The 115,343-nt window shown below is 44.5% G+C and carries 113 protein-coding genes, 1 tRNA gene, 1 riboswitch and 1 other annotated feature (2 of these 116 running past the window's edge); of the genes, 80 read left to right on the forward strand and 34 right to left on the reverse strand.

Annotation, left to right across the window (positions count from 1 at the left end; genetic code table 11):
• From aspS to R7044_RS04065, 21 genes are all read left to right on the forward strand, one after another.
• Positions 1-966, forward strand: partial view of an aspartate--tRNA ligase gene (gene aspS / locus R7044_RS03965; RefSeq protein WP_064353747.1) — the 3' portion only. It extends 813 nt beyond the left edge of the window; 966 of the gene's 1,779 nt are visible here — the last part of the coding sequence; its start codon lies beyond the left edge, outside the window; the stop codon is at positions 964-966.
• A 142-nt stretch (positions 967-1,108) separates the two neighbouring features.
• Positions 1,109-1,855: a YebC/PmpR family DNA-binding transcriptional regulator gene (locus R7044_RS03970; protein WP_005378402.1), complete on the forward strand. Its 747-nt coding sequence runs from the start codon at positions 1,109-1,111 to the stop codon at positions 1,853-1,855.
• Positions 1,856-1,947: 92 nt separating this feature from the next.
• Positions 1,948-2,469 (forward strand): crossover junction endodeoxyribonuclease RuvC, encoded by a 522-nt coding sequence (gene ruvC, locus R7044_RS03975; RefSeq protein WP_005387909.1) that lies wholly within the window; start codon positions 1,948-1,950, stop codon positions 2,467-2,469.
• A gap of 67 nt (positions 2,470-2,536) precedes the next feature.
• A complete protein-coding gene (gene ruvA, locus R7044_RS03980; protein WP_005378313.1) occupies positions 2,537-3,148 on the forward strand; it encodes a Holliday junction branch migration protein RuvA in 612 nt (203 codons plus the stop codon).
• A 286-nt stretch (positions 3,149-3,434) separates the two neighbouring features.
• On the forward strand, positions 3,435-4,439 hold the full coding sequence (gene ruvB / locus R7044_RS03985) for a Holliday junction branch migration DNA helicase RuvB (RefSeq protein ID WP_005378312.1): 1,005 nt from the start codon (positions 3,435-3,437) through the stop codon (positions 4,437-4,439).
• Between the two features lie 461 nt (positions 4,440-4,900).
• Complete coding sequence (gene cydA / locus R7044_RS03990) at positions 4,901-6,487, forward strand: cytochrome ubiquinol oxidase subunit I (protein ID WP_005378311.1); 1,587 nt, start codon at positions 4,901-4,903, stop codon at positions 6,485-6,487.
• Between the two features lie 17 nt (positions 6,488-6,504).
• Positions 6,505-7,641 carry a cytochrome d ubiquinol oxidase subunit II gene (gene cydB, locus R7044_RS03995; protein WP_006742909.1) on the forward strand — a complete coding sequence of 379 codons (1,137 nt, stop codon included), beginning with the start codon at positions 6,505-6,507 and terminating at the stop codon, positions 7,639-7,641.
• A gap of 12 nt (positions 7,642-7,653) precedes the next feature.
• A complete protein-coding gene (gene cydX / locus R7044_RS04000) occupies positions 7,654-7,761 on the forward strand; it encodes a cytochrome bd-I oxidase subunit CydX (RefSeq protein ID WP_000270284.1) in 108 nt (35 codons plus the stop codon).
• Positions 7,754-8,056: a cyd operon protein YbgE gene (gene ybgE / locus R7044_RS04005; protein ID WP_005378304.1), complete on the forward strand. Its 303-nt coding sequence runs from the start codon at positions 7,754-7,756 to the stop codon at positions 8,054-8,056. The genes cydX and ybgE overlap by 8 nt, the downstream gene beginning before the upstream one ends.
• A gap of 172 nt (positions 8,057-8,228) precedes the next feature.
• The gene (gene ybgC, locus R7044_RS04010; RefSeq protein ID WP_017820044.1) at positions 8,229-8,648 is read left to right on the forward strand and encodes a tol-pal system-associated acyl-CoA thioesterase; all 420 of its coding nucleotides are present in this window, start codon (positions 8,229-8,231) and stop codon (positions 8,646-8,648) included.
• Positions 8,638-9,336, forward strand: a complete 699-nt coding sequence (gene tolQ, locus R7044_RS04015; RefSeq protein ID WP_005378301.1) for a protein TolQ — start codon at positions 8,638-8,640, stop codon at positions 9,334-9,336. The genes ybgC and tolQ overlap by 11 nt, the downstream gene beginning before the upstream one ends.
• A gap of 3 nt (positions 9,337-9,339) precedes the next feature.
• On the forward strand, positions 9,340-9,783 hold the full coding sequence (locus tag R7044_RS04020) for an ExbD/TolR family protein (protein WP_005378298.1): 444 nt from the start codon (positions 9,340-9,342) through the stop codon (positions 9,781-9,783).
• Between the two features lie 13 nt (positions 9,784-9,796).
• Positions 9,797-10,864 carry a cell envelope integrity protein TolA gene (gene tolA, locus R7044_RS04025; protein WP_213872593.1) on the forward strand — a complete coding sequence of 356 codons (1,068 nt, stop codon included), beginning with the start codon at positions 9,797-9,799 and terminating at the stop codon, positions 10,862-10,864.
• A gap of 12 nt (positions 10,865-10,876) precedes the next feature.
• Positions 10,877-12,229: a Tol-Pal system beta propeller repeat protein TolB gene (gene tolB / locus R7044_RS04030; RefSeq protein WP_225455364.1), complete on the forward strand. Its 1,353-nt coding sequence runs from the start codon at positions 10,877-10,879 to the stop codon at positions 12,227-12,229.
• A gap of 30 nt (positions 12,230-12,259) precedes the next feature.
• The gene (pal, locus tag R7044_RS04035; protein WP_005378293.1) at positions 12,260-12,784 is read left to right on the forward strand and encodes a peptidoglycan-associated lipoprotein Pal; all 525 of its coding nucleotides are present in this window, start codon (positions 12,260-12,262) and stop codon (positions 12,782-12,784) included.
• A 15-nt stretch (positions 12,785-12,799) separates the two neighbouring features.
• Positions 12,800-13,552, forward strand: a complete 753-nt coding sequence (gene ybgF, locus R7044_RS04040; RefSeq protein ID WP_005378285.1) for a tol-pal system protein YbgF — start codon at positions 12,800-12,802, stop codon at positions 13,550-13,552.
• Positions 13,553-13,803: 251 nt separating this feature from the next.
• Positions 13,804-14,865, forward strand: coding sequence for a quinolinate synthase NadA (gene nadA, locus R7044_RS04045; protein ID WP_047100825.1), 1,062 nt, complete (start codon positions 13,804-13,806; stop codon positions 14,863-14,865).
• A gap of 118 nt (positions 14,866-14,983) precedes the next feature.
• Entirely contained in the window at positions 14,984-16,027 is a 1,044-nt protein-coding gene (locus tag R7044_RS04050; protein WP_017635053.1) for a potassium channel protein, read from the forward strand.
• Entirely contained in the window at positions 16,027-16,443 is a 417-nt protein-coding gene (locus R7044_RS04055) for a DUF350 domain-containing protein (protein ID WP_005378281.1), read from the forward strand. The genes R7044_RS04050 and R7044_RS04055 overlap by 1 nt, the downstream gene beginning before the upstream one ends.
• Before the next feature lie 8 nt (positions 16,444-16,451).
• On the forward strand, positions 16,452-17,021 hold the full coding sequence (locus R7044_RS04060) for a DUF1190 domain-containing protein (protein ID WP_025766906.1): 570 nt from the start codon (positions 16,452-16,454) through the stop codon (positions 17,019-17,021).
• Positions 17,022-17,029: 8 nt separating this feature from the next.
• The gene (locus R7044_RS04065; RefSeq protein WP_225455365.1) at positions 17,030-18,196 is read left to right on the forward strand and encodes a glutathionylspermidine synthase family protein; all 1,167 of its coding nucleotides are present in this window, start codon (positions 17,030-17,032) and stop codon (positions 18,194-18,196) included.
• A 73-nt stretch (positions 18,197-18,269) separates the two neighbouring features.
• Here R7044_RS04065 and R7044_RS04070 read toward each other — a convergent pair whose 3' ends face one another.
• Positions 18,270-18,839, reverse strand: a complete 570-nt coding sequence (locus R7044_RS04070) for a YecA family protein (RefSeq protein WP_031777200.1) — start codon at positions 18,837-18,839, stop codon at positions 18,270-18,272.
• A 93-nt stretch (positions 18,840-18,932) separates the two neighbouring features.
• Here R7044_RS04070 and R7044_RS04075 point away from each other — a divergent pair, with 93 nt between their 5' ends.
• The 3 genes from R7044_RS04075 to R7044_RS04085 all read left to right on the forward strand — a co-directional run bounded on the left by R7044_RS04075 (position 18,933) and on the right by R7044_RS04085 (position 22,537).
• Positions 18,933-21,353, forward strand: a complete 2,421-nt coding sequence (locus tag R7044_RS04075) for a hybrid sensor histidine kinase/response regulator (protein ID WP_047100819.1) — start codon at positions 18,933-18,935, stop codon at positions 21,351-21,353.
• Between the two features lie 502 nt (positions 21,354-21,855).
• Entirely contained in the window at positions 21,856-22,305 is a 450-nt protein-coding gene (locus R7044_RS04080; RefSeq protein ID WP_025766903.1) for an L-alanine exporter AlaE, read from the forward strand.
• Between the two features lie 144 nt (positions 22,306-22,449).
• Positions 22,450-22,537 (forward strand) — tRNA-Ser (locus tag R7044_RS04085).
• Between the two features lie 273 nt (positions 22,538-22,810).
• Here R7044_RS04085 and R7044_RS04090 read toward each other — a convergent pair.
• The 3 genes from R7044_RS04090 to R7044_RS04100 all read right to left on the reverse strand — a co-directional run bounded on the left by R7044_RS04090 (position 22,811) and on the right by R7044_RS04100 (position 25,615).
• A complete protein-coding gene (locus R7044_RS04090) occupies positions 22,811-22,939 on the reverse strand; it encodes a hypothetical protein (protein ID WP_005378275.1) in 129 nt (42 codons plus the stop codon).
• A 349-nt stretch (positions 22,940-23,288) separates the two neighbouring features.
• A complete protein-coding gene (locus R7044_RS04095; RefSeq protein ID WP_017820054.1) occupies positions 23,289-24,281 on the reverse strand; it encodes a cytochrome d ubiquinol oxidase subunit II in 993 nt (330 codons plus the stop codon).
• A gap of 2 nt (positions 24,282-24,283) precedes the next feature.
• Positions 24,284-25,615: a cytochrome ubiquinol oxidase subunit I gene (locus R7044_RS04100; RefSeq protein WP_005388402.1), complete on the reverse strand. Its 1,332-nt coding sequence runs from the start codon at positions 25,613-25,615 to the stop codon at positions 24,284-24,286.
• An 816-nt stretch (positions 25,616-26,431) separates the two neighbouring features.
• Here R7044_RS04100 and R7044_RS04105 point away from each other — a divergent pair.
• Positions 26,432-26,680, forward strand: coding sequence for a hypothetical protein (locus tag R7044_RS04105; protein ID WP_005378271.1), 249 nt, complete (start codon positions 26,432-26,434; stop codon positions 26,678-26,680).
• Between the two features lie 5 nt (positions 26,681-26,685).
• Here R7044_RS04105 and R7044_RS04110 read toward each other — a convergent pair whose 3' ends face one another.
• A complete protein-coding gene (locus tag R7044_RS04110; RefSeq protein ID WP_005388404.1) occupies positions 26,686-27,675 on the reverse strand; it encodes a Solitary outer membrane autotransporter beta-barrel domain in 990 nt (329 codons plus the stop codon).
• Positions 27,676-28,449: 774 nt separating this feature from the next.
• Here R7044_RS04110 and R7044_RS04115 point away from each other — a divergent pair.
• The 4 genes from R7044_RS04115 (at position 28,450) to R7044_RS04130 (ending at position 35,500) form a co-directional block, all read left to right on the forward strand.
• Positions 28,450-30,087, forward strand: a complete 1,638-nt coding sequence (locus R7044_RS04115; protein ID WP_042522094.1) for a methyl-accepting chemotaxis protein — start codon at positions 28,450-28,452, stop codon at positions 30,085-30,087.
• Positions 30,088-30,553: 466 nt separating this feature from the next.
• Positions 30,554-31,693 carry an efflux RND transporter periplasmic adaptor subunit gene (locus R7044_RS04120; RefSeq protein ID WP_064368016.1) on the forward strand — a complete coding sequence of 380 codons (1,140 nt, stop codon included), beginning with the start codon at positions 30,554-30,556 and terminating at the stop codon, positions 31,691-31,693.
• Positions 31,694-31,695: 2 nt separating this feature from the next.
• Positions 31,696-34,857, forward strand: coding sequence for an efflux RND transporter permease subunit (locus tag R7044_RS04125; protein ID WP_225455366.1), 3,162 nt, complete (start codon positions 31,696-31,698; stop codon positions 34,855-34,857).
• Positions 34,858-35,044: 187 nt separating this feature from the next.
• Positions 35,045-35,500 (forward strand): MarR family winged helix-turn-helix transcriptional regulator, encoded by a 456-nt coding sequence (locus tag R7044_RS04130; protein ID WP_017635039.1) that lies wholly within the window; start codon positions 35,045-35,047, stop codon positions 35,498-35,500.
• Positions 35,501-35,544: 44 nt separating this feature from the next.
• On the opposite strand, the gene R7044_RS04135 is transcribed toward R7044_RS04130, so the two are convergent.
• Positions 35,545-36,501 carry an AEC family transporter gene (locus R7044_RS04135; RefSeq protein WP_025766898.1) on the reverse strand — a complete coding sequence of 319 codons (957 nt, stop codon included), beginning with the start codon at positions 36,499-36,501 and terminating at the stop codon, positions 35,545-35,547.
• A 601-nt stretch (positions 36,502-37,102) separates the two neighbouring features.
• On the opposite strand from R7044_RS04135, the gene trpS reads away from it, so the two are divergent.
• Positions 37,103-38,125, forward strand: coding sequence for a tryptophan--tRNA ligase (gene trpS / locus R7044_RS04140; RefSeq protein WP_005378260.1), 1,023 nt, complete (start codon positions 37,103-37,105; stop codon positions 38,123-38,125).
• A gap of 84 nt (positions 38,126-38,209) precedes the next feature.
• Here the strand turns inward: trpS and R7044_RS04145 are convergent, their stop codons facing one another.
• On the reverse strand, positions 38,210-39,166 hold the full coding sequence (locus R7044_RS04145; protein WP_064368018.1) for a hypothetical protein: 957 nt from the start codon (positions 39,164-39,166) through the stop codon (positions 38,210-38,212).
• Positions 39,163-40,491 carry a sphingomyelin phosphodiesterase gene (locus R7044_RS04150; RefSeq protein WP_033905069.1) on the reverse strand — a complete coding sequence of 443 codons (1,329 nt, stop codon included), beginning with the start codon at positions 40,489-40,491 and terminating at the stop codon, positions 39,163-39,165. The genes R7044_RS04145 and R7044_RS04150 overlap by 4 nt, the downstream gene beginning before the upstream one ends.
• 291 nt (positions 40,492-40,782) lie before the next feature.
• On the opposite strand from R7044_RS04150, the gene R7044_RS04155 reads away from it, so the two are divergent.
• Together R7044_RS04155 and R7044_RS04160 are read left to right on the forward strand one after the other, a co-directional pair.
• Positions 40,783-41,049 carry a hypothetical protein gene (locus R7044_RS04155; protein WP_033905070.1) on the forward strand — a complete coding sequence of 89 codons (267 nt, stop codon included), beginning with the start codon at positions 40,783-40,785 and terminating at the stop codon, positions 41,047-41,049.
• A 155-nt stretch (positions 41,050-41,204) separates the two neighbouring features.
• The gene (locus R7044_RS04160) at positions 41,205-42,833 is read left to right on the forward strand and encodes a methyl-accepting chemotaxis protein (RefSeq protein ID WP_033905071.1); all 1,629 of its coding nucleotides are present in this window, start codon (positions 41,205-41,207) and stop codon (positions 42,831-42,833) included.
• A gap of 125 nt (positions 42,834-42,958) precedes the next feature.
• Here R7044_RS04160 and miaE read toward each other — a convergent pair whose 3' ends face one another.
• Both miaE and R7044_RS04170 read right to left on the reverse strand, forming a co-directional pair.
• Entirely contained in the window at positions 42,959-43,729 is a 771-nt protein-coding gene (miaE, locus tag R7044_RS04165) for a tRNA isopentenyl-2-thiomethyl-A-37 hydroxylase MiaE (RefSeq protein ID WP_033905072.1), read from the reverse strand.
• Between the two features lie 97 nt (positions 43,730-43,826).
• Positions 43,827-44,591: a hypothetical protein gene (locus tag R7044_RS04170; RefSeq protein WP_033905073.1), complete on the reverse strand. Its 765-nt coding sequence runs from the start codon at positions 44,589-44,591 to the stop codon at positions 43,827-43,829.
• Between the two features lie 313 nt (positions 44,592-44,904).
• On the opposite strand from R7044_RS04170, the gene cysB reads away from it, so the two are divergent.
• A complete protein-coding gene (cysB, locus tag R7044_RS04175; RefSeq protein WP_005388967.1) occupies positions 44,905-45,879 on the forward strand; it encodes an HTH-type transcriptional regulator CysB in 975 nt (324 codons plus the stop codon).
• 53 nt (positions 45,880-45,932) lie between these two features.
• Positions 45,933-47,129: a methyltransferase gene (locus tag R7044_RS04180; RefSeq protein ID WP_025766893.1), complete on the forward strand. Its 1,197-nt coding sequence runs from the start codon at positions 45,933-45,935 to the stop codon at positions 47,127-47,129.
• A 93-nt stretch (positions 47,130-47,222) separates the two neighbouring features.
• Here the strand turns inward: R7044_RS04180 and ald are convergent, their stop codons facing one another.
• Positions 47,223-48,347: an alanine dehydrogenase gene (gene ald / locus R7044_RS04185; protein WP_005378241.1), complete on the reverse strand. Its 1,125-nt coding sequence runs from the start codon at positions 48,345-48,347 to the stop codon at positions 47,223-47,225.
• Between the two features lie 156 nt (positions 48,348-48,503).
• On the opposite strand from ald, the gene lrp reads away from it, so the two are divergent.
• The 8 genes from lrp (at position 48,504) to R7044_RS04225 (ending at position 57,417) form a co-directional block, all read left to right on the forward strand.
• Entirely contained in the window at positions 48,504-48,998 is a 495-nt protein-coding gene (gene lrp / locus R7044_RS04190) for a leucine-responsive transcriptional regulator Lrp (RefSeq protein ID WP_005378234.1), read from the forward strand.
• Between the two features lie 152 nt (positions 48,999-49,150).
• On the forward strand, positions 49,151-52,198 hold the full coding sequence (locus tag R7044_RS04195; RefSeq protein ID WP_033905074.1) for a DNA translocase FtsK 4TM domain-containing protein: 3,048 nt from the start codon (positions 49,151-49,153) through the stop codon (positions 52,196-52,198).
• Between the two features lie 61 nt (positions 52,199-52,259).
• A complete protein-coding gene (gene lolA, locus R7044_RS04200; RefSeq protein WP_033905075.1) occupies positions 52,260-52,886 on the forward strand; it encodes an outer membrane lipoprotein chaperone LolA in 627 nt (208 codons plus the stop codon).
• Entirely contained in the window at positions 52,887-54,242 is a 1,356-nt protein-coding gene (locus R7044_RS04205; RefSeq protein WP_020196990.1) for a replication-associated recombination protein A, read from the forward strand.
• A 91-nt stretch (positions 54,243-54,333) separates the two neighbouring features.
• A complete protein-coding gene (gene serS, locus R7044_RS04210; protein WP_005378225.1) occupies positions 54,334-55,641 on the forward strand; it encodes a serine--tRNA ligase in 1,308 nt (435 codons plus the stop codon).
• Positions 55,642-56,006: 365 nt separating this feature from the next.
• Positions 56,007-56,579: an ATPase gene (locus tag R7044_RS04215; protein ID WP_225455367.1), complete on the forward strand. Its 573-nt coding sequence runs from the start codon at positions 56,007-56,009 to the stop codon at positions 56,577-56,579.
• On the forward strand, positions 56,573-57,013 hold the full coding sequence (locus R7044_RS04220; protein WP_033905077.1) for a hypothetical protein: 441 nt from the start codon (positions 56,573-56,575) through the stop codon (positions 57,011-57,013). The genes R7044_RS04215 and R7044_RS04220 overlap by 7 nt, the downstream gene beginning before the upstream one ends.
• 137 nt (positions 57,014-57,150) lie before the next feature.
• On the forward strand, positions 57,151-57,417 hold the full coding sequence (locus tag R7044_RS04225) for a DksA/TraR family C4-type zinc finger protein (RefSeq protein ID WP_033905078.1): 267 nt from the start codon (positions 57,151-57,153) through the stop codon (positions 57,415-57,417).
• Positions 57,418-57,486: 69 nt separating this feature from the next.
• Here R7044_RS04225 and bioA read toward each other — a convergent pair whose 3' ends face one another.
• Positions 57,487-58,767 carry an adenosylmethionine--8-amino-7-oxononanoate transaminase gene (gene bioA / locus R7044_RS04230; RefSeq protein ID WP_033905079.1) on the reverse strand — a complete coding sequence of 427 codons (1,281 nt, stop codon included), beginning with the start codon at positions 58,765-58,767 and terminating at the stop codon, positions 57,487-57,489.
• Between the two features lie 130 nt (positions 58,768-58,897).
• Here bioA and bioB point away from each other — a divergent pair, with 130 nt between their 5' ends.
• From bioB to bioD, 4 genes are read left to right on the forward strand one after another with little or no spacing between them, the layout of a single operon-like run.
• On the forward strand, positions 58,898-59,950 hold the full coding sequence (gene bioB, locus R7044_RS04235; RefSeq protein ID WP_005378222.1) for a biotin synthase BioB: 1,053 nt from the start codon (positions 58,898-58,900) through the stop codon (positions 59,948-59,950).
• Positions 59,937-61,088 (forward strand): 8-amino-7-oxononanoate synthase, encoded by a 1,152-nt coding sequence (gene bioF, locus R7044_RS04240; protein WP_205390790.1) that lies wholly within the window; start codon positions 59,937-59,939, stop codon positions 61,086-61,088. Before bioB ends, bioF begins: the two co-directional genes overlap by 14 nt.
• Positions 61,088-61,909: a malonyl-ACP O-methyltransferase BioC gene (gene bioC, locus R7044_RS04245; RefSeq protein WP_005388087.1), complete on the forward strand. Its 822-nt coding sequence runs from the start codon at positions 61,088-61,090 to the stop codon at positions 61,907-61,909. The genes bioF and bioC overlap by 1 nt, the downstream gene beginning before the upstream one ends.
• Positions 61,906-62,592 (forward strand): dethiobiotin synthase, encoded by a 687-nt coding sequence (gene bioD / locus R7044_RS04250; protein ID WP_054577962.1) that lies wholly within the window; start codon positions 61,906-61,908, stop codon positions 62,590-62,592. Before bioC ends, bioD begins: the two co-directional genes overlap by 4 nt.
• Before the next feature lie 81 nt (positions 62,593-62,673).
• On the opposite strand, the gene R7044_RS04255 is transcribed toward bioD, so the two are convergent.
• On the reverse strand, positions 62,674-62,841 hold the full coding sequence (locus R7044_RS04255) for a hypothetical protein (protein ID WP_005378215.1): 168 nt from the start codon (positions 62,839-62,841) through the stop codon (positions 62,674-62,676).
• A 509-nt stretch (positions 62,842-63,350) separates the two neighbouring features.
• Here R7044_RS04255 and htpX point away from each other — a divergent pair.
• From htpX to R7044_RS04300, 9 genes are all read left to right on the forward strand, one after another.
• Positions 63,351-64,220, forward strand: a complete 870-nt coding sequence (htpX, locus tag R7044_RS04260; protein ID WP_005388085.1) for a protease HtpX — start codon at positions 63,351-63,353, stop codon at positions 64,218-64,220.
• Between the two features lie 209 nt (positions 64,221-64,429).
• Positions 64,430-64,849 carry a nuclear transport factor 2 family protein gene (locus tag R7044_RS04265; RefSeq protein WP_005378211.1) on the forward strand — a complete coding sequence of 140 codons (420 nt, stop codon included), beginning with the start codon at positions 64,430-64,432 and terminating at the stop codon, positions 64,847-64,849.
• The gene (locus R7044_RS04270; RefSeq protein ID WP_054577961.1) at positions 64,846-65,571 is read left to right on the forward strand and encodes an SDR family oxidoreductase; all 726 of its coding nucleotides are present in this window, start codon (positions 64,846-64,848) and stop codon (positions 65,569-65,571) included. The genes R7044_RS04265 and R7044_RS04270 overlap by 4 nt, the downstream gene beginning before the upstream one ends.
• Positions 65,572-65,583: 12 nt before the next feature.
• Complete coding sequence (locus tag R7044_RS04275; RefSeq protein ID WP_225455368.1) at positions 65,584-66,894, forward strand: NAD(P)/FAD-dependent oxidoreductase; 1,311 nt, start codon at positions 65,584-65,586, stop codon at positions 66,892-66,894.
• Position 66,895: 1 nt separating this feature from the next.
• Positions 66,896-67,714: a DUF1365 domain-containing protein gene (locus R7044_RS04280; RefSeq protein WP_005378205.1), complete on the forward strand. Its 819-nt coding sequence runs from the start codon at positions 66,896-66,898 to the stop codon at positions 67,712-67,714.
• A complete protein-coding gene (locus tag R7044_RS04285; protein ID WP_205390792.1) occupies positions 67,708-68,964 on the forward strand; it encodes an SAM-dependent methyltransferase in 1,257 nt (418 codons plus the stop codon). Before R7044_RS04280 ends, R7044_RS04285 begins: the two co-directional genes overlap by 7 nt.
• A 6-nt stretch (positions 68,965-68,970) precedes the next feature.
• Entirely contained in the window at positions 68,971-69,483 is a 513-nt protein-coding gene (locus R7044_RS04290) for a DUF2878 domain-containing protein (RefSeq protein ID WP_042522066.1), read from the forward strand.
• On the forward strand, positions 69,443-70,036 hold the full coding sequence (locus R7044_RS04295) for a chalcone isomerase family protein (protein ID WP_017821712.1): 594 nt from the start codon (positions 69,443-69,445) through the stop codon (positions 70,034-70,036). Before R7044_RS04290 ends, R7044_RS04295 begins: the two co-directional genes overlap by 41 nt.
• Positions 70,036-70,569, forward strand: a complete 534-nt coding sequence (locus R7044_RS04300; protein WP_205390793.1) for a DUF3833 domain-containing protein — start codon at positions 70,036-70,038, stop codon at positions 70,567-70,569. Before R7044_RS04295 ends, R7044_RS04300 begins: the two co-directional genes overlap by 1 nt.
• 133 nt (positions 70,570-70,702) lie before the next feature.
• On the opposite strand, the gene purB is transcribed toward R7044_RS04300, so the two are convergent.
• The 3 genes from purB to mnmA form a co-directional block, all read right to left on the reverse strand.
• Complete coding sequence (gene purB, locus R7044_RS04305; RefSeq protein ID WP_005378198.1) at positions 70,703-72,073, reverse strand: adenylosuccinate lyase; 1,371 nt, start codon at positions 72,071-72,073, stop codon at positions 70,703-70,705.
• A 153-nt stretch (positions 72,074-72,226) separates the two neighbouring features.
• Positions 72,227-72,844: a high frequency lysogenization protein HflD gene (hflD, locus tag R7044_RS04310; protein WP_005378194.1), complete on the reverse strand. Its 618-nt coding sequence runs from the start codon at positions 72,842-72,844 to the stop codon at positions 72,227-72,229.
• Positions 72,845-72,854: 10 nt separating this feature from the next.
• Complete coding sequence (gene mnmA, locus R7044_RS04315) at positions 72,855-73,979, reverse strand: tRNA 2-thiouridine(34) synthase MnmA (protein WP_005378192.1); 1,125 nt, start codon at positions 73,977-73,979, stop codon at positions 72,855-72,857.
• A gap of 190 nt (positions 73,980-74,169) precedes the next feature.
• Here mnmA and R7044_RS04320 point away from each other — a divergent pair, with 190 nt between their 5' ends.
• Positions 74,170-74,439 (forward strand): hypothetical protein, encoded by a 270-nt coding sequence (locus R7044_RS04320; protein ID WP_005437209.1) that lies wholly within the window; start codon positions 74,170-74,172, stop codon positions 74,437-74,439.
• A 116-nt stretch (positions 74,440-74,555) separates the two neighbouring features.
• Positions 74,556-75,860 carry an inosine/guanosine kinase gene (locus tag R7044_RS04325; RefSeq protein ID WP_205390794.1) on the forward strand — a complete coding sequence of 435 codons (1,305 nt, stop codon included), beginning with the start codon at positions 74,556-74,558 and terminating at the stop codon, positions 75,858-75,860.
• A gap of 127 nt (positions 75,861-75,987) precedes the next feature.
• Here R7044_RS04325 and R7044_RS04330 read toward each other — a convergent pair whose 3' ends face one another.
• The gene (locus R7044_RS04330; RefSeq protein ID WP_005378185.1) at positions 75,988-76,395 is read right to left on the reverse strand and encodes an H-NS family nucleoid-associated regulatory protein; all 408 of its coding nucleotides are present in this window, start codon (positions 76,393-76,395) and stop codon (positions 75,988-75,990) included.
• 582 nt (positions 76,396-76,977) lie between these two features.
• Positions 76,978-77,160: riboswitch (Lysine riboswitch) on the forward strand.
• A gap of 109 nt (positions 77,161-77,269) precedes the next feature.
• On the opposite strand from R7044_RS04330, the gene tet(35) reads away from it, so the two are divergent.
• The 9 genes from tet(35) (at position 77,270) to hisIE (ending at position 86,417) form a co-directional block, all read left to right on the forward strand.
• Complete coding sequence (gene tet(35), locus R7044_RS04335; RefSeq protein WP_205390795.1) at positions 77,270-78,871, forward strand: tetracycline efflux Na+/H+ antiporter family transporter Tet(35); 1,602 nt, start codon at positions 77,270-77,272, stop codon at positions 78,869-78,871.
• A 180-nt stretch (positions 78,872-79,051) separates the two neighbouring features.
• Positions 79,052-79,189 (forward strand) — a sequence feature (His leader region).
• A gap of 53 nt (positions 79,190-79,242) precedes the next feature.
• Positions 79,243-80,139 (forward strand): ATP phosphoribosyltransferase, encoded by an 897-nt coding sequence (gene hisG, locus R7044_RS04340; protein WP_005378180.1) that lies wholly within the window; start codon positions 79,243-79,245, stop codon positions 80,137-80,139.
• 5 nt (positions 80,140-80,144) lie between these two features.
• A complete protein-coding gene (gene hisD, locus R7044_RS04345) occupies positions 80,145-81,443 on the forward strand; it encodes a histidinol dehydrogenase (protein ID WP_171342733.1) in 1,299 nt (432 codons plus the stop codon).
• Between the two features lie 12 nt (positions 81,444-81,455).
• Entirely contained in the window at positions 81,456-82,496 is a 1,041-nt protein-coding gene (hisC, locus tag R7044_RS04350) for a histidinol-phosphate transaminase (protein WP_054575133.1), read from the forward strand.
• A 69-nt stretch (positions 82,497-82,565) separates the two neighbouring features.
• The gene (gene hisB / locus R7044_RS04355) at positions 82,566-83,639 is read left to right on the forward strand and encodes a bifunctional histidinol-phosphatase/imidazoleglycerol-phosphate dehydratase HisB (RefSeq protein ID WP_225455369.1); all 1,074 of its coding nucleotides are present in this window, start codon (positions 82,566-82,568) and stop codon (positions 83,637-83,639) included.
• 26 nt (positions 83,640-83,665) lie between these two features.
• Entirely contained in the window at positions 83,666-84,280 is a 615-nt protein-coding gene (gene hisH / locus R7044_RS04360; RefSeq protein ID WP_033905091.1) for an imidazole glycerol phosphate synthase subunit HisH, read from the forward strand.
• A 12-nt stretch (positions 84,281-84,292) separates the two neighbouring features.
• A complete protein-coding gene (gene hisA, locus R7044_RS04365; protein ID WP_033905092.1) occupies positions 84,293-85,030 on the forward strand; it encodes a 1-(5-phosphoribosyl)-5-[(5-phosphoribosylamino)methylideneamino]imidazole-4-carboxamide isomerase in 738 nt (245 codons plus the stop codon).
• Positions 85,012-85,785 (forward strand): imidazole glycerol phosphate synthase subunit HisF, encoded by a 774-nt coding sequence (hisF, locus tag R7044_RS04370; RefSeq protein ID WP_017821717.1) that lies wholly within the window; start codon positions 85,012-85,014, stop codon positions 85,783-85,785. Before hisA ends, hisF begins: the two co-directional genes overlap by 19 nt.
• Complete coding sequence (gene hisIE / locus R7044_RS04375; RefSeq protein WP_017821718.1) at positions 85,782-86,417, forward strand: bifunctional phosphoribosyl-AMP cyclohydrolase/phosphoribosyl-ATP diphosphatase HisIE; 636 nt, start codon at positions 85,782-85,784, stop codon at positions 86,415-86,417. Before hisF ends, hisIE begins: the two co-directional genes overlap by 4 nt.
• 280 nt (positions 86,418-86,697) lie before the next feature.
• Here hisIE and R7044_RS04380 read toward each other — a convergent pair whose 3' ends face one another.
• From R7044_RS04380 to R7044_RS04395, 4 genes are all read right to left on the reverse strand, one after another.
• The gene (locus R7044_RS04380; RefSeq protein WP_053303208.1) at positions 86,698-87,213 is read right to left on the reverse strand and encodes a YchJ family protein; all 516 of its coding nucleotides are present in this window, start codon (positions 87,211-87,213) and stop codon (positions 86,698-86,700) included.
• Positions 87,214-87,293: 80 nt separating this feature from the next.
• Positions 87,294-88,508, reverse strand: a complete 1,215-nt coding sequence (locus tag R7044_RS04385; protein WP_005378158.1) for an EAL and HDOD domain-containing protein — start codon at positions 88,506-88,508, stop codon at positions 87,294-87,296.
• Positions 88,509-88,606: 98 nt separating this feature from the next.
• On the reverse strand, positions 88,607-89,344 hold the full coding sequence (gene lpxH, locus R7044_RS04390; RefSeq protein ID WP_005389817.1) for a UDP-2,3-diacylglucosamine diphosphatase: 738 nt from the start codon (positions 89,342-89,344) through the stop codon (positions 88,607-88,609).
• 60 nt (positions 89,345-89,404) lie between these two features.
• Positions 89,405-89,899 (reverse strand): peptidylprolyl isomerase, encoded by a 495-nt coding sequence (locus tag R7044_RS04395; RefSeq protein ID WP_005378156.1) that lies wholly within the window; start codon positions 89,897-89,899, stop codon positions 89,405-89,407.
• A 202-nt stretch (positions 89,900-90,101) separates the two neighbouring features.
• Here R7044_RS04395 and cysS point away from each other — a divergent pair, with 202 nt between their 5' ends.
• Together cysS and R7044_RS04405 are read left to right on the forward strand one after the other, a co-directional pair.
• Positions 90,102-91,484: a cysteine--tRNA ligase gene (gene cysS / locus R7044_RS04400; RefSeq protein WP_005378155.1), complete on the forward strand. Its 1,383-nt coding sequence runs from the start codon at positions 90,102-90,104 to the stop codon at positions 91,482-91,484.
• A gap of 87 nt (positions 91,485-91,571) precedes the next feature.
• Entirely contained in the window at positions 91,572-92,150 is a 579-nt protein-coding gene (locus R7044_RS04405) for a thymidine kinase (protein ID WP_005378154.1), read from the forward strand.
• 60 nt (positions 92,151-92,210) lie between these two features.
• On the opposite strand, the gene R7044_RS04410 is transcribed toward R7044_RS04405, so the two are convergent.
• Genes R7044_RS04410 through R7044_RS04420 form a run of 3 tightly spaced genes read right to left on the reverse strand, consistent with a single transcriptional unit; the run spans position 92,211 to position 94,570 of the window.
• Positions 92,211-92,849, reverse strand: a complete 639-nt coding sequence (locus R7044_RS04410; protein WP_031778990.1) for a YdcF family protein — start codon at positions 92,847-92,849, stop codon at positions 92,211-92,213.
• Positions 92,846-93,673, reverse strand: a complete 828-nt coding sequence (locus R7044_RS04415; RefSeq protein WP_017634682.1) for an NAD-dependent epimerase/dehydratase family protein — start codon at positions 93,671-93,673, stop codon at positions 92,846-92,848. Before R7044_RS04415 ends, R7044_RS04410 begins: the two co-directional genes overlap by 4 nt.
• Before the next feature lie 18 nt (positions 93,674-93,691).
• Complete coding sequence (locus R7044_RS04420; RefSeq protein WP_005378151.1) at positions 93,692-94,570, reverse strand: LysR family transcriptional regulator; 879 nt, start codon at positions 94,568-94,570, stop codon at positions 93,692-93,694.
• 89 nt (positions 94,571-94,659) lie between these two features.
• Here R7044_RS04420 and R7044_RS04425 point away from each other — a divergent pair, with 89 nt between their 5' ends.
• Positions 94,660-95,106 (forward strand): PACE efflux transporter, encoded by a 447-nt coding sequence (locus tag R7044_RS04425; RefSeq protein WP_005378150.1) that lies wholly within the window; start codon positions 94,660-94,662, stop codon positions 95,104-95,106.
• 43 nt (positions 95,107-95,149) lie between these two features.
• Here the strand turns inward: R7044_RS04425 and R7044_RS04430 are convergent, their stop codons facing one another.
• On the reverse strand, positions 95,150-95,383 hold the full coding sequence (locus R7044_RS04430) for a TIGR02647 family protein (RefSeq protein ID WP_005387662.1): 234 nt from the start codon (positions 95,381-95,383) through the stop codon (positions 95,150-95,152).
• Positions 95,384-95,682: 299 nt separating this feature from the next.
• Here R7044_RS04430 and focA point away from each other — a divergent pair, with 299 nt between their 5' ends.
• Positions 95,683-96,543, forward strand: coding sequence for a formate transporter FocA (gene focA, locus R7044_RS04435; protein ID WP_005378146.1), 861 nt, complete (start codon positions 95,683-95,685; stop codon positions 96,541-96,543).
• Between the two features lie 85 nt (positions 96,544-96,628).
• Here the strand turns inward: focA and R7044_RS04440 are convergent, their stop codons facing one another.
• Both R7044_RS04440 and R7044_RS04445 read right to left on the reverse strand, forming a co-directional pair.
• A complete protein-coding gene (locus R7044_RS04440; protein WP_254903806.1) occupies positions 96,629-96,754 on the reverse strand; it encodes a hypothetical protein in 126 nt (41 codons plus the stop codon).
• A 366-nt stretch (positions 96,755-97,120) separates the two neighbouring features.
• Complete coding sequence (locus R7044_RS04445) at positions 97,121-97,933, reverse strand: ABC transporter permease (protein WP_033905097.1); 813 nt, start codon at positions 97,931-97,933, stop codon at positions 97,121-97,123.
• Positions 97,934-98,395: 462 nt separating this feature from the next.
• On the opposite strand from R7044_RS04445, the gene torE reads away from it, so the two are divergent.
• The 4 genes from torE to R7044_RS04465 all read left to right on the forward strand — a co-directional run bounded on the left by torE (position 98,396) and on the right by R7044_RS04465 (position 104,237).
• On the forward strand, positions 98,396-98,575 hold the full coding sequence (torE, locus tag R7044_RS04450; protein WP_005378141.1) for a trimethylamine N-oxide reductase system protein TorE: 180 nt from the start codon (positions 98,396-98,398) through the stop codon (positions 98,573-98,575).
• 50 nt (positions 98,576-98,625) lie between these two features.
• A complete protein-coding gene (gene torC / locus R7044_RS04455) occupies positions 98,626-99,810 on the forward strand; it encodes a pentaheme c-type cytochrome TorC (protein WP_005378139.1) in 1,185 nt (394 codons plus the stop codon).
• 26 nt (positions 99,811-99,836) lie between these two features.
• Positions 99,837-102,299, forward strand: a complete 2,463-nt coding sequence (gene torA, locus R7044_RS04460) for a trimethylamine-N-oxide reductase TorA (RefSeq protein WP_225455370.1) — start codon at positions 99,837-99,839, stop codon at positions 102,297-102,299.
• A gap of 198 nt (positions 102,300-102,497) precedes the next feature.
• Positions 102,498-104,237, forward strand: coding sequence for a glycoside hydrolase family 36 protein (locus R7044_RS04465; RefSeq protein ID WP_205390804.1), 1,740 nt, complete (start codon positions 102,498-102,500; stop codon positions 104,235-104,237).
• A gap of 76 nt (positions 104,238-104,313) precedes the next feature.
• Here R7044_RS04465 and R7044_RS04470 read toward each other — a convergent pair whose 3' ends face one another.
• Complete coding sequence (locus tag R7044_RS04470; protein ID WP_225455371.1) at positions 104,314-105,528, reverse strand: putative manganese transporter; 1,215 nt, start codon at positions 105,526-105,528, stop codon at positions 104,314-104,316.
• Between the two features lie 186 nt (positions 105,529-105,714).
• Here R7044_RS04470 and R7044_RS04475 point away from each other — a divergent pair, with 186 nt between their 5' ends.
• Both R7044_RS04475 and R7044_RS04480 read left to right on the forward strand, forming a co-directional pair.
• Positions 105,715-106,620, forward strand: a complete 906-nt coding sequence (locus R7044_RS04475; protein WP_017634678.1) for a manganese-dependent inorganic pyrophosphatase — start codon at positions 105,715-105,717, stop codon at positions 106,618-106,620.
• Between the two features lie 68 nt (positions 106,621-106,688).
• Positions 106,689-107,078, forward strand: coding sequence for a DUF2750 domain-containing protein (locus R7044_RS04480; protein WP_005378129.1), 390 nt, complete (start codon positions 106,689-106,691; stop codon positions 107,076-107,078).
• An 82-nt stretch (positions 107,079-107,160) separates the two neighbouring features.
• Here the strand turns inward: R7044_RS04480 and R7044_RS04485 are convergent, their stop codons facing one another.
• The 6 genes from R7044_RS04485 to pspF form a co-directional block, all read right to left on the reverse strand.
• The gene (locus R7044_RS04485; protein WP_225455372.1) at positions 107,161-107,952 is read right to left on the reverse strand and encodes an ATP-binding cassette domain-containing protein; all 792 of its coding nucleotides are present in this window, start codon (positions 107,950-107,952) and stop codon (positions 107,161-107,163) included.
• Complete coding sequence (locus R7044_RS04490) at positions 107,949-108,944, reverse strand: oligopeptide/dipeptide ABC transporter ATP-binding protein (protein ID WP_005378126.1); 996 nt, start codon at positions 108,942-108,944, stop codon at positions 107,949-107,951. Before R7044_RS04490 ends, R7044_RS04485 begins: the two co-directional genes overlap by 4 nt.
• Positions 108,944-109,831, reverse strand: coding sequence for an ABC transporter permease subunit (locus tag R7044_RS04495; protein ID WP_005378123.1), 888 nt, complete (start codon positions 109,829-109,831; stop codon positions 108,944-108,946). Before R7044_RS04495 ends, R7044_RS04490 begins: the two co-directional genes overlap by 1 nt.
• Positions 109,818-110,780: an ABC transporter permease gene (locus R7044_RS04500; RefSeq protein WP_005378122.1), complete on the reverse strand. Its 963-nt coding sequence runs from the start codon at positions 110,778-110,780 to the stop codon at positions 109,818-109,820. The genes R7044_RS04495 and R7044_RS04500 overlap by 14 nt, the downstream gene beginning before the upstream one ends.
• Positions 110,780-112,399 carry an ABC transporter substrate-binding protein SapA gene (gene sapA, locus R7044_RS04505; RefSeq protein ID WP_017820870.1) on the reverse strand — a complete coding sequence of 540 codons (1,620 nt, stop codon included), beginning with the start codon at positions 112,397-112,399 and terminating at the stop codon, positions 110,780-110,782. Before sapA ends, R7044_RS04500 begins: the two co-directional genes overlap by 1 nt.
• Positions 112,400-112,604: 205 nt before the next feature.
• Positions 112,605-113,612: a phage shock protein operon transcriptional activator gene (pspF, locus tag R7044_RS04510; RefSeq protein WP_225455373.1), complete on the reverse strand. Its 1,008-nt coding sequence runs from the start codon at positions 113,610-113,612 to the stop codon at positions 112,605-112,607.
• Between the two features lie 232 nt (positions 113,613-113,844).
• On the opposite strand from pspF, the gene pspA reads away from it, so the two are divergent.
• The 4 genes from pspA to R7044_RS04530 form a co-directional block, all read left to right on the forward strand.
• A complete protein-coding gene (gene pspA, locus R7044_RS04515) occupies positions 113,845-114,516 on the forward strand; it encodes a phage shock protein PspA (RefSeq protein ID WP_170890559.1) in 672 nt (223 codons plus the stop codon).
• 14 nt (positions 114,517-114,530) lie between these two features.
• The gene (pspB, locus tag R7044_RS04520) at positions 114,531-114,764 is read left to right on the forward strand and encodes an envelope stress response membrane protein PspB (protein ID WP_005378117.1); all 234 of its coding nucleotides are present in this window, start codon (positions 114,531-114,533) and stop codon (positions 114,762-114,764) included.
• Entirely contained in the window at positions 114,757-115,146 is a 390-nt protein-coding gene (gene pspC, locus R7044_RS04525; RefSeq protein ID WP_025766867.1) for an envelope stress response membrane protein PspC, read from the forward strand. Before pspB ends, pspC begins: the two co-directional genes overlap by 8 nt.
• A gap of 161 nt (positions 115,147-115,307) precedes the next feature.
• Positions 115,308-115,343 carry the start of an efflux RND transporter periplasmic adaptor subunit gene (locus R7044_RS04530; protein WP_005378114.1) on the forward strand. The gene runs 996 nt beyond the window's last position, so the window shows 36 of its 1,032 coding nt (coding positions 1-36); it begins with the start codon at positions 115,308-115,310; its stop codon lies off the right edge, out of view.

Consider the following 115,343-nt stretch of genomic DNA (forward strand, 5'->3'; position numbering starts at 1 on the left):
TTCAGCGAAGCGATTCGTCGTTTCGGTTCGGACAAGCCAGACCTACGTAACCCACTGGAACTAGTAGACGTTGCTGACCTAGTGAAAGATGTTGAGTTCAAAGTATTCTCAGGTCCAGCAAACGACGAAAAAGGCCGCGTTGCCGTTATTCGCGTTCCAGGTGGTGCATCTTTGACTCGTAAGCAAATTGATGGCTACGGTGAATTCGTTGGCATCTACGGTGCGAAAGGTCTAGCTTGGATGAAGGTTAACGACCGTGCAGCGGGCATGGAAGGTATCCAATCTCCAGTCGCTAAGTTCCTAAATGAAGACGTGATCAACGGCATTCTAGATCGTACTCAAGCGGAATCTGGTGACATTATCCTATTTGGCGCTGATAAAGCGGGCATCGTTGCAGAAGCAATGGGTGCGCTACGTTTGAAACTAGGTAAAGACCTAGAGCTAACGGATGAGTCTGCATGGGCTCCACTATGGGTTGTTGACTTCCCAATGTTCGAAGAAGATGACGAAGGCAACCTACACGCGATGCACCACCCATTCACATCGCCTCTAGGTGTGACTGCAGAAGAGCTAAAAGCAAACCCTGCTGCGGCAAATTCTAACGCTTACGATATGGTTCTAAATGGCTACGAAGTGGGCGGCGGCTCTGTTCGTATCCACAACGCAGATATGCAAGAAGCCGTATTTGATATTCTAGGTATCACACCTGAAGAGCAACAGCTTAAGTTCGGCTTCCTGCTTGATGCGCTGAAATTCGGTACGCCTCCACACGCTGGTCTTGCATTTGGTTTAGACCGTCTAGTAATGCTGCTATGTGGCACAGAGAACATCCGTGATGTTATTGCGTTCCCTAAAACAACAGCAGCGGCGTGTCTACTAACAGACGCACCAAGTATTGCGAACCCAGCAGCGCTAGAAGAGCTAGCAATCGCAGTAACTGCAGCGAAAGAAAAAGACGCAGAATAAGCGCACAACATTTGAAGAAAACTCCCGCAACTGCGGGAGTTTTTGTTTAAATAAACCCAAGAAACTTCCAAAGCAATTTCCCAAGCAACGCTTTTTAGAACATGTCTGCTATTAAGCGTCAAAATACATTAAAAGGTGAATTATGGCTGGTCATAGTAAATGGGCGAATATTCGTCACCGTAAAGCAGCGCAAGATGCGAAGCGCGGCAAAATCTTTACTAAATTAATCCGTGAAATCGTTGTTGCGGCAAAAGAGGGGGGCGGTGAGCCAGAAAATAACCCACGTTTGCGAGCAGCAATTGATAAAGCACTGTCTAACAACATGACACGTGACACTGTCAACCGCGCTGTCAGCCGAGGTGCTGGTGGTGAAGGCGACGACAACATGGAAACCGTGATCTATGAAGGTTATGGTCCAGGTGGTACGGCGGTCATGGTCGAATGTATGACGGATAACCGAAATCGTACGGTATCTGGCGTACGCCATGCATTCTCAAAGTCAGGCGGTAATCTGGGGACGGATGGTAGCGTCAACTATCTTTTCGACAAGAAAGGCGTGATTTCATATGGCCCAGGTTTAGATGAGGATGCGGTAATGGAAGTGGCATTAGAAAGTGGTGCTGATGACATTGAAACGGCAGAAGATGGCTCGATTGATGTCTACACGGCCCCAGGCGATTTTGGACTCGTAAAAGATGCTCTTGATGCCGCAGGGTTTGAGGCAGAGAACGCTGAGGTGTCGCTGATCCCATCTACGAAAGCAGATTTGGACGCGGATACTGCGCCAAAACTACTTCGTTTGATTGACGCTTTGGAAGATCTGGACGACGTTCAAGAGGTTTATCACAATGGTGATATCTCTGACGACGTTGCGGCTACGCTAGATTAAACTCAAGGTGTCGGGAGCGGTATTTGCTCCGAAGTTAGCAAGTAATAATAAAAAGACTGAGGCCGAATTAGGCCTCATTTTTAGGAACATTCATGTCAATTATTTTGGGCATTGACCCAGGTTCGCGCATTACCGGCTATGGGGTCATTCGTCAAAATGGACGCCACTTGCAATACCTTGGTAGTGGCTGCATTCGTACTTCAGAAAAAGAACTTCCGGGTCGGCTTAAACAGATTTATGCAGGCGTCACGGAAATCATTACCCAGTTTCAACCGGACGTTTTCGCGATCGAGCAAGTGTTTATGGCCAAAAACGCGGATTCAGCGCTAAAACTTGGCCAAGCTCGTGGCAGTGCAATTGTTGCTGCGGTAAATGCGGAGTTGCCGGTATTTGAATACGCGGCTCGTCTTATTAAGCAAGCTGTCGTCGGCACTGGTGGCGCGGACAAAGCGCAAGTTCAGCATATGGTTCAGCAGATGCTTAAATTGCCCGCCAAGCCTCAAGCGGATGCAGCCGATGCTTTAGGTGTGGCGATTTGTCATGCCAATACTAACAAGACTCTCGTTGCGTTAGCGGGCAAAGCAACCAGTGCCAGAAAAGGGCGCTACCGTTAAAATTAACTGGATGTCTATCCAGTTCTTTATTATCCTGTCGCAAATTCATTTCCAAAGAGTATTTATAGTGATTGGACGTCTTCGTGGCATACTGATTGAAAAACAACCACCTGAAGTATTAATTGAAGTTAATGGCATTGGCTATGAAGTCCAGATGCCAATGAGCTGTTTTTACGAACTGCCAAATGTTGGCGAAGAAGCCATTATTTATACTCACTTTGTTGTCCGTGAAGATGCGCAATTGCTATACGGTTTCAACACAGTAAAAGAACGAGCACTTTTCCGTGAAGTGATCAAAGCCAATGGCGTTGGTCCTAAACTCGGTCTTGGTATTCTCTCTGGTATGACAGCAACGCAATTTGTTACTTGTGTGGAACATGAAGACGTTTCTACGCTGGTTAAGCTTCCAGGCGTTGGCAAGAAAACCGCAGAGCGATTGGTTGTTGAAATGAAAGACCGCTTGAAAGGGTGGGGCGCTGGCGATCTATTTACACCATTTACGGATGCTGCTCCTGCGGATTCTGGTGCAACATCCAACAACGCAGAAGAAGAAGCAATCAGTGCGCTTCTAGCTCTAGGTTACAAGCCGACTCAAGCGTCGAAAGTGGTATCTCAGATCGCTAAACCGGACATGAGCAGTGAGCAAATGATCCGTGAAGCTCTAAAATCAATGGTGTAACGCTGGTTGCACAGTGAACATTTGTTCAAGATAACTCATTCTCTAAGGTTAATGCCAATCGCTTAACGATGTTTTTTGTGTCATTCCAGCGAGCCTGGCGAGACTGGGAATCTAATAGCAGCACGCTGAGCGGTTAATGAAACAATTTGACCATAAATCGCTCGGATAGAAGATCCTGTATCACGCTCCTTCGTCGCTGTACAGGATGACGAGATATAGAAATATGCCACTTGCTGTTAAACGAGCGGCATTATTCTCTCAGGTAACCATTTTTCAAGGTAAAAAGATGATTGAAGCCGATCGTTTAATCGCGCCAGAAAACCCTGCCTTTCGTGATGAAGATGTCATTGATCGTGCTATTCGGCCAAAAAAATTAGCGGATTACCAAGGTCAGGACCATGTCCGTGACCAAATGGAGATCTTCATTAAAGCTGCTCAGTTACGTAGCGAAGCACTTGATCACCTTTTGATTTTTGGTCCCCCAGGTTTGGGTAAAACCACACTTGCGAATATCGTTGCCAATGAAATGGAAGTGAACATTCGCACTACTTCAGGCCCTGTACTTGAGAAAGCAGGCGATTTGGCCGCGCTGTTAACCAACCTTGAAGAAAACGATGTGTTGTTCATCGATGAGATTCACCGCTTGAGTCCGATGGTTGAAGAGGTGCTATATCCGGCGATGGAAGATTATCAACTGGATATTATGATCGGTGAAGGTCCGGCCGCTCGTTCTATTAAGATCGATTTACCACCGTTTACGTTAATTGGTGCGACGACCCGAGCGGGCTCTTTGACGTCACCATTGCGCGATCGCTTTGGTATTACTCAGCGCCTTGAGTTTTATAAGATAAAAGACCTTCAAGATATTGTGCAGCGAAGCGCGGATTGTTTAGGTTTATCAATGGAACCTGAAGGTGCATTGGAAGTGGCAAGACGTGCGCGTGGCACACCACGTATTGCTAACCGTTTGCTACGCCGTGTTCGTGATTATGCGGAAGTGAAAGGCAATGGTCACATTTGTGCCGATGTTGCCGATAAGGCGTTGAATATGCTTGATGTGGACGCCGAAGGCTTCGATTACATGGACCGTAAGCTACTACTCGCGATTATGGAAAAATTTGGTGGTGGTCCGGTCGGGCTCGACAACATGGCAGCGGCGATAGGTGAAGAAAAGGACACTATTGAAGACGTTCTTGAACCTTATCTTATTCAGCAAGGTTATTTACAACGCACTCCGCGTGGAAGAATCGCGACAGATCGTGCGTATTTGCATTTCGGAATTGAAAAATAAGATTCCCTCGCTGGGCCTTTGTTGCCCAGCGCTTCATTAAAGTTGACCAAACTCACATTTTTTGAATTTTTTCTCATACTGGTTTAGTAAGTAAAAAGCATTGATTGTTAACTCGATGTTTGCTTGCAACTGGTTAATTTCTCTCCTGATTACTCTCTCTTAACATCCGTATCCAATACTGGTTGATCTAGATCAATGTGATGGATTTTTGTGCAAATTCCGCGCATAAACATTGATGTATATCAAAGCGCGTTACGGCTATAAACCTTTTGAAACAATCTGTTTTTACAAGTAATATTAGCCCCAGCTATATTAGCTGATGCTTAACAATTAACTAACCAATGAAGCACATTTTTGCAACAATGAGTTGTGATAATTCAACATTTTTCAAGTGTAAATAACACCTGAATATGGATTGCAATATGTAGAGAGTGTCATTCAGCCGACACATAGGAGTTACCATGATTGACGTAGTTGATCTATCGCGGTTGCAGTTTGCACTGACAGCGATGTATCACTTCCTATTCGTACCATTGACCCTTGGTATGGCCTTCCTTCTGGCCATTATGGAATCGATGTACGTAATGACGAACAAGCAAATCTATAAGGACATGACCAAGTTCTGGGGTAAGCTATTCGGTATTAACTTTGCACTTGGTGTGGCGACAGGCCTTACCATGGAGTTCCAGTTTGGTACGAACTGGTCTTACTACTCCCACTATGTAGGTGATATCTTCGGTGCACCGCTAGCGATCGAAGCACTTGTCGCATTCTTCCTGGAGTCAACTTTTGTTGGTCTATTCTTCTTCGGGTGGGATCGTCTATCTAAACGCCAACACTTAGCGGTTACCTGGCTTGTGGCACTAGGCTCTAACTTCTCTGCTCTTTGGATTCTTATCGCAAACGGCTGGATGCAAAACCCAGTAGGCGCAGATTTCAACTTCGAAACCATGCGAATGGAAATGGTGAGCTTCTCTGAGGTTGTACTAAACCCAGTTGCTCAGGTTAAGTTCGTGCATACGGTTGCTTCTGGTTACACTTGTGGCGCAATGTTTATTCTAGGCATCAGTTCATACTACCTATTAAAAGGTCGTGACATTGCGTTTGCTCGTCGTTCGTTTGCTATTGCTGCTTCTTTCGGTATTGCAGCTATCTTATCTACCATCGTTCTTGGTGACGAATCTGGCTATGAGCTTGGTGAAGTTCAAAAAGTGAAACTCGCTGCAATTGAAGCAGAGTGGCACACTGAACCTGCACCTGCCGCATTTACGTTATTTGGTGTTCCTAACCAGGAAACGATGCATACCGATTACGCAATTAAGATCCCTTACGTAATGGGTATTATCGCGACACGCTCTTTTGATGAGCAAGTAACAGGTCTTCGTGATTTACGTGATGAACACGTCGATCGTATTCGTGACGGCATGTACGCTTATGAACTTCTAGAGAAGCTTCGTGCGGGCGATAAGTCAGAAGAAAACATGACTGCGTTTGATGAAGTGAAAGGTGACCTAGGTTACGGTCTACTTCTAAAGCGCTACACAGACAATGTTGTTGATGCAACAGAAGAGCAAATCCAAGCTGCTGCGGACGACTCAATCCCAACAGTATGGCCGCTATTCTGGTCATTCCGTATCATGGTTGCTTGTGGCTTCATCATGTTGTTTGTCTTTGGTGCGGCGTTTATCCAAACGTGTCGTCAGAAGATTGAACAGAAACAATGGATTCTAAAAGCTGCACTATTTAGCATTCCACTACCTTGGATTGCAATTGAAGCGGGTTGGTTCGTCGCTGAGTACGGCCGTCAGCCTTGGGCTGTAGGTGAAATTCTACCAGTGCATGTTGCAGCTTCTGCGCTAACTGCAGGTGAAATCTGGACTTCACTCTTCGCAATTCTGGCGCTATACACGGTATTCCTGATTGCAGAAGTTTACCTAATGTTGAAATTCGCTCGTAAAGGCCCAAGTAGCCTGAAAACGGGTCGCTACCACTTCGAGCAAAATGCTGACTCTGTTGAAGACAAAGTTAGTCGCCAAGTAGAAGCGTAAGGTAAGGAGATAACAAGATGTTTGATTACGAAATCTTGCGACTCATCTGGTGGGTACTAATCGGTGTTCTACTAGTTGGTTTTGCAGTAACAGACGGCTTCGATATGGGTGTAGGCGCGCTTGTACCTATCATCGGTAAAAACGACACGCAACGCCGTGTCATGATTAACTCAATTGCTCCTCACTGGGATGGTAACCAAGTTTGGCTTATCACTGCTGGTGGTGCACTGTTCGCTGCTTGGCCTTTGGTTTACGCAACGTCATTTTCAGGCTTCTACTTAGCGATGATTTTGACACTAGCAGCGCTATGGCTTCGTCCTCTGGGCCTAGACTACCGCTCTAAAATCGAAGATCCAAAATGGCGCAATACCTGGGATATCTGTATCTCAATCAGTGGTTTTGTTCCGCCAATCATCTTTGGTGTAGCGTTTGGTAACCTTCTACAAGGTGTACCATTCCAATTGAGTGAGTTCTTGATGCCAACATACCATGGCTCATTCTTTGGTCTACTAAACCCATTTGCACTGTTGTGTGGTCTAGTAAGCTTGTTCATGATTTTGATGCAAGGTTCTACTTGGCTACAAATGAAAACAACAGGCGAAGTGCATGTGCGTGCGCGCAACGTTGCTCAGTTGGCTGGTTTACTGACGGTTGCTGCGTTTGTAGCGGCTGGTTTCTGGATCCAAAATATCGATGGCTACGTCATTGTTGGCGGTATCGACACTAACGCTGCTTCTAACCCTCTAAACAAAGAGGTTATCCGTGAAGCTGGTGCGTGGATGAAGAACTTTGAAAACTACCCACTACTATGGGCTGCTCCTGTATTAGGTGTTGCAATGCCGCTTCTCGCTGTATTGGCATCTCGTCTTGAAAAATGTGCGATTTCGTTCATTACTTCAAGCTTGGGTGTTGCTGGTGTTATCTTTACTGCAGGTTTTGCGATGTTCCCATTCATCATGCCTTCAGACTTAATGCCAAGCCACAGCTTAACAATGTGGGATGCAACGTCATCTGAGCTGACTCTGAACCTAATGACAGGCGTTGCGTTTGTTATGGTGCCAATCATCCTTGGTTACACATCTTGGACTTACTACAAGATGTTTGGTCGCCTTGATGACCAGTACATTGAAGACAACAAAAACTCACTTTACTAAGGAGCATTTACTATGTGGTATTTCGCATGGATTCTAGGTGTACTACTTGCTTGTGCATTCGGTATCATCAACGCTCTTTGGCTAGAGCACTCAGAAATGATGGATAAAGACAGTGAGTAACCTCGCTGATAAGGTAGCGAAACTTCACGCACCAATGGATAAGACTCTGCTACGAGTCTTATCTCTCATCCTTGGCTTTATGCACGTAGGATTGGTGATGTGGGACCCTGAAGCTTACCATCAAGCAATTGGTGGTTTTAACTCAATCATCGCACCAGCACTGATTTGGTCTGTATGTTCAAGCATGGTGTATGGGGTGGGCTTCAAGCCAAGAAACTGGTACTGGCAAGTTTTGTTTAGTCCTTATTTCTCGTTAGCTATCTTAATTTATCTAACGGCACTTTATTTCATTTAGGCTGAAATATGCTGTAATAAAGTCGGTTACTAAATTATCGAATAAAAGCTAGGTATCTCGCCTAGCTTTTATTTTTTCTACAAATTTCAAAAATATTTCCTTAGCTCGGTACCAATTGCTGTCGCTTCAGTTATAGTAATTACTTTAAAGAATTGAATATATTGGTACTCCCTTGCAAGGCACATCAAATCTCTTTCACTGGCCGATCACCGTGTACTATGAAGACACTGATGCGGGCGGTGTTGTATATCATTCTAATTATCTAAAATTCTTTGAGCGCGCACGGACAGAGATGTTACGTGCTAAAGGCATTTCTCAACATGTGTTACTGGAACAAAATATCGGCTTTGTTGTCCGACACATGGATATCGATTTCAACCAAGGGGCTAGGCTGGACGAGCATCTGACAGTCGTAACCCGAGTGTCAGAAATAAAACGTGCTTCTCTGCAATTCTGTCAAGAGTTGGTCAATGATCAAGGCAAGATATTGTGCAAGGCCTCGGTTAAGGTAGCATGTATCGATAATAAGAAAATGAAACCAATAGCTATTCCAACCTTTATAAATTCGGAGCTAACAAATAGTGACTGCTGATATTTCCATTTTAGATCTCTTTCTTCAGGCCAGTCTGTTGGTAAAGCTTGTGATGCTGACGTTGCTTGGCATGTCAATTGTGTCATGGGCAATGATCATCAAGCGCAGCAAAGTGCTTTCTCAAGCGTCAAAAAATGCAGAGCAGTTTGAAGACAAATTTTGGTCGGGTACTGATCTTTCTCAGCTTTACCAAAAAGTAAAAGCGCGTAAAGACGAAATTGAAGGCACAGAAGAAATCTTCTACGCAGGTTTTACAGAGTTTGCTCGCCTACGTAAGAGCAACGCAAATTCACCAGCTTACATCATGGAAGGCACTGGCCGCGCAATGCGCGTTGCTGTTTCTCGTGAAGTTGATGAGCTAGAAACAAGCTTACCGTTTTTGGCAACAGTCGGTTCTATAAGCCCTTATATCGGCCTATTTGGTACCGTTTGGGGCATCATGCACGCCTTTATTGCGCTGGGTGAAGTAAAGCAAGCTACGTTGTCTATGGTTGCACCGGGTATCGCCGAGGCACTTATCGCGACAGCGATGGGTCTATTTGCGGCTATTCCGGCAGTAATGGCGTACAACCGCCTAAGCAATAAAGTGAGTAAACTAGAGCACACTTACGCAACATTTTCTGAAGAATTCCACAGCATCCTTCATCGTCAAGCGATGGCTGGCCGAGACAGCGCGGATAAGGAATAAAGCATGGCGGGTTATCAACCTAAAAAGCGAAAAATGACAGCGGAGATCAACGTTGTTCCGTATATCGACGTAATGCTCGTACTGTTGATCATTTTTATGGCGACCGCTCCATTTGTGACTCAAGGCGTCGACGTTGATCTTCCGAAAACATCGACTGCAGAATCTATGCAAGACCTTGCTGGCGAGACTGACAGTAGCTTTATTATCATCGAAATTGATAGCGAGGGTAATTTAGGCCTAAGCGTCAATGATGAAGAAGTTCAGCGAGGTTTGTCGTTGCAAGATGTTATTGTGCGAGTGAAAGCGGAGCGAGAGGTTAAGCCAGATTCACCAGTTGCGGTAGGTGGCGACGCGGCAACACCATATGCCGATGTTGTTCTATTGCTGGATGAACTAAGTCGAGCTGGTATCCCTAAGGTAGGTCTAATGACCGATATCAGGGAATAGACATCAATTATCTATGAAAGATCACAAGAAGAAACCCAACCAATACACCAAACCGATAGCAATATCGGTTGGTTTGCATGCAATTCTAGTTGCAGCCCTGCTTTGGGGGACGGACTTCAATATGTCTAAACCAGAGCCTACAGGGCAAATGGTTCAAGCTGTTGTCATCGATCCAAAACTTGTGCAGCAACAAGCGAAAGAAATTCGCCAGCAACGCGAAAAGGCAGCGAAAAAAGAACAAGAGCGTCTTGATAAACTGAGACGCGAAGCAGAGCAGCTAGAAAAAAACCGCAAAGCTGAAGAAGAGCAAATTCGCAAGTTGAAAGAGCAGCAAGCGAAAGATGCTCAAGCGGCACGAGAAGCAGAAGCTGCGCGTAAGAAAAAAGAGCAAGAGCGCAAGCAGGAAGAAGAACGTGTTCGCAAAGAAAAAGAGCGAGCTGCTAAGCTAGAAAAAGAGCGCAAGGAAAAAGAAGAAGCCGTGCGTAAAGCTGAGCAGGAGCGTTTAGCAAAAGAAGCGGCTATCGCAAAAGCTGAGCAAGAACGTTTAGCTCGTGAAAAAGCAGCAAAAGAAGCGGAAGAAAAAGCACGTCGTGAGCGTGAAGCAGCTGAAAAAGCTGAACAAGAGCGCATCGCAAAAGAGAAAGCGGCAAAAGAGGCAGCGGAGCGAGAGCGTAAAGCGAGAGAAGCAGCTGAGCGTGCCGAGCGTGAGCGTAAAGCTCAAGAAGCCGCGTTAGATGATATTTTTGCGGGTCTCGAGGATGAGGTCAGTAAAAACAGTGCTGCGCGCAATCAATTTATTGACGACGAACTTTCTCGTATGTCATCCATCTATACTCAAAATATTCAGCAAAAGCTGATTAAGGATGACTACTTGCTGGGAAAGGAGTGTAGGGTAAACATCAAATTGATTCCGACAGGAACTGATATGATGGTCTCTGGTGTTACCGTTTTGAGTGGCGATACTCGAGTATGTGCTGCGGCGAAGCGAGCAATAGCTCAGGTAGGGACGTTCCCTAAATCTTCAGAATCAGCGGTCAATGAAAGACTAAAAGACATCAACATAACTGTTGCTTTGGACTAAAAGGAATAAGACGTGATTAGACGCCTTTTACTAGGAATGTTTGTACTGTTTAGCAGTATGACAAATGTGGCGAATGCCGCATTAGAGTTGGTCATTACCGATGGTATTGATTCAGCACGACCAATTGCTGTTGTTCCGTTTAAGTGGGAGGGCACACAAGCGCTTCCAACGGATGTTTCTGCTGTTATCGCCTCGGATTTACAACGTAGTGGTAAATTCAGCCCAGTTCCAACGAGCAAAATGCCACAAACACCGTTCAGTGAATCAGAAGTTAATTTTGATGCTTGGACCAATTTAGGTGTGGATGCGCTATTGACTGGTTCAATCAAGCAAAACGACCAAGGTGACTACGTTATCAACTATCAACTTGTTGATATTGTGCGTGGTCAGTTAACAGGTGGGAAGAGTAAGGCGCTTGGTAGTGACGGTGAATTGGTTCTGTCAAAAGATCATGTGCTGTTCAATAAAGTAGCCACTGTTCAAGGGCCTCGTATGCGTGAGTACGCTCACCGTATCTCTGATTTGGTGTATGAACAGTTAACTGGCGACCGTGGCGCTTTCATGACTCGTATCGCATATGTGGTAGTGAACGATAAAGACCGTTTCCCTTACCAACTTCGAGTCGCTGATTACGATGGCTACAATGAGCGTCTGGTTTTACGTTCTAAGCAACCATTAATGTCACCAGCGTGGTCACCAGATGGTAAAAAGCTTGCGTATGTTAGCTTCCAAAATGGCCAAGCAGAAATCTTCATCATGAACATCTACACCGGTGAACGTGAGAAAATTACTTCATACCCACGTCACAATGGTGCGCCAAGATTTTCGCCAGATGGCAATAAGTTAGCGATTGTTCTTTCTAAAACAGGCTCGCTTCATGTTTATACGTTTGACCTTAACACTCGTAAGCTGACGCAAATTACGCGTGGCAGATCAAATAATACGGAACCGTTCTGGTATCCGGATGGAAAATCGTTGATTTTCACATCGGATAGGGGTGGTAAACCACAGATTTATCAAGTAAATTTGGGCAGCGGTTCTATTGACCGTTTGACTTGGCAAGGCAGCCAAAATTTGGGTGGTCAGATTACTCCTGATGGGCGATTCCTAGTTATGGTGAACCGCAGCAACGCAGGATTTAATTTGGCGAAACAAGATTTGGAAACTGGTGCTCTTCAAGTCTTAACTAAGACCTTGCTTGATGAGTCTCCTAGTATTGCCCCAAACGGTGGCATGGTTGTGTATAGCTCGATTTACAACAAGAAAAACGTACTATCGATGGTGTCAATTGATGGTCGATTCAAAGCTAGATTACCGGCAACAAATGGGCGTGTTCGAGCGCCTGCATGGTCACCGTTTTTGTAGTAATAAGTTTGATTAATAAAGGAAAATAAGATGCAACTGAACAAGGTTCTAAAAGGGCTACTAATCGCGCTTCCTGTAATGGCTGTTACAGCGTGTAGTTCAAGCGACGACGCTGCTTCTAACACTGGTGCAGCAACAAACAACAATGGCGCAGTGGAAACAACAGTAGCTACGCCAATTGATCAAAGCGGTCAGTTGACAGAGCAAGAGCTAAAAGAGCAAGCGCTACGTGAAACTCAAACAATCTACTTTGCTTTTGACAACTCAACAATTGCAGCAGATTACGAAGAGATGCTAGCGGCTCACGCTTCTTACCTAAGCAAGAACCCAGCACTTAACGTAACTATCGAAGGTCACGCTGATGAGCGCGGTACACCTGAGTACAACATTGCTCTAGGTGAGCGTCGTGCACAAGCAGTAGCGAACTACCTACAAGCACTAGGTGTTCAAGCTGACCAAATCTCAATCGTTAGCTACGGTGAAGAGAAGCCACTTCTTCTAGGTCAATCAGATGAAGTTTACGCTAAGAACCGTCGCGCGGTTCTAGTATACTAATTCGAGGTAATCCTCATGTTCAGTAACACTAAGCGCGCTGTTGCGCTTACGTTACTGGCAAGTGCAGCGAACTTTGCGTTCGCTGCACCAGCTCCAGTATCCGATCTCAACAGCACATCATCCGTCTCTAAGAGCCGTTCATCTGAAACGGAAGTAGAACGTCTAGAACGTTTGCTACAAAATCGCAATCGCGTTCAGCTCCAAATGCAACAGCAAATTGACCAAATGTCACAAGAGATCAGTGAATTGCGTGGTCAATTAGAGCGAAATAGCTACGAAATGAAACAAATGTTGCAACGTCAACGTGAGTTGTTTGTCGAGCTGGATCGTGTTCGTGGAGAGATAAAATCCACACCTGCACAAGAAGCACAACCTGTGAAAACAGGTGGCCAGTACACTCCAAATGTTGATGAGCAAACGGCATATCAGAATGCAGTTGACCTCATTCTCAAAAAGCGTGATTACACTGGCGCAATTGCAGCGTTCCAGCAGTTCCAGAAAGATTATCCTGATTCTACATATTCAGCGAATTCTCACTACTGGTTAGGTCAGTTGTACTTCGCTAAAAAGCAGGATGAGGATGCAGTGAAAAGTTTTGCCGCTGTTGTGTCTTATAAAGACTCCAACAAGCGAGCCGATGCGTTGCTTAAGTTAGGCGAAATCGCTGAGCGTAATAACAATGCAGCTCAAGCGAAAAAGTACTACCAACAAGTGGTTGATGAATACCCAGGTAGTGCATCTGCAAAACTTGCCAGCTCTAAGCTGTAAGACGTTATGTTTTGAAAAGGAAGCCTCGGCTTCCTTTTTCTTTTCCATTTTCTGTTGGTGCAGAACGGCTAAGTCGATAGCAATGATGCAGAGCCTCTGACCTTGTGTTGCACCGAATTTCGCTACTCGGAAATGCTACCTGTAACAAAGATATACGGCTAGACCGCTAGAAATCCCCGCGACAAGTTGGTTTTTGAAAATTAACGAGGTTACAATACTCGGATTAAAGGAAGTTGCGTAGAGCATGAGCAATGAGCCATATATTAGATAAAATCGACACTGTTTACCCATTCCCACCGAAACCAGTTCCATTAAGCGAAGAAGAAAAAGCATCTTACATTGAGCGTATTAAAAAGTTACTCAAAGAAAAAGATGCGGTACTTATCGCGCACTATTATACCGACCCTGAGATTCAAGCCCTAGCTGAAGACACTGGCGGGTTTGTTGGTGACTCGTTGGAAATGGCGAAGTTTGGTAATCGTCACCCTGCAAGTACATTGATTATTGGTGGTGTTCGCTTTATGGGCGAGTCGGCCAAAATTCTGACACCAGAAAAGCGCATTCTAATGCCAACGTTGGAAGCGGAATGTTCGCTCGACCTTGGCTGTCCTGCGGATAAGTTCAGCGAGTTTTGTGATGCTCACCCTGATCATACGGTTGTAGTTTACGCAAACACCTCAGCAGCGGTTAAAGCCCGTGCCGACTGGGTCGTTACATCGAGTATTGCGCTTGAAATCGTGGAACACTTAGACGCTGAAGATAAGCCAATTATTTGGGGACCAGACCGTCACCTAGGATCGTACATCGCTAACAAAACTGGCGCAGATATGCTGCTTTGGCAGGGTGAGTGTGTGGTTCATGATGAGTTCTCTGCTGATGCGCTACGAAAAATGAAGAGCGTGTATCCAGATGCGGCTATTTTGGTTCACCCTGAGTCACCAGCAAGCGTCGTAGAACTTGCCGATGCCGTTGGATCAACGAGTCAGCTGATCAAAGCAGCGAAAGCGCTTCCTCACAAACAAATGATCGTTGCGACAGACAAAGGCATTTTCTTTAAAATGCAGCAACTTGTGCCAGAGAAAGAACTTATCGAAGCGCCAACCGCAGGTGCAGGCGCAACATGTCGCAGCTGTGCACACTGTCCTTGGATGGCAATGAACGGTTTGAAAGCAATTGAGAAAGCGCTTAGTGAAGGTGGTGAAGAGCACGAGATTTTTGTTAACGAAGAACTGCGTGTTAAATCCCTTATCCCGCTTAACCGCATGCTAGATTTTGCTGAGCAGCTAAATATGCAAGTGAAAGGTAATGCTTAAAAAGTAGGCGTAACTGAAAGTAAATCTCAAAAACCAGCCGAATATGGCTGGTTTTTTTGTGTCTTACTATCAATGAGTTACTATTGATGCAATCAATGAATATCGAGGTCATAAATTTATGGCGGTGTGGTTAGTAGTTAAAAAGTGGCTTAGTTCCCACCTTTTTAAATTGAGCAACCGAAGCCTTCTCATCTTTAGTGGCTTATATGTGAGCCTTTCATGGTGGCTGCTGGTTCTCGCTGGTGAAACAGCATTAACAGACAGTTTCGCTAACTTTATCTATTACCTCATGGTTACGGCGAGTACGGTGGGTTATGGCGACCATTCTCCAGTAACAGATTTGGGTAAATGGGTTGTCGTACTATTTGTAATCCCCGGCGGTTTGAGCTTATTCGCCGCATTATTGGGGCGTGTCGCTGGAGCAGCGATGGACTATTGGCGAGCGGGTATTTTAGGAAAACGGAGAGTAAGAGTGGAAAACCATATTGTATTGTTGGGCTGGAATGGATCGAGAACGATGCACCTTATTCGCATGTTACAACATGAAGAAGAGGGAAAGCGTCCGATTGTTTTATGCAGCCGTTCAGAAATAGAGAACCCGTTACCTGGCGAAATCAGTTTTATCAAAGTGACCAGTTATACCGATTCGCAAGAAATGAAAAACGCCAATATTGCCGAAGCCGCTTGCATTATTGTGGATAATCTCTCGGACGACATTACCTTGTCAGCCGCTCTATACTGCGCATCTGTAAACCCTTCCGCTCATTTGGTCGCTTACTTTAAAGATGAAGCGCTAGGCCGACTTCTAAGTCAGCATTGCCCGAAAGCGGAATGCATACCTGCTGTTGGCGCAGAAATGTTGGCAAAAGCGGCGGTTGACCCGGGCTCAAGTGCGCTTCATCAGGAGCTTTTGGCTTCAACACGAGGTATGACGCAATACTCAGTTATTTATCCTGAGGGGCAGTCTGCCACCACTATTGAGAATCTCTTCGTTTTTCTCAAAAGACGCCATCATGCCACGCTGATTGCTTTTGATATTGGCGATGGTATTCAACTCAACCCAGATTTAGATGCTGAAGTACCCGCGAGTACCAAGCTGTTTTACATTGCAGATGAACGTATTGAAGATTTTGCCTGGAAAGAAATGAACAAGGAACAATAATGCACATGATTGCTGGCCTGTTAGCAGGCTTCCCAAACTTTTTACTCTATTTCTCTGTTTCTATTATTTTTGTATTGGCGTTTAAGTTCATCTACGTCAAGTTGACGCCATACGATGAGTGGCATCTGATCAAAGAAAAACAAAATACAGCAGCAGCGATTGCGCTAAGTGGGGCCTTCCTTGGTTACTGTCTCGCGATTTCGGGGGCGGCAAAAAACTCAGTCAATATCGTCGATTTTATGGTTTGGGGCGTTGTTGCAATGCTTGCTCAAATTATTGCATTTGCAATTGTACGCTTTATTTTACTTCCGAAAGTGGCAGAGCGTATCGAAAAAGATGAACTGCCAGCCGGTATTGTATTAGCAGCAGTTTCTGTTTCGGTTGGCGTATTGAATGCCGCGTGCATGACCTACTAGGAGGAACGATGAAGCGGAGTTCTAACGTTAAACGTTCTTCCATGGACAAAAGCTTAAAGCTTGGGAAAATTCTTCCCTTTGCTGCCTTTGGTGGTATTTTCTTCTTTGCTACGTACGAGTCAAAAACAGAAGGGTACATTTTTTCTGATGCTGATGAGTGTAAATCTAACTCGCCTGAGTTTAGTGAACAGTGTGACATTGCATACCAAGAAGCTTTAGCTCGTGCCGAACAAAATGCCCCTCGCTACCGCAGCGAGTTCGAATGCGAGAATGATTTCTACGAGGATGATTGTTACTACAGTTCCAGTTCCCGAGCTTATGTACCTAACTTTGGCGGTTTTTTTTACAGTCGCTCATTAAGCGGATTGAAAGGTTATAACAAGAGCTATTACTCAGAGCCGATGTACCGTTATAAATCCAAATTCTATAATGGAGCAGGACAATTCTTTGGCTCCTACCGAAACCAGCCGACCAAAGTTGCGACTAATAGCCTTAATAAACGTGGTGGCGGCACCATTGGCAGGGCGATGTCTCGAGGCGGGTTTGGTAAAGCGGTGTCGGTCAGTCGAGGCGGTTAAAAAGCACTATGTTTCGACGAGAAATACAAGAGCGCGAAAACTGGCGCGAATTAGCACGCCAGTTTGGTTTTGGTTTCCATACCATGTATGACCAACCGTATTGGGATGAGAGTGCTTACTATCAATTCACGCTTGAGCAAATTGAGCGCGATATAGAAGCGCCCACTGAAGAGCTGCATCAGATGTGCCTGGCTATTGTGGATGAAGTCGTTCGGAGTGAGTGGTTGCTGACGCAATGTGCGATCCCTGAATCTATGTGGGAGCAGGTCGCTTCTTCATGGAGACGAAGCGAACCTTCGCTTTATTCGCGGCTGGATTTCGCGTACAACGGGACCTCGCCAGCAAAATTACTGGAAAACAATGCGGATACGCCAACCAGCTTGTTTGAAACTGGCTTTTGGCAGTGGGTGTGGCTAGAAGATGTTGTAAATAAAGATCGAGTTCACCGTAGCGCGGATCAATTCAATATTCTTCAAGATTTTTTGATCGAGCGCTTTGCCGAAATAGCAAAATACCAACCAGGACAAACACTTCACTTTAGCTGCTGCAAGTACACTGAAGAAGATAAAGGGACTGTCCAGTATTTAGAGGATTGCGCGCGAGAGGCAGGGTTAGCAACGGCATTCGTGCATGTCGAAGATATTGGAGTGACGGAAGATGGTCTGTTTGTGGATGCTGACGACAGAGCGATTCGTTGGATGTTTAAGCTTTACCCTTGGGAGTTTATGTTTGAAGAGGAATATGCGAAGTACTTAGCGACTGCGAACGTAAACTGGTTAGAACCGATGTGGAAGTCGATTCTATCCAATAAAGCACTTTTACCGTTATTGTGGGAGCGCTTTCCTAACCACCCGAACCTTTTGCCCGCTTATTTTGCTAACGATTCAAAAGCGAACACTATGAGAGATTATGTCATCAAGCCACTATTTTCTCGAGAGGGCGCGAACATCGAGATCGTCATCGATGGAAAACGTTTTGTTAAAACGTCAGGGCCTTATGAATCTCAATTCAATATCGTCCAGCAATACCATCCACTACCTAAGTTTGGGCAAAACCATACGTTAATTGGCAGTTGGTTGGTCAATGATAGAGCTGCCGGTATTTCGATTAGGGAAGACAGTAGCTTAGTGACTCAAGATATGGCGCGGTATATTCCACATGTAATTTTAACATGATCAAAAAAGCTCTCCATTTGGAGAGCTTTTTGTCTATTCAGCCGTTCAATCTTGATGGTCGACAGCGTTGCGTCTATTGTTCTTCAGCTAATGCAACACCGCGCTGGGTAAGACCACATAACATCACTGGCATTGCGTTGAAGATTTCCTCAAACTGCTCTAAGCCTTCCATACCTTGTTCGGCCAATGTTTCAATGGTTGTTTCTGGGTCGTAAAGCATAGTAAGAGAAAGTAAAACACCACCGAGTAGGGCATTATCTTCGCTATCCTCAGGCATCAACGTTTCCCAGTCATCACGCGCAAGTTGCCAGCCTTGTAATACACCTTCACAGAAATCGCGAGCCTGACTTGTTACAATGTCTTGCTCATCTAGCGCGCACCCTGCAGGCCACTGCCAAGTGCCTTCTAGGAGAGCGGGACGAGTTTGGTTCCACATTTGTACAATCTCGTCAATGTACTGCTCTAGTTGTTCACCGTCAGTAAATGGCGCTGTTTCTTCTCCACCCCATAAGAATGGCAACCACTCTTGAGGCATTAATACGTTTGGCGCTGCAGCCATCGCTGTTACAAAGCCTTGAGTTTTTGCTAGGTTTAGTAGTTTACCGTCAAGTTCTGGGAGAGAAAGGATGTCTTGTAGTTTCAAAATAGAATACCATTTGTTAATGGGCTAGTTGATTGCGCTCATCTTACCAATCAATTTGTGATAAATCGATATTAGGGAATGATTCACACATCTATGGAAATTCGCTCATCACTGAGAAAAAAAAGCATTCTCGCCCTGACACTGTACCTGTGTTTCTTTATCGCAACGATTGGTTCTGTCGCCTATTTGGTTGTTGAGCCACCGGTTAGACAAAAGCTAGAGCAAAACCTAGAGTTACGTACCCAACTCCTGGCTCTTGAGATAAAAGAGCCCCTCCTCAGTTCTACAGGTGTATTGAGCAGCTTAGTAGGGCTAGCCCAAGGGACTGAAAATATTCAATCTCTCAACACAATAATTCCACATATTCTTCAATTGAGTGACAAGATGCTTGTTAGTGGTGGCGTATGGCCTAAACCCGAACTCAAAGCAGAACAATGGAGATATAAAAGTCTATTCTTCAATAAAAACAGTGATAGTGGTATTGACCAAATTCACTCCTACAATAACCCCGAATCTGGCGGTTATGATAATGAACCCTGGTATGTCGCTGCCGCCGATGCTCCGGTAGGTTCTGTTAGTTGGTCTACGGTTTACATCGATACCTTTACTCAGGTCCAGATGATTACCGCATCTTCTCCATATTACCAAAACGGTCGATTCGCTGGAGTTGTAACGGTAGACCTATCACTTGATGCACTTTTTCAGTTTATTCGAGAGCACACGAACCAGCATTCTTTAGGGGTAGTGGTTCGCGATGCTGACTCAAACGTGATTATTGAGCACAACTTTCAACTGACGGACGAAATTTATGTCAGCGAGCTTGATTTCGGAGAGTTCGATTGGCGCATGGAAGTTGTCAACGCAAAAGCTAAAGTCGCTGATCAAGTGTTTGAACAAGTGATGAGCGTTGAGGGGAGGATCATTCCATTTTTGCTCTTGTGTGTCTTGGTCGGTTACTACTTACTGAATCGCTATATTGTTGAACCAATTGTTCGCATTGCCGCTAAGATTGATGACTCGAAAACTGGTGGGATCATAGATATTGACTACGATAGCGATGACGAAATCGGACAGCTTATCGAGAAGTTCAATGAAAAGACGATCTATTTAGAGCAGGAGAGAATAAAAGCTCAGGCTTCGACAAACGCTAAAACGGCATTCTTAGCCACATTGTCCCACGAGATTCGCACACCAATGAACGGTGTACTAGGAACTGCCCAGATACTGTTAAAAACACCACTTACCGATGAGCAGCGTAAGCACCTGAGAACACTTTATGATTCAGGTGATCACATGATGACATTACTCAATGAGATTTTAGATTACTCAAAAATTGAACAAGGGCATGTTGAGTTTGAAAATAAGCCTTTCCCAATTGAGTCGATTATCGGCAGTATCAAGAGTGTTTATCAAACGCTATGTGCAGAAAAAGGTCTTCGCTTTAGAGTAGTCTCGCATTTACCAACGGGTCGTTGGTACAACAATGACAAAGCCCGTTTGCGTCAAGTACTGTTCAATCTACTCAATAACGCTGTTAAGTTCACCGATCGTGGCATCGTAGAGGTAGAGCTAGCCGAGAAATCGAGTAAGGCTGGCACCAAGCTGATACTAAAGGTAAAAGATACAGGGATTGGTATTTCAAAAGAGGCACAAAAACGCATTTTTCGTCCTTTTGAGCAAGCAGAGTCATCAACGACTAGACGGTTTGGTGGTACAGGGCTTGGTTTAGCAATAGTCAAAGAAATCGCGGAACATATGGGTGGGCAAGTGGTTGTAGAGAGTCAGGAGGACGCTGGAACGACTTTTACTGTCGAAATTGCCCTTACACCTTGCAAGCCGGGTAAAGTAGAGTCAATCAATACACATAAATTGAACTGTAAAGGGTTGAAAGCACTCATTGTTGAAGACAACCGAACAAATGCGATCATTATGGAAACTTTCCTCCGAGCCAAGGGCTTTGAGTGCACAAGTGTCGAAAATGGTCAGCTTGCAGTCGATGAGGTTGCGATCAAACCATTTGATTTGATACTGATGGATAATCATATGCCTGTTCTAGATGGCGTTGGGGCCATATCAGCCATTCGAGCAATGAGTTCACCTGCTAAGTCGGTACTGATTTTTGGCTGTACAGCGGATGTGTTCAAAGAAACACAAGAGCGTATGATTAATGTAGGAGCAGACCACATAATAGCGAAACCAATAGTGGAGTCTGAATTAAATGATGCACTGTATCTTCATGCGACACAGTTATATCAGTACCAATCGGACTTTGATGGAAATGCAGCAGATAGCTTTAATGCTGAAAAGTGGTTACTCAACTTCTATGTCGCTCTAGATAATGGACATCTTAATGAAGCACTTGAGGCTATTTCAGCGATCATTGCGGAGGCTCCCCTTGAACTCAGTGGCGACGTTTCTTCAGTCGCCGAACGGATAAGAAGTAACTTAAAGCGTCAGCAATCCCCGGACCAAGATGATATCGATACATTAACGATTTTGCTGGCCTCACCATAACTGAATCAATATGGCGCAACTGTGAATTGTTCTTACTATTCATACGTCATCCAGCGTCGTCACAAACTCTTCTAACCTGCAATGAACAGGCTTGCAGTTTTACTTTTACGAGTAAAGCAGCAAGACCTTCTACTGTGATTATATCGGTAATACTCTGAATTTTCGCAGCTTGGTAGCATAAGCTATAGGAGTGACTGTTTACAGTCCGAGTTTTGTTCTAACTTTACGTCAAAATAATTATCGTAACCCCTTTTTATGTAAGTGAAATCCGTGTTTTTGTACCATTTTTACGTAATTTTAGGCGTTTTTACTCGTCATTGGTGAAAAAAACTACTTTTACTTTAAAAGTTGGTTATAAATTTACAACTTAATTTTAAATACAGAGCCATAAGCTAGTTTTTGTGTGTTCTAATTGTATCATTAACTGGCTTGATGTCTTTTTAGTGGTTAATAGTTTTATTATTTTTATTAATTGCAGTGTTTGATTTTAAGGGTTTTGTAAATGAAGTCTCGTGGACCATTTTGTATTCGTCACGCCGCAGCGGATACCTTTGCTATGGTTGTTTTTTGCTTTATCACAGGGATGATTGTCGAGATTTTGATTTCAGGGATGACATTTGAGCAATCTCTAGCATCGCGTACGCTATCGATTCCAGTGAATATCGCCATTGCTTGGCCGTATGGGGTTTTTCGTGATTGGATGCTGCATCAAGGTAGTAAGGTGTCACCGTCTTCCTTTATGAAGAACATCTCTGATCTGGTCGCTTATGTACTATTTCAATCTCCAGTTTATGCGGGTATTTTATTCGCAGTTGGCGCGTCTACAGATCAAATTGTGACCGCAGTGGCAAGTAACGCTGTTATTTCTTGTGGCATGGGTGTGTTGTATGGGTACTTCTTGGACATGTGCCGCCGTTGGTTCCGTGTTCCCGGTTATTCTCAAAGCATGTAAATGCCCCAGTTTTGCTCAATTTAGTTACTTAGTGAGCAATCGATTCGAAAAGGGCGCTTTTTTTTATGTTTAGCCTTGACCATCAGGCACATAATCATTAAATTAGCGCCTCGTTAGCCAATGATGCTAACCAAAATTTGATTCGGTGAGTTGTCCGAGTGGCTGAAGGAGCACGCCTGGAAAGTGTGTATACGGCAACGTATCGAGAGTTCGAATCTCTCACTCACCGCCACATTCTAAAAGGTCTGATTTATCAGGCCTTTTTTCATATCTGCACTAAAGTAATGCGTCATTGAAAGTACATAAGAGTACTCAGAGTGCAAACGCAACTCTATCTACAAGCCAACTGTTCATATCTCACCTCGATACAACGCCAAAATTGAAGAAGCTATACAGAGGCAGCCATAATCTGATTGGTGCGGGTTAGCCCATCCGCTTTAATCTAGAATTTAGCACCCATATCACATGAGGTATGAATACGGCCACAAGAATGAACGCATTGCTACTAGATGCTAAGCAAAACAGCCATGAACACGAATACAACAGCAATCATACCAAAGAGATCTGTGTTTAGATTGAGGTCATCAGGGTTAAATTTTTCAATGCTTTGCGTCGTTTTGCATCTTATCTTCATGTTCTTGTCCTTATTTCATGTACGATTTCAACAGCAACATAACATGCAATTGAGTGTTCACAAGTCATAAAAAGTATAAGTATACTTGCACCTCATTGAGCGCAAAAAATACTCAAAGCGTTTTAAAGTGGCGGTCTACCTTTTGTAACATCAAATATTCTTTCTGTTTTTGTGCCTGTATCGCTATAGTTGAGAAGCGGTTATCTCGTTCTAGTTAGGAACAAACTACTGGCTGCCGCTACATTCTCTCAGCGTTCCCACTCAGTCGCCTTGGGTAGATACTTTAGTCGTTGAGTACTGCAAAAAAACGCCGCATGAGCAGCGGCGCTTTGTTGAGGAATTCCCTTTCCTACTTGTAGCTAAGTTCTGTCGCTTTGCCTTTGAAGATCCGGTATACCACAAAGGTATAAAGCAATATCACCGGCATAACAATCATCACACCGTAGCCCACGATTATTAACGTCGCAGGCGAGGAGGCAGCTTGTTGTGCGGTCATTAATCCCGGCACAACTTCTGGGAAGAAGCTATACGCAAGCCCGAGAAAGCTCAACGCGAAAATGACAGTGACACCAAAGAAAGGCCAGCGCACACCCAGATCATTCACCATTGGAACCTGACGCAAATAGCGATCAACTAGGAAGATGGTTGCCAATACAATTAACGGAACTGGGGCAAGCAACAAGATTTCTGGGAAGCTGAACCAACGCAAGGCAACTTGTTGATTTACAATTGGGTTTACAACGCTAACCACCAAGATTCCTAAGGCTGCTAACCAACCAGCACGGCGAGACCAACGGGCCGAGCGTATTTGCAAATCACCTTCCGTTTTTAGTACTAACCATGCGCCACCGATGTAAACGTACGCCGCCGCTACACAAAGTGCGCTTAACCAAGCAAAGCCAAATGCTTCGGTTGATTGTTCAAATCCCATGATGTAACGACCCACCATGTAGCCTTGGGTTAGCGCGGTGACTAACGAGCCAATTCTGAAGCACCAATCCCAGTGAGGTTTATGATCCGAGTTCGCTTTGGCTCGGAAGTCGAACGCCACGCCACGCATGATCAGTGCGATAAGCATAATCGCGGTCGGCATATAAAGTTCCGTCAAAATCAAGCTATGAGCAGTAGGAAAGGCAATCAGCAGAATACCGACGGCTAACACCAACCACGTTTCATTCGCATCCCAGAAAGGGCCGATAGACGCTATCATTCGGTCACGTTGCGCTTCATTATCACTCGGTAAAAGGATACCGACGCCAAGATCGTAGCCGTCGAGCACGGCATACATAAAGACCGAGAAGCCAAGCAGCAGAAGATAAATTTCTGGTAGATAGTCGAGCATGATTAGGCCTCTTGTTGTGTCAGTGGGACTTCATGGGCTGCAACGTCTTTGCGCGCCAAATAGAATAGGGTATGGATGTACGCAACCAGCAATGCAGCATAAATGGCTAAGTACATAATGAGCGAAGTCATCACGCTACTGCTCGCAACCGTGGTGACGGCTTCGGATGTTCGCAATACACCGCTGACCAACCAAGGTTGTCGACCAATCTCAGTAACATACCAACCCGCCAGTGTGGCTATCCAACCAGAGAACGTCATGGCTAATACCGTGTACAGGTAAGGTTTAGGTAGCGCTTTTTTACGTGCTAGCTTCACCGCGCCATACCAGCTAACAAGCAACATAAGGACACCAACACCAACCATCACGCGGAAACCAAAGAACAAGGGCTTCACTGGCGGGTGGTCAGGTGCAAACTCGTTAAGTCCTTGGATTTCCCCATCTAAGTCATGCGTAAGAATCAAACTCGCCAGCTTTGGGATGCCCACTTCAAAATCATTGCTGCGAGTTTCTTCATTTGGCATCGCAAACAGAAGAAGAGGCGCGCCTTGCTCGGTCTCCCACACGCCTTCCATCGCTGCGATTTTTGCAGGTTGATGTTCAAGCGTGTTTAACCCGTGAAGGTCACCGACAAAGATTTGAATTGGGATGAATCCAGCCGCCGCGAACAGCGCGACTTTTAGGCCAAGTTTGGCTGAGCGGTGATCTGGCTTTTTCATTATTTGATAAGCTGAGATACCCGCAATCAAGAAGCTGGCAGTCAGCGCCGATGCTAATAGCGTGTGCAGAAGACGGTAAGGTAAAGAAGGATTGAAAATAACTTCCTTCCAACTGGTTACATGTACAATTCCGTCAATCACTTCATAGCCACTTGGTGTGTGCATCCAGCTGTTAAGCACTAGAATCCAAAACGCGGACATACTTGTCCCAACAGCAACCAGAACGGTGGCGAGAGTATGAACCCATTCCGGCACTCGTCCTCGTCCAAAAAGCATCACACCCAGGAAGGTGGCTTCCATAAAGAAGGCGGTCATCACTTCGTATCCGAGCAATGGTCCAGCTACGTTTCCAACTCGTTCCATAAAGCCTGGCCAGTTGGTACCAAACTGGAAACTCATCGTAATGCCGGATACCACACCCAAGGCGAAAGTGAGAGCGAATATCTTGACCCAGAAGTAATAAACATCGAGCCATACGGGGGCCTGTGTGCGGTTATATCGCCACTTGAAAAACACCAACATCCATGCCAACGCGATGGTGATGGTCGGGAAGAGAATGTGAAAGCTGATATTGGCCGCGAACTGGATCCGCGACAGCATGAGGGTATCTAACATCTTGGTTCCTCAAAAACGTGCCATACTAAAAATCGTGTCTATCTGTAATTTAGTTACGAAAAGTCGGGCAGTTTGGATTCATGTATCGAGAAATACAGGTGATTCTGTTTTCTTCTAACCATGATTTATATCAACTAAGGGAAAGAAAGGAGTGTAGGAAATTGTCTCAAAATGCCACTAATAGTCGCGAGAAGTGAGTAAAAGAAAGCAAATGTAACTGAAGGAGCATGGATTAAGATTAGTTCGAATTATCCTTATGATGGTTTCGATAATCCTGAAATAAAATTACAAAAACAATATTTTTAGTAAGGAAAATTGCCTTGCCTTCACTTTGAACCTCCATACTATTTATACACTAGTCATGTCGAGATCATCTCAAACACAGCAAACTTACTGGCAGTTAAGGTGGGAAACTTTAGCTAATTGATAAACTTAAAATTGCACTGCTAATGACATGTGCATCATAAGTTCGTTAGCACTCGACCAGAAGTGCGATAGGCTACATTTTTATACTAGCGAACGATTTGGCTCTAGGTAATTCGGCTTTCACTAGATCAACAAGTCGACTGCGGACCATTTTCGATTCCTGATGAGTTTCAATCCAAACTGACACTTACTTTTCAGCAAGTGTGCTAGTGTCTTTCTTGTTATTTATTAAATAATTAATAAATGCCTATATGGTAAAGAGAGTTGTGGGCAGCTATCTCGAGCAGTAGACTGGCGCTAGCCAGAGAGTCTGACTTTGAGGGGGGCATTCTACATGAACCTTGGATTCTGCCACCGCAAAGCTGATATTGAATTTGATGGAGATGGATAATGAACGACAGTTGGGCTAATTTCTTTCCTTACTTTGCTGGAGCTTTTAAGCTTATTGTATTAGGGATAGGAGCCTACTTAGCCATTAAATGGCATTTTGACGAAGAGCGAAGGGTAAGAGAAGCGGAAGGTGTGGTGTTTGATAACCCAAGTCTCATGAAAAAGTTTGCGAAGACGCTAACTCTGCCATTCCTTTTGTGTCTTCTCGTTCTTCTTGTTATATATGCTACCAACTGGTTCCTGTACTGACAGCGTTATTGTTTGTTGTAGTAAAGTTGAATGCTGCCACCTCTGAGAGTCGAGCCGTAGTTGAAGTTAACGCCTATGCCGAAATTGTCCAACCAATCAAAGGGCTTTGGTGCATAAAATAGCCATCCTATAGAAGCTTCGTAGTAATGCGGACTTCCCAGTTCATCGCTTAAATCATGCGAAAGGTCGACTCTTTTAATCCCGGTAAATAAAGCTTGCTCACCGTGATAAATATTGTAGTAACCGGTGATTTCATTAGATAGGTACCAACCTTTAGGGTTGCCTATATTGCCGTTATTTGCGCTTCCCCAGCTGTGCCCAATGAATGAATTCAATGTCGAACTGGCATGCCATTTCCCCCAACTTGTGGGAGACGTGTATTTGGCTTTAATGGATGGTTGAACTATTGCCGCCCATGCTGAAACGTTAACGGCACGGCCGTCTAGGATTCTTCCAATGATGGAGGAAAGTTTATTATCGGTAGAGAATGAGTTTTCATAACGCATAAGGTGAGTCGTCGTTCTGGTGCTAAGGGTGACGTTTTCACTTGCTTTGTATAGATACCCATAACCAATCGACGCGCCGTATGTCCTTTCCTTGAGAAGATCCTTACTTGTGCCGAATAGTTTGAGATCATTCTCTGTTTGTATCGTAAACGCCTTAAACGACAGCTCATGTAAATCCTCGCTGCCCTCAATGTCAAAGTTAGTCGTGTAAGGGAGAACATATACGGATTTGCTTCGACGTTCATTGATTGACTCGTCAGTCCCGAACTCTGGGTTGGCGGTATCAAATAATGCATTTGGATCAAAGTCGCCAATACCAAACGCAATTGCGTCAGTATCGGACAGCAACACCGCGATAGAAAAACGTTGTTGAAGAAGGTTGCTAATTTCCTTATCTAGTGGATCCGCATGAGCAGTATGAGGTAGAGAGAGTAGGAGAGCGAGCGAAACGACTCGCCACTCCACTGAGGCGAAGTTGGGTTGGAACATTTTGGCTCTTTTAAATGGTTCATGCATGGAGTTTTCGGACGTATCGGTACGCTAACATTAGTTTAATCGTTGAATGGTCGGTGTAACTTTGAGAAATCTATGTTTTCTCATATTGATATGAAAAAGTTCCTTAAACGAGTTTAGCTTCAATGTGTATGCTGCACCAGATTTGTTTAGCAACATCATTCTTTTCTGAAGATGTAGCAAGACTTTGTGGCTAGGTTGCATTATTTTTTTGAATGCGTCTCTTGAAAGCAAAATAGCAAACTTTTTTATTGCCTTGGCGCTCAAGAAAATCTGAATCGTTCACTGTGCTACTGGTTAACTTCGAAAACTTGTAAGCATCCTGTCTGCCAACATCACGACTAATATCCTCACGGAGTAACCCTAAATACGTCAGATAAACAATGGTTTTTTTGAGCTTTAGAAGAAATGTTCGGACCTTTGCATATTACGCGGTCGTGCTCAATCCAAAAACTGTATTTTGTATGTGTTCTCAGTAAATCATTGATTCGATCTATTCTTCAAAATGTGGTCCCTTTTAATTCACTTTCTGTTACATATTTTTCGTTTTGAAAGAGCATTTTAATTTGCATCTTTTGAAAAGATCTCTTTGTTAAATTTTGTATAAAATCAACTAATTGTTGAAATTAGAACCCTTGTCAAAAAGTCATTAGATTTCATGTTGAATAGCCTCTTTTACCTAATGGTATACTCTATTTGTTTGATATAATTTCCGGCAGTTTGTATACCATAAATAAAGAGAGTCTATTCATGTTCCAGAACTTAACGATCAAGCAGAAGATAGTGATCCCGCTGTCATTGATTATTGGATTGTTTATTGTGAGCTCTGTATTAAACGTTATGACAAGTTGGAAGCAATCTGAATTGAGTGAGACACTCAACGAACAGATCGTGCCGAACTTATTAACGATTGAGGATGCTTATCGCGATCTTTACCAAGCAACATCTGCAATCCAAGGTGTTGCACTTTCTGATACTCAAAACGATATTGATCATCACATCGGTGAATACAAAGACAACGCCTACAAAGCACTGCCACGTATGGAACAAATGATTGAGCTATCACAAGCCGGTGTGATGCCTTCTACACATGGTAATGAAGTTCGAACGCTTGTCTCTTTGGGTGAAAAGTGGTTAGCAAGTTATGAGGCGATGCTACGTTTACCTCAATCTCAATGGCGTGGTTACTACAATGAGCACAAACATACCTTTGAAGACCAATTTATCGAGGTTAGAGCGCAGCTTAACGTTGTAAAAGATGCAATAGAAGAAAAGCAAAGCCAGTTGAAGGGCGAAATATCAGCGGCTGCAACAAGAGCAGAACTCATTCTTGAGGCTGGCATTGTGATTGTTATTTTTGCCGCTATCGCGATGGCTTTTTTGTTGTTACAAACGGTTGTGAAGCCTATCAATGATATTAAAAATGCGATGACAGAAATTGCGTCCGGTGAAGGTGATCTAAGTCAGCGAATCGATGTAAAAACACAAGACGAAATTGGCAATTTAGCAGACGCATTTAACCAGTTTGTGTCCAAAATTCAAGTGACAGTCGCTCAGGTAATTGAAAGCTCAAATACCTTACGTAACGAAATGGCAAATCTTAGCTCGTTGACCACGACCATCGCGAACTCGACCGTTTCTCAGCAAAAAGATAGCGAGGCGGTAGCGGCGGCAGTGCATGAAATGCAAGTCACCAGCAGAAATGTAAGCGATAGCGCTAACGAAGCTGCGGTTGCGAGCCAAACAGCGAATGATGAACTTACCAATACCAATGTTATTTTGGATCAAACGGTTAGCTCAATTCGTAGCCTCGCAAGTGAAATCGAAAGCGCAAGCCACGTCATTAACACATTGGATCATGATGTGAGTAACATTGCGTCCGTACTGGATGTAATTCGTGGTATTGCCGAGCAAACAAACTTATTAGCGCTTAACGCAGCCATTGAAGCGGCTCGCGCTGGAGAGCAAGGGCGAGGCTTTGCTGTCGTAGCGGACGAGGTTCGTTCTTTAGCCAGTCGTACGCAACAGAGTACGGGAGAAATCCAAACCATGATTGAAAAGCTACAATCTGGTGCAGGACAAGCTGTAGAAGTGATGCGCGGTAGCCAAAATAGCAGTGATGAAACGATCAAGTCCGCTGGCCGAGCGAGTGAATCCCTTTCTGAAATCTTGAACGCGATTTCACGTATGAACGAGATGAATACACACATTGCAACGGCTGCGAGCCAGCAAAGTACAGTAAGTGACGAAGTAAATAGCAACGTACAAGGCATTGCAGACAGTAGCACTTCAATTGTGGAAATCGTAAACCAAGCGCAAGCTTCTTTAGCCATGTTGTCAGAGCAAACTCAACGTTTAGATCATCAGGTCAGTCAGTTCAAAGTATAAGCTTGAGAACAGCAATCTCACTGACGAAATAACCCGCTTCTTAGCGGGTTATTTTTTAGATAAGTGGCGAACCTGACCTGTGAAATTTCGACTATATTTACGTTCCTTTCTCACTTTAGTTCGTATACCAGAGTGGGCAAATAACCCTGGACAGCGGTCACAAACTCTGTACAGCGTGATGATGCTTTTATCATCACTTTTGCTGCTTTTTAACCATTGCAATTGCACACAGGAAAATGTGATTTCCAACCCAAAATCTTCAAATTTGAGAACTTCATAACACCTTTACCATAAACGTTTTTCGTAAGCGTATAGAACTGTAAATTTTGTTGTATGTACAACACTGGGTATTTATCATCCTAATTAATTTGTTCTGGATATACATCCTTTAGTCATTATTAAGTCATTCTAGAAGCTTTTAATAAGGAATCTTGAAGGCTTGTCGGTAGATAAGAGAGAAAAATTCATGAGACGTAAAACCACGCTATCTCTGCTGATTGCGTCGAGCCTTTTTGTGGTTGGATGTCAACCTAGCGAAGAAGGATCGAGCCAAGGTGGTGGTCCTGCGCCCGCAACCGAAGTAGAAGTTTTAACAGTGCAGCCAACGCGCCAAGCATTGACAGTAGAGCTGCCGGGTCGTAGCAGAGCATTCAAAGAAGCAGAAGTTCGTCCGCAAGTCACTGGCATTATTTCGGAGCGAAATTTTGTTGAAGGTGGCCTTGTTGAACAAGGACAGTCGCTATATCAAATTGATGATTCATCATTTCAGGCGGATTTGCTGAGCGCTGAAGCGGAATTAATCCGTGCGCAAGCTGCGGCAGAGTCGACCTATGCCACGGTGAAGCGTTACAGAACCTTGATCACCAAAAAATCCATCAGCCAACAAGACTTGGATGAAGCAGAAGCGGCATACAAAGAAGCGAAAGCGCAGGTCCTAGTTGCAAAAGCCAAGATCAACACAGCAAAAATCAACTTAGATTACACGCAAGTCAAAGCTCCGATTAGCGGGGTGATCGGTAAATCGAGTGTGACAGCGGGTGCGTTGGTTACGGCTAACCAAGCTGCCAAATTAGCGACCATTCAGCAGCTTGACCCTATCAATGTTGATATTGTGCAATCATCCGCGCAACTGCTGCGTTTGAAAGCATCACTCTCCCAAGGCCATATGCAAGAAGATGACTCTGCGCAAGTTACATTGATGCTTGAAGATGGCAGCACTTACGAACACAGAGGCACAATGAAATTTACTGAGGTCAATGTGAACGAAAGTACGGGCAGCGTGACGCTTCGTGCCGAATTCCCAAACCCTGACGGTTTGTTGCTACCTGGAATGTTTGTTCGTGCGACGGTCATTACTGGTGTCGACCCTGATGCGATTCTAATACCACAAAATACGGTATCTCGTGATGCGACAGGTAAAGCGACAGTGATGACGGTTAATGGCGAGAACAAAGTGGAAGCGAAACCAGTGAAGACTGCCGAAGCGATCAATAGCCAATGGCGCATTATTGATGGTTTGAACGCGGGTGATAAAGTCATTACCGCCGGTTTACAAAAGGTAGGGCCAGGCAGTTCGGTAACTATCCAAAACGGTGAACAGGAGTAATCATGGCACGATTTTTTATCGATCGTCCGGTATTTGCTTGGGTTCTCGCGATTCTAACGATGTTGGCGGGGGTAATGTCATTATTCAATTTACCCGTCTCGCAATACCCAACGATTTCACCGACGACGATCACCATCAGTGCTCGCTATCCAGGTGCATCAGCAAAAACCGTTGAAGACTCGGTAACGCAGGTTATCGAGCAAAACATGACAGGATTAGATTACCTTCGCTACCTATCATCGAGCAGTGATGCATTTGGTAATGCGACAATTACCCTGACGTTTGATAGCGAAGCTGATCCTGATATCGCGCAAGTACAGGTGCAGAACAAACTGCAATTGGCATTGACTTCATTGCCGATGGAGGTACAAAACCAAGGTATTGTCGTCAATAAATCCAATACGGCATTTCTCATGGTTGTCGCAGTTTATTCTGAAGATCCTGACTTTACAGAAAACGATATCGGCGACTTTGTTGTAACGAATATTCAAGACCCGATAAGTCGTGTAACTGGCGTAGGACAAGTGCAGGCGTTTGGTGCGCAGTATGCAATGCGAGTTTGGCTGGACCCTTTTAAGCTTACGCAGTTCAACTTGACCGCAATCGATGTAGCGAACGCGATCAGTGAACAGAACGCGCAAGTTTCTTCAGGTCAACTGGGTGCGGCACCTGCGCAGGAAGGTCAGTTGTTGAATGCTACGATTTCTTCTGCAAGTCGTTTGAGCAGTGTAGAAGAGTTCCAAGACATCATTCTTAAGTCCGACGCCAGTGGTTCGAATGTTTATTTGAAAGATGTAGCTCGCGTTGAGCGTGGTGCAGAAAGTTATGATATTCGAGGCCAATATAATGGCTTCCCAGCATCGGGGTTAGGTATTTCATTAGGTACTGGCGCAAACGCGCTTGAGACCGCCAATGCGGTAAAAGAGCGCTTAGAGCAACTGAGTGCAACGTTCCCAGAAGGGTTGCAGATTGCTTACCCATTTGAAACAACGCCATTCGTCAAAGCCTCGATTCAAGAAGTGGTTAAAACGCTATTAGAAGCCATTCTTCTTGTGTTCTTAATCATGTACCTGTTCTTGCAGAACTTCCGTGCGACGATCATTCCAACGATCGCAGTGCCTGTCGTATTGCTCGGAACCTTCGCTATTTTGTACGCGACTGGATTTAGCGTAAACACGTTAACCATGTTCGCGATGGTTCTGGCTATCGGTTTGCTGGTGGATGATGCCATCGTTGTGGTAGAAAACGTCGAGCGTGTGATGCATGAAGATGGTTTAGAGCCCAAAGAAGCGACCAAAAAATCGATGGGACAGATTACTGGTGCCCTGATTGGTGTCGGTTTGACGCTTTCAGCGGTATTCGTCCCTATGGCGTTTATGTCTGGTTCTACCGGGGTTATTTACCGTCAGTTTTCAATAACTATTGTGGCGGCTATGACGCTTTCCGTTTTGGTTGCGATAATTCTGACTCCAGCATTGTGTGCTACGTTGCTGAAAAAAGGCGATGCTGAGCTTCTAGAGAAGAAAGGCTTCTTTGGCTGGTTTAACCGCAAGTTTGATACGATGACAGCAGGCTATGAAACCGGCGTTGCCAAACTTCTAAAACGCACAGGTCGCATGTTGGTTGTATTTTTGGCAATGAGTGCAGGTGCTGGCTGGTTATTTATGAACCTTCCAACGTCATTTTTGCCAGATGAAGACCAAGGCACAGTATTCTCAATGGCTATTTTGCCGCCTAACTCAACACAAGAACAGACGGAAAAAACACTTGAGAAAATGCGTGACTTTTACCTAGTAGACGAAAAAGACAATGTAAAATCTGTCTTCTCCGTTGCTGGATTTAGTTTCGCAGGTCAAGGCCAAAACATGGGGATGGCATTTATCGGCCTGAAAGATTGGTCTGAGCGTGAAGCGCCTGGCGCTGATGCGGCTTCCATTACGGGCCGAGCGATGGGGTACTTCTCTACCATTAAAGAAGCTTTGGTGTTTGCGTTCGCCCCTCCAGCGATTCAAGAGCTAGGTAACTCGACAGGTTTCGATTTCTATCTCCAAGACTCGTTGAATAAAGGGCACGATGCATTAGTTGCGGCTCAAGGGCAACTTCTGGGCATGGCAGCACAAAACCCGAAACTTGTCGGTGTTCGTCCAAACGGTCAGGCAGATGCGCCAATGTACAAAGTGAACATTGACCACGTCAAACTTCGTGCTTTGGATGTCAGTATCAATGACGTAAACCAAATCCTGTCAGCTGCATGGGGCGGGGCTTACATTAACGATTATATTGACCGCGGTCGTGTGAAGAAAGTGATGGTGCAAAGTGATGCGGAATACCGCATGCAGCCAAAAGACTTCGATTCATGGTACGTACGCAACGCTAAGGGAGAGATGGTGCCTTTCTCTGCTTTTGCGAGTGGCGAGTGGACCTATGGTTCTCCTCTTTTGCAGCGCTTTGATGGTTTGCCAGCAATGAATATTCAAGGCGGTGCAGCTCCTGGTGTAAGTACTGGTGAAGCCATGGAAGAAATTGAAGCAATGGTAGAAAAGCTACCAGAAGGTTTCACGGTGAACTGGAATGGTATTTCGTATGAAGAGCGCCTTTCCGGAAACCAAGCGCCAATGCTATATGCGCTATCTATCCTCGTCGTATTCTTAGTTCTTGCCGCTTTGTATGAAAGTTGGTCAGTACCTTTCGCCGTGGTGTTAGTTGTTCCTCTTGGTGTGCTTGGTGCTGTGCTTGCGGTAATGACGCGCAGTATGGATAACGATGTGTTCTTCCAGGTGAGCTTATTAACTACGGTCGGCTTGGCAACCAAAAACGCCATTCTGATTGTTGAGTTTGCAAAGGACTACTACGAGAAAGGCGCTGGGCTTATCGAAGCAACCTTACATGCTGTTCGCGTTCGTCTGCGCCCAATTATCATGACATCGCTTGCTTTTGGTTTGGGTGTGGTACCACTAGCTATTAGTTCAGGTGTGGGATCGGCAGGTCAAAACGCAGTGGGTACCGGCGTACTTGGTGGCATGATCAGTGCCACGATATTGGGTATATTCTTCGTCCCAATCTTCTTTGTAGTGGTTGAGCGATTGTTTGATCGACGTGCGAGAAAAGAGTCGGAGGCAGAGTTGTCTGAGACCAGCACTAAACCCACTCAGCAAAGCGAGTAGGACTTGCTTGTTTTAACTGAGTTATACTAGTGATAATAAACACGATTAAAGGGCGCTTCGGCGCTCTTTATTTTATGTTTTCACTTGGTGGTTACCGTCTATGACGCGAGCCTGAAAGACGGCGTGTTGTGTGCAGTATCAGCACAGCCTTTTCGGCCGAATGAAAGCCTAAAGAAGAAAAACGACGATGAAAGATCAGAAAATTTCCCCAATTTCCGTTTTGGATCAAAGCCCTATGTTTGTCTGCGGTGTGATGCAGCGCATGTACCGCAATCGTGCCCAAGCCGAGCTGTCTCGGCAAAATTTGATGACACTAGAAATGGCAAGTGCACTGGCCGCTTTAGAAGAATTTCAACCTATGAGCCAGCAAGCGTTGGCTGATGCGGTTCGAACTGAGCGAAGTGTAGCAAAGCGGATGGTGGACAATCTGGAAAAGAGAGGGTTTGTTCAAGTTTCTAAAAGTAAATCGAATCAGCGCCTTAAAATGCTAAGCATGACAAAAGAGGGAGCAAATGCTTTAAAGCAAGTTCATCAAATCATGACGAATTTACAGAAAGAGTTTTTTTCTTGTTTGTCGGAATCTGAAGCGAGTGAATTTTTTCGTCTGGTAAGAAAGCTCACTTTTGCGAATCACGACCAGTAACTTACATCAATGCCGTTTAGCGTCTTTATTTTATCGCGGACCAATTATATTAAGCTGTAGAACTTAAGAAATAGGATGCCCAACGTACAGGTCACGGTAGAAAGCACCGTAGTGAGTGCGATGATATTTGCAGCTAACGTGGCATTGCCTCCCATGGAACGCGCCATGACATAGCTGGCAGCAGCGACTGGAGAGGCGTTCATAAAGAAAAGAATACCTAGCTCAATTCCTCGAAATCCTACTAAGTAAGCTCCCATGGTGATGATGACTGGCGCTACGATGAGCTTGTAACTGCTCGCAAACCAAGATGGACCTTTCTCTTTTCTCATCAAGCTAAAGTCAAGTGAGCCACCCGTACACAACAGCGCCAAAGGCAATGTCATTTTGGACAAGTAGTCTCCTGCGTCAATAACCACATTCGGTACTGGAATAGCGAGTAAATAAAAAGCCATTCCTAGAACAATGGAGATTATGAGCGGATTCCTAGTCAGTGTTCGGCCCATCATCTTTGCTGCTTGCGAGGCAGACGTTGCCCCCTTGGGCGATAAGCAAATTACCGCTTGGACGTTATAAATAAATGTGGTGACCGCGACATAGAGCGCTGCTAGCGCCACACCTTGAGAACCATACGCATTGGCAACGTAAGCGATACCAATAATACCTGTATTTGCTCGGAACCCACCTTGGATGAGAACGCCTTGGTCAGGCGATGCTTTGAACAGAAGTTTGACGGAAAGGTAGGTGAAAATGAAAAACGAAATACTAGCGATGACGCCGAAATTGACGAATCCACTTGCCGCGGAAAAGTCGTGTTCTGAAGCCACAATGCTGACAAATAACATTGCAGGCAAGGTAACTTGAAACACCAGTTTAGAGCCTACTTCGATAAAATTATCGTTGATTAGACCAAAGCGCTTAAAAAGAACGCCAAGTACCAACATCAAACAGATAGGTCCGGTTATCGACAAAGAGAATTGCAACTGATGTAAAACAGCTTCCATGTAAGTATCCGCAGCAAAAGAAAAAAGTGTTCCTGCTGCCTATTAAGCCACAAACCCGGAGGGTAGGACAGTAACGTGATGAAATTTTCTTCTGTTGTAGGTTCCGGAGTCATTTACACTCCAAGTTATGGACGAGGTCCCAATTTAACAAAGCGGTACTGGTCCTACGTGCGATATGTTGGTTAACTCGTTGTCGTGATGCATCCACATGCGTATTAGATGTGAGGGCTGGTCATCGTAGTTATGGATAGGAGTTCATCAATGAAAAGGAAACACAACAAAACTGTACTGTGTGCGTTTGTCTCTGGTTCGGTATTTGGTGCGGTTTTGGTCATTGCGATGTCTTTACCAATGTAATCCTCTTAATTGGCTGTTGGAACACTCACACTAATTCAGTACAAAACAGATTGAGTTCTGCGGTGTGTGCTGTTAGTTTAAAAAACATGAAAATACACGTTCGCCCTTCATTAACAACCTTCTCTTGGTGGCGCTCTAAATAGAGCGGCGCGGAATACTTACATTCTTAAGCTGCTGGATGGTAGCTAAGAGTGTTTGATCTTTTTATCTCCAGTAGCGATCTATTAAATACTTGGAGACAAATATGAATACCCATAAAAATACATCTCAGCGTGAAATTATACTTACCGGAGATCGAGCAACAGGTCCATTACACCTAGGGCACTATATTGGTTCATTGCAACAACGAGTCAAATTGCAAACGGAGCACGAGCAAACGATCTTGGTCGCGGACATGCAAGGGTTGACGGATAACGCGCATAATCCATCAAAGGTATCCTCTAATATTCTCAACGTCGTTGCAGATTATTTGGCTGTTGGTATCAACCCCGCTCAAACTACGATCACGTTGCAGTCTCAAATTCCAGCGTTAGCCGAGTTGACAATGTATTACAGTAATCTTGTTTCTATCGCACGATTAGAGCGAAACCCTACGGTTAAAAATGAGATTCAGAGTAAAGGTTTTGAACGCTCTATTCCCGCAGGCTTTTTAACGTATCCAATTTCTCAAGCTGCTGATATTACGGGGTTTCATGCGACGCTAGTACCAGTGGGTGATGACCAACTGCCGATGTTAGAGCAAACTAATGAAATCGTGAGAAAAATAAACCATCTGGGTGGAAAAGAGGTTCTTAGAGAATGCCGTCCATTACTTAGCGATGCACCTCGTTTGCCGAGTACTGACGGTAAAAATAAGATGTCTAAAAGCATGGGGAACGCAATCAACTTAGGCGCCTCCGAAAAGGAGATTTCCGCGGCAGTGAAATCTATGTATACCGATCCCAATCATCTGAAAATTGAGGACCCTGGCCAAGTCGAAGGGAATATTGTATTCATCTACCTCGATGCTTTTCATCCTGATAAAAATTATGTCGAACAGCTAAAAGACCATTATCGACGAGGTGGATTAGGTGATGGTTTGACCAAGAAAGTGTTAGAAGAATGCTTACAAGAAATGCTTCGCCCTATTCGAGAAAAGCGCGCTATGTATTTGAATGATAAAGCGCAGCTGATTGATATTTTAAAACAAGGTAGTGAGCGTTCTCGCGAGAAAACCGAAAAAGTGCTATTTGATGTGAAAGATGTATTTGGTTTAAATTTGTTCTGAATTAAAAGTAGAGAGTTGAACATAAGGCACGACGGCTGGTTAGCAACGTGCCTTTTTAAGTTCCCAGTCAGTCAAAGCGCATTATTAAGAAGAAAAAAATTCACGACGAAAATCCGCGACTTCTTGTTGGTAATAGCTTTGCCATTCCGGTTCTGACAAATTTGAATGGCTTGTGGCTCTCTCTTTTCTGAGCCTGGACTCAAGTTGTTGCAATGCTTGTTGGTAACCTCTGACTTGCTCTTTTTGCTCAGCAATTTGTTGCTCACGAGCGTGAATGTTTTTAGTTTCTTCTTTCGTTAAGTAAGTTCGTTCTAGCTCTGCGATGATCGCCAAGCGATCTGGTAGGCTCATACTATTAGGAATCAGGGTGACCGCACGCTCATATTTTTCCTGGTCGCTTGTTAGCCCGATAGCACCTGCATGTTCTTGCCAGTCAATGGTGAGTTGCTCGAAAGCTCGCAAAAAGTTATCTGGGCTTTGAGTGTCCAGCTTTTGGGCTTCTAAGTTGAAATCGTACAGCGCGAACTCATCCGCAAAAACAACATCAGCCAATTCCCCCCAGATGCTTCTTGCTTCGTTCTTCAGCTGTGCAACACGCGACGCCAGTGATTGTTGCTCATCAAATAACAAATTTCCTACACTCTCTTGCCATTGGCTGCTGAGCTGAGGGTAGTTCGCCAAAAGCTGGAATCGAGCTGAAGATAAATGCGCCTCAAACAAGGCGACCTGCTCTTCACAACTACGGTTCAACATACACTCTTGCCAAAACGTCTCAAGTTCGGCGACAAGTTTCCTGCCTTTGAGTTGAGTTAATCGCTCAGTCGTTATTTGAACTGTGGAAGGGAGCTTAGCGGTTTGTGGTGAAGTATCTGTATCGGGCACGATGCTGCTTGTTTGTGGTGATGTACTGGAGACATTCTGATTTTTTGTCTTAGGGGAAGGAGAGGAAGCGAGCTCTTCTTTTTGAACATCGTGACTGAAAGTTAAAAATATCATGCCCGCCATAATGGCGGACATGATTATCAAAGCGATTTTCTTCATGGCTTGATTGTTGAGCTTACTGGGAAATGGTCAGAAAGGTTGTAGTGTTTCCATAAACTCTCTGCGGTTGTGCGCGGTACGTCTACACGGTTGTCATTGAATGATTTCACCCCGTATTCACTACTCACCATAACATAGTCAAGGTATTCCACGTTTTCGCCACCTGATAACGCTTCACCTGCGAAGTTATTGATACGGGGATCAAAGGTTGACTCCGTGTAACCAGAGTAGTGAGGCTCTATGGCACTTAAGTTAGCGATCATTTGTTGGTAGTCACCAGGAAACTTTCTTTTGTTTACGTTAAAGTCGCCGCTGTATACCACAGTTTCGCTTGAAGGAATGTTAAGAGATTGGGCGAGTGTGCGGATTTGTTTGAACTGGCGCTGACGATACTCACGGGCGGTGTCTGTATCGAAAGATGCGGTATGGGTAGCAAACACATGATAAGCCTGACCACCTTTAATTATTTCCGCATAATTTACGCCTTTATCGGCAAAGCAGTCTGTACCAGAGCAATCGGGAAAGACATATTGCGCTTCATTCACGATAGGGTAGCGACTAACTATGATTACGCCACCATCATGAATATTAACGCCTTCTTTATCTAACATCTTTGTTTGGTAAGGATATTCCTTGGCTAACTCACGTAAGAATGCTTCACGGCCGCTGGCAAACACCTCTTGCAGTGCCAAAACATCGTAACCTTTTACATGTTGAGGAATCAGTTCGTAACGATCTCCAATGTGCGATGCAATAGCCGTCAACGCCCAGATGTTATAAGTCATCAACTTAAGGTTTTGTTCTTCGTTGTCGACAGATTCCGCTACCTTGCTTGGCGTGATGGTGTAGTAAAGATCATCATATCGAGCGGTACTGTCTGACTTAAATGCCAGTTCGGTTTCTCTCGCACCAAAAGCGTTAGTGTTGGCACGATGAATGTTACGATCATCTTTGAGAGATAACTCGACATCGGCTGCGGACAAGCCGTATTCAATGGTCGAATTGTACCAATGGCCTTCCATTATTTGATTGAGTGTTATGCTTTCACCTTCGGGGCTAGAAACCACAGTTTCAAAACGGTAAGTTTGATTTGATTTCACGCCCTCCCAGCGGTTGAAGCTTAATACAGATTTAGTTTCCCACGGACCAAGTACCTGCATATGTTGTTGCCACTCTTCTCCGTATTGAAGCAAATCACTGCCTTCATGTTTTACTTGAATAGTTAACGGTTGATCAGAGTTATTCGTTAGGTAAACGTCGGTATCTGCAATGCTGGGTAACGCTATCAAGCTACTTACTAAAAGGCTCCACTGCGAAAATTTCATCTTATTTTTCCATCATTTGAACTAGAGCAATCATTCTTGTTTATAAATGTTACTTGCACGTTAAATATGGATGACATCTAAGTCAGTGCTGAAAATTGTTATCAGAATGTGATCTTTATTCAATGGTGAGGGTGGAGGTATTGAGTGTGTTGCCGTTGAAGCGGTGGAAAATAATACCAACAGTCAACGAATTGCATTCACTGCAATCAAGCTGTCATCTTTGCTCTATAAGTTGTGCGGCGTCATTCATCTAGCCATATGGCTAGAACTCAAATTGATAGATGGAGCACCATGGCTAGAGCAGTAAATCCAACCGATGAAACCATCATTAAATTGTTACAAGAGCAAGGTCTGATTAGAAGTGAAGCAGAAGCGCGTTTAAAGAAAGAGGTGTACCGCTTGCAGCCTAATGAGATAGCAAAAGTAAAAAATTATGCCCAGCATTTTGGGATAAACGCGAAAGAAAAGCTCATCGATGAGATCTTGGATCTGCGCCGAGAAGCGCTCATGAAAAGATGTAGACACAATACGGAGCATACGACCCTATCTTTAAAATAGCATGTGATAAAACTATCAATTACTGGTCAAGATTTGATCTCTCAAGCCGATGTATATAAGAGCGTTCAATGATATCGAGCGCAAAAAACAGTGCGTTTTAGAGGTTAAGCTTTCACTTAAGTGAGAGGTTTGGAAAGGCTGCGGGGAGAAAGTGCATGCGTATTAAAGACTTAAGTGTCGTAAAGAAAATATCGGTTAGTTATTTAACCGTTTTTGCCGTGTTTGGTTTAGTGTCAGTAATGTTGGTGCAAGGTTTGTTAACACTGAATAAAGACATCTCAGTGCTAACAGATAAAAGTTTACCTTCTGTTGCGATTTTGAAAGGTATCCAAGTTGATATTACTAAAGTGCGTAAAGATGAGTTCTCTTTATTGCCAAACGCAAATCACCCCAAAATTGGTGAGTGGTTAAAAGGCCTCGACCAATGGCGTTCTGATGTGCAGGCTGGTATTGCAGAATACGAAAAGCTCGACCTTAATAAGCGTGAAACGCAGTCCTTTAGCGTTTTTAAAGAAACTTGGAATCAATACATCAAAGAAACGAAGACTTACAACGTATTGCTAAGCCAAGGCGATGCTGAAAGTGCAAATGATGTAATTTTATCAAGTTTCGATACCTACTCAAAAGCGTTGAGCAGCTTGGATGATACCCTCGCGTTGAACGATGAGTTGGTAAATTTGATTGGCGAAGAAGTACAAAGTGAAGCGGCATTTACACAATACAGCGCTGCTGTTGGTGCGCTTGTCGTCGCATTGGTCATGGTAATGTCTGCCATGTTGCTTTCTCGAGTCATCTGCGGGCCTGTTGATCGAGCACTGGAATTCGCTTCCAAAATCGCCAAGGGTCAATTGAATAATCAAATCGACGAAAGCGAATTGAGCAAAGACGAGTTAGGAACGCTGCTCAAAGAGCTTGTCGGTATGCAAACAAACTTACATTCGTTGGTTTCTGAGATTAATGACTCAACGATTCAGCTAACGGCAGCAGTAGAGGAAGTGAGTGCTATTTCTTCTCAGACCGCCTCTGGTATGCAAAATCAACAAATTGAACTTAGCTCGGTGGCTTCTGCGATGACAGAGATGCAAGCTGCTGTAAGTGAAGTGGCACAAAATACCGAAGTTGGCGCAACCTCTGCTTATTCGGCTGCGGAAGTGGCAAAGCAAGGAACGGCGACGTTACAACAAACTATCGCAGTAATTGAGCGTGTATCACATACGATCCAAGAATCAGATGAACTGGCACGTGAGCTTGAATCGAGCTCAAACAATATCAATGTGGTCGTCGATGTGATCCGCGGGATTGCCGAGCAAACAAACTTGTTAGCACTGAACGCCGCAATTGAAGCCGCTCGGGCTGGTGAACAAGGTCGTGGGTTTGCTGTTGTGGCAGATGAGGTTCGTTCTCTGGCGCAACGCACTCAAGACTCCACTTCACAAATTGTGGAAATTGTTAATCAGCTACAAGAGAGCAGCAGTAAAATAGGGCATTCAAGCCGTGATTGTCAGGAGGGTATTTCTCAGTGTGTTGAGCAAGTTAATGACGCTGATAGCCAGATAAAAGAAATTGAACATTCTGTCGATAACATAGCGCAAATGAGCACACAAATCGCAACGGCGTGCAGTGAGCAGAATTCTGTATCCGAAGAGCTGAATCGCAGTGTGGAGCATATTAATAGTGCTTCAACAGAGATGGCTGAGGGAGCTTCACAAACGGCTGTGGCTTGTCAGCAGATTAGTAGCCTAGCGCACAACTTGAAAACTCGAATGGGTTCATTCCAGCTCTAGTTGTTGTGTTTCAGCTTTATTCCTAACCTCATTGCTACAATAAATAAGCCGGACGAAATTTCCGGCTTATTTATTCTCTGTCTATATAAGTTCAGAGTATGCTCAACCTTGGGAGAATATGCTCGCTAGGCTGGAATACCACTGTGAAACTTAAAATCTGTATCTGGCGTAGAAATTAAATCTGCCTCTATACGTCCAAAGTAGGCGATGCGCTCGCTGATATCTTTGCCTGCGATTTGCTCCGCTAATACAAGATAATCCTGGTAATGGCGTGCTTCTGAACGTAATAAAGAAATGTAGAACTTTGCGATATCGTCATCCATATGTGGTGCTAGTTTGGCAAAACGCTCACAAGATCGGGCTTCGATGTACGCACCAATGATGAGTTTATCGATCAGCGTTTCCGGCTCATAAGTCTTCATATGCGAAATCAGTCCTTTAGCATAGCGACTTGCTGGAATATTTTTATACTCAATTCCACGACTTTCCATGATCTCTAAAACTTGATAAAAGTGGTGTAACTCCTCTTTTATCAAAAGCACCATCTTATCGATCAAATCTTGGCTGTATGGTGAGTCGGACTTAGCCATGATTGACTTAGAAATATTGCTCTTGCCTTTTAAAGTTTCCAATGAGCCTACGTTACGGTAAGCAAAATCTTCGTAGGGCTTAAACCAGTCAAGTAGAGCATGTGAACTGGATTGGTCAACGGCATACTTACGAATTAAAAACATGGCAGATTGGCCAGCTTTTAGTTCGCACAGTAGGTGGTCTAACAAAATGGTTTGAAGGTTCTCTGGTTTCTTTGCTTCCTCTACCCATTCATCAGGTGTACTGCATTGCAGAAATTGGTTAATGGGAGCAAGAAGATCTTGATAGGCGTCTAGATTCATCATTTTAGTTTTAGTACTTCACATTTTTATTGGGCATATCCGTTGTCTTGCGGATAGAAAAAAGGCTGCAATTGCAGCCTTTCTTGACCTGAAGTGAATGTTACCACTTTTTCTTCTCGCCGAAGAGTGCTTCCATGTCATTGTCACGCTCTTTGTCAGCAATCTGCTGCATTTCGGCATCGCTTTTATCTTGGCGCTTTTTATCTAAGTCACCTAACATCTCTTCAAGCTTTTGTTTCGCTTGAATAGAATAAGGATCGCTCTTAGTGCTCAAAGCATCGATACCTTTACGCAGCAGTTGAAGCGCGGTGCCTGGTTGGCCACGAGAGATAGAGTCGTTTGCTCTTTTGATGACATTTTCAATGTTGATGCGAATTTGCATCGTTTCCAAGCGCGCATTTTCGGTGACGTAGGTCTGGGTATCCAATCGGCCTTTGTTGTGCTCGTTACGGATAGTGTCGCGAAGTCGTTTAACCAGCTTAAGCATGACGATAGCTTGTTTATCACTACTCGGCATCTTGAAAGTGGTACTCTCGCCTGTAGGGCCATTCTCTTTTAGCTGCGTAATCTGCTGCTTCATATTTTCGATACGTTGAGCAAGTTGCTTGTTCTTCGGATCCAGCTCATGCATGCTCTCTAGCGCGTCAAGAATACGATTGTTTAGACACAGCAACAGCTCTTTACTAAAAGGGATATGGTGCGCATGACCAATCAACTCTTCAGTACCATCTATCAAGGCTACATATCGTGCTGATTCCTGCCTTTTTGCGGTTTCAACTTTAACCTTATATTGCAACATAATGTTATAGCCTAGGATTAACACCAGTAGGATGGCTACCAAAGCGATTATTAAACCAATATTCATATCTTTGCGTCTGCTTTACTTTTCTGCGGCTAGCGTTAAAGAATACATGAATCTTATCTTACTCGGCACCTTATTTGTTTGATTATTTTGTCTCTCCCACGTTTTAGTTACTGATAGAAGTCACATCATAGAACTTCGGTCATTTATTGGCTCAACTTTGTGCATATTGTTTCTTGCTTGAAGATTATTAGTATGTGATTGAGGTATAAGTTAGAAATTGCTGTTCATTTCGATTTGAACGCGTTATAACTAATTATTATATCGCTCGCTTGAGTGGCCAATAAACTCTCTCATGAATAAGTAAGGGATTACGATGAAACTGCAGCAGCTGAAGTATATTGTTGAGGTTGTAAACCATAATCTGAATGTATCTGCAACGGCGGAAAGCTTATATACCTCTCAGCCAGGTATCAGTAAACAGGTTCGGTTGCTGGAAGACGAGTTAGGCATTCAGATTTTTGAACGTAGCGGTAAGCACTTAACGCAAGTGACGCCAGCTGGAGAAGAAATTGTACGTATCTCTCAAGAAATTCTCGCTCGTGTAGAAAGTATCAAAGCGGTGGCTGGAGAGCACACCCATCCAGAAATGGGGACGCTGAATATCACCACGACACATACGCAGGCTCGTTATGCACTGCCAGATGTCATCAAAGGTTTTACTTCTCGTTATCCAAAAGTGTCGTTACACATGCACCAAGGTACACCGTCACAAATGTCTGAGGCGATAGCTAAAGGCACAGCGAATTTTGCGATTGCGACAGAAGCGCTTCACTTATATCAAGATGCCATCATGCTGCCTTGTTATCACTGGAATCGTTCAATAGTTGTGCCTAAAGACCACCCACTAGCGAAGAAAGACAAAGTAACGATCAGTGATCTTGCCGCTTACCCATTAGTCACTTACGTGTTCGGTTTTACTGGCCGTTCAGAGCTGGATACAGCATTCAACCGCGAAGGTTTAACCCCGCGAGTGGTGTTCACTGCAACTGATGCAGACGTCATTAAAACTTACGTTCGTATGGGTATTGGTGTGGGTGTGATTGCAAGCATGGCTGTGGATGAAGAGCAGGACGGTGACTTGGTTGCAATAGATGCGAGCCATTTGTTTGGTGCGAGCACCACGAGCATCGGCTTCCGCCGTGGTACATTCTTACGCTCTTACATGTTCGATTTTATGGAGCGTTTTGCACCGCACTTAACGCGTCCAGTGGTTGAGCAGGCGATTTCGTTGAAGTCTAATGCAGAAATCGAAGAGATGTTTAAAGACATCGAGCTTCCGGTGAGATAACACTTCATTGATGTTTCGATTCCCTCTACAATGCGCTCGTTGTAGGGGGAGCTATGAAAACGCAATTTCAATTTATTAATGACTGCTTAATCGAAAACCAATCTTTGTGGCGATTCGAGCCTTTTAAAAGCAGCATTCACACATCATTACCTTGGCAGGAGCAACATCCTCGACTGTGCCAATGGCTAGCGTCTCTTACTCCCTCTCAAATCGAAGAATACAAAGCAGCACCAGAACTCGCGTTAAAAGCACTTAGTCCGTTTTTGCCTGAGCTTGAACAACTCGCAAAACTGACTCATTTAGAGCTTTTGTCGTTAAACGGCTTGGAACTCGCTCGTGGTTTAGATAACGGTATTCCGGGACGTAAGTTGGAGCAAATTAGCTCGATGGGTGAAGCTGCAATTCAACAACACTGTGGCGAAGAATGGCTAGAATGGTGCTCAGGTAAAGGTTACTTGGGGCGAATCCTGACCACGCAAACCGATCAGCCTGTAACCAGCTTTGAATACCAACAAGCACTGTGCGATTCGGGACAACAAGCAGCCAATGAACATCATTGGAAGATGACGTTTATTCAAGGCGACGCGTTTGATAGCAAAGCGAAAGCCGTGTTTAAGCCAACGCAACACGCAGTAGCACTGCATGCATGCGGTGACCTTCACGTTCGTCTAATGCAGTACGGCAGTGAAAATGGGATTGCTGCGATGACCATATCACCTTGTTGTTACCACTTGATTCAGTCGGAACAATACCAGCCGATGTCGGAATCGGGCAGGGCTTCTTCTCTCTCATTGTCTAAGCAAGAACTGCGTATCCCATTACAACAAACGGTGACGGGAGGAGAGCGCGTGCGTCGTCATCGTCAGCAGGAAATGATGTTTCGTCTTGGGTTTGATTTGATCACGCGACAAGCTTTGGGAATGGCAGAGTATCAGCCTGTGCCGAGTATCCGTAAGTCGCAATTAAGTGATGGTTTTGAATCGTTCTGTCGCTGGGCAGCGGAGCAAAAAGGCATTGTTCTTCCTCAAGAAATCGATTTCTCTCATTTTGAAAAGTTAAGCGAACAACGCTTCTGGCAAATGGAGAGAATGAGCTTAGTGCAACTTGTTTTTCAACGTCCGTTGGAGATCTGGCTCGCATTAGATAAAGTGCTTTATCTTGAAGAACGTGGTTACCGTGTTAGATTGTCAGAGTTTTGCCCTAAATCGGTCACACCTAGAAATATTTTAATTTGTGCATATAAGATTTAGTTATTCTTTATAGCCAAACGCTCTATATGAAAAAGCCCACTTATGAGTGGGCTTTTGTAAACAAAACGTGACAAGTTATGTTTTATTTTGTCATTAATTAAACATAGCGATAGCTTGAGTTGGTTCAACGTATTCCAAGTCAAAGCTTTCTGCTACTTCTTTACACGTTACTTTTCCGTGAATAACGTTTAGACCTTCAAGGAAGCCTTTATCTTCTAGAAGTGCTTCGCGGTAGCCTTTATTTGCTAACTTCACGATGTATGGAAGTGTAGCGTTGTTGAGTGCAAATGTTGAAGTGCGAGCAACTGCGCCAGGCATATTTGCTACACAGTAGTGAACCACTTCATCAACGATGTAAGTTGGATCTGCGTGAGTTGTCGCGTGCGAAGTTTCGAAACAACCGCCTTGGTCAATTGCCACGTCAACCACTGCCGCACCAGGCTTCATCTTAGCAATGTGCTCTTTAGTGACCAGTTTAGGTGCTGCTGCGCCAGGAATTAGAACGGCACCGATAACAAGGTCCGCTTCTAGAACATGCTTCTCGATAGCGTCTTCAGTAGAATAAACCACTTTTGCGCGACCTTGGAATTCTTCGTCAAGCTTACGAAGTGTGTCTACGTTACGGTCTAGAATGGTGACGTCAGCGCGAAGGCCAACCGCCATACGAGCAGCGTTTGCACCAACAACGCCACCACCAACGATAACGACTTTTGCAGGTTCAACACCAGGTACGCCGCCTAGGAGCAGACCACGACCGCCGTGCGATTTTTCCAACGTTTGCGCACCAGCTTGGATAGACATCCGACCTGCCACTTCTGACATTGGTGCTAACAGTGGCAAACGACCCATATTATCTGTTACAGTCTCATAGGCTATACAGACAGCTTTGCTCTTGATTAGCTCATCAGTTTGTGGAAAATCTGGTGCTAGGTGTAAATAAGTAAATAAAATTTGCCCTTCGCGGAGCATTGCTCTCTCTACTGCTTGGGGTTCTTTTACTTTTACAATCATGTCTGCTTGCGCAAATACGTCAGCAGCATGAGGGAGAATGGATGCGCCGACAGCGATGTAATCATCGTCTGAAAAACCAATGCCGGCACCTGCATTGGTCTCAACTAAAACTTGGTGACCATGTGAGATGAGTTCTCTCACGCTAGCTGGGATCATACCAACACGATATTCGTGATTCTTGATTTCCTTAGGTACGCCAATGATCATCCTGTATCCTCTTTCTATAATGGTTGTATTAACTGTTAGTAGGGTGTTATTGTCGAATTAATAACTAGTATAGTTATAGATTTGTAAAATTTGGCACCAAATATTAAAAAGTTGTAGTATATTTTTTTGCAAGGAAGTAATAAGGTGGAATAAAAAATGGCAGACAACTATAAAAAGCCGTCCAAGGAACTAGACCGTATCGACCGCAACATTCTTAATGAGCTGCAGAAAGACGGTCGTATTTCAAACGTTGAGCTTTCAAAACGTGTGGGACTTTCTCCAACGCCATGTTTGGAGCGTGTACGTCGCTTAGAGCGTCAGGGGTATATCACAGGGTATACTGCATTATTGAATCCGCAGTTCCTGGATGCATCACTATTAGTATTCGTTGAGATTACGCTAAACCGTGGTGCGCCGGATGTGTTTGAGCAGTTTAACTCAGCTGTTCAAAAGCTAGACGACATACAAGAGTGTCATCTTGTTTCAGGTGACTTTGACTATCTTCTTAAAACCCGTGTATCAGATATGGGTGCTTACCGCCGACTATTGGGCGATACGTTACTACGTCTACCTGGCGTAAATGACACTCGCACATACGTTGTTATGGAAGAAGTGAAACAATCTAACCAGCTTGTGATCAAAACTCGTTAATTTCTTGCAAAGAAAGCGGTATATGCTTCCGCTTTCGCCAGAGAGTAATTGGGTTTTTCTCCTTGATATGGTTAAATCAATTTACCGAGCGGCTTGATGCCGCTCGGAATGTTTTGCAATTTCCTATTTCATTTCCATATTCAAGTTGATTTATGTTCAAAGAGAACGCAAAGAAAGTCGAAACCATTATCAAAACCAGTGAAGAGCCCCAGTCTTCACGCTTAAATGGCTTCCAACGCTTAAAAGAGTGCTGCTTTATCGTTGGCGTTCTTAGCTCGGTATTGCTTGCGGTTGCACTATTTACCTTCAGTCCGGCCGATCCTTCTTGGTCCCAAACCGCATGGGGAGGGGATATCGATAATGCTGGTGGCCTTTTCGGCGCTTGGCTAGCCGATACTCTATTCTTCACATTTGGCTCTCTCGCTTACCCAATCCCTTTCTTGCTAGCGGCGGCTGCATGGGTGATTTGCCGTAAACGAGGAGAAGATGAGCCCATTGATTTCATGCTATGGGGTACAAGGCTGCTCGGTCTGGTCGTCCTTATTATGACCAGTTGCGGTCTTGCCGATATTAATTTTGATGACATTTGGTATTTTTCATCCGGAGGTGTGGTCGGGGATGTGTTGTCTAGCCTCGCTTTACCTACATTGAATGTACTCGGTACCACATTGGTATTGCTGTTCTTGTGGGGAGCGGGCTTTACGCTCTTCACTGGCATCTCATGGCTTAACATCGTGGAATGGCTTGGTGATCGTGCGTTAGCACTAATTGCCGCGCTTGCAAATAAGGCAAGAGGTTCAGAGCAGGAAGTTTTAGAACCTCAGCTTGATGAGTTTGTAGAAGACAAAGTCTCTACGCCTAAACATAATGTAGATTATGAAATTGATGATGAGCCGCTTCCTCATTTAACGGCATACGACGTCGATGAACCGAAAGAATCGGCGCCAGCGCATGAGTATCCTATTTATATGCCGCAAGCGAAACCTGATAAGCCTGCGGAACAGGCGATGGTAGAACCGACGCCACCACAACGCAAGGCTACGGTTAATGCTGCGCCAGTTTATGCTGAACCTGAGCCTCAAACACAACCTATCCATACGGTTAACACTGATAACGTTGATCCGCTCTTGGAACGCACCAAGCAACTGAATGTTACGATAGAAGAGCTTGAAGCAGCGGCGCAACAAGCAGATGACTGGGGAACTGAAGAACAGGCAGCCCCATCATTTGCAGACACTTACTCTTCCTATGTAGAGCCACATACAGCTACAGAAGAACCGATCAGTGTTGAACCAGATTATGCGGAGTACGAACAATTTGAAGCAGAGCAAGTACAGCAGCCAAGTATTGAGCATCCTGTACATGAAGAGCCTGCAATTGATTCTGCTGTATTAGATAGCATCACGGCGCAAACAGAATCGAGCCAACATATTGAGCCTACGATCTCTGACTTTGATGTGTTAGATGATGAAGACGAAGTGGAATCTCAGCCTGCACAGCAAGCACAGCCAACAACGCCTCATCAGCAAGTTGCAACACCTTCAACAACATTTGAACCTGCACCTCAAAAAGTGGAGGTGGAAGAGGTCCAAGACAACGACCAAGATGTTACCGCATTCCAAGATATGGTTTCCAATGCGCAAGCCAAAGTCGCTGCAACACAGAACCCATTTTTGGTACAGAAAGAAGAAAACTTGCCAGTTCCGGAAGAGCCACTCCCAACGCTCGAGTTGCTTTATCATCCAGAAAAACGTGAAAACTTTATCGACCGTGATGCGCTAGAGCAGGTCGCTCGATTGGTAGAGAGCAAACTCGCTGACTACAAAATCAAAGCCGATGTGGTTGGTATTTATCCTGGTCCAGTGATCACTCGTTTTGAGCTTGATTTGGCGCCAGGGGTGAAAGTAAGTCGTATTTCTGGTCTTTCAACTGACTTAGCGCGTGCATTGTCTGCGATGGCGGTACGTGTTGTGGAAGTAATCCCTGGCAAGCCTTACATCGGTTTGGAACTGCCAAACATGAGTCGTCAGACGGTCTATTTATCTGATGTCATCAGTAGCCCTCAGTTTGAGCAAGCAACGTCACCAACAACGGTTGTGCTAGGTCAAGACATTGCGGGCGAAGCTGTGGTGGCAGATCTTGCGAAGATGCCTCACGTGTTAGTAGCAGGTACAACAGGTTCTGGTAAGTCGGTGGGTGTGAACGTGATGATTTTGAGCATGCTGTATAAAGCAGGTCCAGAAGATGTACGCTTCATCATGATTGACCCGAAAATGCTAGAGCTTTCTATTTATGAAGGTATCCCTCATCTTCTTTCTGAAGTTGTGACTGATATGAAAGACGCATCAAATGCTCTGCGTTGGTGTGTGGGCGAGATGGAACGTCGTTACAAATTGATGTCGGCATTAGGTGTACGTAATGTGAAGGGCTTCAACGAAAAATTGAAGATGGCAGCAGAAGCGGGCCACCCAATCCATGACCCGTTCTGGCAAGAAGGCGACAGCATGGATACTGAACCGCCATTGCTAGAAAAGCTGCCTTACATCGTCGTTGTTGTTGACGAATTTGCTGACCTAATGATGGTGGTAGGTAAGAAAGTTGAAGAACTGATTGCTCGCTTGGCGCAAAAAGCGCGTGCGGCAGGTATTCACTTAATTCTTGCGACTCAGCGTCCATCGGTTGATGTTATTACCGGTCTAATTAAAGCTAACATTCCAACTCGTGTTGCGTTTACGGTATCGACTAAAACGGACTCTCGTACAATCCTAGATCAAGGCGGCGCAGAATCACTACTTGGTATGGGTGATATGTTGTATCTACCGCCGGGATCAAGTCATACAACTCGTGTTCACGGTGCATTTGCATCAGATGATGATGTTCATGCTGTTGTAAACAACTGGAAAGCGCGTGGTAAACCGAACTACATTGAAGAGATCATCAGTGGAGATCAAACTCCAGAAAGTCTATTGCCAGGTGAGCAAATGGAAGCGGATGAAGATGTAGACCCGCTCTTCGATCAAGTTGTTGAGCACGTGGTTCAATCACGTCGAGGTTCGGTTTCCGGAGTTCAGCGCCGATTTAAGATAGGTTACAACCGTGCCGCCCGTATTGTAGAGCAGCTTGAAGCTCAGGGCATCGTAAGTGCTCCGGGTCATAACGGTAACCGTGAAGTACTGGCACCTGCGCCACCAAAAGATTAATGAACTTGTGTTACTCACCTCAGTCCAACTGAGGTGAGTGGTTCTAATAATAGGTATCTGAATGAAAAAACTATTTTCAGCGAAACTTTTCTCTGCGCTTGTTTTAAGCTTTTCCCTCTTCTCTACTGCGCACGCAGCGTCTCCTAAAGATGAATTAAACAAACGCCTTTCTATGAATGATGGCTTTAGTGCGGATTTCTCTCAGCAGGTTATCAGCCCTGAAGGCGAAACGGTGATGGAAGGAGAAGGTACGGTTGAAATTGCCCGCCCAAGCCTGTTCCGTTGGAGTACAACATTCCCTGATGAGAACCTATTGGTCTCTGACGGTAAGACATTGTGGTACTACAGCCCATTCATCGAGCAAGTGAGCATCTACTGGCAAGAGCAAGCAACAGAGCAAACGCCATTTGTTTTGCTAACGCGTAACCGAGCAAGTGATTGGAATAACTACAAAATATCTCAAAAAGGTGACCAGTTTACTCTCGTTCCTACCGCAGTAGACTCCACACAAGGTCAATTCCAGATTAATATTGATGCCAAAGGTGTCGTGAAAGGCTTCAACGTGGTTGAGCAAGACGGTCAAAAAGGTTTGTTCACCTTTAACAACGTGAAGCTGGGTAAACCAAAAGCAGACAGATTCACATTCACAATTCCAAAAGGTGTGGAAGTGGATGACCAAAGGAATTAATTGGTAGTGAGTAATTACACATTAGATTTCTCGGGGGACGAAGATTTTCGTCCCCTTGCTGCTCGTATGAGACCGGAAACAATCGAGCAATACATTGGACAACAGCACATTTTAGGCCCTGGTAAGCCACTGCGCCGTGCGCTAGAGGCGGGTCACATTCACTCTATGATCCTTTGGGGACCACCAGGCACAGGCAAAACGACATTAGCGGAAGTGGCTGCAAACTATGCCAATGCTGAAGTTGAGCGCGTGTCTGCCGTAACATCTGGTGTGAAAGAAATCCGTGCAGCAATCGAGAAAGCACGTGAGAATAAAATGGCGGGTCGCCGCACCATCTTGTTTGTGGATGAGGTGCATCGCTTCAACAAATCTCAGCAAGACGCATTTTTGCCGCATATTGAAGATGGCACGGTTACCTTTATTGGAGCGACGACAGAAAACCCATCGTTTGAGCTAAACAACGCATTGCTGTCACGTGCGCGTGTGTACAAGCTAACGTCTCTCGACAAAGATGAAATCTCGTTGGCGTTGAACCAAGCCATAAGCGACAAAGAACGTGGGCTGGGTAATACACCTGCACACTTCGCTGATAACGTATTAGACCGTCTAGCAGAACTGGTAAACGGTGATGCTCGTATGTCTCTCAATTATCTTGAGCTCCTCTACGATATGGCAGAAGACAATGCGCAGGGTGAAAAAGAGATCACGCTTAAGTTGCTTGCGGAAGTAGCAGGGGAGAAGGTCTCTCGCTTCGATAACAAAGGTGACATCTGGTACGACTTAATCTCTGCGGTTCACAAATCAATTCGTGGCTCAAACCCAGATGCTGCGCTGTATTGGTCTGCGCGTATGATTGCAGCGGGATGTGATCCTCTTTATATTGCCCGTCGATTACTTGCGATAGCATCGGAAGATGTAGGTAATGCTGACCCTCGCGCAATGCAAGTGGCACTGTCTGCTTGGGATTGCTTTACCCGAGTTGGTCCAGCAGAAGGTGAACGTGCGATTGCACAGGCGATCGTGTACTTAGCGTGTGCGCCAAAAAGTAATGCGGTATACGTGGCGTGGAAACAAGCGCTCACAGACGCTCATAACTTACCTGAATATGAAGTGCCGCATCACCTTCGAAATGCGCCAACCAGTTTGATGAAAGACATGGGTTATGGGGCTGAGTATCGTTATGCTCACGATGAGCCTGGTGCTTACGCAGCAGGTGAGCAATATTTGCCGCCTGAAATGGGCGATCGTAGGTACTATCAGCCGACAAATCGTGGTCTGGAGACCAAAATCGGCGAAAAGTTAGATTACTTGGCTACTTTAGACGCAAATAGCCCACAAAAGCGCTATGAAAAGTAGGCGTTTTTGGATACATTTGTTTAGTAAATTTTTTTAACGCGTACGCTTGGAAAGTGCGCGTGATTTCACAACAAAAAGCATAGGATTAACAATGCTGGATTCTAAATTACTTCGTACAGAGCTGGATGAAACAGCTGCTAAACTGGCGCGTCGTGGCTTTAAGCTAGACGTAGATACTATTCGTAAACTTGAAGAACAACGTAAGTCCATTCAAGTAGAAGTAGAAAATTTACAATCCACGCGTAACTCCATCTCCAAGCAAATCGGCCAAAAAATGGCGGCTGGCGACAAAGAAGGCGCAGAAGAGATCAAGAAACAAATCGGTACGCTAGGTAGCGATCTTGATGCGAAGAAAGTTGAACTTGAGCAAGTAATGGCTCAACTAGACGAATTCACGCTTTCTGTACCAAACATCCCAGCAGATGAAGTGCCAGATGGCAAAGATGAAAACGACAACGTTGAAATCTCTCGTTGGGGTGAGCCAAAGTCTTACGACTTCGAACTGAAAGATCACGTTGACCTAGGCGAAATGGGCGACGGTCTAGACTTCGCAAGTGCAGTTAAGATCACTGGCGCACGTTTCATCGTGATGAAAGGCCAATTCGCTCGTCTACACCGTGCAATCGCTCAGTTTATGCTAGATCTTCACACTGAAGAGCACGGCTACACAGAAATGTACGTACCTTACCTAGTAAACTCTGACAGCCTATTCGGTACTGGTCAGCTTCCTAAGTTCGGTAAAGACCTTTTCCACACAGAGCCTCTAGCGGAAAAAGTAAACGACGAAGAGCCACGTAAACTGTCTCTAATCCCTACTGCAGAAGTACCTGTAACGAACCTAGTTCGTGACACGATTTCTGACGAAGCGGATCTACCAATTAAGATGACAGCGCACACGCCATGTTTCCGCTCAGAAGCAGGTTCTTACGGTCGTGATACTCGTGGTCTTATTCGTATGCACCAGTTCGACAAAGTTGAGCTAGTACAAATCACTAAGCCAGAAGATTCAATGAACGCACTAGAAGAGCTAACAGGTCACGCTGAGAAAGTTCTACAACTTCTTGAGCTTCCTTACCGTAAAGTGGTTCTATGTACAGGTGACATGGGCTTTGGCGCTCGTAAGACTTACGACCTAGAAGTTTGGGTTCCTGCTCAAGAAACTTACCGTGAGATCTCTTCATGTTCTAACATGTGGGATTTCCAAGCTCGTCGTATGCAAGCGCGTTTCCGTCGTAAAGGCGAGAAGAAACCTGAGCTTGTACACACGCTAAACGGTTCTGGTCTTGCTGTAGGTCGTACAATGGTTGCTATCCTAGAAAACAACCAAGAAGCAGACGGCCGCATTGCAATCCCTACAGTACTTCAGAAGTACATGGCGGGCGCAACGCACATCGGTTAATTCATTAACCACTAGAACACCAAAACCCAGCCTTTGCGCTGGGTTTTTTGTTATCTGCGTCGAGTGAAAATACGTTGTTATGTAATTAGCACACGCATTAGTGACGAGCTCGCCCAGAATCTGGCAGTAGGAGATAAATGATATTTTTCTAAGCGGTTTTTCACGTGACAAGCTAACGTCCTCATTTGTCTTTGTTGTTAAACGTTATGCCAGTAAATCATTTTTTATTACGTGTTATTTTTGCGCTTACCTTGCTTGTTTTCGGGAGGGTTATCGCAAGTGAACTTATTCAACCTCAATACTTAGATAGTGAGCGAACCGAACGCTTTTTTGCGCGCGAATTAGCACAACCATCCGAAGAAAGTATGCAGCTGCGTAATTCACTCGACTGGGGATATGGGCTTGAGTTGGCAAATGCGTCTGGCGATACGAAATCGGTGTCTAATTGCAAAGACTTAGCTACTGCAAACTCTGCGGGTTTTACTGCGGCTAAAGCTTATGAATACGGCGTGTTTAAAGCGTATTTAACTCAGTGTCAAACATGGAGTGAGATGGCAAAGTTAACCGCCTCCAAGCGCTCATTTATATCGAAATTTAAGTTAGACGATAACTTTCCTAATTTAACCCCAAGTGCGCTTGCTTTTGTTATTTCTAACGAAAGTGCTGAGAAAGCAAAGACACTATCAACGTGGGATGAAGCAGACCATATCCAAAGAACTCATGTCTCCAGTGAAGTGAGAGCAGAGTACTTCGACGCGACCGATGGCTTTCAAGTCATTACGATTGTAGCAAAAGGTGATTACAACGCTGACGGCATCGAGGATATCGTTATTGAGAAAGAGAATAGTGTACTCAGTGGCTCGTATTCATCTTCACATGGATATGTATTAACCCGTATGTCTGAACAGTCGCTATTTAAGGTGTTGGCTGAATGGTAATGAAACGATTGGCGGTCACTTGGGGGGTAAGTATTGCCATTATGAGCACATTTGCTGTTGCTAGCACCTCGCCTAGAAAAGTCTTTGAATGTTCAGTAAACCAAACTATGAACTTTAGTATTTCGATAGATCAAGCCAAAGGCGGGCTTATCCTTTATAAGTCTATTGCGAATAAAAGCCCAGTTTTACAGCGGATAAAACCTCAAGATTATCGTGTCGAACATTACCATCGAGCATTGGTAGATGAGAAGTCACTGGAATTTAGTATTGGTGAGCGGGTCATATTAGTCAGTGAGTACTTTAGCGAGGAGTTTGGTGAGGTAGAGAAGATACTCAGTGTTACTTTGAGAGAGCCTGAACAAATCCAGTACTTTGAATGTGAGGAAGGAAGTATGAGTAACCTTGCATTGCTTTTCCATGAGAGTGCCGAATAATCGATTACAGAGTGATTATTACCAAAACGTAATAGTGTTTTCGAGTTTACCCTAATTATCTTGTTATTTGTAATCGATATAATCATCCACCTTACCACGGTAAGTAGATTTTCTCATTCAAGTAACGAGGAGGGCTTATGGCCGTAGGGTGGGCAAACGACGATAGCGTCAGCCAACAAATTCAAAACACAATAGACGACGAGATTTCCCGTGTTCGTGGCAGTATCACAAAGGGTGAGAGCACCCATTACTGCGATGAGTGTGGTGATGAGATCCCAGAAGCGCGTCGTCTTGCAATGAAAGGCGTTCGTTTGTGTATCGAATGTCAGTCAACAATCGAATTGGTATCTCAACGCCAAGCATTGTTCAATCGACGAGCGAGTAAAGACAGTCAACTTCGATAGCTTTACTGCTCTAATAAATAACGAGACGGTTTGAGTCTCATACTCAAACCGTTTTCGTATTGAATGGAACTATGAAGCGAAGCAGTCTTTACGTTGCAACGCTGCATCAATCGCGTTAACTAGCTTCTCAATATCTTCTGGCTTGCTGATGAACGGCGGCATCATATAAATCAGTTTGCCAAATGGACGAATCCACACTCCGTGTTCAACAAACAAGGCTTGGATGGTTTCCATATTCACAGGGCGAAGCGTCTCCACTACGCCAATAGCACCCAACCAACGGGTGTTTTTCACCAAGTCGTATTCTTCAAGTTTTGGTAGTAACTCAGAAAACAGCGTTTCAATTTGTTGGGTTTGTTGCTTCCAATCACCTTGCTCGATCAATTCCAAACTTGCAGTAGCTACGGCACAAGCGAGTGGATTCCCCATAAAGGTTGGACCGTGCATAAAACAACCAGCATCACCACCACAAACAGTGTCTGCTACGTGTTTGCTCGCGAGGGTCGCAGAGAGGGTCATGTAGCCGCCAGTAAGTGCTTTCCCGACACACAGAATGTCTGGTTGAATATCCGCATGTTCGCAGGCAAACAATTTACCTGTGCGTCCAAAACCGGTAGCGATCTCATCTGCAATCAATAACAGACCGTATTTGTCGCAAAGTCTACGCACGCCTTTGAGAAATTCTGGATGGTAGATGCGCATGCCGCCTGCGCCTTGAACAATAGGTTCTAGGATCACCGCAGCAAGTTCTTGATGGTGCGTCTCAATCTTGTGCTCGAAGTCGGTAAGGTCTTCTGGCTTCCATTCATCCCAATAACCACAAGTTGGTGACTCCGCAAAGATATGCTCAGGCAAAAAGCCTTTGTAGAGAGAGTGCATTGAGTTGTCAGGATCGGTGACCGACATCGCCGCAAACGTATCGCCGTGATAACCGTGTCGCAAAGTAAGAAACTTCGGTCGGCGTTCGCCTTTTGCATGCCAATATTGAAGTGCCATTTTTAAGCTGACTTCTACGGCAACAGAGCCTGAATCGGCAAGGAATACATGTTCAAGATTACTTGGTGCTAGGGATAGCAACTTCTTACACAAACTGATTGCTGGCTGGTGGGTAATCCCGCCAAACATCACGTGAGAGACCTTATCGATTTGCTGGTGAGCGGCTTGATTTAAGTGCGGATGGTTATAGCCGTGGATCGTCGACCACCAAGAAGACATGCCATCGACCAGCTCAGTACCATCTTCCAATTTAATGTGCACACCATTTGCCGATGCCACTGGGTAGCAGGTCAGAGGTGTCAATGTAGAAGTGTAAGGATGCCAGATATGCTGGCGGTCGAAGGCGAGATCCATGTGCGATTCCAATAATAATTTAGATTAAAAAACAGACAGATGTAAACTTTGTTCTTTTGCGTCGTGTTGACAGTTTATCGAGACTCAGTAGACTGTCAACACAACAACAAAAGTGACTAAAGGAATACACGTGGAAGTTCGTCATAACTGGACGCATGCTGAAGTGCGCGATCTCATGGAAAAACCATTCATGGATCTCCTATTCGAAGCGCAGCTTGTACATCGTCAATATCAACAAACCAACCATGTTCAAGTAAGCACGCTTCTGTCGATTAAGACAGGTGCTTGTCCAGAAGATTGTAAGTACTGTCCTCAGAGTGCTCGTTACACCACAGACATCGAAAAAGAGCGTCTGATGGAAGTAGAACGCGTACTCGATGCTGCGCAAAAAGCCAAAAATGCTGGTTCTACTCGATTCTGTATGGGCGCAGCATGGAAAAACCCGAAAGAGCGTGACATGCCACATTTGACCGACATGATCAAAGGCGTGAAGGGCATGGGTTTAGAAACGTGTATGACATTAGGCATGCTGACGCCAGATCAAGCAAAGCAATTGGCAACCGCAGGTCTGGATTACTACAACCACAACCTAGATACCTCACCTGAATTTTACGGCAACATCATTACCACACGTACTTACCAAGACCGTTTAGATACTTTGTCTCACGTTCGTGATGCTGGCATGAAGATTTGTTCCGGTGGCATCATCGGCATGGGTGAAAGTGCTAACGACCGAGCTGGTTTGTTGGTTGAATTGGCTAACTTACCGGTACACCCTGAAAGCGTTCCAATCAACATGCTCGTGAAGGTAAAGGGGACACCACTGGAAGAAGTGGATGATGTTGAGCCTTTCGATTTCATTCGCCTGATTGCGATTGCACGAATCATGATGCCTCAATCAGCCGTTCGTTTATCCGCTGGCCGTGAAAACATGAACGAACAAATGCAAGCGCTGTGTTTTATGGCGGGTGCAAACTCCGTTTTCTATGGCTGCAAGCTTCTGACCACGCCAAACCCTTCTGAAGACAAAGACATGATGCTGTTCAACAAGCTCGGTATTAACAGCCAAGAGGTGTCTCAAAAGCCTGATGAAATCGAAGAAAACGAGTTACTCGATCGCGTCGTAGAGCGCGTTGCTGCCCGTCCGACAAAAGACGACCTTTTCTACGATGCCAGCGTTTAAATCTCGTATCGAGTCCGCCCTTGCTGAGCGTAAAACGCAAGGGTTGAATCGTTCTATGAATGTGGTGTTTGCCGGTAACCAGTCCGTTTTGGAACACGAAGGTAGACGCTACATTAATTTCTCAAGTAATGATTATTTGGGATTGGCTAATGACCAAGCGCTTGTTCGGGCTTGGCAGCAAGGTTTAAGCGTATATGGTAGTGGCAGTGGAGCATCACCGATGGTGACTGGCTTTAGTGCCGCGCACAGCAATTTAGAAGCCGCACTGACCGAATGGTTGGGTTACGACAGAGCAATTCTGTTTGGTTCTGGATTCAGTGCTAATCAAGCCTTGTTGTTCACCTTGTTGGAAAAATCAGACGTATTGATCCAAGACCGTTTGAATCATGCTTCATTGATAGAAGCGGGGGCGTTGTCACCAGCTAAGATGAAGCGCTTCAAACACAATGACATCGAGCACCTAAAGTCGCAGATTAATAGCGAAGACAACCATCTAGTTGTGACGGAAGGGGTATTCAGCATGGACGGTGACTGTGCACCACTCGCTGATATCGCTGCTGTCGTTGATAGCCACAATGCATGGTTTGCTGTCGATGACGCTCATGGAATTGGTGTTCTCGGTCAATCCGGTGGTGGTTCTTGCGAGCTTGCCGCGGTTAAGCCTGAGTTATTGGTCGTTACCTTCGGTAAAGCGTTTGGTATGTCTGGCGCGGCTATTTTATGTAACCACGCAACGGGGGACTTTTTAACTCAGTTTGCTCGTCACCATGTGTATTCCACGGCGATACCACCAGCACAAGCGTATGCGTTGACTCATGCAGTCTCGATGGTTCAAGAGCAGTCTTGGCGACGTGAAAAGCTCTCTGAGCTTAGTGAAGTGTATCGAGATAGTCTTAGCGACCTTGAGGGGTTTGTTGAGACTCAAACTTCGATTAAGCCCTTTTTGATTGGTGAATCTGAATTGGCTTTGCGAGTAGCAGGTGCTTGTCGCCAAAACGGTATTTGGGTTACCGCTATTCGACCACCGACGGTGCCTAAAGGGACGTCTCGTCTTCGAATCACACTCACTGCCAATCACACCAACGAACAAGTTAAAACGCTTTCAATGGCATTGAAGCAAGCATTAGGAGCGCTGTAATGGATAATGCAACTACCGCATTAGCGCAAACGCTCGCGTTAGAGAGTTTCCATCAAGATAAAGACGCGATTGCCTCTTCGTTTGGTAAAGCAGCAGAAACATACGATAAACATGCGGCTTTTCAACGTGATGTCGGGCATCAGCTGCTTGATAAACTTCCTGAAAACTTGACGGGAAAACGTGTATTGGATTTAGGTTGTGGCACGGGTTATTTCTCCCAACTACTTCAACAACGCGGTGCGGAAGTAGTCTGCGGCGATATCTCTCAAGCCATGTTAGATAAAGCAGAGCAGCGTTGTGGTGCAGTACGAATGCACTACCAAGTTGCTGATGCTGAAAACTTACCATTTGACGATGATAGCTTCGATTACGTGTTTTCAAGTTTAGCGCTGCAATGGTGTACAGATTTAAGTTACCCACTAAAAGAAGTGCGCCGCGTGCTAAAAAATGGTGGGAAAGCGTGGTTCTCTACACTGGTTGATGGATCACTGTATGAGCTGCGTGCATCATGGGAAAAAATTGATGCATATCAACACGTCAATAACTTTCTAACGCTCAATCAGGTAAAAATTGCGTTAGCGCAATCTCGATGTGACAGCCATCAACTAGACTTGACCACCATCACAGTTTGGTACGACTCTGCATTTTCAGTTATGCGTGACCTCAAAGGTATAGGTGCAAATCACGTAAGCGGGCGCTCACACGGTTTAACTAGTCGCGAGACTTTGTTAAAAGTTGAGCATGCGTACCAAGCGTTTAAAAACGATCAAGGTCTTCTACCTGCAAGTTATCAGGTTTGTTTTGGAGTAATACATCTATGATTGATGCTTTTTTTATTGCTGGTACGGATACTGATGTTGGAAAGACGGTAGCGTCTAAAGCCATTTTGCAAGCGATCGCCGCAAAAGGACTAAACACTATTGGTTATAAGCCAGTGGCAGCAGGGAGTGACAAGACTGAAGCCGGATGGCGTAACTCTGATGCTTTACACTTACAAGACGCCGCAACACTCGATGTGGCCTATGATGATGTGAACCCATACGCTTTAGAGTTGCCTGCTTCTCCCCACATTGCAGCGAAGCATGAACATGTCGAAATAAGTTACGATGTTCTGAGTCAAAAACTGGCTCAACATAAGCAGCAAGCCGATGTTGTTCTCGTTGAAGGTGCTGGAGGCTGGCGTGTGCCAGTATCCGATACGGACTGTTTATCTACATGGGTAAAAGAAGAGCAGTTACCTGTTGTACTGGTGGTTGGCATTAAATTAGGCTGTTTGAGCCACGCTTTACTCACAGCGGAGAGTATTAAAACGGATGGTTTGAATCTTGTTGGCTGGGTGGCAAACCGCGTCAACCCAGGCACAGAGCACTACGCTGACATTATCGAGATGCTAGAAGCACGTATCGATGCACCTAAGCTTGGGGAAATTCCATATATTCCAAGTGCTAAACGTAAAGAGCTAGGCAAGTACATTAATGTAGAGCCGTTGCTAAACACTGACTAATGGTGTTTAGGGTAAAAGACTAAAAAACCAAAGGGCTGCGCAATGCAGCCCTTTCTTGTTGGTGTAACCTAAAAAGTCAGATTACTTATCTTGGCTGAGCCCCATCAATGCTTGTTGTGTTTCTGCAACACGCTGAGACATATGATGATCGGTTGAAATACCAAGTTGTTGCTTTGCCTCGTCCTCTGAGATGCCTAGGTGACAACGCAGTAAATCAATAGCCATCTGATAGTCGTTAGTTTCTACCATGGTTTTTCCCTCAATACATGGAGTTTTTGAGCTCACCCAATGCACTTTTTGCAATGTACTTAGAGTGGCTCTGTTTTGTTCATCTCATTCGAATTTAGCATGTCCATGTAGCCGCACAATAAGACCAAAGTCTATAGCAGAGCTAACGTACTGTTTTTGGTCTATTAAAAAATTTCTAGCTAAGTTGCTAAGAGGTGATAGATTTAACACCAAGATCATCTATCAATAGATGATGGGTAGCTCAGAGCTTATTTTATCATTTTGATAAATGTATATGAACGGAGGTTCCGGCTCCTACCAAAGCATGTTTTGAAATCGCTTGAATCAAATATTTCAGTCCCGAAAACAAATGTTGCAATTTATTGCTTAACCTTGTTTTTATCGCGGATAGACTATATCTATAACGCACGGAACATGAAAATCAACGGAATTGGCTTTTATAGCGATTACCATTTGTTCCTTATAACAATCCGTTTTAAAAAAACGATAAGCTTCCTCGGAGAAAAGTAATGAAGCGAATTATGTTATTCCTAGCAACTAACCTAGCTGTCGTGCTAGTGCTTAGTGTTGTTCTGAATATTGTTTACGCTGTAACTGGAATGCAACCAGGCAGTCTGTCAGGTTTACTTGTAATGGCTGCTGTATTTGGTTTTGGTGGCGCATTTATTTCGTTGATGATGTCAAAGGGTATGGCGCTACGCTCGGTTGGTGGTATGGTCATTGAAAGCCCGCGCAACGAAACGGAGCATTGGTTAGTCGAAACTGTGGGTCGTCAAGCTCAACAAGTGGGTATTGGTATGCCAACGGTGGCTATTTATGATTCACCAGATATCAATGCATTTGCGACAGGTGCAAAACGAGATGACTCTCTTGTCGCAGTTTCTACTGGTCTTTTACACAATATGACTCGTGATGAGGCAGAGGCAGTACTTGCACACGAAGTGAGCCATATTGCAAATGGTGATATGGTCACGATGACGTTGATGCAAGGTGTCGTGAACACGTTTGTTATCTTCCTATCACGCTTTATTGCCAATATCGTGGCATCGAACGATGATGAAGAAGGCCAAGGTACAAATATGATGGTTTACTTTGGCGTATCCATGGTGCTTGAACTGGTATTTGGTTTCCTAGCTAGCTTCTTGACTATGTGGTACAGCCGTCATCGCGAATTCCACGCGGACGCAGGTGCTGCGCGCCTCGTTGGCAAAGAAAAAATGATTGCGGCTCTAGAGCGTTTGAAGGTGAGTCATGAATCTCAACTGGATGGCACCATGATGGCGTTTGGTATCAATGGCAAGCAGTCGCTGACTGAGCTACTAATGAGCCACCCTCCGCTAGATAAACGTATTGCAGCGTTGCGAGGCCAGCAATACTAATTGTTCCTACTTAAATAATTGTTAATCTGCTGAAAAGGCTTGGTTTTGACCAAGCCTTTTTTTTCGCCGATTGATCGCGTGCGAACTTCATCACGTACTACTTACAGAAATAAAGTTATACAAAATTATTTTTGTACAACTTTGGAGGAATGAACTATCTTGTACATATAATAATTTTGTACAACTTAATGGGCGTGTAGGAGTAAAAAATGGACATACAGTCTGTTGGCAATATCTATCAAAAGCTCAACAAAGCGAACTTACATCTGCTTAAGGATATATATCACCAAGATGTAGTATTTGAGGACGCAGCGCATCGTTTAGAAGGATGGCCAGCACTTTCGGATTATTTCACCTCATTATATGCCAACGTCATCAGTTGTGATTTTGTAATCCATGAGCATCAACAAGTCGGAGATACAGGCTTCCTAACTTGGACAATGGACCTTCAGCATCCCAAACTTCAGAAGGGTGCGCCTATTCTCGTCAATGGTGTTTCGCACCTCAAATTTAGCGAAGGTCAGGTCATTTATCACCGAGACTATTTTGATCTCGGAGAGATGCTCTATGAGCATTTACCATTACTTGGTTCAGTCGTTAAAACCATCAAGCAGAGGTTAGGACAATGAACAACACCATTTTAATCACAGGCGCCACCTCCGGAATAGGAAGACAGCTTGCCCTAGATTACGCGACCTCAGAATGGAATGTGATTGCTTGTGGTCGGAATCAAGATGTTCTTGCAGAACTGGAGGCAGTTTCTTCCAAAATTCATACATTGCAGTTTGATGTGACAAATTATGAGGAAACTCAGCAGGCGCTCTCTAATTTGCCCTTTACGCCAAACACATGGGTTTTTAACGCAGGCGATTGTGAGTACATGGATGAGGGAGTGGTCGACGCGAAACTCATGGCGCGTGTGATGAACGTAAATGTTGTCGGTGTTGCCAACTGCGTTGAAGGCTGCCAAGTACATTTAGAGAGAGGGCACCGCATTGTTATTGTTGGCTCTATCGCATCAGAAGTGGCACTGCCTCGTGCAGAAGCTTACGGCGCATCCAAAGCGGCAGTCAGTTATTTTGCACGCACGCTCGCCGTCGACTTGAAAAAGAAAGGGATCAAAGTGGTAACGGTGTTTCCTGGTTTTGTTGAAACGCCGTTGACTGACAAAAACGACTTCGAAATGCCAATGATCATTTCTACTCAGCAAGCGTCGGACTCTATCAGGAAGCAGTTAGCCGCCAACAAGACCTATATCTATTTCCCAGCGAGATTTACCAGTATTTTACGTTTTATCTCGTTACTTCCATACAGTTGGCAAGCTCGCCTAACTGCTAAACTCGTATCATAAGAAGGAATAAAAATGAAAACAGCAGGAAGAAAGAAGATAGCGATTGTGGGAACGGGAATCTCTGGCCTTACTTGTGGTTATTACTTGCATAAAGAACATGAGGTAACGCTTTTTGAAGCGAACGATTACATCGGTGGCCATACTGCAACCGTTGATGTGAGCTTTGATGGTAGAGAATACGCGATAGACACTGGGTTCATCGTCTATAACGACCGTACGTACCCTAATTTCATTAAAATGATGAGCGAGATTGGCGTTGAAGGTCTGCCGACTCAAATGAGCTTCAGTGTCAGAAACGATGGGAACGGACTAGAGTACAACGGCCACACAGTGTCGACATTGTTTGCTCAAAAACGTAACTGGGCAAACCCTAAATTTTATCGATTTATCTTCGAGATACTTCGTTTCAATAAACTTGCCAAGCGCTTCGCTAGCGAGCAATCTTCGCACTCTCAGACGTTAGGTGAGTTCCTTGACGAACACAAATTCAGTGCTTTTTTTACCGATAACTACATATTACCGATGGGTGCTGCGATTTGGTCGTCGACTTTAGCTGACATGCGCGCATTCCCTCTTATGTTCTTCTTACGTTTCTTCCTCAACCACGGTCTGCTAGATGTGACTAACCGACCACAATGGTATGTGATTAAAGGTGGTTCACGTTCATACATTCCACCATTGACCAAAGGCTTTGCCGAGAATATTCGTCTTAATAGTCCTGTCGAAAAAGTGGTTCGCAACGAAAAAGGGGTTGGCGTTCAAGTTCGCGGAGAAACGCATTGGTTTGATGACGTTATCTTTGCTTGTCACAGTGATCAAGCAATGAGAATGCTAGAGGATATCAGCCCAATTGAGCAGGAAATCTTGGGGGATATGACATACCAAGCAAATGAAGTTGTTCTTCATACCGACTCTGCCGTACTACCAAAACGTAAGGCAGCATGGGCATCATGGAACTACCTATTGGAAGGCAGTGAAGAGGAACAGCAACGCCTCCCTTCGCTCACTTATAACATGAACATTCTTCAGCATATTCAATCAGAACATACGTTTTGTGTAACGTTGAACAGTACTGAGCAAATTAACTCAAATAAAGTCTTGCGTTCGTTCACTTATCATCATCCAGTATTCACCACTGAGTCTATTGCAGCGCAGCAGCGCAAAGATGAGATACAGGGCAAACAAAGTACCTGGTTCTGCGGCGCTTATTGGTACAACGGTTTTCATGAAGATGGCGTGCGTAGCGCGCTTGATGTTGTGAAAGAACTAGAAGAAAAGTACCGCGAACAAAATGTGGTTCCTTTCGAAAAAGGCGCAGCGTGATATGGATAGCCAAATGAACAGCCGATTGTTTATAGGCAACGTTCGTCACCGTCGATTCACGCCTGTGAATCATGAGTTGAACTACTCTTTATTTATGCCCGCCATCGATGTAGACGAGCTCGATGCTTTAGAGAAAAAAGTATGGGGTTTTGGTTCGCGTTGGTGGCATTGGGCTCGCTTCAAGCGCAGTGATTACATTGGTGAAGGCAGCGTCAAGTCGGCAGTGCACAGCAAAATTGAAGAACTGACAGGTGTTCGCTGTACCGGCAAGGTAATCGCAGTCTGTCACTTGCGTTATCTAGGGCTTTATTTCAGTCCCGTTAATTTCTACTACGTTTATAACACGGAAGGAGAATGGAAGTATCTCCTCGCAGAGGTGAGTAACACTCCTTGGAATGAACGACATTACTACGTGGTGTCAGCAGATAAAGAAGAAGAAAAGTTTGGTTGGGAACAAGTTAAAGCATTCCATGTTTCACCATTCAACCCGATTGACCAACTCTACCGCTGGAGAATTAAACCTTTGACAGACAAGTTGAATATTCATCTTGAATGTCACAAAGGAGAGAAACACTTTGATGCCACCATGGTTATGAAAGCCAAGCCACTTTCAAGCAAAACCTTATTGAGGTGTTTGATCGTTACACCAATACAAACGGTAAAAGTAATGGTTGGTATTTATTGGCACGCATTAAAACTTTGGGTGAAAGGCGCACCTTTTTATTCTCATCCTAAATATTCAACGCATGAAGAAATAGAAGCCGATACTGAAAAAACAGACAAAAAAAATAAAAAGCACAAGGAGAATTCTGCATGTTAAATACTAGTTCTATGACATTGCCGCGTAAATTGACGACAACGCAAAAAGCGGCTCGCGGAGTTATTTTTCAATGTCTGCAAAAAATGGAAATCGGCTGCTTAACAGTTATTGAAAGTTTTAAGACGGAAACGACAGAGCGAAGCGAGCGTTTTAGTGCGCCAAAAAGGGAGGACAGTGGTCAACCTGTTGTCGCTACTATAGAGGTAAAACATCCAGGCTTTTATTCACGGATCTTGCAGGGCGGCAGTATTGCTGCTGGTGAGGCTTATATGGATGGGTGGTGGGATAGCCCCGATTTAACCTCATTAATGAAACTGATGGCCCTTAACATGCGTGCTCTAGATAAACTCGAAGAGCAAGGCAGTTGGTTGACTAAAATACTGTACAAGTTCAGTCATTGGTCAAACAGAAACTCTGAAGAGAACTCACGTAAAAATATCCATGCGCATTACGACTTGGGTAACAACCTATACGAAGCGTTCCTTGACACCAATATGCTGTACTCGTCGGCGCTTTACAATCATGCGGACGACTCTCTAGAGCAGGCTCAAATCAACAAAATGGATCGTCTATGTCAGCAACTTGAGCTGAAGCCCACTGATCATGTTGTTGAAATTGGCACTGGGTGGGGCGCTATGGCGATTTACATGGCCGAACAATACGGCTGTCAGGTCACCACAACAACGATATCTGAAGAGCAACACGCGTACGCGGAGCAAAAAATCAAAGAGCGTGGCTTAGAAGATAAAATCACACTACTCAAAGAAGATTACCGTAACTTAACCGGCACTTATGACAAGCTCGTTTCTATTGAAATGATTGAAGCTGTGGGCAAACAATTCCTGCCTTCGTACATTAAGGTCTGTGAGTCTTTATTGAAGACTGGTGGCTTGATGGCGATTCAAGCGATTACGATTGCCGATCAGCGTTACGATTACTACAGTAACAACGTCGACTTTATCCAAAAGTACATTTTCCCGGGTGGTTTTTTACCGTCGGTAACCTCACTAACCCAAGCAACAACAAAGTACAGTGACTTAGTGACGCGAGACTTGTTCGATATTGGTTTGGACTACGCCAAGACGCTGAACGAATGGCACTTACGTTTTAATCGAGCAGAGAATGAAGTGCGCTCGTTTGGCTACGACGACCGCTTTGTGCGTATGTGGCGCTACTATTTGAGCTACTGTGAAGGTGGCTTTTTGGCTCGCACGATCAGTGCCGTTCACATGACGTTTCAACGCCCGTAGTTCGTTATGAAGGTGTTTCTTGCTTCGACATGGTTCCAACTCTGCTGGTTTGCAGCGGTGCTTGGAACCTATCAATGGCAATGGGTGACGTTATTCCTTACTTTGGCAACCCTACTATATTGTTTGAAAACTGACGCATCTTCGCTCAAAAGTATTGGTGTTATCGCCACGATTGGTCTCGTGCTTGATACATTAAATCAGCAATTTTCAATTTTCATGTTTGCCACTCAATGGTTACCCCTTTGGCTTTTGTGCCTTTGGATTCTGTTCGCCTGGTATGCCTATCAACTCAAGTCAATTTTGTACCGTTTCCCAAAAACCTACGTATCAATAGTAGGCGGACTCGGAGGAACAGCGAGCTACTTTGCTGGCTATAAGCTCCAAGCCGTTGAATTTGGATTTAGCACTGGCGCTACACTGGCAATGTTGTTTGTCGAATGGTGCGTCATGATGCTCTTGATACTCAAGGTGTACGGAAATGAAAAGCTTGAAGAGAGACTTAACTCAGAGACTGACTAGGCTGCTTGCGTTGGTAATAGTAACTGGCTCTTTTGCTCTGCAAGCTCAACCTGTTGGAAACAGCGAAGCTGCTAGCAACATTGCGAATTGGAAGGGATGGAAAACTGTTGGAGAAGCCCAACTTACTTGGTTCATCTTCGATATTTATCACTCAAGATTAAAAGCGCCTGATGGAAAGTTCATCGTAAGCGATGACGTATCGCCACATCCCCTTGCGTTGGAAATTAATTACAAGAGAGACATCAGTAAGCAACAGCTGCTTGATGTGACGGATGAGCAGTGGGCGAAATTGGGTTTTACGGACTCATATCGAAAAGCTTGGATCAGCGAGCTCGATCGTATGTTTCCTGATATTCAAAAAGGTGACGAGCTTACTTATCTAACAGATGGAAAATCTGGTCAGCTTTTTTATAAGCAGGTTGGGGACGTGCAAGTAAAGAACGTTGGCATCATTGAAGACGAACGAATGAACGATGCATTTTTGGCTATATGGTTATCACCCAACACAGAATTTCCGAAACTCCGAAAACAATTGATAGGGCAGGTTAGATAGTGTTTAAACGAATTTTTAAATCAGCGACTTTAGTGGCAGCTGTTTTTCTTTCGGCATGTTCCGCAGACATTGATAATTACCGCTCTTCTAAACCGACTTTTGACGTATTCGGTTATTTCGAAGGCGACATAAAGGCGTGGGGGATGGTGCAAGATTATACCGGACAGCAAACGCGTCGCTTTGAAGTCGATATAGTGGGTACTGTAGCGGGTGATACGCTGACGCTGGTGGAAGACTTCGTGTTTGATGACGGAGAGGTGGACCAGCGAATTTGGGTTATCACTAGATTAGAAGACGGTCGTTATGAAGGTAAGGCAGACGATATTATAGGTGTGGCAACAGGGGAAGAGCAGGGCAATGCGCTACAGTGGCAATATGACTTTAAGCTACAAATGGAGGATTCATCAGTGACGGTTGCTTTTGATGATTGGCTTTATCGTCAGGATGACAGACACGTTTTCAATCTAACGAAAATAAAAAAGTTTGGTGTGGAAGTAGGAACAATAACCTTGTTCTTCCAAAAGCTGCCATAACAAATGGGGCTGATCTTCAATTAATAATCCATTCCATATAACTAAAATTATTTTCTCCCGACCTAACTCTCCTAACTAAAAAAGGTTGACGCTTTCGCGTCAACCTTTTAAGTATCTGGTCGTTACAGGAGTATTACAGCTTATCTGTCAGCTCGATTGCTTGACCGATATAGTTCGCTGGTGTCATCTCTTTCAGACGTGCTTTCTCGTGCTCAGGAAGCTCAAGACCGTCGATGAAGTTACGCATTGCTTCGCCGTCTACACGCTTACCACGAGTTAGCTCTTTCAGCTTCTCGTATGGCTTCTCGATGCCGTAACGACGCATAACGGTTTGTACTGGCTCAGCTAGTACTTCCCAGTTCTTGTCTAGTTCAGCAAGAAGCGCTTCACGGTTTACTTCTAGCTTGCTGATGCCTTTAAGTGTCGAAGTGTAAGCGATGATAGCGTAGCCAACACCAACACCAAGGTTACGTAGAACCGTTGAGTCAGTTAGGTCACGTTGCCAACGAGAGATAGGCAGTTTCTGTGCTAGGTGGCCGAATACAGCGTTCGCAAGACCTAGGTTACCTTCTGAGTTTTCAAAGTCGATTGGGTTAACTTTGTGAGGCATTGTTGAAGAACCGATCTCACCAGCAATAGTTTTTTGCTTGAAGTGGCCTAGTGCAATGTAACCCCAAACGTCACGGTCGAAGTCAATCAGGATAGTGTTGAAACGAGCGATAGCGTCGAACAGCTCAGCGATGTAATCGTGCGGTTCGATTTGAGTTGTGTAAGGGTTCCAAGTTACGCCTAGAGACTCTGTGATGAACTCTTCAGAGAACTTGTGCCAATCTAGCTCTGGGTAAGCAGAAAGGTGTGCATTGTAGTTACCTACTGCACCGTTGATTTTCGCTAGGATCTCAACGTTTTCGATTTGCTTGAATTGACGCTCCATACGGTACGCCACGTTTGCCATTTCTTTACCCATAGTAGATGGAGAAGCAGGCTGACCGTGTGTACGAGATAGAAGAGGAATGTCGCGGTATTCCACTGCTAGTGCTTTGATGGCGTCGATTAGGTTACGGATTTCTGGAAGAATCACGTTCTCACGCGCTTCTTTAAGCATTAGAGCGTGTGATGTGTTGTTGATGTCTTCAGAAGTACATGCGAAGTGGAAGAACTCGTTTACTGCGTGCAGTTCAGGAACGTCTGCTACTTTCTCTTTTAGGAAGTACTCAACCGCTTTTACGTCGTGGTTAGTTGTACGCTCGATCTCTTTGATACGGCGTGCATCTTCTTCAGAGAAGTTTGCAGCAAGGTCGTCTAGGAATTGGTTTGCTTCTGCGCTAAACGCTGGCACTTCTGCAATTTCAGCAGTAGCAGCAAGCTTTTGTAGCCAGCGGATTTCAACGATAGTACGGTACTTTAGTAGACCGTATTCACTGAAAATTTCGCGTAACGCAATTGTCTTGCTTCCGTAACGGCCGTCTACTGGTGAAACAGCAGTCAATGCTGACAGTTCCATGATGTTCTCCTGAATTGGGTTTCTAAATTTCGTGAGCTTTATACCAATAACTGTGGCAATTGTCACGAATATTGCGCAAACGTTTGCGCGAGATTTGTTTTAGTCGAAAAAAATGAGCTCGCGATAAACGCGAGCTGCTTATTTGATATTTTACTACAGACGAGCAAGAAGGATTTGTGCTTGCTCTACCATCTTCTTGCGCCCGAAGATTAGGTGGCGACGCTTACCACCAACTTGACGCCAAAGAACTGCACTACGAATGCCAGATAACAACAGCGCACGAACTTTGTGTTGGCTTGCCGTCTGCTGCAGTACAGATGGCGTGCCCGTTACTTGAATGCGTGGGCCAATAGGGCTAACGACATCCAGATAGATGCTCGCTAAATTGCTGATCATTTGATCGTCTAGTAGCTCAAAGTGCTCTGACTGACGCTTGGCCATTTGAATACGATCACCAAGCTGAGACATAGCATCGTTTCGAGAGCTTAACTTACGTTCTAACGCCATTAAACTAATAATGTAACGAGTAATTTCACTGCCTGATGGTGTGCTATCAATCCCTTTAACCAAGCATTCTAGGCCGAGCTTTAGATCGGCTTCGCGACCGAATACGCCAACTGTGTTAGCAGGGTTAGTGCTCAAAATAGCGTTGATTGATGTTTCAAAAGCATCTTGATCACAATGTCCGTTTCTCGCTACCTGTTGAACTAAAGCAACAGCTTGGCAAATCCCAGCGAAAGCGATAGTACGGTCATAAAGTGTATTCGCCACGTAACGACTCCTAAGCTTGAGAATATTTAATGCGTTGCTCGATGATGCCGCCACCTAGGCACACGTCACCTTTGTAGAACACTGCTGATTGACCTGGAGTTACAGCAATTTGTGGCTCGTCAAAGATAACTTTAATGTTTTCATCATCGATAGGGATGATTGTACAAGGAATATCTTCCTGACGGTAACGAGTTTTCACTGTGCACTTCATAACATCGCGAATTGGCTCACGATCTACCCAGTGAAGTTGTGATGCAAGTAGACCTTCTGATTTCAACATTGGATGGTCTTTACCTTGAACGGCAATCAAAACGTTACGCTCTAGGTCTTTCTCACCAACGAACCATGGGTCTTCGTTACCACCGCCACCTTTACGGCCACCGATGTGCAGACCTTTACGCTGACCAAGAGTGTGGTACATCAGGCCTTGATGTTGACCAATCACTTCGCCCTCAGGTGTTTCGATGTTACCTGGTTGAGCTGGAAGGTAGCGACCTAGGAATTCTGTAAACTTGCGTTCACCGATGAAACAAATACCCGTAGAGTCTTTCTTCTTCGCTGTGATTAGATCTTGCTCTTCCGCAATGCGGCGTACTTCTGGCTTTTCTAGATCACCAACAGGGAATAGGCTACGTGCGATTTGCTCGTTGCTTAATGTATACAGGAAGTAGCTTTGATCTTTGTTGCCATCTAGACCACGTAGCATTTGTGGTTTTTCACCGTTTTCAGGGAAAGAACGACGCACGTAGTGACCCATTGCAATGTAATCCGCATCAAGCACTTCATCAGCGAACTCTAGGAATGCTTTGAACTTGATTTCTTTGTTACAAAGAATGTCTGGGTTTGGTGTACGACCTGCTTTGTATTCTGCAAGGAAGTACTCAAATACGTTATCCCAGTATTCAGCAGCAAAGTTGATGGTGTGTAGGTGAATGCCCAGCTTGTCACATACTGCCTGAGCATCAGCAAGATCTTCTGCTGCTGTACAATACTCTTCGTTGTCATCTTCTTCCCAGTTCTTCATGAACAGGCCTTCTACTTGGTAGCCTTGTTGCTTTAGAAGATACGCAGAAACAGATGAATCAACGCCGCCGGACATACCGACGATGACTTTCTTTTGGCTGTTATCAGACATTACTAAACACCACTAAAATTAACGGGACGCAGATTCTACCAGAATCCACTGACCGGTGACAGATCCGAGATCGAAATCACACTTCGATTTTGGCTTAAATTTATCCAAATGCGAAGGTGAGGGTTAAATTCGATAAGTATAGAAGGGTTATATATGGCATAGTTGGCAAAAATCCAAGAGGAAAAAGCAAATGACTGAAGAAAACCAATTTATGCAAGAAAGTGAGTTGATTGAAATTGTTGAAAATCAGCTAGAAGATGGCAATCCGCTCAAAGTAAAAGAAACCTTGATGCGTTTAATGATGACAGGTACACCACGTGAAGATGCGGTTGCGATGATGGCATGCGCAATGTCGATTGAGATTTTCGACGTGATGAAAAACGAAGGTGAATTCAATCTGAAACGCTACAGCGAGCACCTTGATCAATTACCAGATTTGGGTTTCATGGAAGGCGAATAGGCCGATTGAAAGAAAAAAGCAGACTGCAAACGTTTGCTATAATTGCCTTTATTGCTGCTTTAATAACGGCGGTATAGAATCCGTTCTCCTTTTCATCCCTTACTCAGACTAACAATATGAAATTTCCTGGACAACGCAAATCCAAGCACTATTTTCCTGTTCATGCTCGTGACCCATTGGTGAGCCAAGCACAAGAAAGTAAAAAGATGACGCGCACACACATCATCGGCATTGATCAAACGCTGGTTGATATTGAAGCGAAAGTGACAACGGATGTGATTGAAAAGTACGGTTTGAGTAAAGGACACTCGTTGGTTATTGATGATGCAACAGCAGAAGCTTTGTACCAACAGCTAAAAGCAGAATGCCTGATTACCAATGAGTATGCAGGTGGTACGATCGGTAATACGCTGCACAACTATTCAGTGTTGGCCGATGACCGTTCAACACTTCTGGGCGTAATGAGCCAAGATATCAAAATCGGCAGCTACGGTTACCGCTACCTATGTAACACATCTAGCCGTATGGACCTGAACTACCTACAAGGTGTTGACGGTGCAATCGGTCGTTGTTTTGCTCTGATTACCGAAGATGGTGAACGTACTTTCGCAATCAGCGAAGGTCAAATGAACCAACTTCACCCAGACAATATCCCTGAGAAGATCTTCAAGAGCGCATCTGCTCTAGTTCTTACTGCATACCTTGTTCGTTGTAAAGAAGGCGACCCAATGCCGGAAGCAACGATGCGTGCTATTGAATACGCGAAAAAGCACGATGTACCAGTGGTATTAACGCTAGGTACTAAATTTGTTATTCAAGATGATCCAACATTCTGGCAAGAATTCATTCGCGACAATGTTTCTGTCGTTGCGATGAACGAAGACGAAGCAGAAGCACTGACGGGGGAATCTGATCCACTTGCTGCGTCTGATAAAACATTGGAGTGGGCTGATCTAGTATTGTGCACGGCGGGTCCTGTAGGTCTATTTATGGCTGGGTATACGGAAGATAGCGCGAAGCGCGAAACTTCTTTGCCATTACTTCCAGGGTCAATTGCTGAATTTAATCGTTATGAATTCAGTCGTCCGGCGAAAAAAGACTCATGCGAGACGCCAATAAAAGTGTACTCGCATATCTCGCCATATATGGGTGGCCCAGAAAAAATTAAGAATACAAATGGCGCAGGTGATGCTGCGTTATCTGCTGTTCTTCATGATATGGCAGCAAATAAATACCATAAAGAAAATGTGCCTAATTCAAGCAAGCACAGTAACGAGTATTTAACTTACTCTTCTTTTTCTCAAGTCTGCAAATACGCAAACCGTGCTAGCTACGAAGTTCTCGTGCAACATTCACCACGATTGTCGCGCGGACTTCCTGAGCGGGAAGATAGCCTAGAAGAAGCATACTGGGAACGTTAATACGAAGCGGTTTAATTAACTATTCTGTAACTAAAGTAAAAGGCACATTAAGAAATGTGCCTTTTTTATTTGTAATGGTTTAAATAAAAAAGGCTCCCTATGGGAGCCTTTTAAAAATAGCACGGATCTAGATTAGGAACTCATCCAGAGATTTACCTGCATCAAGTTGCTCTTGAATCGCCGAAGGTGTACGACCTTGGCCAGTCCAAGTTTTCTCATTACCGTTTGAATCTGTGTATTTGTATTTAGCAGGGCGAGGTGCGCGCTTCGCTTTGCCTTTCGTCTTAGTTTCGCCAGATAGCGCAGTAATAAGTGCTTCTACGTCAATACCGTCTTGAGCGATTTTCTCAGCAATCTCTGCAAGCTTAGCTTCTTGCTCTGCTTGTGCTGCGCGTTCTGCTTCTTCTGCTTCACGACGCTCATCTACGACAGTAGTGAGTTTATCTAGAGCTTCTTCCAATTGTTCTAGAGTCAGCTCACGAGAAAATGCACGAAGGCTACGGATATTTAGAAGGGTTTTAGTCAGCTCTGACATAACGATTCCTATTAAAAGGTTAATGTGTTGGGCACTTTTTATCGTTACGATTAAATAATGCCAATCTATAAATAAACAAAGAGTCCTTATATTTAACTTTATCTTTTCCTTATGTGCAAATGCTAAATCAAGATTTTGTTTAAATTTGACTATTTTTTAAAGCAATTAATATTATTACACTCGAAATAAATCATTATTAGATGAGAACTAAAATCAACAATCATTATTGTATAGAGAGAGTGACAGCTTGGTTTTTTATAAAAAAATTTGAGTTATTACTTAAAAATATGAAGCATCCATCTTTAATGCTGTGTCATATATCCTTAATTTATTGATATAAGATAAACCATGATATTTCTAAGGTAGTAATAATGTTTCATAAATAACATGATTGATGTGATTTCAGTTGCACAAAACTTATGGAAGTAGGCAAGGTTTATAAATTATCTCAGTCATTATTTATTTGTTTAATTTAGTTTGATGTGTTGCATTGACTCTCATCATAAGTACAATGGCTGCCACCTGATGCAATATTGCAGACAATTTGTTGTTAATTTGTACAGTTAGTGGTTAATTGTTTGTTGTTGCCGTAGAGGCGCGGTCTCGAAGAGTAGCTATTATTGGGGTGATGCCAATGAATAATAGTGGAAGGCGAAGATTGCCGAAGTAAGTAACTCATCAAAGTTACTTGCTGGGGTTGTATCTGAAAGGAACAACACTGCCATAGTATATATTCACATTAAACTATGGAGCGCTACTGTAGGGTTGGGTGGAGTGTTCGCTTCCCTGTCGCTAAGTTCAACATGAGCACGTATCGTATGCTACGTGACTTGTCTGCAGTAGATCTCTAGCCAAACTTTGGTTTTTGAAGATCATGAATTTAATAGATTTTTCTAGTTCTCCTGTTTCATTATTGCCACCTATTGTCGCTTTGACTTTGGCGATTTTGACTCGACGTGTATTAGTTTCCTTGGGTGTAGGTATCGTGCTAGGTGCGGTGCTACTTAATAGCTGGTCTATCAGCGACACCGCAGGTTACGTCAGTTCTCAAGTTTCTTCTGTCTTTATTGAAGATGGCGGAATTAACACTTGGAACATGAGCATTGTTGGTTTCCTAATCTTATTAGGTATGACAACAGCTTTATTAACGCTATCTGGCGGTACTCGTGCTTTTGCTGAATGGGCACAATCTCGAGTGAAGAGTAAACGCGGCTCCAAACTTCTTGCCGCCTTTTTAGGCGTATTCATTTTTGTCGATGATTACTTTAATAGCCTTGCTGTTGGTGCGATCTCTCGCCCAGTAACCGATCGCTTTTATGTGTCTCGCGCTAAGCTTGCGTACATTCTAGACTCAACCGCTGCTCCAATGTGTGTAATTATGCCTGCTTCTAGCTGGGGTGCTTACATTATTACTATTATTGGCGGGATCTTAGTCTCACATGGGATCACAGAGTATTCGGCTCTTGGCGCATATGTTCGTCTTATTCCAATGAACTTCTACGCCGTTTTTGCGCTGCTAATGGTGTTCGCTGTTGCGTGGTTTGGTCTTGATATTGGTAAAATGCGTGAGCATGAGATCTCTGCATCGCAAGGTCGTGGCTTTGATAAAGACAAAGAAAATGACTCGCAAGAAGCGCATGACCTAAACGAAGAGCTAGATATCCGTGAAAGTGAAAAGGGTAAAGTGTCAGATTTGATACTTCCTATCGTGACGCTGATTATCGCGACTATCGCTTCAATGCTTTACACGGGTGGCCAAGCATTGGCTGCTGATGGTAAGGAGTTTGCGCTTCTTGGTGCTTTTGAAAATACAGATGTAGGTACATCACTAATCTACGGTAGCTTGCTTGGCTTAGCAGTTGCAGTGTTTACTGTTGTGAAGCAAGGTCTACCAATGGCTGAGATCGCACGTACACTTTGGATTGGTGCTAAGTCTATGTTTGGTGCGATTCTAATCTTAGTATTTGCCTGGACCATTGGTTCTGTTATCGGTGATATGAAGACTGGTACTTACCTTTCGACAATGGCGCAGGGCAATATCAACCCTCATTGGCTCCCAGTTATCCTATTCTTGTTGTCTGGCCTGATGGCGTTCTCAACAGGTACTTCATGGGGTACGTTCGGCATTATGCTACCAATCGCGGGTGACATGGCTGGCGCAACAGACGTAGCGCTAATGCTACCGATGCTGAGTGCGGTTTTAGCTGGTGCGGTATTCGGTGACCATTGTTCACCAATCTCAGATACGACTATCTTGTCATCGACGGGTGCACGTTGTAACCACATTGATCACGTATCAACACAGCTACCTTATGCATTATCAGTCGCGCTTGTTTCATGCGTGGGCTTTATTGCCCTTGGTATGACTGCTTCAATTGCGTTTTCGTTTATTGCAGCGTCGATAACATTCGTTATCGTTTGCGCTATTTTGTCATGGCTTTCAAAGTCTAAAATAGCGTCTTGCCAGAGTGCGTAATTCACTGATTTAAAAAGTAAATTTTTAGGAGGCTTCGGCCTCCTTTTTTATTTGTATTATACAATTCGAATTTTTTTAAAATTAAGGGTTGAAAAAAGTAATCAGCTTGGTTAGTGTGGTTGGTAACAAAGCAAATGAGAAGAGCCTTGAAATAAGTATGCGTAATTTTGTAATGAACATTCATCACCATCATCACCCAATCTAGTCTTTCGGGCGATGTACGCATACCCGGGAGGCAGGAAACTCCCGGAGGTAAAATCAAAGTAAAAGCAGATTTTAAACCCTCGGGAGACTTCAATCTCCCGAGGGTTTTTTAGTTTTATTAGTTTGAAAAATACTTAGATATCAAAATCTTGCATAGGGACAAAGCAATGCAAACACAACGTTTAAGAATCGCAATTCAGAAAAAAGGTCGTCTTAGCAAAGAGAGTCAAGCTCTACTAAAACAGTGCGGCGTAAAGTTCAACGTAATGGGCGAGCGTTTAGTTGTCCATTCTGAAAATATGCCAATTGATTTACTCTTGGTTCGTGACGACGACATCCCAGGTTTAATTATGGATGGCGTGGTTGACCTTGGCTTTATTGGCGAAAATGAACTAGAAGAAGTTCGCCTTGACCGCAAAGCATTAGGTGAACCCTGCGAGTTTGTTCAGCTTCGTCGACTTGATTTTGGTGGCTGTCGTTTATCTATCGCAATCGACAAGGACGAAGAGTACAACGGTCCACAAGACTTAGCTGGCAAGCGTATTGCTACAACGTATCCTCAACTTCTAAAAGCGTACATGGATGAAGCCGGCGTTCCATTCTCTACATGTATGCTGACAGGCTCTGTAGAAGTTGCCCCTCGCGCGGGTCTCGCTGATGCTATCGCTGATTTGGTTTCTACAGGTGCAACACTGGAAGCGAACGGCCTTAAAGAAGCTGAAATTATCTTTAAATCAAAAGCGACATTGATTCAACGCACAGGTGAGTTCGACGCAGACAAAGTGGCGCTAATCGAAAAGCTGTTAACTCGTATGCAAGGCGTGCAGCAAGCGAAAGAATCTAAGTACATTATGCTTCACGCCCCAGCAGAGAAGTTAGATCAAATTAAAGCACTACTGCCAGGTGCTGAAGACCCAACTGTTCTTCCTCTTTCTGCAGATAAGCAGAAAATGGCTGTTCACTTAGTGAGTTCTGAAAACCTATTCTGGGAAACAATGGAACAGCTGAAAGAGTTGGGCGCAAGTTCAATTCTCGTTCTACCAATTGAAAAAATGATGGAGTAAGCATCATGAGAACAGTCGTTTGGCAATCATTAAGTGAGAATCAGCAAGACTCTATTTTGGAGCGCCCTGCTATTGCAGAAGGTGCCAATATCACCACTGCTGTGGCCGAAGTTATTGCTAAAGTTCGAGAAGAAGGTGACTCTGCTCTTATTGAGCTGACAGAAAAGTTTGACCGTGTTAAGCCTGAATCCATTCGTGTTTCTTCTCAGGAAATTAAGGCAGCGTCAGAGCGTTTGTCAGAGTCAATGAAGAGCGCACTAGAGCAAGCTTACGCCAATATTTCTAAGTTCCACAAAGCGCAAAAGCCGCAACCGCTCAAGGTGGAAACGCAGCCAGGTGTTCTTTGTGAACAAGTAACACGTCCAATTCAAAAAGTGGGTTTGTACATTCCTGGTGGCAGTGCGCCTTTGCCATCGACTGTTTTGATGCTCGGCGTTCCTGCAAAAATTGCAGGTTGTCGTAAAGTCGTTCTTTGTTCTCCACCGCCAATCGCTGATGAGATCCTTTATGTCGCGAAGCTGTGTGGCATTGATGAAGTGTACAACGTCGGTGGTGGCCAAGCAGTTGCTGCAATGGCTTATGGCACCGAGACTGTATCGAAAGTAGATAAGATCTTTGGTCCGGGCAACGCTTACGTGACCGAAGCAAAACGACAGGTTAGCAATGATTTCCGCGGTGCTGCGATTGATATGCCAGCAGGGCCATCAGAAGTTCTTGTGATTGCCGATGAAACCGCAGATGCAGACTTTATCGCTGCGGATCTTTTGAGCCAAGCAGAACACGGTCCTGATTCTCAAGTGGTATTGGTGACTCCTTCTCCTGTGATTGCTGATAAAGTGACGGATGCGGTTCAACGTCAGCTTAAGGAGCTATCTCGTGCGGACATCGCAGAGCAAGCATTGGCTTCAAGCTTGATCATCATTGCCGAGTCTCTTACTCAATCGGTTTCCATTTCGAATTACTACGGTCCTGAGCACTTAATTGTTCAGACTAAGAACCCACGCGAGCTTTTACCTCTATTAGATAACGCAGGTTCTATCTTCCTAGGTGATTGGTCGCCTGAATCAGCAGGTGATTACGCATCGGGCACCAACCACGTTCTTCCTACTTACGGTTACACACGCACGTATTCAAGCTTAGGTTTGGCCGATTTCTCCAAGCGTATGACGGTTCAAGAACTGTCTGCTGATGGCCTAAAGAACCTTGCACCAACTGTGGTCACCATGGCGGAAGCAGAAGGTCTGGATGCGCACAAACGTGCAGTGACCATTCGCGTAGAAAAATTAGCAAGTAAGAAAGAATAAGAGAGTAATGAGATGGAAAAGCTAGCGCGTAAACAAGTCCAACAGCTTACCCCTTATATGTCGGCTCGCCGAATCGGTGGTACGGGTGACGTATGGCTAAACGCCAACGAATCGCCATTCAATAATGAATATAAAACAGACTTTGCTCGTCTTAATCGTTACAGCGAATGCCAACCGAAAGAACTGATTTCCGCTTATGCAGCGTATGCGGGTGTGAAACCAGAACAAACGCTGACTTCTCGCGGTGCTGATGAAGGTATTGAGTTATTAATTCGTGCATTCTGTGAGCCGGGTGAAGATGCGATTCTTTACTGCCCACCAACTTACGGCATGTACGCCATCAGTGCAGAAACCATAGGTGTAGAGCGTAAAACCGTGCCGCTAACGTCAGATTGGCAACTAGACCTTGCAGGCATCGAAGCTAATCTGGATAACGTGAAACTGGTTTTTGTATGTTCGCCAAACAACCCAACAGGTAACTTGGTTAAGCGAGAGGACATTGTGTCTCTGCTTGAGATGACAAAAGACCGTGCAATCGTGGTGATGGATGAAGCGTACATCGATTTTTGTCCAGAAGCGTCAACGGTGGACCTACTGGCGCAATACTCGAATCTTGCGATTCTGCGTACTCTGTCGAAAGCTTTTGCGCTTGCAGGTCTGCGTTGTGGATTTACGCTTGCGAACGAAGAGCTTATTAATGTACTTCTTAAAGTTATCGCACCTTACCCAGTCCCAGTTCCAGTGGCAGAAATTGCGACTCAGGCGCTTTCGGAAGCTGGTTTAGCACGAGCGAAGTTTCAAGTTCTCGATTTGAATGCAAACCGTGCTTACTTGCAAGTTGGCCTTTCAATGATTCCGGGCTTGGAAGTGTTTGAAGGGTGGGGGAACTACCTATTGGTGAAATTCCCAGATGGCGATGACCTTTTCAAAGCGGCTTGGGATACGGGCATTATTTTGCGTAACTCGCCAATTGAAAATTGTGTGCGTATCAGTGTGGGTAACCGTGACGAGTGCGAAAAAACGCTTGGATTTATCAGAAACTACTACGCATAAATAGAGACAGAATTTATCGCTCTCGCTCAATAGCGGGAGCGCCAAAAGAATAGCAATAAGGAAGTTCGAGTGAGCAAACAACAAAAAATCCTTTTTATTGATCGTGATGGCACCTTAATTGTCGAGCCGCCGATTGATTTTCAAGTAGACCGTTTAGACAAACTAAAGCTAGAGCCATTTGTTATCCCAAGCCTGTTGTCGTTGCAGGATGCAGGATACCGTCTAGTGATGGTCACGAACCAAGATGGTTTGGGTACCGACAGCTACCCACAAGAAGATTTTGATGCACCACACAACATGATGATGGAGATCTTTGAATCTCAAGGTGTGAAGTTTGATGATGTGCTGATTTGTCCTCACTTTGATGAAGATAACTGCTCTTGCCGTAAGCCTAAATTGGGCTTGGTAAAAGAGTACCTTCAAGGTGGCAAAGTGGATTTCCAAAATTCTGTTGTGATTGGCGATCGTCAAACTGATCTTCAACTTGCAGAAAACATGGCAATTCGTGGCATTCAATACAACCCAGAAACCATGGGTTGGAAACAGATCCTGAAAGATCTCACGGTGAAGGCACGCGTTGCTGAAGTGGTTCGCACCACAAAAGAAACGGACATCAAAGTATTCGTTAATCTTGACGAACAAGGCGGCAATGACATCTCTACTGGTCTTGGCTTCTTCGACCACATGCTGGATCAAATCGCGACACACGGCGGGTTCCAGATGGTGTGCAAAGTAGAAGGTGACCTGCACATTGATGATCACCACACAGTAGAAGATACCGCTCTTGCGTTGGGTCAAGCGTTGAAAGAAGCACTGGGTGACAAGCGTGGTATTGGTCGCTTTGGCTTTAGTTTGCCAATGGATGAGTGTTTGACGCAATGCGCACTAGACCTATCAGGTCGTCCTTACCTTAAGTTCGACGCGCAATTCAGCCGTGAGCAAGTGGGTGATCTTTCAACAGAGATGGTGGTTCACTTCTTCCGTTCTCTGACTGACACATTAGCGTGTACGCTGCACCTGTCTTCTGCGGGCAACAATGATCACCACATCATTGAAAGCTTGTTTAAAGCGTTTGGTCGTACTTTGCGCCAAGCAATCAAAGTAGAAGGCACTGAGCTACCAAGTAGTAAAGGCGTGCTTTAAGGCTAACTTTAGCAAGGAGAAAAACAGTGACAGAACAGAAAGTTGTCATTATCGATACTGGCTGTGCCAACGTCTCTTCGGTGAAGTTTGCTATTAAACGCCTAGGCTATGACGTAACTATTTCAAAAGATCCGCAAGTTGTATTGTCGGCAGATAAGCTATTCCTACCAGGCGTGGGAACCGCCAGCGAAGCGATGAAGAATCTAGAAGAGCGCGATCTTATCAGCTTGGTAAAACAGGTAGAAAAGCCATTGCTAGGTATCTGTTTAGGCATGCAACTGTTGGGCAAAGTGTCTCAAGAGAAAGGGCAGAAAGCCGACGAGTTGGTTGAGTGTCTTGGACTTTGTGATGGCGAAGTGAAGTTGCTACAAACCGGCGATTTACCGCTGCCGCACATGGGTTGGAATACAGTGTCTGCAAAAGCAGGTAATCCACTTTTCAAAGGTATTGAAGAAGGTGAGTACTTCTACTTCGTGCACAGCTTTGCAATGCCTGTTGGGGATTACACGATTGCGGAATGCGAGTACGGCAACCCGTTCACAGCAGCAGTACAAAGCGGTAACTACTACGGCGTGCAATTCCACCCTGAGCGTTCTTCAAAAGCGGGCGCGAAGCTTATTCAAAACTTCTTAGAATTATAAAAGGGATTTAGTGTGATTATTCCAGCTCTTGATTTAATTGAAGGACAGGTGGTTCGCCTTTATCAAGGTGATTACGGCCAAGTAACCGAGTACAAAGTCGACCCAGCAGAGCAGTTCAACTTGTACCACCAAGCGGGTGCTAACTGGCTGCACTTGGTGGATTTAACTGGCGCGAAAGACACGACAGCACGCCAGCTTGATTTGATTGCAAAGCTACTAGCAAGCACGCCAGCGAACATCCAAATCGGTGGCGGCGTACGTACAGAGCAAGACGTGATTGACCTGCTAGAAGCTGGTGCTCAGCGTGTTGTTGTTGGTTCTACAGCAGTAAAACAGCCAGAGCTTGTGAAATGTTGGATGGAAAAATACGGCGCAGAGAAAATCGTTCTCGCGCTAGACATCAACATCGATCAAGACGGCACGCGTAAAGTGGCGATCTCTGGTTGGCAAGAAGACTCAGGCGTGACTATCGAAGCTCTGATCAACGATTACCTAACGGTAGGTTTGCAGCACGTGCTTTGTACGGACATTTCTCGTGACGGTACGCTAGAAGGCTCAAATGTAGAGCTTTACGTTGACCTATGTAAACAGTACCCACAAGTGCAGTTTCAATCTTCAGGTGGCATTGGCTCATTAGCAGATATCGAAGCGCTAAAAGGCAGCGGTGTGGCTGGCGTGATTGTTGGTCGTGCGCTGTTAGATGGTAAGTTCACAGCAGAGGAGGCGTTTGCATGTTGGCAAAGCGAATAATTCCATGTCTTGATGTCCGTGATGGACAAGTGGTGAAGGGCGTTCAGTTCCGCAATCACGAGATCATTGGCGACATCGTTCCTCTGGCACAGCGTTATGCGGAAGAAGGCGCTGACGAGCTCGTGTTCTACGATATTACCGCTTCAAGTGATGGGCGTGTCGTCGATAAAAGTTGGGTCGCTCGCGTTGCAGAAGTTATTGATATTCCTTTCTGTGTGGCTGGTGGTATTAAATCAGCGGAAGACGCAGCGCGCATTCTTGAGTTTGGTGCAGACAAAGTGTCTATCAACTCACCTGCATTAGCGAACCCACAGCTGATTACTGACCTTGCTGATAAGTTTGGTGTGCAATGTATCGTCGTTGGTATCGATTCATACTACGACAAAGAGACGGGCAAGTATCAGGTTTACCAGTTTACTGGTGATGAAGAACGAACCAAAGCAACGCAATGGGAAACACGTGATTGGGTGCAAGAAGTACAAAGGCGTGGCGCTGGTGAAATCGTACTGAACATGATGAACCAAGACGGCGTACGTAACGGTTACGATATTGAACAACTTAACATGGTGCGTGAAGTGTGTAACGTGCCATTGATTGCATCGGGTGGGGCAGGTGCTATGGAGCATTTCGCAGAAGCCTACCAAAAAGCAAATGTGGATGGCGCGCTTGCCGCATCGGTATTCCACAAACAAGTCATCAATATTGGTGAACTAAAGCAGTATTTGAAACAACAAGGCATTGAGGTACGACTATGAGTGTGAAAGCCGCCGAAGTAAGTTCGCTAGTTGAGCGAATCAACTGGGAAAAGGTGGATGGTCTGGTACCTGCTATCGTACAAGATTTCCAATCAAGCCAAGTGCTGATGATGGGTTATATGAACCAAGATGCGTTGGCAAAAACGGGCGAAACAGGTCAAGTGACGTTTTTCTCTCGTACCAAGCAGCGTCTTTGGACGAAAGGTGAGACCTCCGGCAACGTATTGCAACTAGTGAACATGCAGCTCGATTGCGACAACGATACGCTACTGGTGAAAGTGAATCCCATTGGTCCTACGTGTCACTTGGGTAACACAACTTGCTGGGATGTGGACCCTCAAGAGGAGTCACAAATGGTGTGGCTTCATCAACTTGAGCAGCTATTGGCTGCCCGCAAGAGTGCCGACCCAGATTCCTCTTATACTGCCAGTCTTTATGCCCGTGGCACCAAGCGTATTTCGCAAAAAGTGGGCGAAGAAGGCGTTGAAGTCGCGCTTGCGGCGACGTCGGGCGATAAGGCGGAGTTAGTGTGTGAATCAGCAGACTTGATTTACCACTTGCTGGTATTGCTTCAGGACCAAGGTCTATCGATGAATGACGTGGTGAATAAACTGAAAGAGCGTCATAAATAAGCCTGCTATAGATAAATGAAAGCCCCTATGACTCGGGAGTCTAGGGGCTTTTTTAATTTAGTGTTCTTGGTTCGGGGTAAACCTCGGCGACAGTGCGAGTGGCGATTGGATTCTGAATCACGCTCGTCCCTCGCTGTTCAGAATGACGGTATATTTTCTAATGGTGCTTGCAGTAGAGTTATCTACTTCAAATAGGTACATATATTCACATCATTTCGACAAGCCTAAGCGATGTCAAGAATCCAATTAAATCGAGTTTAATAAGCTAGGTATGGATGCTTTACCCACAACACTTTTTAAACTTTTTACCGCTTCCACAGATACACGGGTCGTTGCGACCTACTTTTAGGCTACTCACTGGTTGGTTTAGGCGAGGATCTTGTTCTGGTTCTTCTTCTAGCTCTTCTTCTGGAAACGTGCCGTCAATGTAGTACCAAAGCCCATTTTCTTTTACAAAGCGGGAACGCTCTGTCATACAGTAGCGTTTGCCGTCTTCATCAAAATAAGCGCTAAACTCTACAAAGCCTTCATTGTCATTACTGCCAGCTTCTGTTTTTACAACTTCAAGTTTGCACCAATCGCTGTCGATAGATTGGGCAATGCCTTCACGTTGCTCTTCTGCATTACAGATTGGATGATAAGTGTTGACCACGTAATCGACTAGACCTAACACATGCGCACTGTAACGAGAGCGCATTAACTGCTCTGGAGTGGTGACGTCAGCATGGTTGTTGTGGGCGATTTCACAACACTGTGAGTAGGTGCGGTTAGATCCGCAAGGGCAAGAAGAAGCCATAAAATGAAATCTCGATTAATTAAGCGGTAAAAACAAACAACCTCACAATTGCGAGGCTGGAGGTGAGGCATTATAGCGATTTAGGGCGTTTGAGACAGCAGTTCTTGAGCCCACTCGGTAGATTGATTAAAAGCGTCTGCTAATTGAGGTTCGGTTAATTTAAGAACGGTGCAATATCGCTCGGCTAACTCCCAGTCCGCTTGTTCATAGGCGATCGTCATCGAAAGTAAGTGACCAAGTACGCCTTTTCGACTGGTTAATGCGAGTTTTATATCTTCGTCAACGGGGATATCTTCAATGACATCCGAGAGCGGTTGATCGAGCAAAGATCCGAGTAAAGAAAACATGCCTGTCAAAAAAGCCTGCCCAGGGTCATACCTAGTGTTCATTTGACTAAGTAACAGTTCACACATTCGTGCACGCTGAATCGCTAAAGAGTAAAGAGAGTCAGGTTTATCTTCTTGAACAGACGCAATTGCAACTAAGGAAATAAAGCGTCGTAGTCGCTCTTCACCCAGATAAATAAGCGCCTGTCTGAACGATTTGATCTTAGTCGTTAATGTATATCCTGAATTTACGTAAGTAAGCAGCTTGTATGACAGCGTCACATCAATCGAAAACAGACGTTCAACCTCATTGAAGTCGATGGGCTTATCTGCAATCTCTTTACAAAGTTGGATGACGGTAAGAAACGCGGGGTTCAACCGTTTTTTCTGGATCATCTCAGGTTTGCTAAAAAAATACCCTTGAAAATAGTTAAAACCGGCTTCTAGGGCTTGCTCAAACTCTTCATAGGTCTCTACCTTCTCCGCAAGAAAGTCGATTTTAAATGGGCTCAACGCCTGAATAAAAATGGCAGCTTTCTTGATCGGCACAAGTCTAATATCAAACTTGATCATGGAAACGTATGGAAGAAAACGCTTCCAAGCTTTCGTCGGAACAAAATCATCCAGAGCAATTTTGTATCCGCACTCATGAAGGTGCTTGATGGCTTCTAACAGTTCTTCTGTCGGTTCGCAGTCTTCAAGGACTTCAATGACGAGAGATTCTTTAGGGAACAGAGTTGGGACCAAGTTCACCAAGCTTTGATGCGGAAAGTTAACAAAGCCAAGTTTGTTTCCTAATGTGTTGTAATGCGTCGACAAAAAATGATCGGATAGCAGTCGACTAGTAGCCAGCTCTGGTTCTACTTCAGGGAAGGTATTTTTAGGGCCGTCTCGAAAGAGGAGTTCGTAACCTATGGTTCGTTTTTCTCTATCCAGAATCGGTTGGCGAGCTACGTAAGAATACTTCAATTAGGTACTTCGTTCTGTTTAACTTAGTATTATGATAATAGCGATTTTTTACAAAATATCTACGACTTGAGCGTGAATCTTCTACACGCTCTACATGCTTAACGCAAATTCTGTATGAACGGTCTCGTTTGTAGGTCAAAACTATCAGAATTTACTTTTAAAACTGAGCCTTGCGTATACCAATCCCCTAAAACAATTCGGGTCTTTTTAACGCCATCGACGTCAAAAAAATGTGTGTTCGGGCGATGTGTGTGACCATGAATCATTAAGTTGACGCAGTTCTGAGACATCACTTTCTCGACCTCATTTTGGTTGACGTCCATGATATCTAATGACTTGCTCATTTTATCATCACGAATATCGGATTGAACTTTTGAGACAATTTTCTTCTTAATGAACCAAGGAATACGGTTAAACAACCATTGTAGCCATGGTTTGTGAACGGTTTTTCTAAACTCTTGATATTTCACATCGTCAATACAGAGCGTATCGCCATGTAGGATTACGGCTTTTTGACCATAAAGATCAATCGTGCAGACATCGTCGAGTAATGTCATACCGGTTTCTTTGCAAAAGCGTTTGCCGAGTAAAAAATCTCGATTGCCTTGGATGAAAAAAGTTGGCACACCCGCATCCGTCAGTGCTTTAAATTCTGCACGGATTTGGTCTGCAAAAGGGGTGTTGTCATCGTCACCAATCCAGAATTCAAACAGATCGCCGAGTACATAAAGTGCATCAGCTTTTGTTGCTTCTGTTCGCATGAACGTCACAAAACATTCCGTGATATCAGGACGTGATGGGGTAAGGTGAAGATCGGAAATAAATAATGTCGTCATAGAAATAAGGGGAAGCTATGCCTCCCCATTAACTTATCTTTTAAAAATAATTCCTAAGAATTACTCTTCAATTGTTGTACCAGTGATTACTACGTCTTCTAGAGGTACGTCTTGGTGCATGCCGTAAGAACCAGTGCTAACGCCTTTGATCTTATTTACGATGTCCATGCCTTCGATTACTTCACCGAACACACAGTAACCCCAACCGTCTAGGCTTTCGCTACGGAAGTCTAGGAATGTGTTGTTGTTTACGTTGATGAAGAACTGAGAGCTTGCTGAATGCGGCTCCATAGTACGTGCCATAGCAAGTGTACCCACTTTGTTGCTAAGACCGTTGTTTGCTTCGTTCTTGATAGGTGCACGAGTCGCTTTTTCACGTAGACCAGACTCCATACCACCACCTTGGATCATGAAGCCGTCAATAACACGGTGGAAAAGCGTGTTGTCGTAGAAACCGTCGCGGCAGTACTGAAGGAAGTTTGCGCTTGTCTCTGGCGCTTTCTCTTCGTTTAGTTGAATCTTGATGTCACCAAAATTAGTGTGAAGGGTGATCATGCTACTTTCCTTTACTGTGTTGTGTTGAGCCCGAGATTCTAGCCTAAGTTCTAGTGCTTTAAAAACTCAGGAAGAGGAAATTCTTCGTTTTGTGCTTGAAGTTTAGTCGATTATCGTTTTATCGGTTAATTGCTATTACCTAACTAGGTTGGAGTTGATATACTCATCTTCTTTTATTCATTCACAATCATAGATAGAGATCATGTTAAAGATATATAACACACTCACAAGACAGAAAGAGGAATTCAAACCAATTACAGCTGGCAAAGTCGGTATGTATGTCTGTGGAGTTACCATCTACGATCTCTGTCACATTGGTCACGGTCGTACTTTCGTCTCTTTTGACGTTGTATCACGTTACCTTCGCTACTTGGGCTATGATCTGACGTTTGTACGTAACATCACAGATATCGACGATAAGATCATCAAACGTGCCGCAGAAAATGGTGAGTCTTGCGATTCATTGACTGAGCGTTTGATTGGTGAAATGCACGCTGATTTTGATGCGCTGAACATGAAACGTCCGGACGTTGAACCTCGTGCGACACAGTTTATTGCTGAAATCATCGAATTGGTTGAGAAGCTAATCGAGCGCGGTTTTGCATACGTTGCAGATAACGGTGACGTAATGTTTGAAGTAGGTAAATTCAACGAATACGGCAAGCTTTCTAAGCAAGACCTTGATCAGCTTCAAGCTGGCGCGCGCGTTGATATCGAAACAGCAAAACGCAGCCCTCTAGACTTTGTACTTTGGAAGATGTCAAAGCCGGGTGAACCAACGTGGGAGTCACCATGGGGTCCAGGTCGTCCAGGTTGGCATATTGAGTGTTCAGCAATGAACTCTTCAATCCTAGGTAACCACTTCGACATTCACGGCGGTGGTTCTGACCTTCAGTTCCCACACCATGAAAATGAAATCGCACAATCATGCTGTGCACACGATACACAATACGTGAACACATGGATGCACAGCGGCATGGTAATGGTAGACCGTGAGAAGATGTCTAAATCTCTAGGTAACTTCTTTACTATCCGTGACGTTCTTGGTCACTACGATGCTGAAACAGTGCGTTACTTCCTAATGTCTGGTCACTACCGTAGCCAGTTAAACTACAGCGAAGATAACCTAAACCAAGCACGTGCTTCGCTTGAGCGCCTGTACACATCTCTACGTGGTTTAGACCTAAACGCGGCGCCTGCTGGTGGTGAAGAATACGTATCTCGCTTCACTGCAGCGATGAACGATGACTTCAACACACCAGAAGCTTACTCAGTACTGTTCGACATGGCGCGAGAAGTTAACCGCCTGAAGACAGAAAACCTAGAGAAAGCGAGCGAACTCGGTGCGCTAATGCGTGAACTAGCTGACGTGATCGGTATTCTTCACCAAGATCCTGAAGCCTTCCTAAAAGGTGATGCGGGTAACGATGATGAAGTGGCTGAAATCGAAGCTCTGATCAAGCTGCGTAACGACTCTCGTGCTGCGAAAGATTGGGCGAATGCAGATATGGCTCGTGACAAGCTGACCGAAATGGGCATTGTTCTGGAAGATGGTCCAGAAGGCACAACGTGGCGTCGTAAGTAATTGAATTTTCATTTTTAAGGGGCTGATAATTCAGCCCTTTTATTTTCCATTTCCATAAATTAAAACTTTAACTTTAGGTAATGCTCTGTGGCTCAGATGTATTTCTATTACTCAGCAATGAATGCGGGTAAATCAACAACGCTTCTTCAATCCTCTTTCAACTATCAAGAACGCGGCATGACGCCAGTTATTTTTACGGCTGCGCTAGATGATCGTTTTGGTGTCGGTAAAGTGAGCTCTCGTATTGGTCTTCAATCTGACGCACATTTATTTCGTCAGGATACCAATTTGTATCAGGAGATCGCAGCTCTGAATGAGGTTGAAAAACGTCACTGTATTCTTGTTGATGAGTGTCAGTTCTTGTCGAAAGAACAAGTTTATCAACTTACTGAAGTCGTTGATAAGTTGCATATTCCAGTATTGTGTTACGGCCTTCGCACCGATTTTCTAGGCGAACTTTTTGAAGGCAGTAAGTATCTATTATCTTGGGCGGACAAGCTGGTTGAGCTCAAAACAATCTGCCATTGCGGCCGCAAAGCGAATATGGTTATTCGTACCGATGAACACGGCGTGGCAATTAAAGAAGGCGATCAAGTTGCGATCGGCGGTAACGATAAGTATGTCTCCGTATGCCGCCAACATTACAAAGAAGCGCTCGGTAAATAAGCCGTATTGATACAGAAAAGCCACCGTACTTGGTGGCTTTTTGTTGTCGGTTAGAAAAAGCTAGCCTAAGTCAAAACCAAACCGCTCGAGTAAAACCTGGTAAGAAGATTCAACTTGATGAGGGATGTTCTGCTTGGTTTGAAATCCTTTCTCTGGATAGCTTTTTACGCGAGAGAAATCTTCCATTAGTGCTTCTAGCACCATCATTAATGGCATGTCTTCATTAATGTATTCAAAAAATGGAAGAGCCGCAGAGCTTACTTGGAGCTGAGTGTAGGGTGACTGCCACTGTTTTTCAAATGTCGCGATTGCTCTACGCTCCATAAACGGTTTTTGTACCAGAATAAACGAGGAACATTGTTTTCCTTCCTCTTTTAATCGTTGCTCAGTAAAGCGGACGTTTTCTCCGCTGTTTGTGGATTTAGTCTCGAGCAAAATTGCTTCGCTTGGAACGCCCGACAACTTTGCAATCTCGGCAAAGGTTTCTGCCTCGCTTTTTTCAAACAGTCCATCTGTGAAGCGACCTTCACCCCCTGAAAATACAATCAAAGGTGCCAACTTTTGGTGGTAGAGCTTGGCAGCGTGCTCCGCTACACGCAAATCATTACTGCACATCACAAACAAACAGTCCGCAGGCTTCAGTTCATGTTTAAGTTGCATGTAATCCCAAAGCGTTTCTATATGTCTATAGAGTCTCATAGCGCATCCAAAGTTGAATTGAAGTGAAATCGATAACCAAGTGAGAGTAGTTTGTCAGCAAGAATACGCTTGTCAGCTTGCTCTGTGACGGGTGGAAGAGGTATCTCACTTCCGATTTTGTTTATGGCAGCTTGGTAGAACTCAGCCTTGCTGACAGTATGAGGTGTCGTAACATTAATGACTTGGTTGCTTAAATTGCCTAAGGCAAATTTCGCAGCCGAGACAGCATCATCTTGATGAAGCATATTAGCTGGTGCTTTACGACTAACTTGTTGAAGCCTTGCTGCAAAGCGAGATGGGTGTCTATCTGGCCCGATTAATCCGCTACAACGTAGAATAACAAAGCTAATATTCGAGTCGATAACATGCTGCTCTGCTTGAAGCATAATACGTGCATTGTCAGAGAAATAAGGGCTTTCGGCTGCTAAAGAGATTGACGCGTCAGCTTCTTCCATATCGGAAGCAAGGTTAGGGTAAACCGTTGTAGAGCTGATCATGAGAAGTTTTTCAACGTTGTTTTGCTTAGCTGCGTTGGCAAGTATTTGCCATTGCTGTGCATATTCTTGACCGCGTCCTTTACGAAATCCTGGAGGAAAAGCACCGATAACGTGCGTAATTTGATGCTGTTTGAGCAGCTCATCTAGCCGTGCTGTGGCGTTCAATTGATTGAAATCGAACAATGCGGAGTGAGTTAATGAGGTGGGTAACTCTTTTAATCGAGTTTGGCTACGACGAGTGACAACAACATAGTGTCCATCTTTCATCAATGTTTCTGCTAGCGGAGTTCCGAGCCAGCCTGCACCTACGATCAATGTATTTGCCATTTGGGTCTTCCTACTTACTTATGTCTGCCCGAATAGGTTGAGCAGTTCTGCTTTGGCTTGTTGATGGAGGGGATCTGAATGCCATTTCTGGTGCTGAATAAGGTCAACATTGACTTGCCAAGCCAGTTTTGTGAAATCATCCCCAACTTTTTTTAATGTATTAGGTGAATACGCGACTAAATGCTGTGGTAGAAAGCACCAACCAAACCCTTTATTCGCCAATTCCAACAAAATATAGTAGTTATCAGCGTACCAGATATCTGGGCTAAATGCTTGATTGAGACCACATGGCTCTGCACTTTTGGATCGTATGACCAATTGACGATGTTGTTTTAGTTGATCAATGTGAGTGATTTGCTGCTTTGCTAAAGGATGTGTTGAAGAGACATAGACATCAAATGCAATATTGCCAAGATTGGTGAAATCGATGTGCCTTGGCATTTGTAAATCACTCAAAATAATCCCAGTCGTGGCGCGTTCCGACTTAACCAATTCAATGATATCAGGGCTTGATGCCGTTAAGCATTCAACTTGTAAGTGTGGAAAGCGTTGCTCTAACTTCTTTAGCACATCCGGCAAGCGAGTCAGAGGAATCCCTTCATCAATAGCTAAGACTAATTTGTTCGTTGGCGTGGAAAAGAGCTGCGATGCCCTATTGTTTAGGCGGTCGAGTTGGCTGATTGTTGCTTGTGCATAGGGTACGAGAGCGAGGCCATTCTCAGTTAATTTAGGGTACCTGCCTGATCGATCGAAAAGCTCAACGCCACAGTCGATCTCCATATTCATGATGTGCTGGCTCACTACAGATTGAGCTCGCCCCAGTTTTCTAGCTGCTCCTGAAAATGATCCTGCTTCTGATGTAGCAATGAAAGCTTGCAGTTGTTCGATGGTAAACATATCGCTTAAACCGATGGTATCTAACTTTTGATTATCTAAATAATAGATAAAATTCTAAGCATTGAGTAGAACTATTTGGATAGAGAAATATGACTCGTAACGAACGAATTTTTCATGCAGTACTTTTTGAGTTAATCGCACTCGCGATTATTGTACCAGCGGCTTCATTGATCACTGGAAAGGGCTCTAGTGATCTCGCGTTAGTTGGGGTCGGGTTGAGTATGTATACCGTGATATGGAACTACATCTACAACTTGTACTTTGATAAGTGGTTTGGTGGCAATCGAGCTGAGCGAAGTTTAGCGATGCGGCTTGGACACACTGTTGGTTTCGAGGGAGGATTGATCTTTATCTCTCTACCTGTGATTGCCTGGTTCTTAGAAATTACGCTTCTTCAAGCTCTGATGCTGGAAGCCGGCTTCCTCGTTTTCTTCCTATTTTATGCTACTGGTTTTAACTGGTTGTATGACAAGGTTCAACCATTTAGCAAAATGAAAAAGCGATTATTGCCGCAGGCATCGACAGGAAAAATATAGGACTAAAAAACGCCACCGAGTTCGGTGGCGTTTTTTGTTCAAATTACACAGACAAAACTCTTAAAATCTTATCTGCATGTTCTGCAACTTCAATGCCTTCGTCTGTTAGATAACCACCGTCAGGCTGTGTACAAAGTTGCTTCTTATATAGACGAGCAACGGCTGCCTGCATTTCTTCTGACGCGTCTGTATGAACTTTAATACCAGTTGCAGCACTACTTAGGTCGAACTGAAGAAGTAGATTCAATTCGGCGATATGTTCAGCTGAATATTTCATAAATGATTCCTTTGCGCTTTTTTTACCAAGCTAGTCTGAAAAGTAGCGTTGGGCAACATTCAACGACAAGAAGTGTTAAGTATGGCGCTATCAGGCTGATATAACGCAGGATCTTTGTTCGAAAGGCCGAATACTTGTTAAGTATCAATGATACTTACGGTAGCGAATGATAGGCGCTATTTATTGCTTGAGCTCCCAATAACAACGATTTTAGTAAACACGCCAAATAGCACTTGAAAAAATAGGGAAATAGAGCGATTATCCGCGCCTCTTTAAATGTTTCTAAATGTTACACCAGAATGAACTTTAATCAGTTTGACTCACTATTACCGCCACAAGCTGCGGAACGCGCGGCTGAAGTGGGGGTAGGCAAAGCAACGAAAGCTCCAATCAAATCTTTTCTGCTCGCCATTTCTGCGGGGCTTCATATTGGTATTGCTTTCATCTTCTATACCACGGTAACGACAGGCGCAGGCGAGCTGCCTTGGGGCATTACACGACTCATTGGTGGTCTGGCATTTAGCCTTGGTTTGATTTTGGTGGTGGTTACTGGCGGCGAGCTTTTCACTAGCTCTGTGCTGACACTAGTTGCGCGTGCGAGTGGAAAAATCTCTTGGCAAGCACTTATCAAAAACTGGTTGGTGGTTTACTTTGGCAATATGGTTGGGGCCATTTTGCTCGTGGCCTGTATGCTAGTTACCAAGCAATATATGTTTGATCATGGCCAAGTTGGTCTTAACGCGATGGCGATCTCCCAACACAAATTACATCATGGTTTCTTTGCTGCTGTTGCGCTTGGCATTATGTGTAACGTATTAGTTTGTATTGCAGTTTGGATGACGTTTAGTGGGCGAACATTGACAGATAAAATAGCGGTCATGATTTTGCCTGTGGCTATGTTCGTGTCGGCAGGTTTTGAGCACTGTATTGCGAACATGTTCCAAGTACCTATGGCGATTGGTATTAAGTACTTTGCGCCAGAAGCGTTTTGGCAAATGACAGGGGCAGATATTGCAAACTACGCGGACTTAAACATGATGGGGTTCATCGTAAACAACCTAATTCCTGTTACGATAGGAAACATTATTGGTGGTGGCGTATTTGTTGGCATGTGGTATTGGATGATTTATCTACGCGATGAAGATAACCATTTGCGATAAGTTTAGAAGATCACAAGAAAGGCGAACCAGATGGTTCGCCTTTCTTTTTATTTGTCTCTGCAAATGTCAAATAAGTCGAGTCATGCTAAATCAACTCTTCGTTGATGCCAAAATCGGTTGGGAGCCAATGAGAAGTTACTTCCTTTGGTTCTTGAACGAGCCAATCCAGAGGTGCATCGGACAGGAGTTCATCGTAATTTTCTTTGATCATTAAGACATCCATGTACGTCTCTCCAAGTTTGTGGTCACTGCCTTTACTATAAAATTAGAACATGTCAGTCACGTGATCAATGCATGACGATTCGATTGATCACTTATGTTGCTATGTTTCTGGTTGCGTATGGGTTTTGGGGGCTTATCCACATTTTCTGTGGATAACCTGTATCAAAGGTCGTGCGTATCTAAACTTGCAAAGAAAATTTCATAAAATTAGAGGCTTATATCAAAAAGAATTCTGCCTGACTTTTCATCTGAAAGCGTCTTGATGAGTGCTCGAAGAATAGTTGAGTTATTCAGTTATAAGTACGTTCGACTTGGCACCATAAGTTGTTTAACGGGCTTTACCCACAAGCGCCAACTAACCGTGAGTTTTGGTCGATTCGGGTTGCTCGATTTTTATCTTGATTCGGCCTTCTTTGGTTTGTACCCAGCGCAATGTCATTTCTAACGTTATGGTTACGGAGGCACTCAACATGACGAAAATAGCCAGCATAATTACTAACTGGTATTTAATCGCAACCATCGGGCTCGCGCCACCTAGAATTTGACCGGTCATCATACCCGGTAAGGTAACCAGCCCTGTAGTGGCCATAGAAGCTAAAGTCGGGGCAAGGGACTTTCTAAGAGCCTCCTGAATGAAGGGGAAGGATGCGTAGCGAGGAGAGGCTCCAAGTGAGATTGCAGCCTCATATTCTGCTTGTCTCTGCTCAAAAGCCGTAAACAAGTTCTGAAGAGCGATGATATTACTACTCAAGCTGTTACCCAATAACATACCAGCAAGTGGGATCATGTACTGCGCATTGTAAATAGGGGATGGTTGCACTAGGCCTGCTGTAATTGCAATCAGAAGTGGTATTAGACCACAGGTAAGGCCCGTTAGTAGCGGAAGCATAAGTGGCTTTTTAGGTAACTGAGCTTTTCCCGCAATTGAGCTGGCACCAATCAGTAGCATGATGGCAAGCCAAAGTATATTGACAAGTAAACTGTTTAATTGAAAAAGATATTCTAAATACACGCCAATCAATATGAGCTGAAATGTCATTCGGATAACACTGATTATCGTGTCTTTTGCTATCCCTAATTTGTAGCGGGCATTGATAAAGAAGGGGACCAATAAAATCAAACCAAACAGTGCCAGTTTGACCCAGCTTATATCCACCACGTTATCCATAATCGCTCCTTGAAAATACGCGAATAATTGTATCTAAGCCTCCCCTTTATATGAACCACTATGTGCACTTTTTGCTGTTCTTAAAGTAAACCTTGAGTGCTATTTTAGACATTAATACGCAGCATTCTGTTTACAAGTGGTTATCTTTTTCGGAGTTTTTAAGTCGATTTATGGCATGGTAATTACGATTTAAATGTGATCGATGTTTCTTAAATGTTGTTTATTTAACAACTCCTTAAAAGACTTATTTTGTCACATCTGTTCATGTTTTTTAATAAATAACATCAATCCATCATATCTCTGGATGAGCTCAAAAAAGTGTTGAATTACAAGGTCTGAGGTCGCTTATTTGATTGAACCCTACTATTAGTATGGTCTAACATTTTCCATTAGAGATTGTAAAAAACTTAAGCTTGGTTACGCGGGCTTTTCAATAACACTAGATACAAAATAGGCAAATGTATGAGTGATGTTAATAAAATTGAGAGTGGTGAAAAACGCTCCCTGGAGTGGAAGTCGTTCCTCTTCATTGCAGTTGTTCTCTTCCCAATTCTGAGTGTGGCCTTTGTTGGCGGCTACGGGTTCATCGTTTGGATGTTGCAAGTCTTCTTCTTTGGACCTCCAGGCGCGCACGGCATGTAAGCCAGTGAGCTCATAACCACACTTTTGAAAAGATTTTAAGAGAGCAAATAATGAAATCATTAATCATTAAACTGTGGCGTACCATGACGCGCCCAGCTGTACATATCAGCCTAGGTGTGCTGACTATGGGCGGCTTTATTGCTGGTGTTATCTTTTGGGGTGGCTTTAACACCGCTCTAGAAGCAACCAACACAGAAGAATTCTGTATTAGTTGTCACACAATGCGTGACAACGTGTACGTTGAGCTACAAGAAACGGTGCACTGGAAAAACCACTCTGGTGTTCGTGCTACCTGTCCTGATTGTCACGTTCCACATAACTGGACAGATAAGATCGCTCGTAAGATGCAAGCTTCTAAAGAAGTATTTGCACAAGTATTTGGCAACTACGACGAACCGGGTGTGTTCGAAGAGCGTCGTATCGAACTTGCTAAACACGAATGGGATCGTTTCTCGGCAAACAAATCTCTGGAGTGTAAAAACTGTCACAACTACGAATCGATGGATTTCGAGCAAATGTCTCCTACGGCTCGTATCCAAATGAAGCAAGCCGCTGAGAAAGATCAAAGCTGTGTTGACTGTCACAAGGGTATTGCGCACAACCTACCAGCAGGCATGGACAGCATTGGCGGTATCGTGGGTGATCTAGAGGGTATGACTTCTAACACTGATTACGGCGTTGGTCAGCAACTCGTGAGCGTTCGTCACCTACCAATCTACTTTGATGCGCAAGGCAGTAAAGAAGCTGGTCTTCTTAATCCTGCATCGACCGTTAAAGTTCTTGAAGACAAAGGCGAGTTTGTTGAGATCGAAATTGACGGTTGGCGCAAAGCAAAAGGTTTTGGTCGTGTAATTCAAGAAGACTTCGGTAAGAACATTGCGACTGCGTCTCTGATGAAAGAAGCAGCAACAGACAGCAACATTGTGACGACTGGTGAGAAAAAAGTGGATGAGTTAACAGGCCTTCCTTGGGAAAAAGTAGCGGCGAAAGTATGGATTAAGAAAGAGTCTATGCTGAACGACATCAATCCTGTTTGGGAAAAATCTCGTGAAGCCTACAAGACCAATTGTTCTGTATGTCACACTCAACCTGCGGAAGCGCACTTCGACGCGAACACCTGGCCAGGTATGTTCGACGGTATGTTGGCGTTCGTTAACCTAGATACAGACAGTGAAGCACTGATCTTGAAGTATCTACAGAAACACTCTTCAGATTATGCTGAAGGTCACCACTAATAAGCGTCGGATTGGAGTAATTTTAAATGGCTATTACACGAAGAAGTTTTCTTAAAGGTGTAGCAACCACAAGTGCAGCGTCAGTAATTGGTCCTAGCTTATTGGCGTCCGCCTCTGCAAATGCCGTTGAGACGACAGGTACTTGGAAAGTAACCGGTTCTCACTGGGGCGCGTTCCGCGCCCACATCTACGCGGGTAAAGTTCAAGAGATCAAGCCGCTAGAGCTAGACAAAAACCCAACAGAAATGTTGAACGGCATTAAGGGTATTATCTACAGCCCTTCACGTGTTCGTTATCCAATGGTTCGTCTAGATTGGTTGAAGAAACATAAATACAGCGCAGATACTCGCGGTAACAACCGTTTCATCCGAGTAACTTGGGATGAAGCGCTAGACTTGTTCTACCGTGAGCTAGAACGTATTCAAAAAGACTACGGCCCATGGGCGCTGCATGCAGGTCAAACAGGTTGGAACCAAACGGGTTCATTTAACAACTGTACCGCGCACATGCAACGTGCAGTGGGTATGCACGGCAACTTCATCACGAAAGTAGGTGACTACTCGACGGGTGCAGGCCAAACCATTATGCCTTACGTGCTAGGTTCAACCGAAGTTTACGCACAAGGTACGTCTTGGTCTGAGATCCTAGAAAACTCTGACAACATCGTTCTTTGGGCTAACGACCCAGTGAAAAACCTTCAAGTAGGTTGGAACTGTGAAACGCATGAGTCGTTTAAGTACCTTGCACAACTAAAAGAAAAAGTGGCGAAAGGTGAGATCAACGTTCTATCTGTAGACCCAGTGAAGAACAAAACTCAGCGCTACTTAGAGAACGATCACTTGTACATCAACCCGCTGACAGACGTAGCGTTCATGCTCGCTGTGGCACACGTGTTGTACAACGAAAACCTGTACGATAAGAAATTCATTGATACTTACTGTCTAGGCTTTGAAGAGTTCATTCAATACGTTCAAGGTAAGACAAAAGACAAAGTAGAGAAGACGCCTGAATGGGCAGCAGCGATTTGTGGCGTGAAAGCGGACAAGATCCGTGAATTCGCACGCATGCTAGTCAGCGGTCGTACACAGATCCTGATGGGTTGGTGTATCCAGCGTCAAGAGCACGGTGAGCAGCCATACTGGGCAGCGGCTGTGGTTGCTGCAATGGTTGGTCAAATCGGTCTACCTGGTGGTGGTATCTCTTACGGTCACCATTACTCAAGTATCGGTGTGCCTTCTACTGGTTTCGCGGGCCCTGGTGGTTTCCCTCGTAACCTTGACCAAGGTATGAAACCGAAGTGGGACAACAACGACTTTAACGGCTACAGTCGTACTATCCCAGTTGCACGTTGGATCGACTGTCTGCTAGAACCTGGCAAAGAGATCAGCTACAACGGCGGTAAAGTGAAACTGCCAGACTTCAAGATGATGGTTATCTCGGGTTGTAACCCATGGCACCACCATCAAGATCGTAACCGCATGAAGAAAGCGTTCCGCAAACTTCAAACGGTTGTAACGATCGAGTTTGCTTGGACTGCGACATGTCGTTTCTCAGATATCGTTCTACCGGCGTGTACGCAATGGGAACGTAACGACATCGACGTATACGGTTCATACTCGAACAAAGGTCTGATTGCGATGCATCGCCTAGTTGATCCATTGTTCCAATCTAAGCCTGACTTCCAAATCATGAGTGAACTAACTCAGCGTTTTGGTCGCCGCGAAGAATACACTCGTGGTATGAGCGAGATGGAATGGATCGAAAGCCTTTACAACGATTGTAAAAAAGCGAACGAAGGTAAGTTTGAAATGCCAGAATTCAACGAGTTCTGGGAGAAGAGCGTACTAGACTTCGGTGAAGGTAAACCTTGGGTTCGTCATGCGGACTTCCGTAAAGACCCTGAGCTTAACCCATTAGGTACACCGTCTGGCTTCATCGAGATTACATCACGCAAGATCGGCCGTTACGGTTACGAACACTGTCAAGAGCACCCAATGTGGTTCGAAAAATCAGAGCGTTCACACGGTGGTCCTGGTTCAGATAAATACCCATTCTGGTTGCAGTCTTGCCACCCTGATAAGCGTCTGCACTCTCAAATGTGTGAGTCTGAAGAGTTCCGCGCGACTTACGCGGTACAAGGTCGTGAGCCGGTTTACATCAACCCAGCGGATGCCAAAGCAAAAGGCATCAAAGATGGTGATTTGGTACGTGTATTCAACGGTCGTGGTCAGCTATTAGCTGGTGCTGTTTTGACTGACAGCTACCCACGTGGCGTTATTCGTATCGAAGAAGGTGCGTGGTACGGTCCTCTAAACGAGAAAGAAGGCGCAATCTGTACCTACGGTGATCCTAACACGCTAACGCAAGACATCGGTTCTTCTGAGCTTGCACAGGCGACTTCTGCGAACACATGTATCGTAGACTTCGAGAAGTTCACAGGTAAAGTGCCGCCAGTCACTTCATTTGGTGGTCCGATCGAAGTTGCTTAATTAGTGCAGTTTGCATAAATCCAAATACCAGCCTCAGGGCTGGTATTTTTTTATCAAAATTTCAGTGAGCGTTGTCTCAATAGTAACTTCATAACGTTAAACGAGACTGGTATTCGTGATGATGGTAACGAATTGGGTGAGACAAGCAGGAGATAATGCGCCAAGCTAAACAATAATAATTAAGTGAGTAGACTCTTTATGGCTCAGAGCATTCAATTAGCAAATCACACTGAGATCACTGTGAATAACAATGACTTCCAAGTTGAAGTCGAGGGTAATCAATTACATTTTTCTTTTGCTGGTCTTCACAATAAAACCTTTACGGACCGTGAAGTGTTATTCGAAATGCCGTTTTTGTACGAGCACGAGGCCAACGTAATTGGGGATGGTTTTCAAATGTTGGCGCAAACGGCGGGAACGATCAATCACCCCGTTGATATTGGTCGCTGCCCAGACAATAATCCTTCTTATCGAATCTACCCTAAAGATGCCCCTAAGCGTTATTACAACTATTTAGTGGTGGAAGGTTCAGCGGGCTACACATTATTTGGCTTCACATCATGTCATCGCTTTGCAGGCTATTTTGATGTTGTGCTGCGTGATGGGCATTGGGTTTTATCAGCCGCAATTGATGGTGAGTTGACTCAAGTGGCGGATTGGGAAAGTAATCAACTTGAATCCGTGGCGGTACTCTGTGGTCAATCGCTGTCCGAGCTTTATCAAACCTATGGCGAGATGATTGCAAAGCATCATCCTGTTCGCCAAGGTGTGACACAAGATGCGCCTGTTGGTTGGTGTTCGTGGTACGCGTACTACGCGGACGTGACAGAGCAAAACATCATGCAGAACGTGGATTGCATGCAAGATAAGCTCGAAGACCTAGAGTGGCTACTTCTGGATGATGGCTATCAAGCCTTTATGGGCGATTGGTTAACCCCATCAGATAAGTTTTCTGGTGGCGTAAAAGAGCTCATTCATAATATCCGTGCAAAAGGAAAAAAGCCGGCAATTTGGATGGCGCCTTTCATTGCACAGCCTGAGTCGGAGATCTTCAAACAGCATCCAGATTGGTTTGTTCTCCACAAGGATGGTGGCTTACTTAAAGCAGAAGATGTCACATACGGTGGTTGGCGATGCACGCCCTGGTACATACTCGATACCTCAAACCCAGAAGTGCAAGACCATCTGACGCATGTGGTCTCTGTTATGCGTCAAGAGTGGGGCGTTGAGCTATTCAAATTAGACGCAAACTACTGGGGCACCTTAAAAGGTGTTCGTAAACAATCTGGTATTACAGGCGTTGAGGCGTATCGCTTAGGAATGGAAGCGATTGCCAAAGGCGCTGGTGATGCGTGGCTTTTAGGTTGCAACGCGCCAATGTGGCCATCTCTGGGGCTTGTGGATGCAATGCGTGTTTCTGACGATGTAGAGCGTCATAGTCGTCGATTCGAACAGATAGCCAAAGAAACCTTTTACCGTAGTTGGCAGCACCGAAAATTGTGGCAAATTGACCCGGATTGCGCCACGTTCACTTCATTAGCTAATCAATCTGCATCCAGAGAAGAGTATGAATTTCATCGCACGGTGTTATTAGCGAGTGGTGGTTTGCTGCTGTCTGGTGACCCGCTCCCTGAGATTACGCCGTTTGCTAAGAAGACACTGTCTAAGCTCATGTTACGTCAACAACGTAACCAGCAATCTGCAAAGTTTACCGCTTTGAGTTTAAATCACGCGTTTTTAAAACTAACGACGAAGAATGACCTCCATTGTTTGTTTAATTATGCGAGTTACGGAGCGATGGAATTTACGCTGACGTCTGATCAACCGGTGGACTGGTATGATTACTGGACAGGGGAAAAGCTAAACCAAGAACCTTGCCAGTTGTTAATGGTGAGCGTGGATAAAGGGCTCAATGCGAAAGCGATCGTTACAGCATAACGTGAAGTAAATCGCCTAATACCAAGATCAAGAAAGGAGCCTATTGCGGCTCCTTTCTCGTTTGATGCTCTGAGCGTTAGAACTCGAATAAAAAGTAATACCCGTATCCAACAATAAACGCAGGAATGGACGAGTAAATAGTCGCGACCAAAGCAGCTTTCGGTGCCATTGCAATAGCGGGGAATAGGGCGTCACCATCGTTAGAAATCGCATTGGCCAGTTGCGCAGAAAGTGGCGCTGCACCAGAAATGTATAGGCTAGTGACTAAAATTTGCGGTCCACAACCAGGCAACATACCAATGGCTAGGCCAGCTAATGGCATCCAAATTCCCCAATGAGAAAAGGTTTCTACAAGGTCGAGTCCAGAAAAATAGGTCGTCAGTTCAAACGCCAGAAAAGCGACGATCACCCAAGCACTGACGAAATTCGTATCTTGTGCTGCTTTTTGAATCGGGTGTGAGTCCACGATTTTTTCATCTTCAGAGACCGTTGACTGATAATCGCCGAGCTCTTTTGTCATAGCCCACAACGACATTGTGATCACCGCGAAGATAGCGCCCAGCCATTCAATGGTATTGGCCTGCAAAGACAACAGCTGATTAATATCGATTTGGAAAGACATTAACACAGCAACGACACTAGCAGGCACAATAAGCCATTTCCAAAATGCGCCTTGTAGATTGATTGCACGTTGTTCAAGGTGTGTGTGTCGGTCTGTCTGGTGTTGGCAACAAGCATGTGTCTGAGGTGCTTCTTTTGGTTCTGGTCGCAGAAAGTTATCAGCATGAAAAGCATTAACGACTAACCCTGAAAGAGTACCCACGATAATGCCTAATCCAACCACGCCTAATCCAACACTTGGTTTGGCGGCCAGAAGTAAAAAGGCAGCGTCACCCATTGTTGAAGTAAGTACCGCGACAATCGCACCAAATCCTACTCGGCCACTAATAAATTGCGTTGTCACAACAATAGCGCCACCACAGCCAGGCAAAGCACCCAACAAAGAAGCAAAGAAAACCTGATGATTACGCGAGCGATGATATAGCTCGGTAATTCGATTGGTTTTCGACATAAAGTTTGAAAGATAATGATAAATAGCCAATGTGGCAGCAACATAGCATGACACCGCCCAGAATGAGTCGGATAGCGTCTGTACGGCTACGTCACGTGTATTTTCATTGCCTAGCAAAATGAGCATGACGATAGGGATCAGCAATCGCTTATAAGCTAAACGAAACTGAGTAGGCTGAAACAACTGTTGTGCAGAGTGTAATAATTGGGTCGCGTTCATCGTTTACTCAAATGCAAATAGGAATAATTATCATTATATGTAAATGAGATTTATTCGCAATAGCATTGTGAACTTTTCTTCGTGTCAAACTCTCTGAAATCAGGTAAAGTATCGGCCTTTGTGAGCAAACACGCCCTAATTAACTGTATTAGGCGGCGTATAAAATTGACTTGAATAGGAAGAAACATGATTCTAGTTGTAGGTCATAAGAACCCAGACAGTGACAGTATTTGTAGTGCACTCGTTGCAACTGAACTTCTAAAAGCGCGTGGCGTTGAAGCTATGCCAATTCGCCAAGGCGAAATCAACCGTGAAACTCAGCACATCCTAGAAGTTGCTGGCGCTGAAGTTCCTGAGCTTCGCACATCAGTTGCGGGTGAGACCGTTTGGCTAGTAGATTACTCAGATCTAGCACAAGCACCAGACGATATCGCAGAAGCTGAAATTGCGGGTATTGTTGACCACCACCGTCTAGGTGACGTGATGACAGTAAACCCAATGGAAGCATGGATCTGGCCTGTTGGTTGTACCAACACTGTTCTATTCAACATGTTCAAGATTGAAGGTCACGCGATTACTCCACAAATTGCTAAGCTAATGATGTCAGCAATTCTATCTGACACAGTAGGTTTTGCTTCTCCAACTTGTACACAAAAAGACAAAGATGCCGTTGCTGAATTAGCGGCAATCGCAGACGTACAAGATGTTGACGCGTTCACTAAAGATCTTCTAATTGCTAAAACAAACATCGAAGGTCTATCAGCGGCTGAGCTTGTTGAGAAAGACCTTAAAGGTTACCCATTCAACGGTCGTGACGTAGTGGTTGGTCAGGTTGAACTTGCAACTCTTGAGCAAGTTGACGGTATGATCGAAGCACTAGAAGCAGACCTAGAATCTCGTTGTGAGAAAGATAACCTAGCGTTCGCTGCTGTAATGCTAACAGACATCACGACTGCTCAAACTCGTCTTCTATACAAAGGTGAGTGGGCTGAGAAGCTTGTTAAGCACGAAAAAGACGGCATGCTAATGATGGAAAACACGCTAAGCCGTAAGAAGCAAGGTTGGCCTTGGCTTCAAACTGAGCTAGCTTAATTTTCTAGCATATACTTTAAATGCCCGCCTAGCTGCGGGCATTTTTCTATGGGAAATAGGAGACGAATATGTCTGAGCAACTGACCCAAGAGCAGATGGATACCATTAATCGCTACAACGAAGAGCAACGTTTAAAGTACTGCGTAAAAGAGATTGTGGCGAATCGTAAGGTTTGGATTCTGAAAGACGAACATGGCTGTGTCATGTTAAATACAGAAGATGATGATTGTGTACCAGTATGGCCAAACGAAGAGTTCGCTTTGCAATGGGCGAATGGTGATTGGGAAGATTGCGAGCCTGAGGCGATCTCTTTAAACAAGTGGCACAGCCGTTGGACCTCTGGTCTAGAGGATGACGAGCTATCGATTGTTGTATTCCCAAATCAAAATGAAGAAGGGGTCGTATTGTTTCCTGACGAGTTTGATTTTGAACTGCGCAAACAAGCGAGCCGCCGTTAGTTCTTTGATTAGTACCCATGCAATAAAGAAGCCTGCGTTAAAGCAGGCTTCTTTACATTTGCACGATTACATCTTTGATAAGCTATTTTGTTTGATGGCTTGGCGCTTTATAAAAGTGGCTTTCGACTAGTCGTTGAGTAATAGGATTCTCGGGATGAGTCAGTACTTGGTTGGTCTCGCCAAACTCGACCACTTCACCTTCATGCATCACCATCACTTTATCAGTAATATGCTTAACAATGCCAATATGCTGAGACACGTACACAAATGACAATCCCATCTCTTCTTGCAACTCGAGGAATAAGTTAATGATCTGCGAGCGCATTGCCATATCCAAACCGTTTAACGCCTCATCAGCGACAATGATGGAAGGTTGAAGAATAAGTGCACGAGCCAAACACACGCGCTGTTTTTGACCGGCAGCTAGCATTTGTGGATAAAAATAGGCGTGCTCAGGCAGCAATCCTACGCGGAGTAGGGTGTTCTTTACACGCTGCATGCGCGCATCTGGCGGCATGTTGGTATTTCGCTTTAGCGGACCTTCTAAAATACGACCAATCTGGATTCGTGGGTTTAACGATGTGTTTGGATCTTGGAAAATCATGCGGATGAGCTTGCAGCGTGTCGCGTAATCTTTGTGCTCCAATCGTTCGCCATTCACACGGATCTCTCCGGAGCTTGGTTCAACAACGCCAGCAAGCATACGAGCTAGTGTGGATTTTCCTGACCCGTTTTGACCAATAAAACCAATAGTTTGTCCTGGCTCTAAAGTAAAGCTTACCGGTTTAACTGCCTCATTAACCTGACGTTTGAACAGACGGGAGCGCGTAACAAATTGCTTCGATAAATTATCGACTTCAAGTAACGCACTCATGACTTTTTCTCCGTGTTCAATGGAAAGTGGCAGTTAAATTTATGATTCTTAATTCGTCTGGTGTGTGGAATTTCTACACATTGTTTCTGCGCATATGGGCAACGTGGTCCGAGGCGACAACCGATAGGTAGATGCTGCAATGGCGGAATCGAGCCCGGTAGGGATTGGAGTTTTTGCTTGTGTGGTACCCAATCATTAAAGTCAGGCATCGCTTTAAGCAAGGCATCGGTGTACGGGTGCTTGGGTGCCGCAATGATTTTACTGGTATCGGCAGACTCCACCGACTGACCACAATACATTACCGTAATACGCCCTGCCCACTGTGTTATGGTCGCTAAGTCGTGGCCGATAAGCAGAATGGTTGTGTTATTAAGTTGGTTCATGCGGCTCAACAGACGCAAAATTTGCGATTGGGTAATCGGGTCTAAGTCGTTGGTTGGCTCATCTGCTATCAGCAATTTAGGTTTGGTCGCAATCGCCATGGCAATCATGACCTTTTGACACTCACCATCAGTCAGTTCATAAGGGTAGCTACCCATTAAACGCTTGTGATCTTTAATACCCACTTTATGCAAAAGCGCGATGGCTTGTTTTTTACGCCATTTAAATCGCTCCCACCATTTCCCTTCAAATGCGCGAGATGGAATGGATTCAATCAATTGACGCCCGACTTCCTCTGAAGGGTCAAGACAAGTTGAAGGCTCTTGGAAAATCATCGCAATATCACGAGCAATGACGCGCCGACGCTCTTTTGGCGTAAGCTGAAGCAAGTCAATATTGCCAAGGCGCATACGGTCTGCGGTGATGCGCCAGTTATCTTTACTTACCCCGACAATCGCTTTTGCAACTAAGCTTTTCCCTGAACCAGACTCACCTACAAGACCACGAATTTCGCCTTCGTTCAAAGTTAGGCTCATTCGGTCAACGGCTTTGACTAACCCTTGAGGTGTTTCGATCTCAATGGTCAAATGTCGAATATCTAACAACGGCATTATTCGATCCCCGCATTAAGCGCTTGACGTACACCTTCACCTACTAAGTTTAGGGTAATAACAGTAAACATGATGGTCAGGCCGGGTAGGGTCACTGTCCAAGGTGCAATATAAATAAGCTCGACAGAGTCACCTAATATTGCTCCCCACTCGGTGCTTGGGGCCTGTGCACCTAGGCCAAGAAAACCCAGTGCCGTAATATCTAAAATCGCAGCAGACAGCGCGAGTGTTATTTCAGCGGCAATGACCGTCAGAATGTTAGGAAGAATTGAACTCCACAGTAAGTAGAAATCATTAGCGCCATCAAGGCGTGCCGCCATTATGTAGTCTTTTTCAACTTCGGTGTGGACTGCGATATAAACAGAGCGAATAAAACGCGGAATCAAAGCCAAGCAGATTGCGAGTAAAATATTGAACCCACCAAAGCCGAGAAATGCCACAAAAATGATTGCTAATAAGAGCGACGGGATCGACATGACGGTATCGAGCAAGTGGTTGAGAGTACTCGACAGTAAGCCTTTCGTCATACCTGCCAATACGCCAATTAAACAGCCTACAACGGCAGCAATTGCGGTGATGGCGACAGCAGCGCCAAATGTTAGCTGAGAGCCCATAATCAGGCGCGAAAGAATATCTCTACCTAAGTCATCGGTCCCCAAAAAGTAATCAACCGTTCCTGCTGGGGCCCATGACGGCGGCACAAGCAATTCACCAGACTGTGCTTGGGCGTCAAATGGTGCAAGTAGGGGAGCAAAAATGGTAATAAGGACGATAAACACCAAGCACCACAAGCCAAACATGGCTAGTCCGTTGGCGCGGTAGCTTCGCCAAAAACGCTCAAACTGTGTTGGAATGCGCTCTTCCTGATAAACGTTATTTGTTAGCATACCATTCCTTTCGAACTAAAGGGTTAATCATCGCGCCAATCAAATCCGAGAGTATGTTAGCGGTAAGAACCAAAGTCGCAAGTACCATCACGCCAGCTTGGATAGATGCATAGTCTTGGCTTGCTAGCGCATCTAAAAGCCAACGACCAATACCTGGCCAGTTAAAAATAGACTCCGTGATGATAGCTAAGGTAATCATACTCGAAAGTTGAACACCAACTTTGGGAATGATAGGCGGTATCGCATTCCGCAATACATGTTGAGTTACGATTTCGCGGTTCGAAAGACCTTTGATTCTCGCTGCACGGATGTAGTTTTGGCTCATCACTTCCGCTACCGAGGAGCGCATTAGTCCGACAACCTGGGTGGTTGGAGCCAAAGCGAGCACCAAACATGGCAGTACCATATGCTCAATAACGCTTTGCAGTGCGTGAGCGCGGTATTCGCCTTTCGCCATGAATGCGTCGATAATGGCAAACCCGGTTACATGATCAATTTCGTAAAGTAAATCATACCGTCCCGCAACGGGAAAGAGTTGGTATTCCAATGAAAAGACCATGATAAGTAGCAGAGCTACCCAAAAAATTGGGGCGGAATAACCAGACATCGACATGAATGAAATGCTGGTGTCGAGCCATTTACCTTGCTTCATCCCAGCCACGGTTCCAAGTGGAATACCGATCAAAAGGGACACCAAAAAGGCAAAAAAGCACAGTTCCAAAGTGGCAGGGAATACGACGGCGAGCTCGTCATAAATCGCGTTGCCGTTTTTACTTATGCCAAAATCAAGCTGAGAAAGGTTGATTAAGTAAGTTTGCCAACCAGACCAAAAATCAACGTTTGCCCAGTGCGAGAGAGGGTCAAGGCGAAGCAGAGAAAAACCCACTAATGTAAGGATCATCAAAGTGATGATAAATAGGTTAAAGCGTCGAACGGTATACCAAAACATCAGTGAATTCTCTCAACTCTATCAAACGGTTGGGCATTGAAAGGGCTTGATTTGAAGCCTGTCAGCGATTTGTCGTGCACACGGAACTGCACGCCATGCGCCAGAGGAATAACCGGGAACTCTTGATTCAAAATGTTCTGTGCTTGGCGATATAGGTTCAAACGGTAACGCGGTTCTTGAGTTTCTAACGCCAAATCGAGCAAGAAATCGAAGTCATCGTTACACCACATGGACACGTTAAGGCCAACGCGGTCAGACTCGCAAGATAATAAAGGGCGGAAAAAGTTGTCAGGATCCCCGGTATCACCAATCCAACCAGTTAAAAGTAAATCGATATCGTTGATGTTCTCCAAATCCACACGTTCAAACCTATCATCGGTCAGTAGCGTTAATTTAACCCCAATATCGGCAAAATTCGCTTGGATTAACTCCGCAGTCTTACGAGGGCTTGGGTTAAAAGCACGTGGTTCAAGTGGTACCCACATGGTCAATTCTAGGCCGTCTTCGTAGCCTGCATCTCGAAGTAGTGCCAATGCATAATTCCGGTCATAACGAATTTTTACGCTGTCTTTTTGATAAGCCCATGAATTTGGTGGTAGCAAGGTATAAGCTTGGGAGCCAGTTCCGTAGTAAACCGAATCTAAAATATTTTGACGGTTGATCGCTAAGTTAAGAGCTTGGCGAACTCGAGCATCACTCAGCGCGGTGGTTTCTGTGTTTATCGCAATAAAGGAAACGTTGTTAGCTGGTGTAGCCGTCAGCTCAAGGTTGTCATTTTCTTGAATGACAGGTATTTGGCTCGAAATAGGTGAAGAGAGTACGTCACACTCGTTTCTTAAAAGTTTAGCTAATGTACCCGTGCCTCTGTGAGAGATATCGAACACCACTTGTTCCATTTTTGCTGGTGACTTCCAGTAATTAGAATGACGCTCTAATCGAATCAAATCGTTCACTTGGTACTCTTTTAATTGATAAGGGCCGGTACCGATAGGAAGTTGGTCGATTTCTTCTTTATGATCTTTTGCTGCCAATTGCTGTCCATACTCCGCAGACAAGATAACCGCATGGCTGGTGGCAATATTGGCCAAGAAAGAAAAGTTTGGCTGAGATAACGTAAACCTTACCGTATGCTCATCTATTGCAACCACGTCTTGGAGTAGGTTTTGAAAATCTAACCCTGCAAACCATGGATAAAAACCACCACCTACTTGGTGAAAAGGATGGTCTACATCGATGATTCGCTTGAAGCTAAATACCACATCTTTTGCATTCAATGGGCGAGTGGGTGTGAACCAAGGCGTGGTTTGGAATTTAACACCACGTTTAAGCTTAAACGTGTATTCCGTCCCTGATTCATTTACTGACCAACTCTCGGCGATGCTTGCCACGGGCTGATGTGATTTAGGATCGAGCGTGAGCAGCGTATCGTACAGCTGCGGGCTCAGAGCCTCTGCGGTAATACCGCTATCAATAAGCTGAGGGTTAAACGTGGTCGGCTTACCCTGTCCGCAAAACACAAAGCCAGCTTTGCGAATATCATTGTGGTCAATTTCATCGCCACAAGCGGTAAGTAGGCTAATCCCAATAAGGCTCAGCGATAATCTTATAAAAGCATTCATAATATGAAATGTTCATTGGATCTTGCTCGTTTCGTTTGATCTTACTCTTTCAAAGCTAACAAGCGAAAATGATCTCGCTAATTTATCACCTTTGTGAACTCGCTCCAAACATAAAATCCATACACTGTAAGGTGTTATGCCATAAATGCATGCGAATTAGAGCGCAGTCACGAGCTCGTGTATTGATTGAGTACTCTCGGTCAAGTTAGCATTGTCCGACCAAACCATATTTTCTAACCATCCCTCGTAATTGGTGATAGCTCAAGCCAAGTAGCTCGGCTGCTTGTCGTTGATTAAACTTGGCTTCTTCCAATGCACGATTGAGTAAATGGATATCTTGTTCCTCTTGCCATTGTTTATAGTCTAGAGGGAATTGGATGGTGTTGCTTGATGCTTCCTCTTCTTGTTGTTCTGCTTGTTTTGCACTATGGCCAAGCGCGCTGTGCCAAACCGTTTCAAAAGGATTGAAAATCAGCTCATCAATTGGGTGAGCATTCAGACCATGTTGGTAAATCGCACGTTCAATCACGTTTTTTAGTTCGCGGACGTTACCGGGCCATTCATATTCAATAAGCGACTGCTGCGCTTTTGGGGTAAAACCGACAAAGTATTCCAGTTGCAGTTCACGACACATTTTCATCGCGTAGTACTCTGCTAAAGATAGAATGTCTTCTTTGCGCTCGCGAAGAGGCGGTAACATAATGACATCGAAGGCTAGCCTGTCGAGCAGATCTGCACGAAAATTACCTTGCTCTGCCAATTTTGGTAGGTCGGCATTGGTTGCACAAACAAGTCGAACATCAGCATTGAGAGCGGTATGACCACCAACTCGCTCATATTCACCATATTCGATGACGCGTAAAAGCTTTTCTTGAACTAAAAGTGGTGCGGTCGCGAGCTCGTCAAGAAACAAAGTACCGCCCTCGGCACGCTCGAAACGCCCTTTATGCTTACCTTTAGAGCCCGTGAAGGAGCCGGATTCATGTCCAAACAATTCGGAATCTATTAGCCCTTCGCTTAATGTCGCACAGTTGAGTGATAGTAGTGGTTTATCCCAACGTCTTGATAAATAATGCAAACGCTGAGCGATGAGTTCTTTACCCGTACCTCGTTCACCAATGATGAGGACAGGGCGCTCAATGGGTGCAAGTTGTGATACTTTATCTAGTACAGCGAGAAAAGCAGGTGATTCACCAATCAGGTTTTGCTTCATAAAGTCCTTCTTATTTAACAGCCGAGCCACGATTTAGAGATAGAGTTGGTAAATTTCACCAACAGTTGGTGAAAAACATCATAGCACAATAGTGTGTAACGACAACAAAATGAATAACGCTCTGATTTAAAAGAAAATTATAAGTTGGCACGTTACTTGTTATATATTCAGGGAGACACAAGGTTAATCACCACCTTGTCGAGTTTTAATAGGAAAAAAGAGGAGTTCCGTTATGGGTATTTTTTCTCGATTTGCAGATATCGTTAACTCAAACATCAGTGCATTACTGGACAAGGCGGAAGATCCTGAAAAAATGATCCGTCTTATCATTCAAGAAATGGAAGACACACTTGTTGAAGTGCGTACTAACTCGGCTAAAGCGATTGCAGACAAGAAAGAGTTGGCTCGTAAGGTTGAAACGTTAGAAGAGCAAATTGGCGAATGGGGCCAAAAAGCGAGCTTAGCATTAGTTAAAGAGCGCGAAGATCTAGCTCGTGCAGCATTAATTGAAAAGCAAAAGCTAGAGCAAGTAATTAAAGGCCTCCACACTGAGCAAACCTTAGTGGAAGAAACGATCGATAAGCTTACTGGCGAGATTGGTAAGTTGGAAAGCAAAATTGCTGAAACGCGCGCAAAACAGCAAGCACTAGCAATTCGCAACCAAACTGCATCTAACCGTCGTGATGTGCAAAAACACCTGCACACTAGCCGCACTAATGAAGCGATGGCGAAATTTGAGCAGTACTCACGTAAAGTGGATGAAATGGAAGCGGAAGCAGACCTGTATGCTCAAACTGGTAATGCTAAATCGCTAGAACAAGAGTTTGCAGAGTTGCAAGCACAAGACGAAATTGAAAAAGAGTTGGCAAAACTGAAAGAACAGATGTCATCGAAAAATAAATAAGAAAGGAGCCATTTATGTCGGCATTTTTTATAGCAGGACCAGTGATTGTCTTTTTAATCTTTGTCGCTCCACTATGGCTCTTCTTACACTATCGCAGCAAACGCAAAACAGATAGTGCACTGTCGAGCCAGGACTTAGAGCGCCTTCAGGTACTATCTGAAAAAGCAGAAGCGATGCAGTCCCGAGTTGATACATTGGAGCGCATCTTGGATGCTGAGTCACCAACATGGAGACGCAAGTATGAATAATCGAGAGCTGTATCGTGATCCAGTAAATGGCAAAATCTCCGGTGTTTGCGCCGGAATTGCCAACTACTTTGGTGCAGAAGTTTGGTTGATTCGTATTGTAGTGATTTCTGCAGCGCTGTTAGGTGGTACGTTTTTGGTATTGTTAGCGTACATCGCGATGGCGTTTATGTTAGAAAAGCAACCAGTAACGTATTCTGAAAATATCAGAGCGCAGCAAGAGCATACGCTCAAAAGTAAGCCTTGGCAGAAAGGGCAAAGCCCTGATCAACTGCTCAGTGTGTTGGAAAGGGATTTTGACCGTCTTGATGGCAAAATTCGTAACATGGAAGCGTATGTTACGTCTGATACATATAGGGTGAACAGAGAATTCAGTAAGCTCTAGGTATTTTGTATCCAAAGAAGATTTAACTGAAGCAGGCATAAAGCCTGCTTTTTTATCACAAATTACTAATTTTAAAGCACTATTAATCTTTTCTGCTCTGGAAGTTCGTTCAAAATTCATCTACTTTAAAAATAATCCCCCAATTTTTATGGATGAATGTAATGAGAAAATTGCTCATTCCTATTGCCATCTCGGCT

The sequence above is a fragment of the Vibrio sp. 1402 genome (assembly GCF_033340275.1).

What these genes read in the sequence shown, in the direction of transcription:
- pspA (WP_170890559.1), top strand. Translation starts at nt 113,845, where the DNA reads ATGGGTATTTTTTCTCGATTTGCAGATATCGTTAACTCAAACATCAGT.
- R7044_RS04145 (WP_064368018.1), bottom strand. Translation starts at nt 39,166, where the DNA reads ATGAAGAAAATCGCTTTGATAATCATGTCCGCCATTATGGCGGGCATG.
- R7044_RS04475 (WP_017634678.1), top strand. Translation starts at nt 105,715, where the DNA reads ATGATTCTAGTTGTAGGTCATAAGAACCCAGACAGTGACAGTATTTGT.
- R7044_RS04125 (WP_225455366.1), top strand. Translation starts at nt 31,696, where the DNA reads ATGGCACGATTTTTTATCGATCGTCCGGTATTTGCTTGGGTTCTCGCG.
- R7044_RS04430 (WP_005387662.1), bottom strand. Translation starts at nt 95,383, where the DNA reads ATGAAATATTCAGCTGAACATATCGCCGAATTGAATCTACTTCTTCAG.
- lpxH (WP_005389817.1), bottom strand. Translation starts at nt 89,344, where the DNA reads ATGACGACATTATTTATTTCCGATCTTCACCTTACCCCATCACGTCCT.
- R7044_RS04410 (WP_031778990.1), bottom strand. Translation starts at nt 92,849, where the DNA reads ATGAGACTCTATAGACATATAGAAACGCTTTGGGATTACATGCAACTT.
- miaE (WP_033905072.1), bottom strand. Translation starts at nt 43,729, where the DNA reads ATGATGAATCTAGACGCCTATCAAGATCTTCTTGCTCCCATTAACCAA.
- R7044_RS04155 (WP_033905070.1), top strand. Translation starts at nt 40,783, where the DNA reads ATGGCTAGAGCAGTAAATCCAACCGATGAAACCATCATTAAATTGTTA.
- R7044_RS04215 (WP_225455367.1), top strand. Translation starts at nt 56,007, where the DNA reads ATGCAGCTGCGTAATTCACTCGACTGGGGATATGGGCTTGAGTTGGCA.
- hisF (WP_017821717.1), top strand. Translation starts at nt 85,012, where the DNA reads ATGTTGGCAAAGCGAATAATTCCATGTCTTGATGTCCGTGATGGACAA.
- torE (WP_005378141.1), top strand. Translation starts at nt 98,396, where the DNA reads ATGAGTGATGTTAATAAAATTGAGAGTGGTGAAAAACGCTCCCTGGAG.
- R7044_RS04170 (WP_033905073.1), bottom strand. Translation starts at nt 44,591, where the DNA reads ATGAATATTGGTTTAATAATCGCTTTGGTAGCCATCCTACTGGTGTTA.
- R7044_RS04425 (WP_005378150.1), top strand. Translation starts at nt 94,660, where the DNA reads ATGACTCGTAACGAACGAATTTTTCATGCAGTACTTTTTGAGTTAATC.
- R7044_RS04490 (WP_005378126.1), bottom strand. Translation starts at nt 108,944, where the DNA reads ATGCCGTTGTTAGATATTCGACATTTGACCATTGAGATCGAAACACCT.
- R7044_RS04295 (WP_017821712.1), top strand. Translation starts at nt 69,443, where the DNA reads ATGAAAAGCTTGAAGAGAGACTTAACTCAGAGACTGACTAGGCTGCTT.
- R7044_RS04225 (WP_033905078.1), top strand. Translation starts at nt 57,151, where the DNA reads ATGGCCGTAGGGTGGGCAAACGACGATAGCGTCAGCCAACAAATTCAA.
- pspB (WP_005378117.1), top strand. Translation starts at nt 114,531, where the DNA reads ATGTCGGCATTTTTTATAGCAGGACCAGTGATTGTCTTTTTAATCTTT.
- ybgF (WP_005378285.1), top strand. Translation starts at nt 12,800, where the DNA reads ATGTTCAGTAACACTAAGCGCGCTGTTGCGCTTACGTTACTGGCAAGT.
- bioA (WP_033905079.1), bottom strand. Translation starts at nt 58,767, where the DNA reads ATGGATCTCGCCTTCGACCGCCAGCATATCTGGCATCCTTACACTTCT.
- R7044_RS04150 (WP_033905069.1), bottom strand. Translation starts at nt 40,491, where the DNA reads ATGAAATTTTCGCAGTGGAGCCTTTTAGTAAGTAGCTTGATAGCGTTA.
- hisIE (WP_017821718.1), top strand. Translation starts at nt 85,782, where the DNA reads ATGAGTGTGAAAGCCGCCGAAGTAAGTTCGCTAGTTGAGCGAATCAAC.
- R7044_RS04485 (WP_225455372.1), bottom strand. Translation starts at nt 107,952, where the DNA reads ATGAGTGCGTTACTTGAAGTCGATAATTTATCGAAGCAATTTGTTACG.
- R7044_RS04050 (WP_017635053.1), top strand. Translation starts at nt 14,984, where the DNA reads ATGGCGGTGTGGTTAGTAGTTAAAAAGTGGCTTAGTTCCCACCTTTTT.
- R7044_RS04480 (WP_005378129.1), top strand. Translation starts at nt 106,689, where the DNA reads ATGTCTGAGCAACTGACCCAAGAGCAGATGGATACCATTAATCGCTAC.
- R7044_RS04320 (WP_005437209.1), top strand. Translation starts at nt 74,170, where the DNA reads ATGACTGAAGAAAACCAATTTATGCAAGAAAGTGAGTTGATTGAAATT.
- cydX (WP_000270284.1), top strand. Translation starts at nt 7,654, where the DNA reads ATGTGGTATTTCGCATGGATTCTAGGTGTACTACTTGCTTGTGCATTC.
- R7044_RS04275 (WP_225455368.1), top strand. Translation starts at nt 65,584, where the DNA reads ATGAAAACAGCAGGAAGAAAGAAGATAGCGATTGTGGGAACGGGAATC.
- hisD (WP_171342733.1), top strand. Translation starts at nt 80,145, where the DNA reads ATGAGAACAGTCGTTTGGCAATCATTAAGTGAGAATCAGCAAGACTCT.
- R7044_RS04445 (WP_033905097.1), bottom strand. Translation starts at nt 97,933, where the DNA reads ATGGATAACGTGGTGGATATAAGCTGGGTCAAACTGGCACTGTTTGGT.
- cydA (WP_005378311.1), top strand. Translation starts at nt 4,901, where the DNA reads ATGATTGACGTAGTTGATCTATCGCGGTTGCAGTTTGCACTGACAGCG.
- hisC (WP_054575133.1), top strand. Translation starts at nt 81,456, where the DNA reads ATGGAAAAGCTAGCGCGTAAACAAGTCCAACAGCTTACCCCTTATATG.
- R7044_RS04465 (WP_205390804.1), top strand. Translation starts at nt 102,498, where the DNA reads ATGGCTCAGAGCATTCAATTAGCAAATCACACTGAGATCACTGTGAAT.
- mnmA (WP_005378192.1), bottom strand. Translation starts at nt 73,979, where the DNA reads ATGTCTGATAACAGCCAAAAGAAAGTCATCGTCGGTATGTCCGGCGGC.
- tolA (WP_213872593.1), top strand. Translation starts at nt 9,797, where the DNA reads ATGAAAGATCACAAGAAGAAACCCAACCAATACACCAAACCGATAGCA.
- R7044_RS04130 (WP_017635039.1), top strand. Translation starts at nt 35,045, where the DNA reads ATGAAAGATCAGAAAATTTCCCCAATTTCCGTTTTGGATCAAAGCCCT.
- focA (WP_005378146.1), top strand. Translation starts at nt 95,683, where the DNA reads ATGAACTTTAATCAGTTTGACTCACTATTACCGCCACAAGCTGCGGAA.
- R7044_RS04220 (WP_033905077.1), top strand. Translation starts at nt 56,573, where the DNA reads ATGGTAATGAAACGATTGGCGGTCACTTGGGGGGTAAGTATTGCCATT.
- R7044_RS04280 (WP_005378205.1), top strand. Translation starts at nt 66,896, where the DNA reads ATGGATAGCCAAATGAACAGCCGATTGTTTATAGGCAACGTTCGTCAC.
- pal (WP_005378293.1), top strand. Translation starts at nt 12,260, where the DNA reads ATGCAACTGAACAAGGTTCTAAAAGGGCTACTAATCGCGCTTCCTGTA.
- R7044_RS04395 (WP_005378156.1), bottom strand. Translation starts at nt 89,899, where the DNA reads ATGATCACCCTTCACACTAATTTTGGTGACATCAAGATTCAACTAAAC.
- R7044_RS04290 (WP_042522066.1), top strand. Translation starts at nt 68,971, where the DNA reads ATGAAGGTGTTTCTTGCTTCGACATGGTTCCAACTCTGCTGGTTTGCA.
- R7044_RS04105 (WP_005378271.1), top strand. Translation starts at nt 26,432, where the DNA reads ATGAACGACAGTTGGGCTAATTTCTTTCCTTACTTTGCTGGAGCTTTT.
- R7044_RS04420 (WP_005378151.1), bottom strand. Translation starts at nt 94,570, where the DNA reads ATGTTTACCATCGAACAACTGCAAGCTTTCATTGCTACATCAGAAGCA.
- R7044_RS04470 (WP_225455371.1), bottom strand. Translation starts at nt 105,528, where the DNA reads ATGAACGCGACCCAATTATTACACTCTGCACAACAGTTGTTTCAGCCT.
- purB (WP_005378198.1), bottom strand. Translation starts at nt 72,073, where the DNA reads ATGGAACTGTCAGCATTGACTGCTGTTTCACCAGTAGACGGCCGTTAC.
- R7044_RS04180 (WP_025766893.1), top strand. Translation starts at nt 45,933, where the DNA reads ATGAAAACGCAATTTCAATTTATTAATGACTGCTTAATCGAAAACCAA.
- torC (WP_005378139.1), top strand. Translation starts at nt 98,626, where the DNA reads ATGAAATCATTAATCATTAAACTGTGGCGTACCATGACGCGCCCAGCT.
- R7044_RS04380 (WP_053303208.1), bottom strand. Translation starts at nt 87,213, where the DNA reads ATGGCTTCTTCTTGCCCTTGCGGATCTAACCGCACCTACTCACAGTGT.
- sapA (WP_017820870.1), bottom strand. Translation starts at nt 112,399, where the DNA reads ATGAATGCTTTTATAAGATTATCGCTGAGCCTTATTGGGATTAGCCTA.
- R7044_RS04095 (WP_017820054.1), bottom strand. Translation starts at nt 24,281, where the DNA reads ATGCTCGACTATCTACCAGAAATTTATCTTCTGCTGCTTGGCTTCTCG.
- cydB (WP_006742909.1), top strand. Translation starts at nt 6,505, where the DNA reads ATGTTTGATTACGAAATCTTGCGACTCATCTGGTGGGTACTAATCGGT.
- R7044_RS04440 (WP_254903806.1), bottom strand. Translation starts at nt 96,754, where the DNA reads ATGATCAAAGAAAATTACGATGAACTCCTGTCCGATGCACCTCTGGAT.
- R7044_RS04285 (WP_205390792.1), top strand. Translation starts at nt 67,708, where the DNA reads ATGTTAAATACTAGTTCTATGACATTGCCGCGTAAATTGACGACAACG.
- bioC (WP_005388087.1), top strand. Translation starts at nt 61,088, where the DNA reads ATGGATAATGCAACTACCGCATTAGCGCAAACGCTCGCGTTAGAGAGT.
- ald (WP_005378241.1), bottom strand. Translation starts at nt 48,347, where the DNA reads ATGATCATTGGCGTACCTAAGGAAATCAAGAATCACGAATATCGTGTT.
- nadA (WP_047100825.1), top strand. Translation starts at nt 13,804, where the DNA reads ATGAGCCATATATTAGATAAAATCGACACTGTTTACCCATTCCCACCG.
- R7044_RS04055 (WP_005378281.1), top strand. Translation starts at nt 16,027, where the DNA reads ATGCACATGATTGCTGGCCTGTTAGCAGGCTTCCCAAACTTTTTACTC.
- R7044_RS04120 (WP_064368016.1), top strand. Translation starts at nt 30,554, where the DNA reads ATGAGACGTAAAACCACGCTATCTCTGCTGATTGCGTCGAGCCTTTTT.
- R7044_RS04195 (WP_033905074.1), top strand. Translation starts at nt 49,151, where the DNA reads ATGTTCAAAGAGAACGCAAAGAAAGTCGAAACCATTATCAAAACCAGT.
- ruvC (WP_005387909.1), top strand. Translation starts at nt 1,948, where the DNA reads ATGTCAATTATTTTGGGCATTGACCCAGGTTCGCGCATTACCGGCTAT.
- R7044_RS04100 (WP_005388402.1), bottom strand. Translation starts at nt 25,615, where the DNA reads ATGTTAGATACCCTCATGCTGTCGCGGATCCAGTTCGCGGCCAATATC.
- R7044_RS04020 (WP_005378298.1), top strand. Translation starts at nt 9,340, where the DNA reads ATGGCGGGTTATCAACCTAAAAAGCGAAAAATGACAGCGGAGATCAAC.
- R7044_RS04330 (WP_005378185.1), bottom strand. Translation starts at nt 76,395, where the DNA reads ATGTCAGAGCTGACTAAAACCCTTCTAAATATCCGTAGCCTTCGTGCA.
- R7044_RS04255 (WP_005378215.1), bottom strand. Translation starts at nt 62,841, where the DNA reads ATGGTAGAAACTAACGACTATCAGATGGCTATTGATTTACTGCGTTGT.
- lolA (WP_033905075.1), top strand. Translation starts at nt 52,260, where the DNA reads ATGAAAAAACTATTTTCAGCGAAACTTTTCTCTGCGCTTGTTTTAAGC.
- cysB (WP_005388967.1), top strand. Translation starts at nt 44,905, where the DNA reads ATGAAACTGCAGCAGCTGAAGTATATTGTTGAGGTTGTAAACCATAAT.
- R7044_RS04090 (WP_005378275.1), bottom strand. Translation starts at nt 22,939, where the DNA reads ATGAAGATAAGATGCAAAACGACGCAAAGCATTGAAAAATTTAACCCT.
- htpX (WP_005388085.1), top strand. Translation starts at nt 63,351, where the DNA reads ATGAAGCGAATTATGTTATTCCTAGCAACTAACCTAGCTGTCGTGCTA.
- trpS (WP_005378260.1), top strand. Translation starts at nt 37,103, where the DNA reads ATGAATACCCATAAAAATACATCTCAGCGTGAAATTATACTTACCGGA.
- R7044_RS04160 (WP_033905071.1), top strand. Translation starts at nt 41,205, where the DNA reads ATGCGTATTAAAGACTTAAGTGTCGTAAAGAAAATATCGGTTAGTTAT.
- hisG (WP_005378180.1), top strand. Translation starts at nt 79,243, where the DNA reads ATGCAAACACAACGTTTAAGAATCGCAATTCAGAAAAAAGGTCGTCTT.
- R7044_RS04325 (WP_205390794.1), top strand. Translation starts at nt 74,556, where the DNA reads ATGAAATTTCCTGGACAACGCAAATCCAAGCACTATTTTCCTGTTCAT.
- serS (WP_005378225.1), top strand. Translation starts at nt 54,334, where the DNA reads ATGCTGGATTCTAAATTACTTCGTACAGAGCTGGATGAAACAGCTGCT.
- ruvB (WP_005378312.1), top strand. Translation starts at nt 3,435, where the DNA reads ATGATTGAAGCCGATCGTTTAATCGCGCCAGAAAACCCTGCCTTTCGT.
- R7044_RS04135 (WP_025766898.1), bottom strand. Translation starts at nt 36,501, where the DNA reads ATGGAAGCTGTTTTACATCAGTTGCAATTCTCTTTGTCGATAACCGGA.
- R7044_RS04500 (WP_005378122.1), bottom strand. Translation starts at nt 110,780, where the DNA reads ATGTTTTGGTATACCGTTCGACGCTTTAACCTATTTATCATCACTTTG.
- R7044_RS04075 (WP_047100819.1), top strand. Translation starts at nt 18,933, where the DNA reads ATGGAAATTCGCTCATCACTGAGAAAAAAAAGCATTCTCGCCCTGACA.
- R7044_RS04080 (WP_025766903.1), top strand. Translation starts at nt 21,856, where the DNA reads ATGAAGTCTCGTGGACCATTTTGTATTCGTCACGCCGCAGCGGATACC.
- bioF (WP_205390790.1), top strand. Translation starts at nt 59,937, where the DNA reads ATGCCAGCGTTTAAATCTCGTATCGAGTCCGCCCTTGCTGAGCGTAAA.
- R7044_RS04265 (WP_005378211.1), top strand. Translation starts at nt 64,430, where the DNA reads ATGGACATACAGTCTGTTGGCAATATCTATCAAAAGCTCAACAAAGCG.
- R7044_RS04495 (WP_005378123.1), bottom strand. Translation starts at nt 109,831, where the DNA reads ATGCTAACAAATAACGTTTATCAGGAAGAGCGCATTCCAACACAGTTT.
- R7044_RS04110 (WP_005388404.1), bottom strand. Translation starts at nt 27,675, where the DNA reads ATGTTCCAACCCAACTTCGCCTCAGTGGAGTGGCGAGTCGTTTCGCTC.
- R7044_RS04115 (WP_042522094.1), top strand. Translation starts at nt 28,450, where the DNA reads ATGTTCCAGAACTTAACGATCAAGCAGAAGATAGTGATCCCGCTGTCA.
- R7044_RS04060 (WP_025766906.1), top strand. Translation starts at nt 16,452, where the DNA reads ATGAAGCGGAGTTCTAACGTTAAACGTTCTTCCATGGACAAAAGCTTA.
- cysS (WP_005378155.1), top strand. Translation starts at nt 90,102, where the DNA reads ATGTTAAAGATATATAACACACTCACAAGACAGAAAGAGGAATTCAAA.
- lrp (WP_005378234.1), top strand. Translation starts at nt 48,504, where the DNA reads ATGGCAGACAACTATAAAAAGCCGTCCAAGGAACTAGACCGTATCGAC.
- R7044_RS04415 (WP_017634682.1), bottom strand. Translation starts at nt 93,673, where the DNA reads ATGGCAAATACATTGATCGTAGGTGCAGGCTGGCTCGGAACTCCGCTA.
- pspC (WP_025766867.1), top strand. Translation starts at nt 114,757, where the DNA reads ATGAATAATCGAGAGCTGTATCGTGATCCAGTAAATGGCAAAATCTCC.
- torA (WP_225455370.1), top strand. Translation starts at nt 99,837, where the DNA reads ATGGCTATTACACGAAGAAGTTTTCTTAAAGGTGTAGCAACCACAAGT.
- R7044_RS03970 (WP_005378402.1), top strand. Translation starts at nt 1,109, where the DNA reads ATGGCTGGTCATAGTAAATGGGCGAATATTCGTCACCGTAAAGCAGCG.
- bioD (WP_054577962.1), top strand. Translation starts at nt 61,906, where the DNA reads ATGATTGATGCTTTTTTTATTGCTGGTACGGATACTGATGTTGGAAAG.
- R7044_RS04065 (WP_225455365.1), top strand. Translation starts at nt 17,030, where the DNA reads ATGTTTCGACGAGAAATACAAGAGCGCGAAAACTGGCGCGAATTAGCA.
- pspF (WP_225455373.1), bottom strand. Translation starts at nt 113,612, where the DNA reads ATGAAGCAAAACCTGATTGGTGAATCACCTGCTTTTCTCGCTGTACTA.
- R7044_RS04270 (WP_054577961.1), top strand. Translation starts at nt 64,846, where the DNA reads ATGAACAACACCATTTTAATCACAGGCGCCACCTCCGGAATAGGAAGA.